At 27.2% G+C, this 115,343-nt stretch carries 111 protein-coding genes, 3 tRNA genes, 3 pseudogenes and 1 riboswitch (2 of these 118 only partly in view); of the genes and pseudogenes, 13 read left to right on the forward strand and 104 right to left on the reverse strand.

The window, feature by feature from the left end:
- Positions 1-376: the 3' portion of a hypothetical protein gene (locus SCULI_RS04500; RefSeq protein ID WP_025363448.1), read on the forward strand. 299 nt of this gene lie to the left of the window's left edge; 376 of the gene's 675 nt are visible here — the last part of the coding sequence; the start codon falls outside the window, past its left edge; it ends in the stop codon at positions 374-376.
- Positions 377-398: 22 nt separating this feature from the next.
- Here SCULI_RS04500 and SCULI_RS04505 read toward each other — a convergent pair whose 3' ends face one another.
- The 3 genes from SCULI_RS04505 to pgsA all read right to left on the reverse strand — a co-directional run bounded on the left by SCULI_RS04505 (position 399) and on the right by pgsA (position 4,885).
- Positions 399-3,278: an ABC transporter permease family protein gene (locus SCULI_RS04505; RefSeq protein WP_025363449.1), complete on the reverse strand. Its 2,880-nt coding sequence runs from the start codon at positions 3,276-3,278 to the stop codon at positions 399-401.
- Positions 3,279-3,411: 133 nt separating this feature from the next.
- Positions 3,412-4,215, reverse strand: a complete 804-nt coding sequence (locus SCULI_RS04510; protein WP_025363450.1) for an SDR family NAD(P)-dependent oxidoreductase — start codon at positions 4,213-4,215, stop codon at positions 3,412-3,414.
- Positions 4,208-4,885, reverse strand: coding sequence for a CDP-diacylglycerol--glycerol-3-phosphate 3-phosphatidyltransferase (gene pgsA / locus SCULI_RS04515; RefSeq protein ID WP_025363451.1), 678 nt, complete (start codon positions 4,883-4,885; stop codon positions 4,208-4,210). The genes SCULI_RS04510 and pgsA overlap by 8 nt, the downstream gene beginning before the upstream one ends.
- A gap of 159 nt (positions 4,886-5,044) precedes the next feature.
- On the opposite strand from pgsA, the gene SCULI_RS04520 reads away from it, so the two are divergent.
- Complete coding sequence (locus SCULI_RS04520; protein WP_025363452.1) at positions 5,045-5,785, forward strand: DUF3800 domain-containing protein; 741 nt, start codon at positions 5,045-5,047, stop codon at positions 5,783-5,785.
- A 12-nt stretch (positions 5,786-5,797) separates the two neighbouring features.
- Here the strand turns inward: SCULI_RS04520 and SCULI_RS04525 are convergent, their stop codons facing one another.
- The 8 genes from SCULI_RS04525 to ytpR all read right to left on the reverse strand — a co-directional run bounded on the left by SCULI_RS04525 (position 5,798) and on the right by ytpR (position 12,129).
- Positions 5,798-6,520: a hypothetical protein gene (locus SCULI_RS04525; RefSeq protein WP_025363453.1), complete on the reverse strand. Its 723-nt coding sequence runs from the start codon at positions 6,518-6,520 to the stop codon at positions 5,798-5,800.
- A gap of 10 nt (positions 6,521-6,530) precedes the next feature.
- Positions 6,531-7,775, reverse strand: a complete 1,245-nt coding sequence (tyrS, locus tag SCULI_RS04530; protein WP_025363454.1) for a tyrosine--tRNA ligase — start codon at positions 7,773-7,775, stop codon at positions 6,531-6,533.
- A gap of 1 nt (position 7,776) precedes the next feature.
- Positions 7,777-8,274, reverse strand: coding sequence for a hypothetical protein (locus SCULI_RS04535; protein ID WP_148294472.1), 498 nt, complete (start codon positions 8,272-8,274; stop codon positions 7,777-7,779).
- A gap of 18 nt (positions 8,275-8,292) precedes the next feature.
- Complete coding sequence (locus SCULI_RS04540) at positions 8,293-8,643, reverse strand: hypothetical protein (protein WP_038648135.1); 351 nt, start codon at positions 8,641-8,643, stop codon at positions 8,293-8,295.
- 88 nt (positions 8,644-8,731) lie between these two features.
- Positions 8,732-9,460: a hypothetical protein gene (locus SCULI_RS04545; protein WP_025363455.1), complete on the reverse strand. Its 729-nt coding sequence runs from the start codon at positions 9,458-9,460 to the stop codon at positions 8,732-8,734.
- Positions 9,461-9,477: 17 nt separating this feature from the next.
- Complete coding sequence (locus SCULI_RS04550) at positions 9,478-10,485, reverse strand: hypothetical protein (protein ID WP_025363456.1); 1,008 nt, start codon at positions 10,483-10,485, stop codon at positions 9,478-9,480.
- 25 nt (positions 10,486-10,510) lie between these two features.
- Entirely contained in the window at positions 10,511-11,551 is a 1,041-nt protein-coding gene (locus SCULI_RS04555) for a nicotinate phosphoribosyltransferase (protein WP_038648137.1), read from the reverse strand.
- On the reverse strand, positions 11,551-12,129 hold the full coding sequence (gene ytpR, locus SCULI_RS04560; protein WP_038648140.1) for a YtpR family tRNA-binding protein: 579 nt from the start codon (positions 12,127-12,129) through the stop codon (positions 11,551-11,553). Before ytpR ends, SCULI_RS04555 begins: the two co-directional genes overlap by 1 nt.
- Positions 12,130-12,345: 216 nt before the next feature.
- On the opposite strand from ytpR, the gene SCULI_RS04565 reads away from it, so the two are divergent.
- Complete coding sequence (locus SCULI_RS04565) at positions 12,346-13,179, forward strand: DegV family protein (protein WP_053230341.1); 834 nt, start codon at positions 12,346-12,348, stop codon at positions 13,177-13,179.
- Between the two features lie 42 nt (positions 13,180-13,221).
- Complete coding sequence (locus SCULI_RS04570; protein WP_025363460.1) at positions 13,222-14,073, forward strand: DegV family protein; 852 nt, start codon at positions 13,222-13,224, stop codon at positions 14,071-14,073.
- 44 nt (positions 14,074-14,117) lie between these two features.
- Here the strand turns inward: SCULI_RS04570 and SCULI_RS04575 are convergent.
- From SCULI_RS04575 to SCULI_RS04640, 14 genes are all read right to left on the reverse strand, one after another.
- Positions 14,118-14,193 (reverse strand) — tRNA-Trp (locus tag SCULI_RS04575).
- A 43-nt stretch (positions 14,194-14,236) separates the two neighbouring features.
- A tRNA-Trp gene (locus tag SCULI_RS04580) sits at positions 14,237-14,312 on the reverse strand.
- A 50-nt stretch (positions 14,313-14,362) separates the two neighbouring features.
- The gene (locus SCULI_RS04585; RefSeq protein ID WP_025363461.1) at positions 14,363-14,797 is read right to left on the reverse strand and encodes a Fur family transcriptional regulator; all 435 of its coding nucleotides are present in this window, start codon (positions 14,795-14,797) and stop codon (positions 14,363-14,365) included.
- Entirely contained in the window at positions 14,798-15,022 is a 225-nt protein-coding gene (locus SCULI_RS04590) for an acyl carrier protein (protein WP_025363462.1), read from the reverse strand.
- A gap of 19 nt (positions 15,023-15,041) precedes the next feature.
- Positions 15,042-15,476 carry a hypothetical protein gene (locus tag SCULI_RS04595; protein WP_025363463.1) on the reverse strand — a complete coding sequence of 145 codons (435 nt, stop codon included), beginning with the start codon at positions 15,474-15,476 and terminating at the stop codon, positions 15,042-15,044.
- The gene (locus tag SCULI_RS04600; protein ID WP_025363464.1) at positions 15,451-16,533 is read right to left on the reverse strand and encodes a hypothetical protein; all 1,083 of its coding nucleotides are present in this window, start codon (positions 16,531-16,533) and stop codon (positions 15,451-15,453) included. The genes SCULI_RS04595 and SCULI_RS04600 overlap by 26 nt, the downstream gene beginning before the upstream one ends.
- Positions 16,534-16,820: 287 nt before the next feature.
- Positions 16,821-16,896, reverse strand: a tRNA-His gene (locus SCULI_RS04605).
- A 424-nt stretch (positions 16,897-17,320) separates the two neighbouring features.
- On the reverse strand, positions 17,321-17,860 hold the full coding sequence (locus SCULI_RS04610; protein ID WP_025363465.1) for a hypothetical protein: 540 nt from the start codon (positions 17,858-17,860) through the stop codon (positions 17,321-17,323).
- A gap of 79 nt (positions 17,861-17,939) precedes the next feature.
- A complete protein-coding gene (locus SCULI_RS04615; RefSeq protein WP_025363466.1) occupies positions 17,940-19,022 on the reverse strand; it encodes a hypothetical protein in 1,083 nt (360 codons plus the stop codon).
- Between the two features lie 151 nt (positions 19,023-19,173).
- Complete coding sequence (locus tag SCULI_RS04620; RefSeq protein ID WP_025363467.1) at positions 19,174-20,259, reverse strand: oxidoreductase; 1,086 nt, start codon at positions 20,257-20,259, stop codon at positions 19,174-19,176.
- Positions 20,260-20,262: 3 nt separating this feature from the next.
- Positions 20,263-20,559 (reverse strand): ArsR/SmtB family transcription factor, encoded by a 297-nt coding sequence (locus SCULI_RS04625; protein WP_025363468.1) that lies wholly within the window; start codon positions 20,557-20,559, stop codon positions 20,263-20,265.
- Between the two features lie 218 nt (positions 20,560-20,777).
- Positions 20,778-21,521 (reverse strand): Pr6Pr family membrane protein, encoded by a 744-nt coding sequence (locus SCULI_RS04630; RefSeq protein WP_038648146.1) that lies wholly within the window; start codon positions 21,519-21,521, stop codon positions 20,778-20,780.
- Positions 21,522-21,630: 109 nt separating this feature from the next.
- Positions 21,631-22,362 (reverse strand): hypothetical protein, encoded by a 732-nt coding sequence (locus tag SCULI_RS04635; RefSeq protein ID WP_025363470.1) that lies wholly within the window; start codon positions 22,360-22,362, stop codon positions 21,631-21,633.
- 107 nt (positions 22,363-22,469) lie between these two features.
- Positions 22,470-23,321: a MurR/RpiR family transcriptional regulator gene (locus SCULI_RS04640; RefSeq protein WP_025363471.1), complete on the reverse strand. Its 852-nt coding sequence runs from the start codon at positions 23,319-23,321 to the stop codon at positions 22,470-22,472.
- 89 nt (positions 23,322-23,410) lie between these two features.
- Between SCULI_RS04640 and SCULI_RS04645 the strand changes: the two genes are divergently transcribed.
- The 4 genes and pseudogenes from SCULI_RS04645 to SCULI_RS04660 all read left to right on the forward strand — a co-directional run bounded on the left by SCULI_RS04645 (position 23,411) and on the right by SCULI_RS04660 (position 29,162).
- Positions 23,411-24,130: a hypothetical protein gene (locus tag SCULI_RS04645; RefSeq protein ID WP_025363472.1), complete on the forward strand. Its 720-nt coding sequence runs from the start codon at positions 23,411-23,413 to the stop codon at positions 24,128-24,130.
- A 1-nt stretch (position 24,131) separates the two neighbouring features.
- A pseudogene (locus SCULI_RS04650) lies at positions 24,132-25,922 on the forward strand (PTS fructose transporter subunit IIC); the annotation flags it as partial.
- A gap of 142 nt (positions 25,923-26,064) precedes the next feature.
- Entirely contained in the window at positions 26,065-28,707 is a 2,643-nt protein-coding gene (locus SCULI_RS04655) for a glycoside hydrolase family 38 N-terminal domain-containing protein (RefSeq protein ID WP_025363474.1), read from the forward strand.
- Positions 28,701-29,162, forward strand: coding sequence for a PTS sugar transporter subunit IIA (locus SCULI_RS04660; protein WP_025363475.1), 462 nt, complete (start codon positions 28,701-28,703; stop codon positions 29,160-29,162). Before SCULI_RS04655 ends, SCULI_RS04660 begins: the two co-directional genes overlap by 7 nt.
- A 42-nt stretch (positions 29,163-29,204) precedes the next feature.
- On the opposite strand, the gene SCULI_RS04665 is transcribed toward SCULI_RS04660, so the two are convergent.
- Positions 29,205-31,937 (reverse strand): 2-oxo acid dehydrogenase subunit E2, encoded by a 2,733-nt coding sequence (locus SCULI_RS04665; RefSeq protein WP_025363476.1) that lies wholly within the window; start codon positions 31,935-31,937, stop codon positions 29,205-29,207.
- Between the two features lie 122 nt (positions 31,938-32,059).
- Positions 32,060-32,593: a hypothetical protein gene (locus SCULI_RS04670; RefSeq protein WP_025363477.1), complete on the reverse strand. Its 534-nt coding sequence runs from the start codon at positions 32,591-32,593 to the stop codon at positions 32,060-32,062.
- Between the two features lie 175 nt (positions 32,594-32,768).
- On the opposite strand from SCULI_RS04670, the gene SCULI_RS04675 reads away from it, so the two are divergent.
- Positions 32,769-34,667: a M13 family metallopeptidase gene (locus SCULI_RS04675; RefSeq protein ID WP_025363478.1), complete on the forward strand. Its 1,899-nt coding sequence runs from the start codon at positions 32,769-32,771 to the stop codon at positions 34,665-34,667.
- A gap of 34 nt (positions 34,668-34,701) precedes the next feature.
- On the opposite strand, the pseudogene SCULI_RS05830 reads toward SCULI_RS04675, so the two are convergent.
- The 8 genes and pseudogenes from SCULI_RS05830 to coaD form a co-directional block, all read right to left on the reverse strand.
- Positions 34,702-34,836, reverse strand: a pseudogene (locus tag SCULI_RS05830) (hypothetical protein); the annotation flags it as partial.
- A gap of 82 nt (positions 34,837-34,918) precedes the next feature.
- The gene (pflA, locus tag SCULI_RS04685) at positions 34,919-35,662 is read right to left on the reverse strand and encodes a pyruvate formate-lyase-activating protein (protein ID WP_148294473.1); all 744 of its coding nucleotides are present in this window, start codon (positions 35,660-35,662) and stop codon (positions 34,919-34,921) included.
- Positions 35,663-35,707: 45 nt separating this feature from the next.
- Complete coding sequence (locus SCULI_RS04690) at positions 35,708-35,956, reverse strand: glycine radical domain-containing protein (RefSeq protein ID WP_025363481.1); 249 nt, start codon at positions 35,954-35,956, stop codon at positions 35,708-35,710.
- Between the two features lie 38 nt (positions 35,957-35,994).
- Positions 35,995-38,070 carry a formate C-acetyltransferase gene (gene pflB / locus SCULI_RS04695; protein WP_025363482.1) on the reverse strand — a complete coding sequence of 692 codons (2,076 nt, stop codon included), beginning with the start codon at positions 38,068-38,070 and terminating at the stop codon, positions 35,995-35,997.
- 86 nt (positions 38,071-38,156) lie between these two features.
- Positions 38,157-39,413, reverse strand: a complete 1,257-nt coding sequence (locus tag SCULI_RS05555; protein WP_025363483.1) for a Pr6Pr family membrane protein — start codon at positions 39,411-39,413, stop codon at positions 38,157-38,159.
- 97 nt (positions 39,414-39,510) lie between these two features.
- Entirely contained in the window at positions 39,511-40,698 is a 1,188-nt protein-coding gene (locus tag SCULI_RS04705) for an acetate kinase (protein ID WP_025363484.1), read from the reverse strand.
- Complete coding sequence (gene pta / locus SCULI_RS04710; protein ID WP_025363485.1) at positions 40,699-41,682, reverse strand: phosphate acetyltransferase; 984 nt, start codon at positions 41,680-41,682, stop codon at positions 40,699-40,701. It lies immediately after the preceding gene.
- Positions 41,682-42,107 carry a pantetheine-phosphate adenylyltransferase gene (gene coaD, locus SCULI_RS04715; protein ID WP_025363486.1) on the reverse strand — a complete coding sequence of 142 codons (426 nt, stop codon included), beginning with the start codon at positions 42,105-42,107 and terminating at the stop codon, positions 41,682-41,684. The genes pta and coaD overlap by 1 nt, the downstream gene beginning before the upstream one ends.
- 108 nt (positions 42,108-42,215) lie before the next feature.
- Between coaD and SCULI_RS04720 the strand changes: the two genes are divergently transcribed.
- Entirely contained in the window at positions 42,216-42,983 is a 768-nt protein-coding gene (locus SCULI_RS04720) for a type III pantothenate kinase (protein WP_025363487.1), read from the forward strand.
- A 69-nt stretch (positions 42,984-43,052) separates the two neighbouring features.
- A complete protein-coding gene (locus SCULI_RS04725) occupies positions 43,053-43,550 on the forward strand; it encodes a hypothetical protein (RefSeq protein WP_025363488.1) in 498 nt (165 codons plus the stop codon).
- Between the two features lie 46 nt (positions 43,551-43,596).
- Here the strand turns inward: SCULI_RS04725 and SCULI_RS04730 are convergent, their stop codons facing one another.
- The 69 genes and pseudogenes from SCULI_RS04730 to SCULI_RS05070 all read right to left on the reverse strand — a co-directional run bounded on the left by SCULI_RS04730 (position 43,597) and on the right by SCULI_RS05070 (position 112,401).
- A complete protein-coding gene (locus SCULI_RS04730; protein ID WP_025363489.1) occupies positions 43,597-44,124 on the reverse strand; it encodes a cob(I)yrinic acid a,c-diamide adenosyltransferase in 528 nt (175 codons plus the stop codon).
- A 12-nt stretch (positions 44,125-44,136) separates the two neighbouring features.
- Complete coding sequence (locus SCULI_RS04735; RefSeq protein ID WP_148294474.1) at positions 44,137-44,661, reverse strand: hypothetical protein; 525 nt, start codon at positions 44,659-44,661, stop codon at positions 44,137-44,139.
- A 3-nt stretch (positions 44,662-44,664) separates the two neighbouring features.
- Positions 44,665-45,105, reverse strand: a complete 441-nt coding sequence (locus SCULI_RS04740; protein WP_025363491.1) for a hypothetical protein — start codon at positions 45,103-45,105, stop codon at positions 44,665-44,667.
- A 135-nt stretch (positions 45,106-45,240) separates the two neighbouring features.
- A riboswitch (cobalamin riboswitch) is annotated at positions 45,241-45,365 on the reverse strand.
- Between the two features lie 78 nt (positions 45,366-45,443).
- Positions 45,444-46,766: a flavin monoamine oxidase family protein gene (locus SCULI_RS04745; RefSeq protein WP_025363492.1), complete on the reverse strand. Its 1,323-nt coding sequence runs from the start codon at positions 46,764-46,766 to the stop codon at positions 45,444-45,446.
- Positions 46,767-46,870: 104 nt separating this feature from the next.
- A complete protein-coding gene (locus SCULI_RS04750; RefSeq protein WP_025363493.1) occupies positions 46,871-49,366 on the reverse strand; it encodes a vitamin B12-dependent ribonucleotide reductase in 2,496 nt (831 codons plus the stop codon).
- 305 nt (positions 49,367-49,671) lie between these two features.
- Entirely contained in the window at positions 49,672-50,073 is a 402-nt protein-coding gene (rpsI, locus tag SCULI_RS04755) for a 30S ribosomal protein S9 (protein ID WP_025363494.1), read from the reverse strand.
- Positions 50,073-50,528 (reverse strand): 50S ribosomal protein L13, encoded by a 456-nt coding sequence (gene rplM / locus SCULI_RS04760; protein ID WP_025363495.1) that lies wholly within the window; start codon positions 50,526-50,528, stop codon positions 50,073-50,075. Before rplM ends, rpsI begins: the two co-directional genes overlap by 1 nt.
- A 307-nt stretch (positions 50,529-50,835) precedes the next feature.
- Positions 50,836-55,065, reverse strand: coding sequence for an ABC transporter permease (locus SCULI_RS04765; RefSeq protein WP_025363496.1), 4,230 nt, complete (start codon positions 55,063-55,065; stop codon positions 50,836-50,838).
- Positions 55,066-55,120: 55 nt separating this feature from the next.
- Positions 55,121-55,804, reverse strand: a complete 684-nt coding sequence (locus tag SCULI_RS04770; protein ID WP_025363497.1) for a hypothetical protein — start codon at positions 55,802-55,804, stop codon at positions 55,121-55,123.
- Positions 55,805-56,114: 310 nt separating this feature from the next.
- A complete protein-coding gene (gene truA, locus SCULI_RS04775) occupies positions 56,115-56,852 on the reverse strand; it encodes a tRNA pseudouridine(38-40) synthase TruA (RefSeq protein ID WP_025363498.1) in 738 nt (245 codons plus the stop codon).
- A complete protein-coding gene (locus tag SCULI_RS04780) occupies positions 56,852-57,781 on the reverse strand; it encodes an energy-coupling factor transporter transmembrane component T family protein (RefSeq protein ID WP_025363499.1) in 930 nt (309 codons plus the stop codon). The genes truA and SCULI_RS04780 overlap by 1 nt, the downstream gene beginning before the upstream one ends.
- Positions 57,782-57,798: 17 nt before the next feature.
- A complete protein-coding gene (locus SCULI_RS04785) occupies positions 57,799-58,692 on the reverse strand; it encodes an energy-coupling factor transporter ATPase (RefSeq protein WP_038648431.1) in 894 nt (297 codons plus the stop codon).
- A 311-nt stretch (positions 58,693-59,003) separates the two neighbouring features.
- On the reverse strand, positions 59,004-60,206 hold the full coding sequence (locus SCULI_RS04790; RefSeq protein WP_084656598.1) for an energy-coupling factor transporter ATPase: 1,203 nt from the start codon (positions 60,204-60,206) through the stop codon (positions 59,004-59,006).
- Positions 60,207-60,346: 140 nt separating this feature from the next.
- The gene (locus SCULI_RS04795; protein ID WP_025363502.1) at positions 60,347-61,075 is read right to left on the reverse strand and encodes a hypothetical protein; all 729 of its coding nucleotides are present in this window, start codon (positions 61,073-61,075) and stop codon (positions 60,347-60,349) included.
- A 6-nt stretch (positions 61,076-61,081) separates the two neighbouring features.
- Positions 61,082-62,788 carry a sulfite exporter TauE/SafE family protein gene (locus SCULI_RS05560; RefSeq protein WP_025363503.1) on the reverse strand — a complete coding sequence of 569 codons (1,707 nt, stop codon included), beginning with the start codon at positions 62,786-62,788 and terminating at the stop codon, positions 61,082-61,084.
- A gap of 44 nt (positions 62,789-62,832) precedes the next feature.
- Positions 62,833-63,633, reverse strand: a complete 801-nt coding sequence (locus tag SCULI_RS04805) for a pyrroline-5-carboxylate reductase family protein (RefSeq protein ID WP_025363504.1) — start codon at positions 63,631-63,633, stop codon at positions 62,833-62,835.
- 116 nt (positions 63,634-63,749) lie between these two features.
- Positions 63,750-64,109: a 50S ribosomal protein L17 gene (rplQ, locus tag SCULI_RS04810; RefSeq protein ID WP_025363505.1), complete on the reverse strand. Its 360-nt coding sequence runs from the start codon at positions 64,107-64,109 to the stop codon at positions 63,750-63,752.
- 15 nt (positions 64,110-64,124) lie between these two features.
- Positions 64,125-65,078, reverse strand: coding sequence for a DNA-directed RNA polymerase subunit alpha (locus tag SCULI_RS04815; protein WP_025363506.1), 954 nt, complete (start codon positions 65,076-65,078; stop codon positions 64,125-64,127).
- Between the two features lie 7 nt (positions 65,079-65,085).
- Positions 65,086-65,478, reverse strand: coding sequence for a 30S ribosomal protein S11 (gene rpsK / locus SCULI_RS04820; protein WP_025363507.1), 393 nt, complete (start codon positions 65,476-65,478; stop codon positions 65,086-65,088).
- 16 nt (positions 65,479-65,494) lie between these two features.
- Positions 65,495-65,860, reverse strand: coding sequence for a 30S ribosomal protein S13 (rpsM, locus tag SCULI_RS04825; RefSeq protein ID WP_025363508.1), 366 nt, complete (start codon positions 65,858-65,860; stop codon positions 65,495-65,497).
- A 50-nt stretch (positions 65,861-65,910) separates the two neighbouring features.
- On the reverse strand, positions 65,911-66,024 hold the full coding sequence (gene rpmJ / locus SCULI_RS04830) for a 50S ribosomal protein L36 (RefSeq protein WP_020834730.1): 114 nt from the start codon (positions 66,022-66,024) through the stop codon (positions 65,911-65,913).
- Between the two features lie 59 nt (positions 66,025-66,083).
- On the reverse strand, positions 66,084-66,311 hold the full coding sequence (gene infA, locus SCULI_RS04835; protein ID WP_025363509.1) for a translation initiation factor IF-1: 228 nt from the start codon (positions 66,309-66,311) through the stop codon (positions 66,084-66,086).
- Between the two features lie 3 nt (positions 66,312-66,314).
- Positions 66,315-67,085 (reverse strand): type I methionyl aminopeptidase, encoded by a 771-nt coding sequence (gene map, locus SCULI_RS04840; RefSeq protein WP_025363510.1) that lies wholly within the window; start codon positions 67,083-67,085, stop codon positions 66,315-66,317.
- Positions 67,085-67,720, reverse strand: a complete 636-nt coding sequence (locus SCULI_RS04845; RefSeq protein WP_025363511.1) for an adenylate kinase — start codon at positions 67,718-67,720, stop codon at positions 67,085-67,087. Before SCULI_RS04845 ends, map begins: the two co-directional genes overlap by 1 nt.
- A gap of 18 nt (positions 67,721-67,738) precedes the next feature.
- Positions 67,739-69,166: a preprotein translocase subunit SecY gene (secY, locus tag SCULI_RS04850; protein WP_236621712.1), complete on the reverse strand. Its 1,428-nt coding sequence runs from the start codon at positions 69,164-69,166 to the stop codon at positions 67,739-67,741.
- Positions 69,167-69,604: a 50S ribosomal protein L15 gene (rplO, locus tag SCULI_RS04855; RefSeq protein WP_025363513.1), complete on the reverse strand. Its 438-nt coding sequence runs from the start codon at positions 69,602-69,604 to the stop codon at positions 69,167-69,169.
- 18 nt (positions 69,605-69,622) lie between these two features.
- Positions 69,623-70,288: a 30S ribosomal protein S5 gene (gene rpsE / locus SCULI_RS04860; protein WP_025363514.1), complete on the reverse strand. Its 666-nt coding sequence runs from the start codon at positions 70,286-70,288 to the stop codon at positions 69,623-69,625.
- Positions 70,289-70,309: 21 nt separating this feature from the next.
- Entirely contained in the window at positions 70,310-70,660 is a 351-nt protein-coding gene (gene rplR / locus SCULI_RS04865) for a 50S ribosomal protein L18 (RefSeq protein ID WP_025363515.1), read from the reverse strand.
- 23 nt (positions 70,661-70,683) lie between these two features.
- A complete protein-coding gene (gene rplF / locus SCULI_RS04870; RefSeq protein ID WP_025363516.1) occupies positions 70,684-71,226 on the reverse strand; it encodes a 50S ribosomal protein L6 in 543 nt (180 codons plus the stop codon).
- Between the two features lie 16 nt (positions 71,227-71,242).
- Entirely contained in the window at positions 71,243-71,632 is a 390-nt protein-coding gene (gene rpsH / locus SCULI_RS04875) for a 30S ribosomal protein S8 (RefSeq protein ID WP_025363517.1), read from the reverse strand.
- A gap of 19 nt (positions 71,633-71,651) precedes the next feature.
- The gene (locus SCULI_RS04880) at positions 71,652-71,837 is read right to left on the reverse strand and encodes a type Z 30S ribosomal protein S14 (RefSeq protein ID WP_020834740.1); all 186 of its coding nucleotides are present in this window, start codon (positions 71,835-71,837) and stop codon (positions 71,652-71,654) included.
- A gap of 14 nt (positions 71,838-71,851) precedes the next feature.
- Positions 71,852-72,406: a 50S ribosomal protein L5 gene (rplE, locus tag SCULI_RS04885; protein WP_025363518.1), complete on the reverse strand. Its 555-nt coding sequence runs from the start codon at positions 72,404-72,406 to the stop codon at positions 71,852-71,854.
- A gap of 18 nt (positions 72,407-72,424) precedes the next feature.
- Positions 72,425-72,742, reverse strand: coding sequence for a 50S ribosomal protein L24 (gene rplX, locus SCULI_RS04890; RefSeq protein ID WP_038648155.1), 318 nt, complete (start codon positions 72,740-72,742; stop codon positions 72,425-72,427).
- Positions 72,743-72,759: 17 nt separating this feature from the next.
- The gene (gene rplN, locus SCULI_RS04895; protein ID WP_025363520.1) at positions 72,760-73,128 is read right to left on the reverse strand and encodes a 50S ribosomal protein L14; all 369 of its coding nucleotides are present in this window, start codon (positions 73,126-73,128) and stop codon (positions 72,760-72,762) included.
- 28 nt (positions 73,129-73,156) lie between these two features.
- A complete protein-coding gene (gene rpsQ / locus SCULI_RS04900) occupies positions 73,157-73,417 on the reverse strand; it encodes a 30S ribosomal protein S17 (protein ID WP_201767147.1) in 261 nt (86 codons plus the stop codon).
- Between the two features lie 527 nt (positions 73,418-73,944).
- Positions 73,945-74,382 (reverse strand): annotated as a pseudogene (gene rpmC, locus SCULI_RS05835) (50S ribosomal protein L29); the annotation flags it as partial.
- On the reverse strand, positions 74,382-74,795 hold the full coding sequence (rplP, locus tag SCULI_RS04910) for a 50S ribosomal protein L16 (RefSeq protein ID WP_025363523.1): 414 nt from the start codon (positions 74,793-74,795) through the stop codon (positions 74,382-74,384). The pseudogene rpmC and the gene rplP, both read right to left, overlap by 1 nt.
- Positions 74,796-74,797: 2 nt before the next feature.
- Positions 74,798-75,511, reverse strand: coding sequence for a 30S ribosomal protein S3 (gene rpsC, locus SCULI_RS04915; RefSeq protein ID WP_025363524.1), 714 nt, complete (start codon positions 75,509-75,511; stop codon positions 74,798-74,800).
- Positions 75,512-75,528: 17 nt separating this feature from the next.
- Positions 75,529-75,867 (reverse strand): 50S ribosomal protein L22, encoded by a 339-nt coding sequence (rplV, locus tag SCULI_RS04920; protein ID WP_025363525.1) that lies wholly within the window; start codon positions 75,865-75,867, stop codon positions 75,529-75,531.
- Positions 75,868-75,893: 26 nt separating this feature from the next.
- Positions 75,894-76,163 (reverse strand): 30S ribosomal protein S19, encoded by a 270-nt coding sequence (rpsS, locus tag SCULI_RS04925; protein ID WP_025363526.1) that lies wholly within the window; start codon positions 76,161-76,163, stop codon positions 75,894-75,896.
- Positions 76,164-76,176: 13 nt separating this feature from the next.
- The gene (gene rplB / locus SCULI_RS04930) at positions 76,177-77,016 is read right to left on the reverse strand and encodes a 50S ribosomal protein L2 (protein ID WP_025363527.1); all 840 of its coding nucleotides are present in this window, start codon (positions 77,014-77,016) and stop codon (positions 76,177-76,179) included.
- A gap of 67 nt (positions 77,017-77,083) precedes the next feature.
- Positions 77,084-77,368, reverse strand: a complete 285-nt coding sequence (rplW, locus tag SCULI_RS04935) for a 50S ribosomal protein L23 (RefSeq protein WP_025363528.1) — start codon at positions 77,366-77,368, stop codon at positions 77,084-77,086.
- The gene (gene rplD, locus SCULI_RS04940) at positions 77,368-77,994 is read right to left on the reverse strand and encodes a 50S ribosomal protein L4 (protein ID WP_025363529.1); all 627 of its coding nucleotides are present in this window, start codon (positions 77,992-77,994) and stop codon (positions 77,368-77,370) included. Before rplD ends, rplW begins: the two co-directional genes overlap by 1 nt.
- 16 nt (positions 77,995-78,010) lie before the next feature.
- A complete protein-coding gene (gene rplC / locus SCULI_RS04945) occupies positions 78,011-78,739 on the reverse strand; it encodes a 50S ribosomal protein L3 (RefSeq protein ID WP_025363530.1) in 729 nt (242 codons plus the stop codon).
- Positions 78,740-78,792: 53 nt separating this feature from the next.
- Complete coding sequence (gene rpsJ, locus SCULI_RS04950) at positions 78,793-79,101, reverse strand: 30S ribosomal protein S10 (RefSeq protein WP_025363531.1); 309 nt, start codon at positions 79,099-79,101, stop codon at positions 78,793-78,795.
- Between the two features lie 119 nt (positions 79,102-79,220).
- The gene (locus SCULI_RS04955; protein WP_025363532.1) at positions 79,221-80,504 is read right to left on the reverse strand and encodes a phosphatase PAP2 family protein; all 1,284 of its coding nucleotides are present in this window, start codon (positions 80,502-80,504) and stop codon (positions 79,221-79,223) included.
- Positions 80,491-81,324 (reverse strand): hypothetical protein, encoded by an 834-nt coding sequence (locus SCULI_RS04960; RefSeq protein WP_025363533.1) that lies wholly within the window; start codon positions 81,322-81,324, stop codon positions 80,491-80,493. The genes SCULI_RS04955 and SCULI_RS04960 overlap by 14 nt, the downstream gene beginning before the upstream one ends.
- 114 nt (positions 81,325-81,438) lie before the next feature.
- Positions 81,439-82,428: an acyltransferase family protein gene (locus SCULI_RS04965; protein ID WP_148294475.1), complete on the reverse strand. Its 990-nt coding sequence runs from the start codon at positions 82,426-82,428 to the stop codon at positions 81,439-81,441.
- Between the two features lie 164 nt (positions 82,429-82,592).
- On the reverse strand, positions 82,593-85,457 hold the full coding sequence (locus SCULI_RS04970; protein ID WP_025363535.1) for an endo-beta-N-acetylglucosaminidase: 2,865 nt from the start codon (positions 85,455-85,457) through the stop codon (positions 82,593-82,595).
- Positions 85,458-85,471: 14 nt separating this feature from the next.
- Positions 85,472-86,329 carry a hypothetical protein gene (locus SCULI_RS04975; RefSeq protein ID WP_025363536.1) on the reverse strand — a complete coding sequence of 286 codons (858 nt, stop codon included), beginning with the start codon at positions 86,327-86,329 and terminating at the stop codon, positions 85,472-85,474.
- Between the two features lie 3 nt (positions 86,330-86,332).
- Positions 86,333-87,193, reverse strand: coding sequence for a hypothetical protein (locus tag SCULI_RS04980; RefSeq protein ID WP_025363537.1), 861 nt, complete (start codon positions 87,191-87,193; stop codon positions 86,333-86,335).
- Complete coding sequence (locus SCULI_RS04985) at positions 87,183-87,878, reverse strand: ABC transporter ATP-binding protein (protein ID WP_038648160.1); 696 nt, start codon at positions 87,876-87,878, stop codon at positions 87,183-87,185. Before SCULI_RS04985 ends, SCULI_RS04980 begins: the two co-directional genes overlap by 11 nt.
- A complete protein-coding gene (locus SCULI_RS04990; protein ID WP_025363539.1) occupies positions 87,850-89,142 on the reverse strand; it encodes a hypothetical protein in 1,293 nt (430 codons plus the stop codon). The genes SCULI_RS04985 and SCULI_RS04990 overlap by 29 nt, the downstream gene beginning before the upstream one ends.
- A 151-nt stretch (positions 89,143-89,293) precedes the next feature.
- Entirely contained in the window at positions 89,294-89,794 is a 501-nt protein-coding gene (locus SCULI_RS04995) for a protein-tyrosine phosphatase family protein (RefSeq protein WP_025363540.1), read from the reverse strand.
- A 106-nt stretch (positions 89,795-89,900) separates the two neighbouring features.
- A complete protein-coding gene (locus tag SCULI_RS05000) occupies positions 89,901-92,294 on the reverse strand; it encodes a DUF4091 domain-containing protein (protein ID WP_025363541.1) in 2,394 nt (797 codons plus the stop codon).
- 47 nt (positions 92,295-92,341) lie between these two features.
- On the reverse strand, positions 92,342-95,017 hold the full coding sequence (gene alaS / locus SCULI_RS05005; RefSeq protein ID WP_025363542.1) for an alanine--tRNA ligase: 2,676 nt from the start codon (positions 95,015-95,017) through the stop codon (positions 92,342-92,344).
- A gap of 457 nt (positions 95,018-95,474) precedes the next feature.
- Positions 95,475-96,260: a glycerophosphodiester phosphodiesterase family protein gene (locus SCULI_RS05570; RefSeq protein WP_025363543.1), complete on the reverse strand. Its 786-nt coding sequence runs from the start codon at positions 96,258-96,260 to the stop codon at positions 95,475-95,477.
- A 31-nt stretch (positions 96,261-96,291) separates the two neighbouring features.
- Positions 96,292-97,392, reverse strand: coding sequence for a hypothetical protein (locus SCULI_RS05015; RefSeq protein ID WP_025363544.1), 1,101 nt, complete (start codon positions 97,390-97,392; stop codon positions 96,292-96,294).
- The gene (locus SCULI_RS05020; protein WP_025363545.1) at positions 97,385-98,578 is read right to left on the reverse strand and encodes a hypothetical protein; all 1,194 of its coding nucleotides are present in this window, start codon (positions 98,576-98,578) and stop codon (positions 97,385-97,387) included. The genes SCULI_RS05015 and SCULI_RS05020 overlap by 8 nt, the downstream gene beginning before the upstream one ends.
- Before the next feature lie 16 nt (positions 98,579-98,594).
- A complete protein-coding gene (locus SCULI_RS05025; RefSeq protein WP_025363546.1) occupies positions 98,595-100,874 on the reverse strand; it encodes a DUF4091 domain-containing protein in 2,280 nt (759 codons plus the stop codon).
- Between the two features lie 4 nt (positions 100,875-100,878).
- Positions 100,879-102,027, reverse strand: coding sequence for a hypothetical protein (locus SCULI_RS05030; RefSeq protein ID WP_025363547.1), 1,149 nt, complete (start codon positions 102,025-102,027; stop codon positions 100,879-100,881).
- A 170-nt stretch (positions 102,028-102,197) separates the two neighbouring features.
- Positions 102,198-103,772, reverse strand: a complete 1,575-nt coding sequence (locus tag SCULI_RS05640; RefSeq protein ID WP_025363548.1) for an ABC transporter ATP-binding protein/permease — start codon at positions 103,770-103,772, stop codon at positions 102,198-102,200.
- 94 nt (positions 103,773-103,866) lie between these two features.
- Positions 103,867-105,114 carry a phosphatase PAP2 family protein gene (locus SCULI_RS05040; RefSeq protein ID WP_025363549.1) on the reverse strand — a complete coding sequence of 416 codons (1,248 nt, stop codon included), beginning with the start codon at positions 105,112-105,114 and terminating at the stop codon, positions 103,867-103,869.
- 3 nt (positions 105,115-105,117) lie between these two features.
- Positions 105,118-105,900, reverse strand: a complete 783-nt coding sequence (locus SCULI_RS05045; RefSeq protein ID WP_025363550.1) for a hypothetical protein — start codon at positions 105,898-105,900, stop codon at positions 105,118-105,120.
- Between the two features lie 146 nt (positions 105,901-106,046).
- A complete protein-coding gene (gene lpdA / locus SCULI_RS05050) occupies positions 106,047-107,927 on the reverse strand; it encodes a dihydrolipoyl dehydrogenase (protein ID WP_025363551.1) in 1,881 nt (626 codons plus the stop codon).
- Between the two features lie 18 nt (positions 107,928-107,945).
- Positions 107,946-109,274, reverse strand: coding sequence for a dihydrolipoamide acetyltransferase family protein (locus SCULI_RS05055; protein WP_025363552.1), 1,329 nt, complete (start codon positions 109,272-109,274; stop codon positions 107,946-107,948).
- A 22-nt stretch (positions 109,275-109,296) separates the two neighbouring features.
- Entirely contained in the window at positions 109,297-110,286 is a 990-nt protein-coding gene (locus SCULI_RS05060; protein ID WP_025363553.1) for an alpha-ketoacid dehydrogenase subunit beta, read from the reverse strand.
- On the reverse strand, positions 110,286-111,395 hold the full coding sequence (gene pdhA / locus SCULI_RS05065) for a pyruvate dehydrogenase (acetyl-transferring) E1 component subunit alpha (RefSeq protein ID WP_025363554.1): 1,110 nt from the start codon (positions 111,393-111,395) through the stop codon (positions 110,286-110,288). Before pdhA ends, SCULI_RS05060 begins: the two co-directional genes overlap by 1 nt.
- A 10-nt stretch (positions 111,396-111,405) precedes the next feature.
- Entirely contained in the window at positions 111,406-112,401 is a 996-nt protein-coding gene (locus SCULI_RS05070) for a lipoate--protein ligase (protein ID WP_025363555.1), read from the reverse strand.
- A gap of 173 nt (positions 112,402-112,574) precedes the next feature.
- Between SCULI_RS05070 and SCULI_RS05075 the strand changes: the two genes are divergently transcribed.
- A complete protein-coding gene (locus tag SCULI_RS05075; protein ID WP_025363556.1) occupies positions 112,575-113,447 on the forward strand; it encodes a Cof-type HAD-IIB family hydrolase in 873 nt (290 codons plus the stop codon).
- A 181-nt stretch (positions 113,448-113,628) separates the two neighbouring features.
- A protein-coding gene (locus tag SCULI_RS05575; RefSeq protein ID WP_025363557.1) for an ABC transporter permease crosses the window boundary here: on the forward strand, positions 113,629-115,343 show its 5' portion. Its footprint extends 55 nt past the window's final position; only the first 1,715 of its 1,770 coding nucleotides appear in the window; it begins with the start codon at positions 113,629-113,631; the stop codon falls past the right edge of the window.

A 115,343-nucleotide genomic window follows, 5' to 3' on the forward strand; every position in this document is an offset into this window, starting at 1 on the left:
TGGTGGAAATTATAAGATTGCAAAAAATCAATACAATTTAAATGTACTTAATAACGTATATATAGTATTTCAAACCCAAGCTGGTCAACCAGCTCATAATAAAGTTGCTGGTTGACCAGAAACTATTGAAAGAATATCAATTTATGATATTTTAAATAATGGCAATAATTATAATAAAGAAGGCAATAATTATAATTGAGGTGAATGGGCAGCTTTAAAGCATAATTTTAGTACTTCATGAAATTCAGATAAAAGTAATTTGAAAATAGTTTGAAAAACTAAAGAATGCAGAGTTAAAGCCACAAAATGAAGTAATGGTTTATACTATAGAGTTACACTTGAAAACTATGATATTGAAATACCAAGAATTGCTTAAAAAGCAGCATTTGCTGCTTTTTTTATATAATTTTTATTTTTTTATAAAAAATCTTTAGTGAATAAAAAATCAATACAGAAAATAATACAAAAATTATCAATGGAATCATAAAAGTTCATAAATCATAATAAATATTTAAATTAATTCCAATTAGGTTAGATAGCAACAAGGCGATTTGCTTTGTTATTAAGCCAATAGTAACATACATTAAGTTTAAAGCTATAAATGTCGCAAATATATAACTAAATGAAATGTAACGACAAATGTATTTTGAATTATATCCCATTTGCTTTAGATATCTAATAAGTTCATAATTTGAGATTATTGTTAATGTAACTAAAAGAGCAATTAAAATAAATGAAATTAGAATCAAGATATAACTTGTATATATTCCAATATTGCTAAAATTTGAACCTCTTTCAAATATAAATTCACTAATTTTTTGGTAATCTGAAATAAAAATATTCATATCAGAAATACCTAAATTTTGTAAATCAATGTAATCACTAAATGAAGTGCCTTTATTATCTTCATCGATAGTTTGAAACACTAACATTTCTGTAATTAAAGGCTCACTTTCTTTTAAATAAAAAGTATTATCATACATTTTTCTATCATCAAAATATTTTTTAATAAAGTAATCTTTATTTGCATAAATATAATATTTATCTTGCAAATTTTGATTTACACCTTTAACTTTAAAAGTCATTTTTTTATCTTTTAATTCCAAAGTTAATGTATCATTTTGCAAATGATTTCACTTACTAAATTGAAAATGTGTTTCTGTAGTAAGAATTACTTCATTATCTATAAGGTGAATATCTTTAAAAATATCTTGATTTGTATCTAATAAAACAAAATTAAATATAATTTCATTTTTAAATTCTAAATTTAAACTTGATGCGAATTCAAGATGTGGATAATATTTAAAATAAAATTCTGGATAAATATCTTTCTTATATTGATTTTTTAAAGTTCACAAGCTAACATTTAATTTATTTTGAATATTTTTAACTATTTGCAATTGTTCTGGAATATCTACATTTGAAAGTCAAGCAATGTCTTCACTTGAAATTTTATATTCCAATGGATTTAAAGGTTGAAGATATTTAATAAATTCAAATAATGCATTTTGATTATTTTCATCTATTGCTTGTTTTAATAAATAAAAATCTAAATAACTATATTCATCTGGAGTTTCAACTTTAAAAGAAGTATCATTTTCAATTAATTGTCCTGATGCATTTTTATATGGAGCCATATATTTTTGAGATTCTAGAGCACTATTATATAAACTAGAAGTAAACAATATTCCAAAACTAATTGTTCAAAAAGTGATTAACATGATTATTCCAGATATAAGCGCTTTGCCTATATTTGGCCAACTGATTGATAAATTTATTCTTTTTTTTGAACTTATATGTAAACTTTTAAATAGTTTATAAAATTTAGAAATATGAATTTTGGGATTATTAATTCTTAATCTTTTAGAAATTACAAAGAAGTTTACAATTAAATACATTGACATAATGAAAAATAAAAATGCAAAATTAATTAAAAATGCAAATAAATTAACAAACTTATTTGATAAATCAAAAATGTATTGATTTGCCCCAACAGATCAAAATATTTTATAAATGATAATGCTTAAAGGAACTGCAAAAATAAAAGCTACAAATTGAGGTACCAAATCTCCTAACATTTGTGAAAAAGCCAAAATTCAATTACTAGTTCCATTTGCTTTTAAAGTTCATAAAATTTCTTTTTGTTTGTGAATAGAATAAAGTGAGATTCATAAATATGATATTAAGATCAAACTAAAAACTAAAATAGATATTGCATATGCTATTATTTGAAATATCATTAAAGGATTTTTATACATTGTAAAATATGGTGCCTTATTAGCATCATAAATATAATTTCCAACATATAAATCTAAATTATCATTGATGAAATAATTATTTAAAAAGTTATTAAAATAGTCACTTGCAGCTTTATAATCATCAGCTGCTTGTTGTAAATATATTCCATAAGTAATGCTTTCAATTAAATTATTTTTTAATAAAAAATCAATTGGAGCAAAAATATGATTTGTATTTTGTTCTTTGGCAATAGTTGTTTTGGATGTGGCTGTTCCAGCAATTGTTGTTTCTATAAGTTGACCCATACTAGAAAAGAAATATTTATCTCCAATATTTAAATTAAGTTCCTTTAAATCAGAAGGAGAAATAAAAATATAATTATTTTCTAAATCTTCAATTTGTTGATCTTTAATTTTACTTAAAATATGAAAATCACTATCATTATTTTGCTGTGTGTAAAATGGATCATTTTTATTTGATGTTGGAGAAATAAAAAATTTTAACTTATTTTGATTTAAATCATTAACTTTATGTGCAACTAATCTTGCAGAAAAAATATTAGTGTTTTCAGGAAAATGTTGATTAATTTCTTCTATCATAAGAGCATCTAAAAGATTATTATTATATTTTATTAAGTTTAACTCTTGTACATTTAATAACTTCGCAGAAATATTTGGAAATAAATTGATTATTTTTGGAGTAATCATTCCAGAATTTGAACCAACTTCTTCTATAAATTCATAAATATCTTCATCATTAGATTCAACTAAATTATTTATATATTCAAATATAAAATTATGTTCATTACTTGTTGGTCTTAGTTGTCAATGGTTTTCTTTCTGTTCTTGTGAAAATCTAGTACCTCTTCATTCAATATTTCTGAAGTGTCCTTGTTCTCAAACACTTTTTACTTCAGAAGAAATATTGCTTACAAATGAAAATAAACCAATTAGCAATGCAAAAGAAACAGTTATAAAAAAATAAAACGGCATTGTTAATTTTCATAACTGTTTAAATTTTGCAGTTAAATTCACTTTCATCATTCAAACCATAGATATATTAAATCATAAATAATTTATGGTTTGTATCAACTATTAAAATTAAAAAACATATTCTATATTTGACAGAATATGTTTAATGAAATTATTCATACAAGTTTTTTAATTTAATTAATTATTTTCTTTTTCTTTGATAGTTATATACAGAATTCAAGACTATTGATTGAGGAGCCCATTTTGTTAAACTCTTGACCATTTTATTTGAATTACCTGTAATAATATAATTCTTTTTCTTTGATTTAATACCAGCTTTTAAACTCTTTCTAGCATAAACACTAGTTTTCATTACTTTAACTGTTGATTTGTATTTTGCATCTTTTTGGTTACTACTTCTATTTCAAAATTCGGTCTTTAAAGGACCAGGACATAAAGTAATTACTCTTACTTTTGACTTAGTTTTTTTCAATTCAGTATTTATTGCAACTCCTAAACTTCATACATATGCCTTTGAAGCATAATAAGAAGCAAAAACAGGAGCTGGAGTAAATGCAGCCATTGAACCAATATTTAAAACACGTCCATAACCTTTTTTTTGAAATTCTTGGACAAATAATTTAGTTAAAATATGCAGTGACTTTATATTTAAATCAATCATATTCATTTCTTGATCTAAATCACTCTCTGCAAAATATCCCCAAACTCCATAACCAGCATTATTGATTATTAAATCAACATCAAAACGTTTAGCTTTTTCAAATAAATTATGATTATTTTCAATAATGCTCATATCCATATTTCAATTTTCAATTTTTTGATTTGGATATTGCTCTTTTAAAGCTTCTAAACTTGAACAATCACGAGCAACCCCAATGACGTTATAACCCAATTTTAATAATTCAACACAGTATGCATAACCTAAACCTTTACTTGCTCCAGTTACAAGTGCATATCTATCAGGTGCAATTTTAATTTTAGCCATTATTTGCTTCCTTTTTTTTGTTAGTCATATCAAATAAAACTTTTCTATTTAATCAAATATAGTTAATAGCAGCTAAAATTGATAGCACTGTTGCAATGTACATTGGAATCATAATGACTTGATTAATTCATCCATATTCGTCATATGTACCAGTTCCTCCAAATAATCCCCCATCAAACATTCTAAATCCAACAAAGAATAAAATAGTTAATCCTAACATTTCAAATGCTGCTCTAAATCTTCCTAATTGGTTTGCAGCCATGACAACAGTTGCTGTTGCCAAAATTTGGCGCACAACATCAATTAGAAAATCGCGACAAATTAAAACAACTGCCATTCAAACAGGAACAATCCCTGCTGCTGCAAAAATTACTAAAACTCCATTTGTTAATAATTTATCTGCGATTGAATCAAAGAATTTACCAAATGTTGTAACTTGGTTATATTTTCTAGCAATATATCCATCTAACATATCTGTTAAACTTGCAATAATAAATAAAATACCAGCTATCAAATATGTATATGGTAAATGATAATTGCCCACTTCAATTGCTGCTGTAAAAACATTAAAGAATGGAGCTGCACCATTAAAGTTGTATAAAAGCATTAATGTAACAATAACTGGAATTAAAATTATTCTGATCATTGTAATACGATTTGCTCAGTTCATAATTAATTTTCTCCTTTTTATTATTTTGATATAAATATCAAAAATTATCTCAATATAATTATTTTACACCACTATAAAGCACTTTAAATTGTATATGAAAAAAATCTTGATTTTATGATATTATAAATTCATTGAGTTGGGGAGCGAGCGTGAGTTAAGTTGGATAAGTTTATTTCAGATAAGCTTTATATGGCCCTTGATGAAAGTGGAAAATTAAATTTAAATGATGTTGGTAATTACTTTATTGTTGGTGGATTTATGTACAGTGATAAAGACCTTGTAAAATCAACAATTAGAAGAATTGAAAACGAAATCAAGCTTAAATATAATATACCAAAAGATTATGAACTTAAAGGTAACAAGTCAAATGATATGGCTTGTGTTGAATTTATTAATAATATTTTTGATGAAATTGGAGATCAAATTAGACCAATTTTTTCAGTTGTTGCACGAGACGAATTAAATAAACATTTTACTGTCAATGAAATGTTAGCTTATGATTTTTTTGTAAACAACATTATCAATTTCTACTCTAAATTATTTGATTTTAATCAATATTGTAAAGATATTTATATCTTAATGGACGAAAGAAATCTTAAAAAAACCGATTTAAACCAGTTAGAAAATTTGTTAAAAACTAATTTTATTGAAAAACCTTTTAATATTACAACTTATTATCTATCAAGTAAGTTAACTGATGTTATTCGTTTTGCTGATATTTTAGATCACATTGTTTATACATTCTATAATAATCCAGATAGTGAAAAAAATAATTTATACCAAACAAAAATTAATAAATCAATTCTAGAAAAACTAAAAAAAGGGACTATATATTATCCATTTAAAAAATCATACTTTAAAACATTAAAAGAAAGTGAGCAAAAAAATAATGCACAATAGTGCATTATTTTTTTATACCATTCTTTGTTTGTTTGTATAAACATTTAAGCTTAGAATATCGTTAAATACTTCAACATTTACCAATAATCCTATAACTCCTGCGTTTACTTTTGATAATTTTACAACATCATGAACTCAACCATACTCTTCTACAAGAGCGTCATAATTGACAAAATGATCTAAACTCAAAATTTTATTGTGTTCCACTAAAATTTCTCTTGATTTAATTAGGATTTCATCAATACTTTCAAGGTTTGTAATAAATTTTACTTTGTCCATAATATTTGATAATTCTTGACTTTTTTTCAAACGATTTGGAAGTTGTTCATATTTTGAAATTAGATTTAATGCAATTGATAAGACTTTTCTTAAAGCAAATTTTTCATTAATTTGCCCTTCTGCTAATAAAAAGTTAACGTTTTTGAAAGCTTCTGCCAAACTTTCAATCGCTGTATTTGCAGAAGATAAAATAACTTCATTTTTTGCAAATATTTTTACATCAAAACTTTCATTTTCCAATTGCGCTTGATTTTCTTGTCTTAAGTTATTAATAATTGTTTCGGCTTTTTCAATTAATAAACTAAATTGTTCTGTTGATTCAATTTCTTTAATTTCTTTTACATCAATATTAATTTTTATTTGTTGATCAAAAATCTTTCTTTCTTGTAGACATTCATTGTTATAGTATTCAATAATTTCTTCAAATGTTTTTTTAAAAATTCCCAATATATTCATCCTAATTCACCTAACTACATTTTACACTAAAATACTTACGTTTACCCTTTTTAACAATTATTGTTTGGTCAAATGAAATAAATGATTTATCTATTAAATCTTCTTCTGTAAAATCATTTTTATTCATAATTGTAATTGCTTTATCACGAATTAATTCTCTTGCTTCACGATTTGATGAAGCAATTGCTGATTGAACTAAAAACTCTACTATATTTGTTAATAAATGAGCTTGTGATTGAGGCAATGCATTTGCAATTGCCTTTAAATCACTTTGCTCTAATTGATTTAAATTACCATTAAAGAATGCTTCTGTTACTTGTAATGCTTTTTGATAACCACTTTCACCATGAACTCAAGTTGTAATAACTTGGGCTAATTTTTTTTGTCCCACTCTTTTGAATGGTTCTTTTTGATGTTCTTCTAAAATTATTTTAATTTCTTCAATGGATAAAGTTGTTAAAAAATTAAATAACTTTTCAAGCTCTTCATCTTCTTGATTTACAAAAAATTGATAGAATTCATATTCACTAGTTTTTGATGCATCTAATCAAATTGCACCAGATTCAGTTTTTCCAAATTTAACTCCATCTTTTTTTGTCAGTAAATTCATAGTAATTCCACAAGCTTTTGATTCTTCTCTTCCTAATTTAGAAGCAATGTAATCAATTCCACTTGTAATATTTCCTCATTGGTCTGAACCCCCAATTTGAACATGACAATTACTATTTGTATAAAGTTTAAAAAAGTCATAACCTTGTAACATTGTGTATGAAAACTCAGTAATACTTAAACCTTTTTCAATTCTTGAAGCAATATTTTCTTTTGCTAATAAATATGCTAAATTAAAATCTTTTCCAATATCTCTTAAAAAATCAACTAGTGACATTGTATTTAGTCATTCACCATTATTGACAATTTCAACATCAGGTACTAATTTTTTAATTTGATGTGCAATTGCTTTAACGTTTTGATCCACTTCATCTAAACTTAATAATTTTCTTTCTTGTGCTTTAAAACTTGGATCTCCAATCATCCCAGTTCCTCCACCAATAATTGCAATTGGAGCAAAACCAAATTCTCCAAATCTTTTTAAGTTAATAATTTGAATTAAGTGTCCAATATGAAGTGAATCTGCAGTTGGGTCAAATCCACAATATACTCCAGCTCCACTTTCTTGTGCCAAATTAATTTTATTTTCATTTGTGAATTGCTTTAAAAGACTGCGATCTTTTAATTCATCAAGAATGTGTTTCATATTATTTCTCCTTATTAATTTTTACTGCTTTTTTTGAATCACCTAGAACTTGAATGTCATCACTCATATTAATTGAGACATCTTTTACTTGTGAATAAACAACATCAGCTTTATCAATTACTCCAACAGTTATTACTGCTAAATCCTTGGCAATTGCTTTAACATTATCTGATTTTGCAACTTCTTTTCCAATTTTAACTGACATTTGACCAATTTTTTGTAATGCTTTATATGCCATTTCCTTAGTTTTGGCTGCATCTAATTCATCACTTGCTTGTTTTACACTATCTAATTTCATTTCAATACTTGCAATAACTTCATCACTTTCATTTCCTTGTGATTTTTCTCATACTTCATCAATTGTTGAAATAAACTTTTTAATTTGAGGACGATATTTTTTTAAATAATCCACAAAATCCGCTCTAATTTCAATACCTTTTTTTGGAGCTAGCATCATACCCAAAAGTACTCATCCAGCAAGTTTTACCATTTTAAACATAATAAAAATTCCTTTCTTCTAGTCTTCTGAGTTTGCAAAATCTCTTAATTTTTCAACCATTTTATAAACAATATCTTTATTTTTAGTTGCAACTTTTACTCATGATTTTACATTTCTTTTTGCAAAGGCATCAAAAATATCAATATAATTTGATACTCTTGCAACTGTATCAACTGTTGCATTTAACATTTCTGATTTATATGTTAAATCCTCAAAGAAATAATCGACTTTCTTTGCAGCTACTCCAACTTTTCTTAAAGTAATAATTGAATACAGTGTTAATAAAATTGCTAAAACTAATAGAATAATAATTAAAACTGTTTGTGTAGTTTGCAAACCATCACTTGCAAGTAAATTCATGTTATACATTGTATTTGTCCCCTTTTTTAAATCATTTTGATTATACAATAGCATATCTTAAAAATTAAGTATTTTAATAAATAAAAAATAACCAATTTTATTGGTCATCTTCATGATCTTTAATTCTTTCTTCTCAAGAACGAGTTTTTTTTCTTTCTTGTAAACCTGCATTTTTATCTGGTTGAACAAATTCTGAATCTTCAACATGATTCTGTCAATTAAATCCCCCATCATAACCTTTTTCTCTCATAGCCATAAGTTTTCGTGCTCTTTCAGTTTCTGCATTATAAGCATTACTATAAATTTGTTTTCTTCTATCTTTTAAAGTCATATTTATATCATAATTACTATTTACAACTTTAATGTTTTCGTGAATTTCTTTTAATTGATCTACATAGTTATCTTTAAGTTCAATTGTTTTTTCAATATCTTCTTGATCAACATCTTTTTCAATCATCTGGTTAATTTTCTTAGTAGTTTTTTTAACCATTTTACTAATTTTATAACCTTCTTTAATTAATTGTTTTTCCAATTTAGAATTAGCTTTTTCTTTTTCTTTTAAATCACTTTTAACTTCACTAAAAGTTTTTTGAATTTCTGTTTTTTCTTCTGAACTAAATGGTAAATTTTTATGTTTTCTTGGTTTAATTATGCTTTCATCAGTTTTTTTAACAATTTCAACTTCTTGATTATCTTTACGTTTTGGAATGAAGTATTGCTGACTTGCAGCACTATTGCCCATCAATTCTTCACTTCTTTTAATTTCATCAAGACGTTTTTTAGCAAGATCACTTAATAAATTTTGATTCTCTTTTGATTGCGACATAATTTCACCTAATTTCTTTATTTTGTTTTTCTTCTTGAAGTTATTAATCCTGGTTCTTTACTTTTAGTATTACTTGTTTTTGTTGATCTTCTTCTTGGTATTAAAATAGAATCATCAGTTGGTGTTACTTTATTTCTTGAACTATTAATAAATATTTCAATTTCTTTTAACTTATCTTCTAAGAAATGTTCACGCTCTGCTTCGTCTACAAATGTTTTGGTTTCTATTTCTAAAATGCTTAATTCAGTTTCTTTTTCTAATTTTTGGCTTCTTAAATCTTTTAAAACCATAATACGATCTTTAATAGTATATTCAAGTTCTTCAAGTTTTGCAGATTTTTTCTTTTTTGCAAGATAAACATTTGCTTCATCAGCTTCACGTTTTTCTTGAGCATCTTGTGCTTTTTGTCTTGCTTTTTCTAACTCAGTTTCAGGTGTTGAAAGTGAATTTGCCATACTTTCACGTCTTTCTTGGGCTTCTCTTGAAAGACGTAATTTTCTTTGAATTTCTGTTTCAAAATGTTTTTTAGTAATATTTTTACTATGAAATTCTTTTGCTCTTTGAGCATAACTCATAGTCTTGTCAGACTTTGACAAATCAGTATATAAGTTACTATCAACTCCACCAGTTCTTTTCAATTCTTCAATTTTTGCAAGTTTTGCAATAACTGGATCATTTTCCAAAATTTCATTTTGTAAAATAGTTGATTTTTGTCTAGCCCCACTTATTATTGACCCCAAAGGACCTTTAATTTCTGGTTCTGCAGATTTGCCAATCCTAGCTCGTAATTCTTGCAATTTATTGCTAACTTCATGAGTAGTTGCTGAATCATCAATTTCAGGTAAATATTCACGTGCAATTTGTTCAATACTTGGAGCAGGCTTATCAGGTGAATCTGAAAAAACTGGTTCAAGATTTAAAATGGGATCATCATTATATGCTCAGTGATTGGGAACGCGATCTTCTTCTTGACGCTGAAAATCACTACGTTCTTTAGTTTTAAATTTCTTTTTAAAAACTGCCATAAAAAATAATCCCCCTAACTTTTACTTAATAATATTTTATACTTTTTATTCTGTTTGAAGTTATATTTTGTCTACCAACTTTTGATTGTGGTTTTCCATCCACCATTACTAAATCTCCTGTAAAACCAATTTTATTACGTGTTAATGCTTCACCAACACCATAAATATCTACAGGAGTTTCTTCAGCTTCAAAAGCTTTAATTTTCTCTTCATTAAAGCCTGAAGAAACGATAATTTTGACATGATTAAATCCATTTTCATCTAATTTACTACGTAATAATTTAATTAGTTGAGGATTTACTCCATTTAGTTGATTGTCAATATTTTCTTGATTTTGTAAAGATTTATCTACTAATGCTTTTGAAGTATCAATTCTTACTGCAAAGAGTTCATTTTTAAACTCTTGAGCTACTTTTAAAGAATCAGTTACACAATCATTATTATAATCTGTTAATACTATCAATTTATTATTTGGAAAACACTCTTTATAAGCATATGCAGCTTTAATAATATCTCCATTAAAACTTGCAATTAAAGCATGAGGCATTGTTCCTTGTAAATCTGGAGTAATTTCTAAATACTCAAAACTTGCTTCTGTAACTAAATTATCAATACCCCCAATTGTTGAAGCATAACCATCAATTGGTTGAGTTAAAAAATAATCCATTCTATCATTCATATTTAATACTAATTTTTGATTTGCTGCTTTTTTTAATTTATAAGCATTTGTCGCCACTGTTGAAGCTCTTGATAAAATTCCATCAAATAAACCTTCAAAATGAGCAAAGTCTATAAATTTTCCAGTGATTTTTAAAACTGGCTCATTTGGTTGTGCAATTTCACCATCTTCTAATGCTTCAACTGATAAAGTTTTAACCCCACTTTGTTTTAAAATTTCACAAATAACTGCAATCCCACATACTACAGTGTCAGTATTTCTTTGAAATCATTGCATTGTCACAATTTGATCTGGGTTAAATTTATTTATTATAGTTCTTGTTTTTTTAAAATAGTCTGCAGCATAATAGTTATCAAATATTTTTTGACTAATTGAGAATTTATTCATTAAATTACCTCTCAAATTCTTTTTCCAATTAAAGCATCATTTGCTTCAATTTCAATAATGCCTTGATTATCAAAAATATGACCAATATTTAGCTCTTTACCGCTGCACAGCATTCCAAATGAATCATGACCTTTTAATTTTCCAGGATTGATTTGCATTCCATTAGGCATAAATGAACCAACAGTTGCAAGAACAGTTAACAACTCTTGTCTTACGTTTTTGGCTCCACATACTATTTGTAATTCATTTTGTCCATCAAATACTTTGCACAATGATAAGTGTGTACCTTCAATTGGACTACATTCTACTACTTTTGCAATTATAAACTGTGCTTCATTTTCTTTTAAATCAAAATATGGTTTTAAGGTTTCTATTGCATAAGCACTTAAGTGCACATCTTCTAAGTAATAAGTTTTTGATTTATCTATATCTGGATTAACAATATTGGCACCAATTATTTGTTCATTATTATATAAAAGAGTTATGTTATCAATGGTTTTTGTTTGATTGACTATACTATTAGTTCAATTTATAACTAATGTATCAAATTGTTTTACATAATTTACAAAAAATTTCATTATTGTTTTCTCCTTAAAAAAATACTTGGAATAATTTCAAAACAATTATATAATAAAAAAGTCTTTTATATAAAGATGCAATGAAATATTTTTGATTGCACGACTGTGCTTTTTTAATTTCAAATTAAAAAATGCAATTGTATTAATGAATACACTAAAAGATAAATATGCAACAAGTTATTTTTTTAATTTGTAACAAACGAAGGGAGCATAATAATGAAAATAGCAGTTATTATCGATTCATCAGCAGGAATTAAAGATACACAAAATTATAAGAATTTACATTTAGTACCTTTGATGATTACACAAGAAAGTGGAGAACAGATTAGTGATGATCAAGATTTATCATTCGATGAATTTTATCAATTAAATGATAGTCAATTATTAAAAACTTCACAATCAGTGCCAGGAGTTATGATGAATAAATGAGATGAATTACTTAAAGATTATGATCAAGTAATTTGTTTACTACTTTCAAAGGGACTTTCAGGTCAATTTAATACTTTTAGAATGTTTTCACAAGAAGATGAATATAAAGGTAAAGTATTTGTAATTGATACAAACGGGGTAAGTATCATTTTAAAACAACAAATTTTAGAAACTTTAGAATTAATTGAACAAGGAAAAAAGGCAGAAGAAATTCAAACAATTATTGAATCAAAAAATCAATCATTTAATTGTTTTATCATCCCAAAATCTTTAACACAATTAGTTCGTGGAGGAAGAATCTCAAAAGCAGCTGCAGGGTTAGCAAAGATTTTAAAAATTACACCAATTTTAAAATATAATGGTGAAATTGATAAAGAAGACAAAACAAGAACATTTAAAAAAGCAATAGAACAAGCAATAAATACTTTAGAACAAAAAACAAAAAGTAATAATAAACAAATGGATCTTTCATATTCAAGAGCTGATGATGAAGTTATTGAATTAGTTAAAGAATGTATCATTGCAAAAGGTTATGAAATAAGATTGATTGAAGACATGCCAAATACAATTACTTGTCATACAGGTAGAGAAACTTTTGCAATTGCTTTGTGAGAAAATTAATAAAATAGATATATAATAATAAATGAAAATGAGGCGATTAATATGAAAATAGGACTATTATTTGACAGTTCATCAGGGTTAACAACTGAACAAATTAAAGGAACAAACATTGATGTAATACCTTTACACGTAATATTTGATGGTGAAGCAGACTTTTTAGATACACCAGAAAATCATCAAAAATATGAAACATATAAAGCAATTGATGGAGGTAAAAGAGTCACAACAAGTATGGCTTCTCCAGGAGAAGTTAGTGAAAAATATGACACATTATTAAAACAATACAATCACATTATTTGTGTTACAATTAGTCCAAACTTATCTGGAATGTATCAAACAGCTGTAATGGTTGCAAACGATGATGAATATAAAGGTAAAGTAACAGTATTGAAACATGCACTTGCGGCAAATTGTTTAAAAGAACTTGCTTTTAAATTTGATAAAATGGTTGCAAAAGAAGATATCAAAGTTGAAGATTTCCAAACAGAAATTGAACTTTGAGAAAAAAATACAGCTATAATTATTGTTCCAGGAGAATTAGACAGACTTGCTAAAGGTGGTAGAGCAAAAAGTGTTTTAATTTCTCTTTTGAAAATGCTAAAAACTAAATTAGCAATTCAATGAGGTGAAAAACCTAAAAAAGTAGGAATGGGAAGAACAATTACATCTCTTTTAGAAAAAATTATGAAAACAATCAAAAATGTTTGTGGGCAACAGTTTAAATTAATGTTTCTTCATACACCAGAAACAACAGCAAAAACTATTGACCAAGTTAAAAAATATTTAGATTCTGCTAAATTAAATTATCTAGAGGAAATCGTTCCAACACCATTTACATGTCATGCAGGGCTTGAAACAATAGCATTCATTGCAATTAAAAATGATATTTTATAAAAAAAATCTACAATATATAATATTGTAGATTTTTATTTGCAAATTGGCAGGGGTAGCAGGACTTGAACCCACGACACTCGGATTTGGAGTCCGATGTTCTACCAACTGAACTATACCCCTATTAAAAAAACTCCAAGAATGCTTGGAGTTTTGTGTTTCTATTTGGCAGGGGTAGCAGGACTTGAACCCACGACACTCGGATTTGAAGTCCGATGTTCTACCAACTGAACTATACCCCTATTAAGACTTTTTAATTATACAATATATTTTAAAAAGTCATTGATTTTTTTTACTTTCTGCAGTTTTTGCAAACTCCATGCATTTCTAACTTAAAATGTTCTAATTCAAATTCTGATGAACTTGTAATAGTTTTAAATTGAGATAACAAATCTTGTGTCAAAGACGAACTTTCAAGATGGTCATATGAGCCACATTCATGGCATTTAATATGAATTAATTGCGGAGCAATTGCTTCATATATAATTTGTTTACCATTAATTGTGTTTGAAAATATTAAGTGTAAGTCTAATAACAAATCAATATTGTTATAAACTGACATTACATTAACATTACCTAGCTCTTTTTCAACTTCACTTATTAATTCATTAATTGTAAAGTGTTTTTTAGTAGATATACATTTTAATATGGCTAGTCTTGCTTCTGTTAACTTTACCTTTTTTTCTTTTAAAATTGAAATGTATTCTTCATATAAGTTTTCAGTCATCTAGTTTTTCAATTCCTCAATAACTTTGACTAAGTCACTAACATTGTTAAGTGACATCATTTGATCGTCAGATAAGGTAATGTTTAATTTTTCTTCTAAAACAACAACCATGTCCATTAAATCTAATGAATCTAACCCCAAATTTTTAAATTCAGAATCTTTTGTAATTGATCCTTTTGCACCTTTATCCATAAGGTTTTTTTTGATTTCTTCAAAATAGTTCATAATAATCACCTGTCCTTTATTATATATCTTTAATAATGTAATTTCAAATATATTCTTGATTTGCACGATACATAACGCTCACTTTTAGTGGCTTAAATATATCATTAAATTTAAAGTTAATGTTTAATTTCTCATTTTTTGGTCCCAACTTATTAAATTCTACTAAAAAATAATACTTAAATTCTTGTAAATTTATAAAAATATTATTATTTTCAAATCCAAGAATTCTAAGTTTTTGCTGCTTTGAAAAATTAATTTCAATATTTTCAAAAACAAAATCCTTTTCTTTAATTTCTGGATTTGAAGGATCTGGTGGTTTTGCTGAATTATCTTCAACTAAATCACTATTATTGATTATATAAAATTTATAAAAAACATAGCCGCAACCTAATAAGATTGTTATAAAAATAAAAATTGACATAATTATCTTAAATAACTTCTTTTTGATGTTCATTTATAAATTTAATCCCTTGCTTATAATCATCAAAATCTATATCAAAAAGATCATCTCTTAAATAATCAATTTGATATTGGCGTTTAACTTCAAATTCTAAATTTATAATCGGTTGAAAATTTTGACTATAATCAATATTTTCAACCTCTTGAGAAATAACAATTATTAAATCATTGAATGCAATTTTCTTTGTAAAATTTACACCATTTTCATTCATAGGATTAACTATTATACCTTTTTGACCTTGTTTATCTTCAACTACAAGATTTGCTTGTCAATCATATTTGGTTTTTAATTCACTTATAATATTTATTTGATGAGTGTAGTATTCAATTTTATCTTTAATTTGACCGATTTTATAAAATTGGTCCAAATTTAAAGTTTTGATTTTGTTAAATGTTGAAATATTTTGAATATCTATCATACCTTTCATAAAAAAATCAATAAAGTTATTGGCATTTTGACCAAGCATTTTATAATTTACATATTTTCACTTTTTATATTCAAAGTTTATATTTAAATCAAAATCTATACGATTTTGACTATCATGTAAAATTTCAACATCTAAAATTCTTTGGATTATATTTAAATAACCAGGCTTTTCTTTTAACATATAGTCATTTTGTAAATAACTTGCAATTAGGTTTTGTTCAATAATTTTGTTATTTTTAAATTCGATTCTGGGTTTGCGATTAATCAAAATTGAACCCTGTGTGATTCCTTCAATTATTTCTAAACTTTTACCTTTATAAGACATTGAATAATTTATAACTGTATCTTGAGATCAATTAATATAATTTTCTGGAATCAAAAGTTCATGAAATTCAAATCCAGTTGAACTTAATTTACCATTTTTAGTCTTAGTAATAATTAAATTATTTATAGCAATAGGCTCATCTTTTTTGCCTGTTTCAATTTGTTTTAAACCCTCTTGTGTTTTTACATAAAATAATAATTCAACCTTATCTAAACCAATACTTTCTTGATCAGAATTATTCTTTTCAAATAACTGATCAAAATAGTCTTTACCTTGAAATACAAAATTTGGTCTAAACAATAATTTATAGTATTTTTTTGAATTTTTTAAATAAATTTCATTTAAAAAAATAACATCAATACCAACACTATCCTTTTGATTTTGTACTACATCAATTGAGTCTATAATTTGTGTTTCATCTTCAATATCAACTTTATTTTCAATATCTAAATCTATAATTTCACCCCTTTTTATGACAAAATTAATATCTTGTCTATTATCTTTATCGTCAAAAAAATATCAGTTTTGTACACTAAATTTAAAAATAAAAAAACTTACCTTTTAGGTAAGTTTTAGTTTCGTTTAAATGGGGCGTGTAAAGGGAATCGAACCCTCGAATGCCGGAACCACAATCCGGAGCGTTAACCACTTCGCCATACACGCCATATATAACAATTTAGATAATATACCATTTATACTTTTAAGTCAATATTATTTATAAGACCATTTTATTCTTTTAATTTCTTTAGTCTTTCAAATTCACTTGTCCTTATATTTTCTTTAAAACAAGGACTCCATCTAGTATTGTATTTTAAAAAACCACCTGAACCAGGGATAATAAATTTTTATTAAACCATTTTCTTTACTACTAGACATTTTTTAATTTTAAAATTTATTAGTTGATTTATTTGCAATTTTCTTCATGTATATTTTTCAAATAAATCAACTTTTTTATTCAAAAAAGAAGTAATTAAGTAATATAAAAATAAAAAGCAAGAAAAGTTAAACACTTCTCTTGCCTCTTGAACCAATATAATTACTATCTATATTTGTTTATTTTGATTGTCAATTAGTAGTTGTAATACAACTAATATCTTAAAGTTGTCTGTAATCAGAAAGAATCTGTTGGAAGTGTATTTGCTCATGATGTAAAAATACTGTACCCATAGGCAGTTCTTCCTTTACTACTTTTTAATGTAACTTTAAAAACACAATTTCCATTACCTGATCCTGGATTTCATTCTGTTTTATCTTCAATAATAAAATCCCCACCAATTAAATATTCATCATTATCTCAAGTTAAAAATTGATTAAATAAAGTATTGAAACCAGTAGGTGCATTCAAACCCCTTCCTGAACCATTTCAAACAACTAATGAAGCTTCACTAAAATTTGAAATATTATTTTCATTAGCGAATTTTTTTACACTATTAATCAATTCTGCCATAGGAAAAAGAAGTTCTTGATGATTCCCTTCTGTTGGTGAAAATGCAACAGTCGCATTTGTTTGTATATCTTTTGAAGCATATTCAGTTTTTTTATCTAAGTTATTAGATATAGAAACCACTGGAGTAACAGCTGTTGTTCCAACTGATAATGTTCCAATTAAACTTAATAATTTTATCATTCACTTATATTCCTTTCTTTCGGGTCATCACACCCTTATTAATATTTTAACATTTATAACGACTAGCATATTAAAAATTTTATAGTGTGTATTCTAATGTAATATTTGAGACACCCTCAATTAAAAATAAATAATTATCAATTGGTGAAATAATTAAAATTGATGCCACATATATTTCATCATTTTCACATAATATTTTAATACTTTCTTCGTTATAGTTTTCCTCAGTTAAATATCTTCCTTCACTGTTTCTAAATTCTATAACAATATTTTCTGGATTTGATAAAATGTATTTTCTAAAATCAAAACTATTATTTATTGTTAGATCATTTGCCATTATTTCTTCCATCTTTAAGCTAATAAAAGTTTTAAGACCTCTTAAATGTTTCTTTCACAATGGGATACTACTATTGTTTCAATCTAAAACTAAAGTACTATCCAAATTATTAATATTATATTTTATATCACTTTGTTTATCTAAATCCACTCAAACAATAAACATTGAGTTGTAATTATCATTTTTAGGTGTTTCGATTGATAAAATATCAATTGTTTTAGTATCTAATAACGTACTTTCTTCTTTAATTTGTTTTCCTGTTTTGTCTACTAGAACAAAATTATAGCTAATACCTGAAATATCAAATCCATTTTTTTCATAAATAAACTTTGCAAATACATTACTCAATTCACTATAGACAAAATCGCTTTCACTTCTCAGATAATCATTAAAATCATAAATAATTTGTTGTTCATTTAAATTTAAACTAAGAATGTAAGAAATGTTTGTTAAATAACTGTATTGTTTGTTTCATGAAATTTTATCATCAGAATTATATTGTTCAACGTATATTTGATTATGCTTAGAAGAATACACAATTTTAACTACAAAAATTGTTTGAAGTTGCTGTGAAAATTTATATTTTTTGTCATTTAATTCACTTTCTTTAATAAAAGTGCGAGCAGGGTATTGAAGTTTAAGAGAATTTATTATTTCTAAATAGTCGTCTTGTCAAAAATCATTATAAAAATATTTTTGATTTAGAATGTCAAAATCATATTTATAATATTTTAAATTTTCATTTGGATTACCACATGAGGTTACAGTAATTGAACCACTTGTTGTTATTGTTATTGTTCCTAATAGGACTAATATTTTTTTCATATTTTACTCCTCCTTAATTATAATTATACACTTATAAGTTTTAAAAATAATTTTGATCAACGTGAGGAGTGAGCCTATCAAATTTTGACTCGATATTTATGTTTTGATTTCTTACATTTTTCTAATAATAATTTATTTTCTTTAGCAATCTTTAATTGTTCTTTATATAAGTTGTTGTACTCATTTTTTCTTTTAATTTTTTATATGGTTTGTAGTTAAATCATAGATTGTCATTTCAATTATATGAAACATCATCCATTTCTTCACTAGTTATTAATGAATTAATAACTAAGTTAGGATTATAAATAATTTCTCTTCCTACAGCTACTCCATCAATTTCATAATTCATTGCAAAATTAATATCTTCTAAATTATTAAAATTTCCAACCACTATTAAAGGAGTTTTGATTTGCTCTTTTATTTGTGCTGCTAAAGGTACACGAAATAGCTTAGTTCCTGCTTTTTTAATAACTTCTGCAATATTTGGTCTACTAATAACTTCTCCACTTGAGATATGGAAATATACAACTTTATTTTCTAAAACCTTTAATAATGGTAAAAAATCCTTAACTTCCATACCATTTTTTTCATGATCTGTAATTGAAAAACGAATTCCAACTGGAATGCCAATATTATCAATAATTTCATCAACAATATCAATAATAATTTTTGCTCTAACTAGAATATCTGATGATTTAATAACCTCATTTAATTGTTCAGAAATTAATTCACTCAATAAATATCCATGGGCTGCATGCAATTCTACAAAATCAAAACCTGCTTTTTTAGCTCTATTTGCTCCTTGAATAAAAGCTGTTTTAATTTGGTCTAAATTACTTTCATTTAACAATGTTAACTTACTTTGATCCATATAATCATATTTTAATGTAGCTCCAACTGTTGGAATTGACAAATCTGCTTTACTTCCAGCATGATTTAATTGAATTCCAGCAATTGCTCCACCCTTTTTAATGATATTTGTTATTTGTGTAAGTTTTTCAATTTGTTCATCTTTTCAAATTCCTAAATCTTTTTCTCGAATTTTTCCATTTTCTAGAACAGCTGTTGATTCTACAATAATGGTTCCAACACCTCCATATGCTCTTGCTCCATAATGTTGGATGTGAAATTCATTTGCAAATCCATCCTCTGCCATTAATGTGTCCATTGGAGGCATGACAATACGATTACGTGCAGGTTTATTTTTTATAAATTCAAATTTTTCTGTTAATTTCATTTTTTAACCTATTCTTTCATCTGTTTTATTATATGAGTCAATAATTGTTTTAATTAAGTTATAGTGAATTTCATCAATTTTATCATTTATAGTATAAAAATTATTACGTCCAATTTTTTTGCATTCAACTAAGCCTACATAATTCAATTCACAAATTTGTTTTGAAATATTTTCACGTTTTGCAGGTAATAATTCTACTAATTGTGAAACTGTTAAACCTTTTTTATTGCACATTAATCAGCACATAATTTTAATTTTAGTATTAGAATTTAATTCTCTTAAAATTTCAATTACTTTCATTTGACTCCTTTATGTTACTATATAGTAACATAATTTATTATATACATTTTTATATAAAAAAGCATACCTAGATAAATATTTATTGCTTTACATTTTTTAAATTTCTTCAAAATAGTTTAATTTTTTATAATCCAAATTTTAATGTTATTTCTATAATTAAAAACAAATTAAAATAGAAAAAATATTCTCTAAGAGAATATTTTTTTGAATATTAAAATTTAATTTTGACTTGTATAAAATTTACTTTTCACAGTTAAATTACTTAAATAATTGTATAAATAACTAAATCCAATTAGAAGTCCAATAATACCAAAGAAAGCAATAAAGAATCAACCAATTCCAGCTATTCCTAATGGACCTTGTGCATGAATATTTAAGAAAAAATATGGGTATAAGATATTTTGATATTCTTCTCCCGAATTATATCTCAATTCTCCTCGAACCATTGCAAAAATACAATATCCCAATACCATAGTAAATTGAATTCAAAAACGTTTTATAAAGAATTCATTTAAGTTAATTGAAGATTTATTTGGCATTAAAACAACAGCATAAATTACAAATGCGATTGGTGTAATTATATGATTGATAATTGTATTTGTTTGATCAACTGGATGAGAAGGAAATCCTGTATCAAGAGGTACTAATACAAAGTTATAAATTAAAAATGTTACTGTAATCATAGTTGCAATTGAATTTGCACTAGTATAACTTAAAAATAGCCCACTACCCTCTTTTTTAGGTTTTATTGCAGCTGTTAAAAATCAAGAACATGCTAATACATTTGATAATAATGTAAATGTTGTAAAATAATCAATTGTATATGTTTCATAACTTCCACTATATACATTTTTAATTTCACTACCTTCAACAATATTGTAAATATAATAAGAAACTATCGTTGCAAATGATAATAGACCAAATAGTCATTTATAAATTGCTAAAATTTGTTTATATTTCATTTTTTCCACTCCTTTAAGTGTAAAAATATTTTAATCGTAAAACAGATTATTTTAAAAAATTCAAAAGTTGTTTTAAAATAGCATAAAATTTTTAAATAAAAATAGAACCTTAAATGGTCCTATTTTTATTTAATTTATGTATTTTCAAATTACTTAAGTAATTTAAAAATACAGCCAATAAGATCATTCCCGCAAAAATTGCAAATATTCCTAAAAAGAATAACGGATAGCCAACAATATCTGGATTTAATTGATCATAAGGTCATGGAGTAAATGCATCATCAATATTTGGAATAAATTGAGTAATCATTATCCCTCTCATAGCAATGAAAAGCATATATAATCCCACATGCATTAAATTAAATCAACTATATCGTTTTAAATATTGTTTATTATCAACTTTATCATTTGCAAATACAAAGTAAAAAACAATAAATAAGACTGGTGTAATCATATGCTCCAACACTGATTTTAATATTTTATATCATGTATTAAAACCAACAACAGTACTTACTATTAAAGTAATGTTATATAAAATAAAAGCAAATACATTTAAAGTGGCTAATCTTGTAATGTTATTTTTTCCAACAAGCCAGCTTGGCATGTTGTTGTGATGAAAATGAATTCAATTGCATAATCCAAATAATGAAGTTGCAAATGAAATTCATACTGATAAATAAATCATTTGATTGATAATTGAAAAATCAAAGTTTTGTGTTCGGTCACCATATTCTGGATCTGGTTGTATAGTTGAAAATAATAAATCCAACAAGATACAGAAAAAAGGCACAATAGTAAACCAAACATAAAAACTATATTTCAGTATTCTATCTCTTTTCATTTTATTCCCCCGATAAGTTGTATTATACTTTTTTTTTTTTTTTTTGCAAGGGGTCAAAATGTTCTCCATATGAAGAATATAAAATTTTATTTCTATTGAAAGAACTTTTATATATCTTTTGCAAAACTATAATCAGTTCAACCAAGTGTTTCTTTTAAAAATGAGGAATTATTTAAAAGCAAACTCCTTTTATCATTAAATATTTTGGCTTTTAAATAATTATTAAACATTAAAAAACAATTCAATGGTCCTATATAATAATTAATTTCCATATTATCATGGTATTTCATAACATTATTAATATAAAATACAACATCAAACTGTTCTAACATACTTTTATTTCTATTAGAAGTAACAAGTACTGTTTTTATATATTTAACTTTTGAAATATCCGAAAGTATTTTTTTAAATTTTTTATTTATAAAACGTATTGAATAAAATAATATTACTGATTCCTTTTCTAGAGATTGCTTTAAATTAAAATTCTTATCATAATCAATAAATTCAATATTTGTATCTATATAATTATAAAAACCTAAAAAATCTTGCATAGCTAATTTTGAATGCCCAAATGCAATGCCATAAATTTTTTTTGCATTATATAAATAAGATTTTATTACTTCTATCTTTTTGGATTGAGCAACTATTTCTTTATATTGATTTAACTCATAATCAAAGTTGACTAATAATGCTTCATATTTTTTGGCATCGTTATTAATACCAATAAGTTCTTCCAAAACAGATCTATTATAATTTAGTTCTTTTACACAAAGAGATATATATTCTTTTATTCCATTTATATTCATTTTTTTAAAAAAATTATAAATAAATGATATTCCACAGCCATAAATCTCAGCTACTTTTTTAATTGGTAAAAATAAAAAATTATCTATATTATTCATACTAAATTTAAAAAATTCAAGTTCCTTTTCATTTAGAGCAGCTATATTAACTTTCATTTAATCACCTCTGGAATATTATTCCAAAATTTTATAAAAATAACATTAAATTTTTCCAAATATTTTAAAATAATTTTGGGAGGAAACGAATGAAACAAGTAATAAGTGTAATAAGTGGATTGAATATTTTAACATTAACAAGTTCATTTGTAGTTTCATGTGATTGAAAAACACCGCCAATAAGTGTCGAGCAATTAAATCACATATTTTATACAGCAAATGAACAGGTAATTAATGCTAATCAAATACCTCAATTCAATGAAAAATTAACTATGCCATGAAATTATACTGAAAATGATCAAACAATTGAAAAAGCAAGAGCTTGATCTGATTCAATCGTGGCAAATTTTAGTAGTAAATTGGCAGCACCAGATTTAGGATATTTAAACAAAGGTTTAAATTTATTGACTGGTGAAGTTGATGAAAAATATTTAGATGAAGAGCTAAATATTACAACTGAAGTTCTTAATAATATGCAAAGTTATTATTTTACAGCGAGAATTTCAGATATTGCAACAAATGATAATGAAAAAATCTGACTTTCAGATCAAAAATATAATAATAAAGATATTAAAAAAACACCTATAAAAATAAATGATAAAACAATTGAAATACAAGAAAAAAATAAACCTAATGAATATAGCGAAAATTACTATAGTGCAATTGATATTGGTTCAATTTGAGCCCTAGGAAATGAAGAAATGGAATCAAGTTCTTATATTATTAGATTTCTATTTAGTTTTGGGCCATCTTCTAGTTTTAATATTAATCCCACAGTATTTTATATAGACGTGGAGATGTCAAAATAATATGAGTAAAAAAGAAATAAACAAAATTGTAGCTATTACCGCATGTGCTGCTGGAGTTGCACATACTTATATGGCTGCAGATAGTTTAAAAAATAAAGCTATTGAATTAGGATATGAAATTCATGTTGAAACTCAAGGAACAATAGGAAAAGAAAATGAAATTCCAATTGAAAAAATTGCTGAAGCAGATCTAGTAATCATTGCTTCAGATGTAAAAATTGATATTGACCGTTTTAACGGAAAAAAGTTATATATTACTAATGTAAAACAAGCAATTAAAGATCCAGAGCAACTTATAAATGATGCAATAGTATATGGCGAAATTCATGGTGGTAAAGGAACTAAAAAAGGTTTTGTAACATTAGGAAAAACTAAAAAAAGTGGTATATTAAGTCATTTAATGACTGGTATTAGTTGAATGCTACCATTAACAATTGCGTCAGGATTACTAATGGCAATTGCAAATTTGTGTGCATTTCAAACAGAATATATTGATAACTTTGGAGATTATGGAGAAAATTGAGTTCTTTGAACAAGAAATTATCCAAATTTCCTAATGCAAGTTGGAGGTCTTGGCTTTAAATTAATGATTCCAATATTTGCAGGATTTACAGCATATTCAATTGCAGATCGTCCAGGGATTGCTCCTGCTTTAATAGCAGGTTGAATAATTAATGACAACTCAATGCTTGGAATTGAAGTACAAGTATCAGAACAATCAGTAATTGAACCTGGGGCAGGATTTTTAGGAGCAATTGTTGTTGGTTTACTAACTGGATATTTTGTTAAATTTTTAAAAAGTATTCATTGACCAAAATTTTTACAACCAATAGTACCAATTATGATTATTCCAATAATTTCAACATTGGCAATGGCATCTCTTGTTAAATTTGGTATTGGTGTACCAATTGCTGAATTAGTATTAGCAATGTTTGATGGATTAACAAACTTAGAGCAACAATTTGCAGGTACAGGAATAATTATTGCTTTAGTTGTATCTATAATGATAGCATTTGACCTTGGAGGACCATTTAATAAAACAGCACTTGTATTTGGTACAGTTATTTTCTACCAAACATTAGCAGAAGCAATGGCTCAAGGTTTAGGATATTGAGACGCAAACTTTATTCCAGGAACTGCAACACAAGCTGCAATTTCAGTTCCACCATTAGGAATGTGATTATCAACATTATTATTTAAAAATAAATATACAAAAAATGAACGTATTATGGGTAATGCAGCATTTGGTACAGGTATAGTTGGGATTACTGAAGGTGCCATCCCTTTTGCAGCAGGAGACCCAATTAGAGTTATTTTCGCCAATATATGCGGAGCAGCAGTTGCAGGAATTGGAGTTACAATATTCCAAGTTCAATTTGCTGCGGGATTAGGTTCGCCACTTGCTCCATTCTTGGGATACATTAGAGGACCTTGATGACCATTATCATGAATAGCGCCTATTTTACTTGGAATAATTGTAACTGCAGTAATTGCAGGTTTATTAAAACCAAAAATTGTTGGTGAAGAATATGAGTTATATTTACAAGAACGTAGACTAGCACGTGAAAAAAGAATAGCATTTGGAATAAGTTTTAAAATGTTCTTTAAAAAACCAAAATTTGTATTCAAAAGAAGTGGTTCAAAATTAAAAAAATATTTATCTAATTTTTGGAAAAATTGATGTGCTTATTGAATTAATGCATGACATATGTTTGCAGATATATTTATTTCTTTTGGATCAAAATGTAAGAATGCTTGATTGGCATTTATTAGAATATTTAGAAAGTCTACTGCTGAAGAAAAAACAAAAAAAATTGAATTAAAACTTGAAAGAAAACGCTTAGTTCAAGAAAATAAAGAAAAAGCCAAAAAAGAAAAAGAAGATTTCAAAAAAAATTACTATCTAACATTAAAGAAAATAGAAGACCAAATCAATGAAGGCAAAAAATAAGATATTTGATATATATGTTGTTCCACACACTCATTGAGATAAAGAATGATATTTTACAAAGCAGGATAGTGATATCCTTCTTTTTGATAATATTAATAAATTGTTAGATATGTTAGATAATAATGAAATTGATACATTTACATATGATGGGCAATTTTCAATTATTGATGATTATTTAAGTTACTCACAAAATAATCTTGAAAGAATAAAGTATTTTACACAAAATAAAAAATTAATAGTTGGGCCATGATATACACAACCAGATTTTTTCAATATAACTTCTGAATCTATTGTCAGAAATTTGCTCTATGGAATAAATGGCTGTAAATCTATTGGAGCAAAACATTTAAATATTGCATATGTTCCAGATTCTTTTGGTCATAATAACCAAATGCCCCAAATATATAATCAATTTGGGATAAATAATTTTATATACTGACGTGGAATCTCAAAGGATATGTTAGATAAAAATGGGATAGTTAATAATTGAATAGGTCTAAATAATAATAAAGTTCTTTCATATAATTTACTATTTGGTTATTGACCCTTTGGTGCAAATTATCCCTATCAAACAATAAATAAATCAAATATTTCAATTCAAGCAAAAGAATTTTTAAAAAATACTAGTTCCCTATTAAATGAAATCAAACTAAAATCTAAAGATGCAACAAATAAAATTTTATTACCTCTTGGTGGTGATCAAGCACCAATTATGAAATATTTAAAAGACTTTATTAATGAAATTAATAAAGTCTCTCAAGACAATTGAATATTAAGTGATTATGACACATTTTTTGAAAAACTAAATGAAGATAAAACTGAGTTTCCTATAATTGAAGGCGAATTAAAATTTCCTTTTTTATCTCGTATTCATAAAACTATAGGCTCACAAAGACAAGATATAAAGAATTTAATGAAGCATTTAGAAGTAGAACTCTATAATAATTTAGAACCCTTAATGTCATATTGATTTTTAACTACAAATCAATATGACAAATATTTCATAGATAAAATAATAAAAAATATATTAACTTCACAGGCTCATGATAGTATTGGTGGATGTAATAGTGACAGAACTAATGACGATGTAATGAGCAGAATAACTCAAGCATTAGACATGGTTGAAGCTTTAAAAACAATGATATTAAAAAATATTTCATTAAACCTTTCATTATCAAATGAAGAATTTATAATATATAATTCTGAGTTATTTAATATAAATTTTAATAAAAAAATAAAACTATTTTCTAAATATAAATACATAGATATTTTTGATGAGAATAATAATAAAATTGAGTTTGCCATTTTAGAAAAGAAATTACATAATGAGGGTATGGTAGTAAAACCTTCAATTAATGGTGAAGACGTTTCTCAGGCAACAGGCTTTTATGAATATGATATATTCATAACTAATTTACCATTTAAAGCTATGGAAATAAAAAAACTTAATATTAGAGAAAATTTATCACCAAGCATTGAAAACATTGCAGAAGCAAAAAATAATTTTGAAATTAAATTGGATGGTAAATTTATTTGTATAAATAATCTACACACAAATAAAAAAATAAAATTGTTTTTAGAAGCTCAAGTTGATGCAGGTGATTCTTATGATTATTCACCTACAAATGAAAATAAAATAATAAATGAACTTATATCTTCAGCAATATATTCAAAAAAATATAAACATTTAGAAAAAACCGAAGTTACTTTAGTATATAAGGTTCCTACTAGTGAAAATTCACTTTTAGAAACCAAACAGAAATTTATATTTACCTTTTATAACTATGAAAATTTAAGTCTTGAGCTTAATTTAAAAACAACTAATAAATCATCTGAAATTAGATGACGTCTTATAGATCAAATAGAGGAGAACAAAGATTTTTTAATAAATGACCAATGTTATAGTGTAATTTCAAGAAAACACAATCCATATTTGCCAAAATGAAAAGAGCAATCTTGAAAAGAAGCTCCAGTAAATATAGAATCATTTGAAAGCTTTGTTGGATTTGAAAATAACCATTTTATTTATAATAATGGAATTAATGAATATGAATTAATTGATAATAATAAATTAGCTTTAACTTTATATAGAAGTGTGTCTGTATTAGGAAGAAATAATTTATTATGACGACCTGGAAGAGCAAGTGGAACATCTGAATTCAATATATCCACTAATGGGTCAAAACTTTCATATAAAAAATTAGAATATGATATTAAATTTGATTTTCAAGATAACATTAACTATGCTCGTGAAAGTAAAAAATTTATAACAATGCCATTATATTATCAAAAGCAAAATTTAAATAATTTATATAAGCGTTATGATAGATTTTTATTAAATGAAAAATATACTAAAATAAAACTTGATAATAATATTATTATTAATAGCAATGATTTTGTAGTTAAAACTTTTAAAAAAGCTGAATTTTCGGATGATTTAATAATACGTGGTTATAATCCACTAGACAAAGAAATTTCGCTTTCCATTCTTTATAAAAAGAATTTAATTAAATTTGATCTTGTAAATCTTAAGGAAGAAGTTATAGATTCTAACAAAGATTCAATTAATATTAACAAAAATCAAATAGTTACAATACTAATTAAAAAAGGAGACATCTCATGATAGATAAAAGTATTTTTAATATCAATTCAATTATAATTGATACTGATTTTTCTACACAAGAGCAAGTATTTTCACATTTATCCAAATATTTTGTAAAAAATAGTTATTGCACTAATTATGAAGAAATTAAAGTCGGATTTTTTGAAAGAGAAAAAGAAGGTTCTACTGCTTTTACTGATGGAATAGGAATACCACATTCTAAAGTAAATTCAATTATTCAACCAGGTATTTATGTAATAAAAAATAAAAATGGTATAAATTGGGATTCTTTAGATGGTAAAGAAACAAACTTTTTCATAGCATTAGCTATACCAAATCTTGATTCAAATACTCTTCATTTAAAAATGCTCAGTAGCGTTGCAAGAAAATTAGTTGATAAAGAATTTAAAAAAAATATTCTTAATGCTAAAACTAAGGAAGAGATTTTTGAATTATTGTCACTTATTGAAATAATATAAAATTAAATCAAATTAAAAATACCTTCTTTAAAGAAGGTATTTTTAAGATATAGTTAAAATTTCAGGTCTTTCTAAAATTTCTTTTACTTTTGCTAAAAATCTTCCAGCTTCAGCTGCATCTAATATTCTTTGATCAACTGTTAAACTCATATTCATAATAGCTTTAATTGCTAGTTTTTCATTACTTACAACCACTGGTTTTTTAACAACTTTTCCTACTCCAATTACTGCTGCATTTGGATAAAAAATTGTTGGCGTTGCTTGAATTGCTCCAATGTTTCCATAATTGGCAATTGTAATTGTACTTCCTTCTGTTTCATAGTTATACAATTCTCCAGCTCTTAACCTTTGAGTCATTTCTTTAATATCAATAGCAACTTCCTTTACAGAAAGTTTTTCTACAAATTTTAGTACTGGAATAATCAATCCCTCACTGGTTTCAGTTGCTAACCCAATGTTGTGATAGTTTTTAATAATCACTTCATTACTTTCAGGATCATAACTTGAATTTAGTTTAGGATGTTCTTCTAAACTAATTGAAATTGCTTTTGCAATAAAAGCAATTGTGGGAAACTTAATGTGATTTTGAGTTTGCTTTAAAATATGTTTTAATTTTAAAATTGCAGACATATCAATTTCTGTAGAAATTGTTAATGGAGGAATGTAATTTTGACTTAAAATCATTGATTTAACAGCAGCATTTCTGTTCTTATTAATTTTTTCTCTTACAACATCATGTCCATTTTCATATGATAAATACCCTGTATTTTCATTATTTGCATTTGCTTCAAAATCCACCGTTGTCATTTCATCATATTTCTTGTTTTGTTTTGGATTTGCTTTTTCATTCGAAATATTCATTTCTTCTTTAAAACTTTTTATTTCTTGTTTAATAATATCTTTAATTTCATTTGCAGAAGTTTTATTGTTATTTGAACCCATTGACATATTTTGCATTAAATTTTGCATTAGCATATATTGCATCAATTGTGAAAAAGTATCAGTTCCAAATCCCCCAGCTGGAGCATTAATTTTTTGAGCAGCATTATTTAATTGATTTTGCTCAATTAAAGCAGTCTGTAAATCTGAGATTTGTTTTTTTAGATACTCAAGAGTATCTTCTCCCTCTTCATCTCCAGACATATTTTTAAATTCGCTTCCTTGTTTATTAATTTGTTTTTTCAACTCTTTTTGTAATTTTTTAGGAGTTGTGTCTTCAACTTCATGCTCATGATTTTCTTTATGTAATTGTGCATTTTTAGCAGCATCAGCTTCTGCATCTTGATATGAAGTATATAAATTACTTGCTCTTAATCATGATTCAAATTCCTTTTTACCTCTTGGTGTTTTATTATAAGGAATAAAAGTCATTTCTCCAGTAACATCATCTTGATAAGGTACTTCTTGAGTAAATTGCTGAGGTACTTTTCCTGCTTTAACAGCTTCATTATATTTTGCGTCTTCTTTAATTAGACCATCTTCAACAGCTCTTCTTCTTGCTGTAATTGTATTTCTTTCATCGCGATCTTTCATTAAATTTCATCGTTTATTAACATCATATAAACTTGAGATTTTTGATTCTGCATAACTTCTTGAATCCTTTGAATTAATTTCATTTAAAATTTGATCTGGTTTTTTTTGAGGCATGACAAAACCTCCATAAGGAGATAAATCATTGGCATCAATTAAAGTTGGTTGACCATCATCAACATAAGCACCAAAAGTTACTCCAAATTCTCCATCTTCACTATTTTTTTGACGCATAAAGACTTCATCTTGAGTAACTTCAAGATTTTTTGCCCCTCTTTGAGCTCAACTTTGTTGATTTGAATCTTTTGGCATAACTGGCACCTCCTCTTTTGGTTTATCTTTATCAAGAATTGCATTTGCTTTTGTTGCCACAATATCTTGCTCTAAAACATTTGGATCTCCACCAGATTTATTTAGTTTCTCCATCCTTGCAGCAATAATGTTTCTCATAATTAGAGGACGACCTTTTTCATCAGTTTTTGACATTGCGTCAACTACAGTTTCCTCTTTAATTTCTTTATAATCGTGTTCTTGCAACAATTTTTCTTTTCTTGCTTGGATTAATTGTCTAAATTTAGATGGTCCAACTCCATCTTGCTTGGCAAAAATATTATTTTCTCCACCCTTTAATAAATCTTCATTGTTCATTTTTAACAATTCTTCATGATTTAAATCACCCATCACTTTATTTTGAGGAGCATTTTTAATTGAGTTTTGAATATTTGCACGCATTTGTGCAAATCTATCTTTAATTGGTGCTTCAGCCATAGAGTTATCATTCTCCTCGATTTTTTTATATTTTTCTTCACTATCCATAATGTCATCTTCTCCACGAGAAAATGGTGTTACAGCTTGATTAAATCGATCATATACAACAGCTCCAGAAAAATTATCTGCATCTGTTTCTGCTTCAACAAGTTTGCTATCATCAACTGCACCAGGAATAAAAATATTATTTATTTCATTTGGTATCTCATTTTCCTTTGTAAGATGGCGATTGCGATATTTAGTAATTTCTTTATCTCCAATCGCTAAATTGGCTAAAATACTTCCATTTTTTACAGGGCTATCTAGCTTAATAGTTTTAACAACAACACCATTATAGTTAGATTTGATTGTTACTTTACTTCCATCATCTAATTTAATACGAGCAAAATCATCTCCAAAAGAGATGACATCACCCTCGAAAAGTCATTCAATGACTTTTCCTTTTGATGGTAAATTTCTAGCCCTTAAATGTACCATTATTTTCTCCATTCTTTTACATTATAACATTTTTATAATCTATTTTATGCCACCACTTATTATATAACATATGACTAAAAAAAGCCTCAATTGCTTAACAATTTACTAGGCTTTTTGTTATTTTATATTTCGTTATCTAATTTAATTCCATTATTTTGTAAAGCTTTTTTGAGTTTTTTAATTTCATTTGCTTGCTCTTCAAATTTTTCTTTATAAGTTTTTAACTTTTCAAGTTCTGCATTTTGATTTTTAAATTCCTGCTCCATTTTTTTCATATCTTCATTTTGTTGTAAATAGAGTTTTCGACACTCAAGTGTAAATCGAGGCATAAGATCACCCTTATCTATGGAAACATAATCATTATAAGATTTAATATATTGACAAAGCAATTTATCTTTTCTTGTTTCCATAAGCATTATATCATTTTCACGAGTACTCACTCATTTTCCTTTACTTATACTTTTTGGATCTTCAAACTTAAAATCTACATTAAAATTAATTTTGACAAATTTCAAAAATGTTTGATAATCACAATTGAGATCAAATTTAGTTTCTTTTTGTCATTCAAGCACAAACTGGTCAGGAATACTTTGATGATAAATAATATGTATTAATTGATTGCTACTATTTGATAAAATATTTTTACTGTCATTCATTTTTAATTTCTCCTATTCTTATGACATATCAAGAGTTTTTTCTCTCAATATTGTTATCGTCATAAAATTTGAGAAATTTACATTTTTTCAAGTTTTTTTAAATAAACAACTAATCTTAATTATTACTTTGCCATTGCTTTGAGCTATAATTTAATAGAAAAGGAGTGATTTTATTATGAGCAAAACATTAGCTCAAGATAATTTCTATGATTTTATCAATAAAGAATGAATTGATAATGCAACTCTACCTGCAGGTTATGCTGCATGAGGTAGCTTTGAAATGTTGCGCAAAAAATCAATTGATGATATTAACAATGTTGTTAACCAATTGGTTAATGCAAAAGAATTAACAAGTGACCAACAAAAAATTGTTGATGTTTATAAAAACTATTTAAACTATACAATACGTGATCAACAAGGAATTGAACCAATTCTACCGTTGCTTAATACAATTGATTCACTAAATAGTAAAGAGAATTTTAGTGAATTTTTAATTAAGGTAAATCAAGAATTTAATGTATCATTTTTCCATTCAAAAGGAATTGATGCAGATTTCAAAGATAGTAACTTACGTGCTCTTGCAATTGGTTCAATGGGATTAGGAATGAGTGATCGTGATTTTTACAATAACGATCACCCTCGCCATGAAGAAATTAAATCAGCTTATAAAAATTATATTGAAACCTTGAAAAAAGCAGTTGCAATTAAATTTGAAACAAATAACTTATTTGATTTAATCTACAATTTTGAATATGAAATTAGTCGTGTAATGTTAAAACAAGAAGAATATCGCAATCCAGAAAATATTTACAATCCAATTAACTTAGATGATTTAAATAAATTATGTCCATTTATTAATTGAACAAAATACTTAACTACGCTTGGATATAGTCAAGCAAAACAAATAATTGCTATTGAACCTAAGTTTTTAGAAAAACTAAACGAAATGTTAAATAATATTAGTTTAAATGATCTAAAAGACTTTATGAAATTCAAAGTGATTTCAAGTCACACAAGTATGTTAAGTTTTGAATTACAAAAAATTAGTTTTGACTATGCTTCAGTTTTTAGTGGAGTTAAAGAAATGAAACCATTAAATGAAAGAGCAATTGCTTATACTGATGGTATGGTTGGTGATTTAATTGCCCAAGAATACATTAAAAAACATTTTTCTCAAGAAGCAAAAGATGACGTTTTAAAGATCGTAAATGATTTAATTAAGGTTTATTCAAAGAGAATTCATTCACTTGATTGAATGAGTGAAGTTACAAAGCAAAAGGCAATTGAAAAATTAAATAGTTTCACAGTTAAAATTGGGTATCCTGATAAATTTGATGATTATTCAGCTATTGAAATTAACTCTTATGAAAATGGGGGAAGTTTATATCAAAACTGATTAAACATTAGTAAATATTTTACTCAAAAAGACTTAAATGAAATCTTATTACCAGTTGATAAAACAAAATGATATATGAGTCCTCAAACAGTAAATGCATATTACAATCCTCAATCAAATGAAATTTGTTTCCCTGCAGCAATTTTACAAGAACCATTTTATGATATTAACCAATCAAAAGGAAAGAATCTTGGAGGAATTGGCGCAGTAATTGGCCATGAAGTAAGTCATGGATTTGATGACGAAGGTAGCCAATTTGATAAGGATGGAAATTATGCAAATTGATGAACTCAAGAAGACCACGCAGAATATTCTTTAAGAACAAAAAAACTTGAAGAACAATATAGTGAGTATGAAGTTGATGGTCATAAAGTTAATGGAAAATTAACTTTGGGAGAAAATATTGGAGATTTAGGGGGAGTTTGTGCAGCTCTTGATATTTGTCAAGAACAATGTCCTGAATTAATTCAAGATTTCTTTGAAAATTACGCTTATGTTTGAAGAAGAAAATCAACTCCAGAAATGATGAATACAAGATTAGCAACTGACCCTCATTCACCTGAGGAATTTAGATGTAATGGAGTATTGGTCAATATTGATGCATTCCATGAATTATATCAAACTAAACCTGGAGATAAAATGTACAAACCAAAAGAAGATAGAATTAAAATTTGATAATAAAAACTTCGAAATAATCGAAGTTTTTTATTTATTATTTTGCAAATTTTATAATCACATTTCCATAATATGCATCTAAGTATATTTGTTTTAAATCTTCAATTAATGAATATCTTGGATTTGCTCCTGTACACTGATTATCAAAAACATCTTCTGCTATTTTATCTAAATAAATCCTATTTTCATTTGCTACTAATGCAGATTTATTTCCAGAATAAACTTGTTTTTTTAGTCAAAAAAACAAGTATTTACTAGCTTTTTCTTGCTTGATCTACACCAATCTTAATGATGTCTCGACACTCTTTAACATATATTTTTGTTGGTGGTTCAACATCTTTTAAATAAAACTTCATTTTCAAGTTTTCATACTTTGGAATCATCATATTGTGATATGGTAACATCTCAAAACGTTCCATATTTCTTAGTTTTCCAATGAATTCACCTAATTTTATTAAGTCTTCTTGATCATCAGTTCACCCTGGAACCAAGACATGACGAACTCACATTTTGTTACCATTGTCATCTAAAAATCTAATAGCTTGCAAAATATTTTCATTAGGTCTTGAAGTTAACTTAATATGTTTTTCATTATCAATGTGTTTTAGATCTGCAAGAGTTAAATCAGTATATTTTAATAATTCAACTCATTTTTCTTTAATTTTCTCAACATCTTGATAAGTTCCAAAACATGTATCTAAACACGTATGGATTCCTTTTTCCTTTGCCTTTTTAAACAACTCTGTACAAAATTCAATTTGTGTAGTTGCTTCTCCCCCCGATAAAGTAATTCCACCATTTGCATAGAAATTCTTGTTTTTTTCATACATTGCTAGAACTTCATCAACTGTAATCTCTTTATCCCTTTTAAATTCTAAAGTTTCTGGATTATGACAATATTTACACCTCAATAAACATCCTTGTAAAAATATTACTAATCTTACACCTGGACCATCAACTGCTCCAAATGTTTCAATACTACTATAATATCCAACCATTATTAATATTTCCAAAAAAAGAGAACAATATTGTTCTCTAGATTATTACATACTTGTGTGGAAAGTTCTTGAGATAACTTCATCTTGCTGTGATTTTGTCAATTTAACAAAGTTTACAGCATATCCTGAAACTCTAATTGTTAGTTGAGGGTATTGGTCAGGATTTTTTTGTGCGTCTAATAAAATTTCTCTATCTAACACATTTACATTTAAATGGTGACCTCCATTTTTCATATATCCATCTAACATCGCTTTTAAGTTATCAATTTGTTGTTTTGAAACTGATTTTGCCATTCTTTCATCATCCTTCTATATTTATATTTTACAATATTTTATTTAATTTTTGCATCATCTGGAATATCTCCCGATACTGAGAAATCTCCAGCAATTACTAAATCATCATCTTTTCCTAATGCATTTGGAATAACTGAGAAAGTATTTGAGATACCATCAGCTGCATGCTTGAATGGTATTTTTGAAACTGATGCCAATGAAGCAACAGCTCCTGAACAATCTCTTCCGTGCATTGGGTTTGCTCCAGGAGCAAATGCTTCAGGGAATCTTCTTCCACAAGGAGTATCTCCTGTTGATTTACCATAAACTACATTTGAAGTAATAGTCAACACTGACATTGTTGCTTCTGAATTTCTATATGTATGGTGACTTCTAATTTTATTCATAAATGTTCTTACAGCTTCTTTTGCAAGATCATCCACTCTTGAATCATCATTTCCAAATTTAGGAAAATCTCCTTCAGTTCTATATGAAGTTATAATTCCTCTTTCATCTCGAACTGGGTACACTTTTGCATATTTAATTGCAGAAAGTGAATCAGCAACTACTGATAAACCAGCTATTCCTGTTGCAAAGAAACGATGAACGTTTGTGTCATAGAAACACATCTCTGCACTTTCATAGTAGTATTTATCATGCATATAGTGAATTACATTTAATGTATTGACATATTTATCTGCAACTCAAGTCATCATGTTGTCAAACTTTGCATAAACTTCATCAAAGTTTAAGGGCTCATCATCTTTTGTAGCAATTGGCTCAAATCTTGGTGAAATTTGTTCACCAGAAATTTCATCAATTCCTCCGTTAACTGCATAAAGTAATGTTTTAGCCAAGTTTGTTCTTGCTCCAAAGAATTGCATTTGTTTTCCAACTTTCATTGGTGAAACACAACATGCAATTGCATAATCATCTCCATGAGTTGTTCTCATAATATCATCATTTTCATATTGCATTGAAGAATATAAAATTGAATATTTTGCACAGAACTCTTTGAAATAGTCTGGTAATTGATTTGATCATAGAATTGTTAAGTTTGGTTCAGGGCTTGGGCCCATATTTGCTAGTGTATGGATAAATCTAAAACAATTTTTAGTTACCAAAGTTCTACCATCTAATCCCATTCCTCCAATTGATTCAGTTGCTCAAACTGGATCTCCTGAAAAAATTTCATTGTAAGCAGGAGTTCTTGTAAATTTTACAATTCTTAATTTCATAACCATATGATCAACTAATTCTTGCGCTTGTTCTTCTGTTAAAATACCCACTTTGATATCTCTTTCAATGTAAATATCTAGGAATGTTGCTGTTCTTCCAAATGATTCTGCAGCTCCATTATTTTGTTTAATAGCTGCAAGATAAGCTAAATACGTAAAGTTAAATGCTTCTATTGCATTTGCTGCGGGTTTTGAAACATCAAAACCATAACTTTGTGCCATTTTTTGAATATCTTTTAATGCTCTAATTTGTTCTGTAATTTCTTCTCTTAATCTGATTTTTTCTTCGAACATCTCTCCATCAATTAATAGAGCATCTTTTTGTTTTTCTGCAATTAAAAAATCAGTTCCATATAATGCTAAACGGCGATAGTCACCAATGATTCTTCCTCTACCATAAGTATCTGGTAATCCAGTAACTATATGACTCTTTCTAATTTTTCTCATATCTGGAGTATATGCATCAAATACTCCTTGGTTGTGTGTTTTTCTATAATTTGTAAAAATATCTTTGACACGGTCTGACACTTGAAAACCATAGGATTCATTTGCCTGAATGGCCATATTTATACCTCCCCAAGGCATCAAAGCTCTTTTAAAAGGTTTATCAGTTTGTAAACCAACAACTTTCTCTAAGCTTTTTTCTAAATAACCTGGACCATGAGATGTAACCGTTGAAGGCACATCACTATCAGCATCAAGTACTCCCCCAGCTTCTCTTTCTTTCTTGGTTAGATCCATAACCATGTCTCATAATTTTTTAGTTCCTTCAGTTGGGCCTGCTAAAAAAGAATCATCTCCATCATATGGAGTATAGTTAGCTTGAATAAATCCTCTAACATCAACTTCTTCTGTTCACATTCCATTTTGGAATCCTTCTCATTCTCTAAATTTCATAGAAACCTCCTACCATTATTATCTAATAAAATTAATTTTTTCCAAAAAAAAGACTAAAATTGAAAAAAAATTCCTTTTTAGTCTAACTATTCGAATTTAGTTTTTGAAATTAGTACTCCTTTTTTAACTAATTTTTTATAACGTTCAGCTTCTTTTAAATTTTCTCTTACAATGCCACGTTCAACTGTTTTAATTGATCACAATAACGAGCGAATATCACGTTTCGATTGTTTTTTAACATTGCGCTGATTTAAAATATCTGCTTTTTCAAGTTTATTTTTTAAAGCAATCTGATTTGTTCTTTTCTTTAAAGCTTCATTTTTTTCACTTCGACTTAGAGTTTTTAAAGATTTTTTAAAAGTAAAATATTCAGCTTTTTCATTAACTCGTTTAAGTTTTAAATCATTTTTAGCCTTTGATTTATTCAATTTTCTAACCTTAACACGATAATCATGTTCTTCTTTTGAAATTAATTTTTCATTAATATCATGTCATCTATAGAATTTTGAATTATTTCAATATAAATATAAGAACTGTAATCCAAATACTAGAGAAGTAATTGCAATGAAAGCTAAAATTAGGAAAAATCATAATACTCAAGTTGGAGTGTCTAAATTAGTTGCTCAAACTTGGCCACCATTTCCAATTTTTAATTCATATCGATTAACATTTAAAAATCAATATGGATATCACATTTGTCCAGTATAAGGTGTATTATCAATAATTCCATGACCCAGCTCTGTTCAATTATTAATGATCTGACCATTTTCAAGTGTATACATTCTTGCAAAAAAATCAGGACCATAATCTTTAAAACGCATGTCACCTCTAACCATTGCATAAATAAAATAAAATAATGGGTAGAGCATAATTCCCCACATTCCAAAACGTGTATGATGTCTTGGATTAAAATAAAAATCTCCTGAAGCTACAATGAAGTTCCCAATCATTACAATAGGAATCAATAAATGCAAGACCACTGTTGAAATTCAGTTTGCAGTATTATAAGCTTTCATTTCATCTGGACTTGCAAGTAATCCAAATCAAAAAACTAGCATTGTAATAGTAATATAAACAGTAACTGCTAATTCAATTCCAAAACTTGGTCTTCTATTATAATTTTTTTCTGTAAATAAGGCAAAAAATAAAAATATAACTACAACATAATTTGATTGTGTTGTAAAGAAGGCATAATAAATTTCAATTCTTTGTAAAGTAGGAATTCCTCTAAGATTAGACTTTGGACTATAAATTTGCAACAAAAAATCAAAAATCAAAAATGAAATTAACATAATTAAAACCATCAGCTTAAGTGAAAACTCAAAGCTTTTATTTATTTTCATTTTGCCCAACCCCTATCTTGATATAGTACTATTTTACAAAAATTTAGCAATAATTCATAGAAAAAAACCAAGTTTAGAACAAAACTTGGTTTTTGAATTATAATTTCTTAATTGTTTCGTGACAAATCATTAATTCTTCATCAGTTCTAATTTTATACATTGGATATTGTGAATCTTGTGCCGAAATTAATAAATAATCTTCATAACCAGCTTGATTTGCTTGATCATCAAATTTTAAGTTTAATAATTTAACTTTATTAACAATGTATTCTCTTGCAGTTACTGAGTTTTCTCCAACTCCCGCTGTAAAAACAAGTGCATCAATTTTTCCATCTAAATGGTTTGCAAATTTTAAAATGTATTCTGCAATTCTTTGTCCATATAAGTTTAATGCTAATTGTGCTTGTTTATTTCCATCCCTAATTGCATCTGTAATATCTCTCATATCACTTGAAATTTCACTTAATCCCATAATTCCAGATTCTTTATTTAACATATCTGTAATTTTGCTAGCATCAGTTGATAATTCTTTTGTCATATATTGAATAATTGAAGGATCAATGTCCCCACTTCTAGTTCCCATAATAAGTCCAGCTAATGGAGTTAATCCCATTGTTGTATCATATGATTTTCCATTTTTGACACAACACATACTTGCCCCATTCCCTAAATGGCAAATAATTAAATTAACATCATCAATATTTTTATTTAAAATTTGTGCTGTTTTTTTTGTAATAAATTCATAACTAATTCCATGGAATCCATATTTTCTTACACCATTTTCTTTATATCATTTGTATGGTGTTGAATATAAAAAGTTTTCTTCTGGCATTGTTTGGTGGAATGAAGTATCAAAACATCCTACTAATTTAGCATTAGGAATTCCTTGTTGGAATGCTTCAATTGCTGTTAAAGCCCCTGGATTGTGAAGTGGAGCTAATTTAATAGCCTCTTTAATAATTGCTTTGTTTTCTTCTGTTAATTCTACTGGAGCTACAATTTTTTCACTACCATGAACAATTCTAAAACCAATTCCTTTAATATCTTCTACATTTTCAATTACATTTAATTCTTTAAAACGTTGTAAAATTGAATTTACAGCCATTAAATGATCATCCATTTGATCTTCAAATTCATGTTTACCATTTCCATCTTTGATAGTTAATCTTCCATCAACTGTAATGCGCTCTGCTAAACCCTCCACAAGAGCTTGCGGCCCTGTTGTGTCATTTTTATATAATTTAAATTTAATTGAACTACTTCCTGCGTTTACTACTAATATCATTTATTTCGCCTCGCTTCTTTTAATTGCTTGATAAATTGTTACGATTGATGTTTGATAAATATCTTCTAAACTAGCTCCTCTTGATAAATCATTTACAGGTTTATTTAAACCTAAAATAAATGGTCCAGCTGCTTCAAATCCACCAAGTCTTTGAGCAATTTTATATCCAATATTTGCTGAATTTAATTCAGGAAAAACAAATACATCTGGAGTCTCTTTTTTAAAACTATTATTTGGATATTTTTTATCTCTAACAACTTTTGAAAATGCTGCATCAAATTGAATTTCTCCATCAAAAGTCATTTGCTCATTGTTCAGTGATTTTAATTTTTCAACAGCTGTTGCTACTTTATCAACCATTGGTCCCATTCCTGAACCATTTGTTGAATAACTTAACATTGCCACTTCAACATTTTTTGTATTTAAGTCTTGTGCAAATTTTGCAGCCATATATGCAATATCTTTTAATTGCTCTGGATTAGGATCAACATTTAATGCACAATCTGTGAAAATATAGCGTTCTTCTCCACGTGACATCATAAAGATTGATGAAGCAATTGATGAATCTTTTGAAGTTTTAATAATTTGTAAAGCTGGTCTTAAAGTATCTGCAGTTGTATAATTTAATCCACAAACCATTGCATCAGCTAAGCCCATTTGAATCATCATTACTCCATAGTAATTTCTCTTTTGAGTTAATTCAATTGCTTGGTCTTTTTCAAGTTTTCCTTTTCTAATTTCTAATAATAAATCAACCATTTCTTGATTAATTGATTCTTTAACAACAAGACATTTAATTTCTTGTTCTAAACCTGAAGGAATTTCATCACTTGTATTAAATAATAAAACTGGAACTCCTAATCCTTGTGCTTTAATTCTTTTTGCAACTTCAACAATCTTATCTTCTTTTCCTTCTGGAAAAACAATTGTTTGTTGACTTGAATGCTCTAAAATATAGTCTTTTAATTGATTGATTGAATACATTATTGTTCACCTTTGTACTTTTCTATTTCTTTTAATCTTGATGAAGATATTTCTCTTTTGTGACTATCTGCTATAAATAAAATAGTTTCTAAATCACTGTAAAGTGATTTGTTAGCATCAGATAATTCAATCTCATACTCTAAATCACCACTATTTCTAACTCCTCTAATCAAAAACTTAACTCCCATTTCTTTTGCTAAGTCAGCTGTTAGTTTATCTTCATTAATAAGAATTTCTACTCCTTGAAGATGTTTAATTTTTTGCTTAACTTCAGCAATTCTGTTTAATAAATCTGGATTTTGATCTTTAAAGATATTTTTTGAAATCACTATATATATTTTTTCAAAGATTCTTAATGCTTTTTTTAAAACTTCTTCATGTCCTTCATGAAAAGGATTAAAACTACCTGCATATATAGCTTCCATACTCCACCTTTTTCCTAATACAACTATTATTTTATTCCAAATATTTGGAAAATTTTTTTTAACATTAAGTTTTTTATATAAAATAATAGTGTTTTAGGAGAAAAAGATATGAAATTATTATTAATTGATATTGGTAATACCACTGTTGATATTCGCCAATATGATAAAACAAGTGATAAATTAACTAAAGTTATTCGTCCAAATACAAATGACTTAGCTTATCGTTCATCAAATGTTTTAAAAAAAGTTTTAGAAGATAACAATATTGAAATTGAGGCAATTGTTTATAGTTCAGTGGTTCCTGTATGAAATGACATTATTCGTGCACTTGCAAGTAGCTTAAATGTTGAAATTTACAGTGTTAGAAATGAATTAAGTGCTCTTGAAAGTGATTTTAATTTAGATGCACTTGATAAATTGGGAGCAGATTTTATTGCAAACTTTTATGGTTTTAAAGCAACATCAACAAAACAAAATGCAATTATTGTTTCTTTAGGAACCGCTTCAACTGTTGCTCTTGTAAAAGATTTAGTTTTTCAAGGAACATATATTATTCCAGGAATTGGAACAGGTTTAAACGCAATGTTAAAAAACGCGGCATTACTTGGAGAAAATAAATATGGTGTATCACAAAAATTAATTGGTAAAAATACAATTGATGCTATTAATTTAGGAACTCACAATGCCCATTACTTAATGATAAAAGCAATTATTGAGCAATTAATAACTCAGTTTTCCCTTGATGATTGTCAAGTAATTATTACTGGGGGCTATTCTCTATTATTTAAAGAACAAATAGAAAATGATCATTATACTTTCAATGAACAATTAATATTTGATGGAATGATTTCAATGTTTAATTCCAAAACACGCTAAAGCGTGTTTTTTTTATAAAAATGTTAAATTTATAAATTTTGTGACGATAACTATATTAGGGGTGAAAAAATGTCTAAGAATAAAGACAAAAAAATTAATGATAGTGACCTACTTTATGTAATGATCCAACAAAGAAAAAAATTAAGTAAATATGTCCAACATTGACTTAAAAAAACTAATTATGATGCCGATATTGATTATCATCAATTTACTTCTTTTATAAAAGATACATTTGGAATTAGTTTTAATGATGAACTTTTTAAATGAGATATTAGTAAGAGTGCTATAATGGAAATGGAAGTTGAAACAATTAAAGAAATTAATAAATACATAACTTCCTATAATAAACTTATACAATCAAAGGTGGAATTAAAAATGCCAAGAATTACACAACAATGTATAGATATTTACAAAACAATGAATGCAGAAATTCAAATTCTTAAGGAAGAAAACAGATTACTTCGAGAAGAAAATAAATTACTTAAAGAAGAGAATCAAAAATTGCGTTTAATGCTTGAAAAAGTACTTGTTATATTACAAAAACATGGTATTAATGTGGAATTTTAAATATTAATATATAAAAAACCTGTGCTTTAAGCACAGGCTTTTTATATTAAAATTCTATACCTTTACGAGAATTTACTCCCTTTTCAAAATAATGTTTTTTAGGTTTAACCTCTGATATTAGATCTGCAATCTCATCCAATTGTTCAAATGAATATCGTCCTGATAATGCCACTTCAATATTTTGATTTCGAGTTTTTAATGCTAAAACAAATTCTTCTTTATCAATAAATTTATTTTCAAGTGCTCCAAGAATTTCATCAACAATTATTAAGTCTACTTCATTACTCTTCAACAATTCTTTTAATCTTTCAAAACCTTTTTGAGTTTCAATTTTAAATTCTTCGACTTCTTGCTCATTCATATCTCAAATAAATTTTGTTGAAAAGTGATAATAGTTTTCAACTTCTACACCGATTTTCTCAAGAACTTTGTTTTCACTAGTTGGGCGATTTTTTAAAAATCTAATATATTTAACTTTCATATTTGAACCAACAGCTCTAACTGCCATTCCATTCAAAATTGAAGTTTTACCTTTACCTTCTCCACAATAAATATGAATATATCCTTGCTTCATATATATTTCTCCTTATTCTAAATATTTTTTTAGATTATTATTTCATAGTTTCATTAAAGGATCATAGAAAAAATAAGCAATTAAGCAATTTGATACTCCATGAACTACATCAAAAATAATTCCTCTTATTCAATATGCTCAAAAAGCATATTGATCAAAAAAGATTATCTTAATTAAAGCATCAACAAAACCAAATAGCAAACCAAATAAAGTACATAGTAATATAAAACTAAATTTATTTAATGTTTTTGTTTTTTTCAATGCATACACAAGAAAGTTTAAGGCTGGCCAAATAATAAAATAAAGTAGAATTCAATCACCAAATCCATACATTAGACCTTCTAATGTGCAAAAAATTATGGTAATTATAAAAGCCATCTTAAATCTAAAAATTATTGTAGCATAAGCAATCATTAAAGTTACAAACTCAACATTTGGAATGAATGCTAAAACAACTTGCAATCCAAAAACCATAGCAGCATAAATTCCTATTAGAGTTAATTCATAGGTATATCGTAAATTATTGTTGTATATCATTTATTAGAATGTTTTCAAAGTAAATTCAAATTGATTTGAACCTAATAGAAATAATGATGAAGAACCTACTGAACACATATTATCAACTTCATTTCTGCATAGTTCGTGTGTTGAAGAAGTAATTGATCAATATTGACTACTTTCATCAGCTTTTATTCCTCCAACTCCAACTATATATGCTCCAAATGAACTAAATTTAAATTCAAAGTTACCAGTAGCTTGTAATACTTGATCCAATGTTTTAATTGAAGTTTCAACAACAGTTTCTTCATAGAAAGTCTCTTCTTCTAAATTAATTCCTTTTAGAGCTATATGTCTCTCTCCACCGTCTAGTTGTCCTTTTAAATTTACATATTTATATGTAAATACTGAAAATAAAATAATAAATGTTGCTAATAATAGCGCCATTAAATTTATGGCTAATGTTTTTTTATCAATTTTCATTTTTTACCCCCTAATTTTGAGAAATAAAAAGCACGAATATAATCGTGGCTTAAATTTAATATTTATTTTGCATATTATCAAAAAATAAATATCTTCTTTTATAGCCAGTAAAAGAATAATAATTTATTAAAGAATAGGTCTCCTGACTTAGTTTCATTTTAACAATAAGCCTTCTCAAAAACTAATGTTTTAATGGCATATTTTATTGTTAATCCACATTACAGTTGCTGGTACAGTATGAGAATTACACTCATTTCCCTTTTGCATTCTTCAATTTAGATTTGCTTTTCTATTTCTAAATAATTTTAACAAATAAAAAAAGAAAAACTTCTAAGAGATTAAAAGTTTTTCTCATTAATAATTTCATCAGCTATTTCATAACCTCTTCTAATGGCACCTTCAACATAACCATTAAATTCTTTGGCCTGTTCAGTACCACCAAAATAAATGTTTTCTCATTTTTTTCTTCAATAACCAAAGTTTTTAGTTCATTCTCCAATATTCATTTTGGAAATAAAATATCCATCTTTAAACATTTCATCATTTCAGTCAAATTCAATATATTGAGTTGGACTTAGAGCTGCTTTATTTTGTCATTGTTCACAGATTTCATTGCTTAAAATTTCTTTTCGTTTTTCTAAACTCAAATTTAGCAATTCATCTTTTTTCTCTCCAAATACAAATCCTGTATAAATATATTTGCTATTTTCTGGAGTAGTATTTTCAATTGCTTTAGCAATGTATCCTTCAGTTTTAAAGAATAAACCATTCATTTCAGTTGATCAAAAACGATTGTTATAGACAAAATTAAACTTTAATACTTTTGAATCACTATAAGCACTAAATAGTTTTTTAAATCCAGTTGGTAATTGAGGTTCAAACTCAATTTTTTCAATCATTTTTGGTGAAATACTGATAATTAATTTATCAAATTCATATTCATTTTTATTGGTTTTTACAATTGTTGTTTCATCATTTTTTATCACATTCTTAACCATTTCATTTAAGATAATATTTTGCTCCCCAATTTTTTCTGCCAATCTTTCAATTAATGAAACCATTCCACCCACAATTCGTTGTTCATTAATTCCATTTTCATATTCTGTCAGATATTTAATTGAGTTATTTGATTTGATATAAAACAATACTTGCAATAATGATGTGTCACTTGACTGGCAATTTAAAAAATGACCGGCCAATAAGTTGGCAATTAATTTACGTTCTTGACTAGAGTCAATTTCACTTTCAAGTCATGTTTGAAATGAAATATTATCTCATTCTTGTGCTTTGGGATGATCAATCAAATTATCTAAATTAATTTCTTCAACTAATTTTTCTAATTTTTCCATAGTCTGTAGAGTAAGTTCAAAATTTAAACCCTTTTTCAACTCATTTTTAAATAAATTTGATTGATCTAATTTCATAGATGTTGAAAAAGTTTCGATTTTTAGTTCCTTTATCAATCGAATTACTTCTGTATTTTTTGACCCAAATCATTGTCCCCCAAGTTCTATTTGAGAACCATCATCCAACTCTTTGTTATACAGTCTTCCCCCAACTGTATTACGTCCATCAATTATTGTTACTTGGTGTCCTGATTGAATTAGCTTATAAGCAGAGGCTAATCCTGAAGCACCAGCTCCAATAATACCAATTTTCATTTTTCTTTTTCCTCCACTTAAATTTTAATACAAAGTTGAAATAAGTCAAAGAAATTTTGCTAATAAAAAAACAAGTAAATATACTTGTTTTTAAAGAATTTAAATTATAATCCACACTTTAATTGTGCACCACATCCAGAACATGTTACACAACCTGCTGAATCAATTAAAGTTCCAATTGTACACATTGGACATAAGTCTCCAACATCATTTCCAATTTTTTGTTCTTGAGTAATTTTTTTAGGAACATCACCCTCTTTAATTGGTGCTAATGCTTCTTCTTTTAATAAATCACTATCGTTTGAATCAAGTGATAATACTTGAGTATCTCTACTTCCATCAACATAAACAGTTCCACCTTTTGCTCCACCTTTGTATAAACGTGTGTAGATTTTTTCAACTTGCTCTACTTTATAACCTTTTGGTGCATTAACTGTTTTTGAGATTGAAGAATCAACTCATCTTTGAATAATACATTGAACATCAGCATGATCTTCAGGTGACAATTCCATAGCACTTACAAAATAATCTGGAAGTGGTTTGTCATTGTATTCTGGATTGTATTTCAATCAATCTTGAACAATTTTGGCTTTAACTTCCATAAATTTACCTAATCTTCCACTTCTAAAGTAAGAGAAAGCAAAGTAAGGTTCTAATCCTGTTGAACATCCCACCATTGTTCCAGTTGAACCAGTTGGTGCAACTGTTAATAAGTGAGAGTTTCTAATTCCATCTTCTAAAATACCATTTCTAATGTCTTCGGGCATTTTTTTCAAATATCCAGATTCAATGAATTTTTCTCTATCTTCTAAGAATGGGAATGATCCTTTTTCTTTTGCTAATTTAATTGAAGTTTTATAAGCTGTTACTGCAATTGTTTCAAAGATTTTATCAACAATTTCATTTCCTTCTTTTGAACCATATTTAACTCCAGCTCAAATTAATAAGTCATGAAGTCCCATAACCCCTAATCCAACTCTTCTTTCTCCAAGTGCTTGTTGTTTATTTGCTTCTAAGAAGTAAGGAGTTGAATCAATTACGTTATCTTGCATTCTTACACATACAGAAACTGTTTTTTCTAATTTTGAATAAAGAATTTCTTTTGTTTCTTTATCAACAAAGTTTGATAAGTTAACTGCAGCTAAATTACATACAGAGTAAGGTGCTAAAGGTTGCTCACCACAAGGGTTTGTTGCAACAACTTTTTGCCCATATCCTTTTGCATTTGTCATATCATTGGCAGCATCTAAAAAGAAAATTCCAGGTTCTGCAGAATAAGTTGCACAGAAGTTAATTAAATCTCATAAATCTTTTGCTTTAATTGATTGATAAACTTTTGAAGGATATCTTCTTTTTTCTCATTCAAAAACGTCTCCAATATCGGCTCATTTAGTATCATAGAAATACTTTTGTTCCTTTGTTAAGTTTTCTAAATCAGGATATTTTAAATCTCACATTTCATCATTTTCAATCGCTTGCATAAATCTATGTGAAATTGTAACTGAGATATTTGCACCAGTCATAAATTCTGAATTGGCAACAACTCATTTACCACCATGTTTTAATTTTTCTTGTGCTTCTTTTAATAAGTCACTATCTACATTATCTGAATTAGCAACAACATTTTCATATAATTTTTGTTCTGTTGCTGTTAAATATTCAAATCTCAATTTGTTATTTGCTTCTTGACGAATCAATTCACTTTGTGAATTGTTTCTCAATCATAACAAAATGTTTGGATTTTGCATTTTTGAAATAATAAATTCAATTACATCTGGATGTCAATCTGCTAACATAATCATTTGAGCACCACGTCTTGAACCACCTTGTTCAATTAAATGAGTTAATAAAGATAAATCATTTAATCATGAAACAGCTCCACTTGAACGCCCTCCAACCGATTTGGCAGGTGCACCTTTTGGTCTTAAAGTCGAACCATTAGTTCCAACTCCTCCACCTCTTGACATAATTTCTGTAACTTGAGCTCTATGATGAGAAATTGCTGCTCTATCATCTTTAATAAATGGCATTACATAACAGTTAAAGTAAGTAACTTCACTACCACTTCCAGCTCCATACAATACTCTTCCTGCAGGAATAATGTTTAATTCACCAAGTTCTTGAGCAAATTCTTTTCCAATTTCCTCTCTTAATTCTTCTTTTTCAACTTGAGCTAAATTATATCCAACTCTTTTGGCAATTTGTTCAAAACATAATTCCAATGGTTTTTCTAACTCATATTTTTGTTTAATAATTAAGTTTTCACTATTTGTTTCTTTTAATAATTCAGGATCAATTGCTCCTAAATAACCTTCTTCAACTTGCACAACATAGTGATTTTCTGACTTGATTTCTTTTACAACTCCAATTCCTCTTGAAGGAAATACTGGATCTGCTTTAATAGTTGTAATAACTAAATCACCAACTTTTAAAGACACTAAGTTTTTGTCTTTTTGAGAATAGCGATCTAACATAACCATTCTAGAAACTCCATCAAATACCATTTTATCTTCTGGTTGAATTTCATATAAATGTTTGAAGTATTTTTTAATATCTTCATTTAAATTGTTAATTTGTTGTTTATTGTATAAATCTTGCATTATAACTCTCCCTTTTTGATATGTAAAAACCGACATTTTTACAAAAAATTAATCCACTTCTGCTAATGTGTACAAGTGGATAACTTTTTTATAATACTATAATTTTAAAAAAAATCTATTAATTATTATTTTTAAATTGTATTTTAAACCCCTTACCAGCAAGGTTTTAAATTTTTTTTAAATTTCTAGTTATCTAAGATTTGTGGTATATTAATTAATCAAGTAAAAAAAGTTATCCACAATTTTGATATAAAAAAAACTCAATGAGTAATCATTGAGTTCATATGCGCATATGATATTGTAAATTAACGTTTTGAGAATTGAGGTGCTCTACGTGCTCCATAAAGTCCATATTTTTTACGTTCTTTAACACGAGCATCTCTTGTCAATAAACCATGTCCTCTTAATTCAGGTTTGTAATCTTTTGAAGCTTCTAATAAAGCTCTTGCAATTCCTAGACGAGCAGCTCCTGCTTGTCCAGTAAATCCTCCACCTTTAACAGTAATTTTGATTGAAAAGTCTGCTTTTGTACCTGTAGCTTCTAAAGGTTGTTCCATATCTTGTACTAAAGTAGCATATGGGAAAAACTCTAAAGCTGGTTTTCCATTCACAATAATATCACCTTTTCCAGGTGTTAAGATAACTTGAGCAACTGAAGATTTTCTTCTTCCAGTTCCTCTATACATAACAGTATTTTTTGCAGCCATTATTTGTTATCTCCTTTTTTTGCGTTAATCACTAAAACTTGTGGGTTTTGTGCTTGGTGTGGATGTTCAGATCCAGCGTATACGTGCAATGCACGGTATTGGTTAGACCCTTGAACATTTTTAGGTAACATTAATCTTACAGCTCTTTCAACAATTCTTTCAGGGAATAAGGCACGTTGTGTTTTAACGTTTCTTGATTTTAATCCCCCTGGGTGCATTGAGTGGTGGTAGTAATTTTTATCAGTTTCTTTTTTACCTGTTAAAATTACTTTTTCTGCATTAATAACGATTACGTGATCTCCATTATTCATGTGAGGTGTAAAAGTTGGTTTATGTTTTCCTCTTAAAACTTTAGCAATTTCAGTTGATAAACGTCCCAAAATTGCATCAGTAGCGTCAACTACGTATCATTTCTTATCAATATCTGATGATTTAATAAGTGTAGTTTGTTTCATGTGCTTGTTCTCCTTCGCTTTCCGGGGCTTATGAGTAAGCATATATATTATATATGAGAATTAATATTCTGTGCAAGAAAAATAAACTAAAAAATGATTAAATTAGATATTTTTCATATAATTTATTAATAACTTTTGAAATTAAGGCTTTATAAAATTCTCTATTTTTGGAAATATATATCATTTTTAGAATAAATAAATTTTTATTTATTCTAAATTTATAATTTTTTGAATCTATTTGTGTCTTTTAAAAGTTAGTATCTTAATAATTAAAAAAATCTCATATTATATGAGATTTTTTGAGTTATTAATCTTTAATACTTAAAGCAACTACTGGATTAATTTTTTGAATATTTGATCATCCTACTCCAAATGTTAATAAACATATACCTGAAAGGACTCCTAACACTCCTACTGGAAGATATCATGCAAATTGTACAGGTAAGACCCAACTTGTATTTAAAGCCAGGAATAACGCTGCATATTCAAATAAATATCAACCAACAATAAATCCAATTGTAAACATTGCAAGAACGGCTCAAATATAAGTTGAAAGAATTTGCTTTACAACATATCCATTTGAATATCCTAATGTTTTCATTGTTGCTATAAATTGTTTATTTTCATAAATAATTAAACTTGTTGTTAATAAAATAATTGTTGTAGAAACTATTAATGCAATTACCATAAACATAATAATAATCATGTTAACTAAGTCAGTAATTTGCCCAAGAATCTGTCTAGTTTGTTCCATTGGCATCATTGTTTTTAATGAACCAATACCAAATCCTTCCACAAATTTTGTTGGATCAACTTCCATCTCACAATTAGTTTCCTGGTCGTTACATTCTGGATCAACTTTTTTAAATTCAAAGTTACCATTTAATCCTTGCGAACTGAAATCTCCAAATTTTTGTGAAGTTGAAAATCCTTTAATTAAATCTAAAATTTCTGGATTTGGAGAATATTTATAATTATAAATCGGATATAATTTTTTAAATAATTCATTAATTTTATTTGCAGCAAAAGATATTTCTTCATCTTCACTATTTAATAATTCTTTAAATTCTTCATATTTTCCAATAGTTTCATTAAAAATATTTTCTAATTCCTGTCCATTTTTTCCTAAGAAATTTGAATTATAAAATTCAGGAATATTTAAATATTCTTTACTAAATCATTGTTCAAAATTAAATTTTTCTATTAGATCATAGCCCATTACTTCATTTGCAACATCATTTGAAATTCATGCTTGAGGTTGACCATATCCATTTTGTATACCCACAATTTCAAATTCGTAATTATCATCATAACTTTGAATAGCTATATTTCCATCTGAATATGCTTTATGAATTTGTGTTTGATTTGTTGAAACTGTTGCACTATCTCCAGTTAATTTATATGAACTATATGAACCAGAAGCTACAGAACTTGGAATAGGAGGTAAAATTCCAATCTTAGTAGTATCAGCAAAAGTTTTATTTTTTGTTGAAAAATAACCCGAAACAGATTGAGTTTTATAGTATGTATTTTCAGATTCAAAACCTAAATTAATTTCCTCTTTATTTTTTGTTCCATCAAATTCAATAGCTTCTCCATCTTTTGAAAGTAATTCTTTAAATACCTTTAGATTTATTTTATCACCATTTTTTAAACCTGATTTAATTGCTGTTGTCTGATTAATTATAATTGGTGTTGTGTTACTATTTAAAGCAAATAAATTATTTTTTAAATCTAAACCTTTTTTATCTTGTAGTGATACAAGATTTGTATTTTTATTAACTCCATAAACTTTTAAAGTTTCATTTTCACTATTACGATTCTTAAATTGAGTGTTTAACATAGTTCCCATCTCTTCAGTATCATAATCAAATGGATTTAGATTAAAAGCAATATTATAATTTTTATTTTCTTCTCAACTATTTTTAATATATTCTTGAACAAAATATGGTGCTCTTGAATAAGTTGTTTCCAGTATTGCTGTTGACATCCTATTACCAAAAGTTGCACCAAATCAAATAGTTAACAAATAGTTAATTTGAAGTAATTCTTCATTCTTATTATCATTTAACATTTTATCAATGGTATCTTCAGTAATATCATGTATTGAATTAAAATAATTTGATTCAATTGGTACAAAATCAGCACTATAAGCATTCTGATCAATTTTAAATTCAGGTGTTACTTCAGGTGTTCAAAATACTTTCATTTCTTTCTTTGTAAATTTTTTATCCAATTGTTTTTGTGCCAAAGTTACATCAATTGAAATATTATCTTTCACTGTAATTGGATTATATTCAATTTTTAAACCTTGAGTATATTTATTATAAAATCACAACATATTTAATAAATATGTTTTTGCATCATGAACTCCTACAAATTCTAAAAGTTTTGAATGATCTGGCCATTGTGATAATAGTGTTCCTATTGCAAGACTTTGATAACTATCTGGAACAATTCTATCTAATACTCTTAAAAAATCTGTAGATAAATTTTTTCAATTTAAATAACTCATTTTTGATCAAGAATAACTATTTGATTCAGTTACATCAAATGCATAAAATGAATTATCAATCTTTCCTTTATATAAATCATCAAACATTTTATCATAATCAATAAAATTTCCATCGGTTGTAACTGGCAATCCAGTTCAAGAAGGTAATTTTGCTGTTGTTGAATCATAGTTCATATCTATTTTCTTATTTGATGAATCATTAATATCAAATCCTCATCCATCGACTTTATTTGGATTATAAGTTTTATAAAAACTTAAAGGATTATTTGCTAATGGTTGTTCATATTCAACTAAGTTTTCATAGTTCATTCCATTAAATGTTGCAGTCATATTATCTTTCATAACCTTTGGAGCAACTATTGTTGTTGTCATTAAAGTTGTTCCCAATAACATTGTTGCACTTACTCCTGCAAGTTTACCTAACGAAGTAATAGTTAAAGCAGTTCTTAATCTTGTATTAAAACTTCCTTTAGCTGTAATCAATTTCATTTTAGTTCCAAATTTTGAAATTGCTTTATCATCTCCACCTTTTAATAAAGTTAATGCAGATGTTTTAATTACAGAATATCCAATGATAAATGATAGAACTGTTAATAAAATTCAAACTAATAAAAGTCCACTTAAGAATGAAAACACATTAAATTGAAAATCATAGAATGATACGTTAAAGTATAGTGAAAAACTATTTACAACAACATATTCTAAGAAAATCGAAATTACATATCCTAAAAGAGAACCAATTACAGAAACAATTAATGGCGCTGCAATAAAGTTATTAATAACTTCTCTTTTTTTGTATCCTAATGCTTTTAAACATCCGATTTGTCTTCTTTGTTGATCAATTTGTTTTTTAGTAATTAATAAGATTGTCAATGATGCAATCGAAATAATTGTTACTAATAAAATAATTGAAGTTGTATTGTATGCAATAATTACTGTTTCAAAAGTCTTTATTCTTCCTGAAAAAGTATATGCTTCATCATTATTATCAAAGAAATAATTTGTCGAAACACCAATTGATGCATATGCTTTATATTTGTTATTAATTGTATCAATTAAATTTTGATCATAACCATCTCTAAATTTTATTGAATAATATGATTCTTTATCTGATTCAGAAGTTACAACTATTGGTGAATTTGCAATAACATATGTATACATATTTCTATTATAAATTCCTTTAGTTACTTTATCACTAAATTCATATGGTGCAATTTCTAATCCAAACATTGTTGGATCTAGATAAACAATAACTTCTGATGCGATATTTGTTATAACTGAAGTTTGATCAAGTAAAGGTGTGGCAAAGTCAGCTGATGACCCATAACCTACAACTTCAAATCAAACCATATTAGCATATTTACCAATATCTAAAATTTCCTTAATTTTTAGTCCTTCAATCTCTTTAACCATTTCAGTATCTGAACTCTGATTTACTAAGAATGAATTACCAAATTTATCTTCTTGAACTCTTACAATTGAACCAAGTTCAATGTTATGTTTTTTAGCAAAAGATTCACCAACTATAATTTCATTTTTATTTTCAATATTTCTTCCTTTTGAAATAACTAATGAATCAACAGCATTTGATGTTCCATTTGTTTTTGCTAAAGCTTTAATTTTTAAATCATTATTATTGATAGTAGTTGAAGCAAGAGTTCTTCCTTCAGTTCTACTTCAATCAAAACCATATTCAAAACTTAATTGATTCATTAAGTATTGTTGATACAACTCTTGATTATTTGCTAATGCTGATTCATCAAAATCCATGTATCAATTTTTTTCATTATTTTCATCTTCAAGTTTAATTCTGTCATTTGGATTTACTTCCATAACAACATCTCTTAAATTAGATTTAGTATTTAAGTCTTTATATGCTTCAATAATTCTTGTAGTTGTAGCACTTAAAAGTGAAATTACAAGAGAAACAAGCATAACTAAAAGAGATAAACCAATAATTTGTGATTTATTTCTTCCTGCAGACCTAAAAGCATTCTTTAAAAGAAGCCTTATTCCTTTCATATTAAATTTTCCTCCTTAATTTATAATTACTTATAAACTAATTCTTTTTTCCCGACTATGAATTAAAAAAATTTGGAGGAGTAGTTCCTTTTTTAATAGTTTTTAATAATGAACTATCTTTTAAAGATTTGATAATATCGTGATCATCATTTTTATTATTTAAAAATTCCATTACTTCTTGATTTTGATTTTCTAAATCAATTGCATTAATGTGTTTTTCACACATTTGATTAATATCTTTAAAAGTAATTTTTTTAATTCTAATTTTAATTCTATTTGCAAGTACTTTATAAACAATAAACATAATAAACATTAAAACAATTAAAGTTACAAAAAGCCCAATTAAAACAAGAACTGCAATGTTTAATTCATAAAGACTTTCAAATGAATATTGTTGATTTAAAAAGTATTTAATTCAAATAACAGTTACACTAACTGTAGAAAGTGCAATTAAAACAAGCATATTTTTAATACTTGCTTTTACTTCTAATTGTTTTTCTGAATGATAAGTAAAAAAACTTTTTTTAATATTATTTAAAAACATAGCAAACTCAACTGTCATTCAGATCATTAAAATAACTGCAAGTTGAGTATTTATTATAATTGCAATAATTGAATTATCATAACTTAAAACTGAGAAATTCCTATTGCTTGAAATAATTAGCATAGAGATATGCAATACAAATAAAAGTACTGAGATGGCAATTAATCTTTTTTTCTCTAAAAATCTTTTAATCATATTGACCTCCTAATTTAACCTTTTAATACTAACAAAAAAAAAAAAAAAATCAAATCAACTATAAGTGTTAACACCCATATTTACTGGCTTTATAATAATTTTAATAAATAAAAAAACCAAACAAAGTTGGTTTTATCTGTGATTATTTTAAGTAAGTACAAGTTATTATTAACTTTCCCCTTATTACAACTTAAATTGATTTATCCAAAAAAAGCTAAGCAATAATATGTATTTACTTGTTGATTTAAAATTTGACGTTATTTTATTTCCATTTAAAAATAACCACAAAGTAATAATATCTTATAATACCCTAATAGTCAATCTTTTCTAAAACCAAACCTTCTGGTTTTGCATTATAAGGTAAACGTTGATGTTTTAAATCTAGAACTGCTTCAATAGTCTTTAAATCAATTTTATTTTCATTATATGCAAGAGCTGCACCAACCATCATTCTAATTTGATACCTTATAAACCCTTTAGCTTTAAAAATAATTTTAATTTTGTCTTCTTTTTCAATTACTTCAATTGAAGTAATTTTTCTTCTAGTTTCAATTAAATCAAGTTCTTTACCTTTTAAACCAGAAAAGTTTAAAAAATCATGTTCACCAATAAATAAATTAAAAGCTTCTTTTAATTTATTGACATCCATTTGTTTCTTATAATCAAACATAAATCGATTAATAAAAACATTATCTTTTCCGATATTGATATTGTAATGATATGTTTTTTGAATACAACTGCGAACACGAAAATCTTTCTCAATTATTTTGGCATCTTTAATGTAAATTGCTTTTCCAAGAGTTTTATTTATTGCATTTAAAAAGCCTGTTAAATTAGGATTAAAATCTAATTCTACTCAGGCTTTTTGATCTCTTGCATGAACACCAGAATCTGTTTTACTTGCACCAACCACTCGATAATGAGAGTTGGGAGCAACTTGAGCAATTGCTTTTTCTAATTGCCCTTGAATTGTTGATTGACCCACTTGCTTGGCTCATCCACAATAATCAGTTCCATCATATTCAATTGTAAACAAGAAATAATACATTATAATCCTAAAATTTGATCAATTCTTGGAATTTGGATACTATTTAAAGCATCAATATAAGGATAACAAAATAGTGTAACTGCAATTGCCATATAAATTAAAAAGATAATTCAATCTAAGATTCTAAACTTAACTTGACGATATCTTGTTCTTTTTGCATGAGGATCATATCCTCTTGAATCCATTGCATAAGCTAAGTCTTCTGCTTTTTGAAATGCAGAAACTAATAAAGGAATAATTAATGAAGTCATTGATTTAATCTTGTCTTTTAATTTTCCATTTTTAAAGTCAATTCCCCTTGAAGATTGAGCTTTCATAATTCTTCCTGCTTCATCGATTAAAGTTGGAATCATTCTTAAAGCAATAGAAATAATTGTTGAAAAAATATAAACAGGTATTCCAATTAATTTTAAAGGTCACAATAAATCTTCAATTGCTAATGTTAATTCTAATGGTTGAGTTGTTCCAGTTAAAATTGTTGTTAAAGAAATCATAAAGAAGATTCTTAAAGTCATATAAATTGCTCTATATAATGCTTTTTCTGATAATCAAATAAATTTTCAGTGAAAAACATATCCAAAAGGTGAGTCTCCTGCTAAATCTTCATACCATCATGCACCATTACCTAAGTCATTTACTGTTCATTCTTTTAACATATCTGCATTTGGTTTTAACATTATCATATTAATTAAAATCAACATTACAAATATAAATGTAATTGGGACAAATAATTTAAATAACATTTTAAAGCTCAGTTTACTTGCAGCATACATAATAAGAACTGCACTTCCAGCAAGCACAAAACCTGCAAATCCAATTGAGAAAAATACTGCCACAATTAAACTTATAATCATTAATAATTTGATTCTTGGATCCATTTTATGAATGATTGAATTATAAGGCATGTATCTTCCAAATACCATTCTCATATCTTTTCACCTACTTTCTATTTTTTAACAGCTTTAATAGCTTGTGCTAATTCTTTAATAGTTCTAAATTCTTGGTTAGTAACGTCTAAACCTTTGTCTTTTAATTTATGTGCTAATTTATATAATTTTGGTGGTTCAATTTCAATTTTTTCTAATAATTGTGCATTAGAAAAAACTTCAAATGGTGTTCCAACAGAAATAACTCTACCTTTATGCATAACAATTACTTCATCTGCAATTTGTAAAACGTGATCCATATTATGAGTTACAATAATAATTCTTTTACCCTTTTCTTTATTTAAATTATAGAAAAGTCTCATAAAGTCTTCTTCTCCCTGAGGATCAAGACCCCCAGTTGGTTCATCAAGTACTAAAGTATTTCCATCCATTGCAACAATTCCAGCAATTGCAACTCTTCGTTTTTGACCACCACTTAAGTCAAATGGACTTCTTTTTGCATAATCTTCTGGTAAATCAACCATTCTTAATAAATCTGGAACATTTTTTAAAGTTTGTTCTTTTTCTGCTCCTAAGTTAATTGGTCCAAATGCAATATCTTTTTCAACTGTATCTTGGAACAATTGATATTCTGGAAACTGAAATACTAGTCCAATTTCACGTCTTAAATCTTTAACTTCTTTGATTTTCTTTAAATTTGCAAATAATGGATAATTCCCTACAACTGTTCTTCCAGTTTCTGTAATCATTAATCCATTAGTTAATTGAATTAAAGTAGACTTCCCACTACCAGTCATTCCAATAACTGCTGTAATTTTTCCTTCTTTAATTGTAATGTCTGTTCCATTTAATGCTCTAAATTCAAATGGTGAATTTTTTGCATAAGTATATGAGACATTTTCAAATTTAATATCACCTGAAAAATCAAATTCAGCTTCTTTTGCTTTTGCCAATTGTTTTTTATAATGTTTTTTAACAGAAGGTGTAATTTCTTCTAACCCTTGATATCATTGATTTACTTTATCAATTCTTTCTTGTGCCAGTTTTACACTTTCTTTTTTAAATGCTTCAAATTCTTTTTTAAATGCTTTTTGTTTTGGTTGATCTGCTTTAATTAACTTAACAATTTCTTTATGTCTTTTTTTTCTTTTTTTATTTTCTTTTTTTTGATTAACATTAAGTTCTTTTAAATGCTCTTTATATTTTGCTTTTTGTACTTTCTTTTCAACAACTAATTTTGCTTTTTGTTCTGAAGGTGTATTATTTATTTTTGACATATTTTATTCACCAACTCTTCCAAACTATCACTGTGGTCTAATTTAATACCCACACCCTCAAGTGCTTCTTCAACTTGAGCTACAAAAGGAATGTCTAAGTGAATTGAACGTAAGAATTCTTTATCTGAAAGAATTTCTTTTGGAGTTCCAAATTTAACTAGTTTTCCTTTGTTCATAACCATAACTTTATCTGCATTTAAAATTTCGTCCATATCATGAGTGATTGAAAAAATTGTTTTTTCTCTTGTATTTTTTAATTCAATCATAATATTTTTAACTTCTGTTTTACCTTTTGGATCTAACATACTTGTTGCTTCATCAAATATTAAAATATCAGGAGATAAAGCAAGTGCTGAAGCAATAGCTACACGTTGTTTTTGACCCCCACTTAACATTAATGGTTCGTGATCCAAAAACTCATTCATATTAACTTTTTTAGCAGCTCAATCAATGATTTCACCCATTTTTGAAGGAGCAATTCGGCGATTTTCTAATCCAAAAGCAATATCATCTCTTACAGTTGAACCAATAAATTGATTATCTGGGTTTTGAAAAACAATCCCTAGAAATTTTCTAGCAATATTGATGTTACTTGTAGTAACTTTATTTCCATAAATTTCAATTCCCCCAGATGTTGGAGTTAAAACACCAATAATAATTTTTGATAAAGTTGATTTTCCACTACCATTATGTCCAATAATAGTTACATATTCTCCATGTTTTACATCAACGCTTACTCCATCAACTGCAAATGGATGATTTTCACGATATCTAAAACGAATGTTTTCTAATTTTAGAGCAATATCATTTAGTTTTGCAAGTTCTCCAACGTGTCCACGATCTTTAACAGCAATTTTTGATTCTTTTAATAAAAATTGAGCGAATTTTACATCCTCAAAAGCAGTTCAATATTTATCATCACTTTTTTTATATTGACTTAAGATTTGTTGAGCATTTTTAACATTTTCAATAAAATCTTTATTATTACATTTTTGTTTAAATTCTTGCTTAATTGCTTTATATTCTGCTTCATATGACTTTACAACATCAATTTCAACTTCTCTTTTTGAATATTTAGCTTTAGCAATGATCATTTTTTGACTTGAACGAACTAATTTATCATTATATTCATTTAATAATAATTTAAAATCATTTAAATCTTTTGTAGTTAATAGTTTAATATTTTCCATAAAAACTAGTCCTTTCATACATTAATCATTATATCAAATAAGTTTATTAAATGTAAATTATATTTTTTATAAATAAAAAATAAAACCCTTATAAGTTGGAATAATATTACCTTATATAAAAGAAAAAAATAACTATTAAGTTATTTTTTCTTATATTTTATTAAATTGTAGTAAAGTGCGTAGTTAATAATATCTGATCTCGTTTTTTTATAGTGACATTCAAAATAATAATCTTCTACTTTAAATTTTAAATAGCCCAGTCTTCCAAAAACAGTCGCACATTGGAATTCAACGTCTTTAACATCTGTTAATTTAAATTTATACATTGTTTTGTTGATTTCTAACTTAACTTGTTTTTCTTGAATTAGGATTTTTAAATTTTCAACCATATTGTTATTTACTAAAAAACCAACTTCATTTAGCTCAAATAAAGTTTCACGATATCCTAAAAAGATATTGATTAATTGACTTCTAGTATGAGCAATTACTACTGTAATTGATGCAATAATTAATGATAAAAACATTGCAGTCAGAAACATAATAATTTCTAAAAGATAGTTTGAATCTACTTTAATCATCAATACTGATAAAATAATTGCAAATAATGAACATATATAAATTGATTGATAAATAACCACAGTTTTTCCTAAATTATAAATGGCAATAAATGACAAATTATAAAAGAAGAATAAAACAACAGTTATAATAATGGCAAACATTTTATATTGTTCAAACAACATCGCTACATAATTGTGTGAAATTGGTAATAAAACAACTAATGGAATTAAGACCATAAATTGTAATCAAATACATGATCGATATTTTGAAATAAAACTATCAAAACGTTTTTTATTGTTAACCTTCTTCATACTACTTTATGCTTTATACTCTTGTGACAATGCTCTATATTTTATTTCACGATTTTTTGATGTAATTTTAATATAGTCTAAAGTCATTGTTACAGCTGAATAAATAATAACAACAATTACAATTCATTGTAATACTGCTTTAAATTGAGTATCTGGTAATCCTAATAAATATTTAATTCCAATAAATAAGAATAAATATGAAGTAAATGTACCTAAAATTCCTCCCATTTCAAGAGCAACAGATAATTTAGGACTATAGTTTTTATCTTTGATAAATTTAAATGATGCCACTGGCATTAAAAAGGCACATGCACCCATCATAATAGGATAAGCTGCCATTCCATCCATTCCCAACATTGAAATTACAACAAGTGCTGGTGCATATAGACCTACTCCAAAGCTCATTAATACTCCTAAAACTAGGAATGCAAAAATTGCTACATAGATTTTAAATTCATTAAATGGTAGCACAGTTGCTCCATCTCCCATTGGTAATGCTTGAATGTGAGGGTGGTTTAAAATCATTAAAATTGCACTAATATATAAAACAATTGACATGATCAATTTAATTGTTAGTTTGTTTACTTTGTTTGCAACTGTTGCTCCCAAATAACTTCCAACAATTGAAGCAATAATTAATGACACTAGTGTTAAAGTATCAACTTCAACAACAGCAATCATAATTAAAGCTTGAAGAATAACAGATAAGACATATCCCGCATTTAATGTTCCTGGAATTTTTTTATCATCTTCAATTAATCCAATTGCATTCGAAATTGAAATTGTTGGTGCAAATGCTCCAATTCCAAATAATTCTAAGAATCCAACAAATCATCCTGTTAAAATTCCTTTTTTCATTGACATTTTTCTTTCTTTTGCTAAATTTGTTTTTGCATCAAGTCCAATTACAACACTTGTAATTAAAGCAATTACAACTAACATCATACAAATTGCAAATGCAATTAAGTATTTTGAATCTGTAATATTAAAATCTTTATCTTGATTTGGAAGATATACTAAATAATTTAATGATAAAGTAACTGCAATCACGACTGCAACTACTAAAATTGGTATAAAAATAAATAATGCTTTTGAAATACTTTTCTTTGACGTTAAATACTTATTTTTTGTTTCTAATAATTCTTGTTTATGTTTTTCAAAAATGCTTTCCAATTCTGCTTCATAGCGCATTTTTTCCTTTTTAATTACTCCTGTTTTAGTATTGTCCAATACTACTGCTTTATAAGCTTTTTTAGCTTTTTGAATATTAAATCAATATCTATCTTTTACTTTTACTTTATTTACATCTTTGTTTGCTAACTTTGCTATTTTTTCTTGCTTTATTTCAAGCAATTGAGCATTTAAAACTTCTTTTGCTTTTAAAACACTTTGCAAGTTTTGTTCATTAAACTGGCTTTTCTTCAGCTGAGCAATATTTGCTTTATGTAATTCTTTTGCTTTTAAAAGATCATCTTTATATGCTTTTAAAGCATTTAAATATATTTCTTTATTTGATTTCTCTAGATTTTTTAATTCCCCACTGTTTGCCATTTTTTGTTTTTGTAATTCATCATTAAGTCGAGATGACTCAACAATAGCATTTGATAGTTCTTGCTGAGATGAAACAATTTTTTGTCTTATCTCTTCGATTTTGGAAACTTGACTATCAATAACACTATCTTGTGAATACAGTTCACTTTCAAATTTGTTCATTTTTTTGTCCCTTTTCTTTTCTAAATCATTTCAATCTTTAATATTTAATGTGATGCTTTTTTATCTGCAGCTTTAAGACATTCTTTTAAAATGTCACCAAACCCTTTTTGTTCTAATACTTTTTGACCTTCAATTGTTGATCCATTTGGTACACAAATTTGATCAATCATAGTTTGTAAATCTTTACCAGAAGTTGCTCCATTTCGAACACTTCCAATAATTGCAGTTTCAACAATTCTAAATGCTTGTTCTTTATCAAAACCTTGTTCAACTGCATAATCTGTAATTGCTTTAAAGAAAGTAAATACGTATGCAGGTAAACAACCAGAAATTGCTGTTAATGTTCCAAATTTAGCTTCATCAACTAATTCTACAATTCCACATGACTCAAATAATGTTATTACATGTTCTACACTATCTTGGTCATTGCCATTATGTGCAATTGCTGTTACTGATTGTTGCAATGATGCGTTCATATTTGGCATCATTCTAATGATTGTTAAATTATCAACTCCACTTAAATAATTTGATAATTTTTCAATGCTGACTGCATTTGCCATTGAAACAATTGTTTTTCCTGTTAAATCAATTGTTTTTAATTCATTACATAATCCTTCCACTGCATCAGGTCTTGTTCCGATCACAATTGTGTCGATATTTTCTGATGCAATATCTATAATATTGTTTAATGGTTTTAATGTCTTAAGTTCACCAGTTACTTTATCTTGTAATTCCTTAAATGCATCATAACCATAAATTTCATCTGTAATTTGAGGGTTTGCCAATATTCCTCTTACTAATGAAGAACCCATATGTCCTAACCCAATAAATAATACTTTTTTCATTTCAAATCATTCTCCTTCTAATCTTGATATAAAGTTATTTTAACTTATATGAAATTTTTTTTCACAAATTTATAAAAAAAATACCCCATTTACAAGGGTATTTTTCATTTATTAAATTAAACTAGCTCAATGATACACATTGGTGCATTATCACCACGACGGTTATCTAATTTTAAAATTCTAGTATAACCACCATTTCTTGTTTTAAATCTTTTTGCTAAATCTGAAAACAATTTTTGTAATGCAGTTTCTTTTTCTGATGCATTTATGTGTCTTAATCATGCAGCCGCTTGACGTCTAGCATGTAAATCTCCACGTTTTGCAAGTGTAATCATATTATCAAAGTGCTTTCTTAACTCTTTTGCACGTGTTTCAGTAATTTCTAATTTTTCTGAAATGATTAGTTCAGTAGTTAAGTTTCTCATTAAAGCGACTCTTCAAGCTGTGTTTTTTCCTCTTTTTTGAATGTATGACATATCAACTACACCTCTCTAGTCTTGTTTAAAAGTTAGTCCTAATTGAACTACTTTATCTTTAATTTCTTTTAATGATTTTCTACCCAAGTTTCTAATTTCTTGGATATCATCTTCACTACGTGAAACTAAATCACGTAGAGTATTGATGTTTGCTCTTTTTAGACAGTTTAGAGATCTTTGAGTAAAGTCTAAGTCTTCAATTACTCTGTCTAATTCTTTTTCATCTTCTTCACTTGTTACACCGATTACATTTAGTTCATTAATTTCTTCGTTTAAGTTTACAAAGAATTGTAAATGTTCAACTAAGATTTTTGAAGCTGTAGCAACAGCATCACTTGCAGTGATAGTTCCATCTGTTTCAACTTTTAAAATTAATTTTTCTAAATCAACTGATTTTCCAATTTTAGTTGCATCAACTTCGTAAGCAACTTGTACAATTGGAGAATAATTTGAATCAATAGTAATAGCATCAGCTACTAATTTTTCTTTTTTATTATCTTTAAATGATCTATAACCTCTTGAATTTTTTGCAAATAAAGTTAAGTCTAAAACTCCTCCATCAGCAATAGTACAAATAGTTAAGTCTTTATTGACAATTTGCACACCAGTTGGCAATTCAATTTCTCCAGCTGTTACTACTCCAACTTTTGAAGATTTAATTGATAATTCAACAACTTCATCATCGGCAAACATGTTTGTATCAATTCTTAAAGCTAATTTTTTTAGATTTAAAATGATTCGACTTACGTTTTCAACGATTCCTTCAATTGATGTAAATTCATGTGCAGCTCCAGTGATTTTAATTGCATAAACTGAAGCTCCTGGTGTTGAACTTAATAAAGTTCTTCTAATAGCATTACCTAAAGTAATACCAAAACCTCTTTCTAAAGGTTCTACTTTAAATTCCCCATAATTTCTGTCTTTTTCTTCTTTTAATAATGTAAATTCTGGTCTAGCGAATTGTTTCATATATTAATTATCCTCTTGGGCGTTTTCTAGGACGTACACCATTATGAGGGATTGGTGTTGTGTCTTTAATTGATGTGATTTCTAAACCGATACCTTGTAAGCTTCTTACAGCAGCATCTCTTCCAGGTCCTGGACCTTTAACTTCTACTGAGATTGTTCTTACTCCGTTATCCATTGCACCTTTACCTGCTGCCTCTGCAATCATTTGAGCAGCATATGGTGTTGATTTTTTGCTTCCTTTGAACCCTAAAGCTCCAGCACTTGATCAAGATAATACATTACCTTGTTCGTCAGAAACAGTTACAATTGTATTATTGAAAGTTGAGTGAATGTGAGCTATACCTTTAGCAATATTCTTTTTAACTTTTTTACGGTTATTATTTTGTTTTGGGTTTGCCATTTTTAAACTCTCCTAACTATTTTTTCTTGTTAGCTACAGTTTTTCTTGGACCTTTTCTTGTACGTGCATTCTGTTTTGTAGATTGTCCACGCACAGGTAGTCCTTTTCTGTGTCTCATTCCTCTGTAACTTCCAATTTCCATTAAACGCTTAATGTTTAATGCTGTTTCTCTTCTTAAATCTCCCTCAGTTTTAAATTTTGCAATTTCTTGAGAGATTGTTTTGATGTTATCTTCTGATAAATCTTTAACTCTGATATCTTCGCTAACTTTTGCAGCCTCTAGGATTTTTTGTGATGTTGATAAACCAATACCATAAATGTAAGTTAGAGCGATAACTACTCTTTTTTCATTAGGTATTTCTACCCCATTTATACGAGCCATTATTCATTTCCTTTCTAAATAAAATTAAAATATCTATTTAAATTTATTAATTAACCTTGACGTTGTTTATGTTTTGGTTGTTCACAAATAATCATTACACGGCCTTTACGTCTAATTACACGACATTTATCGCAAATTTTTTTGACAGATGATCTAACTTTCATCTTTCTAACCTCCTGATTTTTGTAATTTTAATTTTTTTGTTTTTTGATACATTAATTACCTATTTACCATTTTTAAAACGGTATGTAATTCTTCCACGTGTTGGGTCATAAGGTGATATTGCAACAGTGACTTTGTCACCTGGTAAGATGCGTATGTAATTCATGCGGATTTTACCAGATACGTGGGCGTCGATAACTATTTCATTTTCTAATTTCACCTTAAATGTAGCATTTGGTAACACTTCTAAAACGATACCATCAACTTCTAAATAATCTTCTTTTGCCATTATTTATTCGCCTCCTAGTGGTTTGAACAATGTTAAAATTTCGGGTTCACCTTCAGTGACCAAAATTGTGTGTTCGAAGTGAGCTGTCATGCTACCATCAGCTGATGACACTGTTCAGTCATCATCTCCTACTACGGTTTTATTTGTACCAATTTGAACCATTGGTTCGATACAAATTGTCATTCCTGGAATTAAACGCATTCCTGTATCTTTAATTCCCACATTAGGAACAAAAGGATCTTCGTGCATTTCCAAGCCAATTCCGTGTCCAGAGTAATCTGTTGGCAATTGAAAACCATGTTCTTCAACAAAATTTTGAACAGTAGAAGAAATAGTTCCGATGCGCACACCGGCTCTTACCTGTTCAATTGCCAGATATAGTGATTGTTCAGTCACTTCTAATAGTTTATCATAATTTTTATCAATTGATTCACCACAAATTACACTAAATGCACTATCAGCATGATAGCCTTCATAAACACAACCTGTATCAATTGAAACAATGTCACCTTTTTGTAAGATTCTGTCTTGAGGAATCCCATGAATTAATTGTTCATTAATTGAAATACAAATGTGTGCAGGATAACCATAGTATCCTTTAAAGTTACTTGTACAATTGTGTTTTGTAATAAAATCAATAAAAAATTTATCTAAATCCAAACAATTAATTCCTGGTTTAATCATTTGTTTTAAATTGTAAATTGCTTCTCCTAGAACTTGTCCAGCAATTCTCATTTTTTCAATTTGTTGTGAATTTTTAATTGTAATTGCCATTATTGATTTAAAGCTTCTACTAATAATTCATACAATTGTTCAACACTTTTATTTGTTGCATCAACTTTTGTCAATTTTGCTTGATAAAAGTCAATTAAAGGTGCTGTTTGAGTATTGTAAACTTCTAATCTTGTTTTGATTTTATCTTCTTGATCATCAGGTCTTGTAATTAAGTCTCCTCCATCAAAGTCACAAACGCCTTCTTTTAAAGGTTTTCTATTAACTTTGTGATAACTTCTTTTACAAATTTGACATATTAATCTTCCAGTTAGTCTTTCCATTAACACTGAATTGTCAATTTCAAAATAAATTACTTTATCAATAGTTTGTCCCAAATTGCTTAGCATTTTGTCTAATTCTACTGATTGATCAACTGTTCTTGGATAACCATCAAAAATAAGATTATCGTGAGTTTGTTCTAGGTAAGCTTCTACCATTTTATTGGTAATTTCATCAGGTACATAAAGCCCTTGATTCATAAAAGTTTGAGCTTCCATTCCTAAAGCAGTATTATTTGCAATGTTATTTCGAAATAAATCTCCTGTTGAAAGTTGAATGAAACCTTTTTTTTCACATAATAATTCAGATTGAGTTCCTTTTCCACTACCAGGAGCTCCAAGTAAAATAATGTTCATTTTTAAATATTCCTCACATTATCAAATGTGTGAATTTGTGTCCACTTCATTTGAGAATTTCTCTTGTTTTTTATCAATAAATGATTGTTGAATTAATCTTCCTTTAATTTGTTGAACAGTTTGAATTGCAACAGAAATTAAAATGATTAATCCAGTTCCCCCAATTGCCAATGAACTTGGTAGACTTGTTAATTTACTGATTACATAAGGTAAAACAGCAATTCCAGCTAAAAAGACTGAACCAATAACACTTAGTCTATTAATTGTTCCTTGTAAGAACTTTTCAGTTTCTTTTCCTGGTTTAATTCCAGGAATAAATGTCCCTGATTTTTTAAAGTTTTCGGCAATTTTTTCTGGGTTAATTTGAACTTGTGCATATAGGAATGTAAACAATAATGTCATAACTCCATAAATTGATATTCCTCATCAAGTTCCAAATGATAGATAATTTTGTGTAAATGCATAGAATCCAGAACTTTCACCAACAATTTGTGCAATTGTAATTGGTGTTGAAATTATAGCTGAGGCAAAGATAACAGGAATAACTCCAGCATTATTTAATTTCAATGGTAAGTATGGGGTGTGTTCTTTGGTATCAACCAGTCCTGAACCGGTTTGTTGAATTGGCACTTTTCGTTCGGCCTCATTCATTAAGACAACTACAAAGATAACAAGGATAAAGGCAACAATATATATTAAGAATTTTAAGATTCCATCAAATAAAATTGTTGGGTCATCTCCCTCTTTAATTCAGAATTTAAATGTATTGACAAAGTTTTCTGGCATTGAAGAAACAATTCCAGTGAAAATAATAATTGAAACACCATTTCCAATTCCTTTAATTGTGATTTGATCAGCAATTCACAACATTAAGAAAGTTCCTGCCAACATAACTGTTGGAATTAAGATGTAATAGAACCATGCAGGTCCAGTTCCTTCAGCACTGCTTCCTCATTTTGCAGTAATTAATCCCCCACTAGTTAAAGTAAAGATTGTTGCAATTGATTGCATTAAAGCAAATGGAATAGTTAATACTTTTGTCAAACGATCAAGTTTTCTTCTTCCTCGTTCTCCAGATTTACTTCATCTTGTTAAAACAGGAATAACATCAGTTGAAAGCAATTGAACAATAATTGAAGCTGTAATATAAGGAGAAACTCCTAATGCTAAAATTGAAAATTGTCCAATTGTTCCCCCTCCAAGAGTAGCCAATAATTGGAAAAATTCTTGATCACTTACTTGATTTTTGAATTCTGGATTCAATTGAATTCCTGGAACTGTTAATAAACTACCTGCTCTAATTAGAATAAGTACTATTAATGTAAAAACGATTCGTTTTACAAGGTCTTTATTTCTAATAAAGAAATTTCCACCTTTAGCGAATTCGTTTTTATCTTTAGTTTTAGAATGGGCTTTATTTGCTTTTTTAGTTTTAATAGCAGCCACCTAAATCACCTCTATAGTTCCCCCAGCTGCTTTAATAGCTTCTGAAGCACTGTTTGATACTTTGTTAACTTTTACGTTAACTGCCTTTGTTATTTTACCATTACCTAGTACTTTTACTAGACTTTTTTCTGATTTAATAACTTTTTTTTCGATTAATGTTTTGTGATTAACTTCTGTTAATCCTAATTGTTCAATTGTATCTAAATTTAAAATAGTAAATTCTTTTCTATTTAAACTTGTAAATCCAATTTTTGGCAATCTTCTAAATAGTGGAGTTTGTCCCCCTTCAAATCCAGGTCTAACTCCTCCCCCAGATCTAGAATTTTGTCCTTTATGTCCTCTAGTTGATGTTTTCCCTTTACCTGAAGCCATTCCACGTCCAACACGTGTAACTTCTTTTTTGCTTCCTGGTGTATATTTTAATTCATGTAATTTCATAAACTATTTATCCTTCCCTTAAGCTTTTGGTGCTTCAGCTTTCTTTTCAACTTGAGTTCCTCTTAATTTTGCAATTTGTTCTGCTGTTTGCATTTCTTTTAAACCTTCTAATGTAGCTCTAATCATATTGATTGGTGTATTTGATCCAAGTGATTTTGTATAAACATCTGAAATTCCAGCTAATTCGATAACAGCACGAGCAGGTCCCCCAGCAATAACACCAGTTCCTTTTTTTGCAGGTTTAATTAATACTTTACCTGACCCAAAATGTCCAATGATGTCGTGAGGAACAGTTGTTCCAGCTAATGGAACTCTAACCAATGATTTTCTTGCTTCTTTGATAGCTTTTTTAATAGCATCTGGAACTTCGTTTGCTTTTCCAGTACCTAAACCAACTCTACCTTTTTTATCTCCAATAACAACAACAGCTGCAAATCTAAATCTTCTTCCCCCTTTTGTAACTTTTGTAACACGATTAATTGTTACAACTTTTTCTTCAAAAGGATTGTCTTCTCTATTTCTGCCAAATCTATTGTTATCTCTTCTTGGACGATCTGAATTTGGTTTTCTATCGTTGTTGAAGTTTTTGTTATCTCTTGGTCCTGCTTGTTTTTCTGATTTTTCGTGTTTTACTGCTTCAGCTTTAACTTCAGCTGGAGCAACTACTTTTTTGTCTTCTGCCATTTTTTCTTAAATCTCCTTTAATTAGAATTTCATTCCGTTTTCTTTTGCAGCATCTGCAAAAGCTTTAACTTTTCCATGGAATAAATAACCACCACGATCGAATACTACATTTGATATTTTTTTAGCTTTAGCTTTTTCAGCTATATCTTTTGCAACAGCTTTTGCAGCTTCAATGTTACGTCCATTTTTTAATCCCATTTTGATAGATGATGATGACACTAATGTAACTCCAGTGATGTCATCAACAATTTGTGCATAGAAGTATGAGTTTGATTTAAATACGTTTAATCTTGGTCTTTCACTAGTTCCAGACACTTTAGATCTAACTCTATAGTGTCTTCTTTTTCTTGCTTCTGCTTTAGTGTACTTCATATTTATTTCTCCCTAGCAGCAACCTACTTACCAGCTGCTTTACCTTCTTTTCTAATGATTTTTTCATTTTTGTATTTAACCCCTTTACCTTTATATGGTTCAGGTCTTCTATATCCTCTAATGTTTGCAGCAACTTCTCCTACCAATTGTTTTGAGATTCCTGAAATTTTAATTTCAGTTGGTTTTGGAATTTCTACACTAATACCTTGAGGAATTGTATATTCCACAGGGTGAGAAAATCCTAATGATAAGTTGATTTTGTTTCCTGCTAATGCAGCACGATAACCAACCCCAACAATTTCAAGTTCTTTTACAAATCCTTCACTAACTCCAGTTAGCATTCCTTGTAATAATGAATTTGTTGTTCCGTGTAATTGTTTTGTATGTTTTTGTTCATTTTTTCTTACAGTTGAAAGTTGTGCACCTTCAACTTTAATTTCGATTAATGGAGAAAAAGTTTGAGTTAATTCTCCTTTTGATCCTTTAATAGTTACAACATTGTTTGTTTCAACTTTTACTTCTACACCTGCTGGAATTGTTAATATTCTGTTTCCTATACGTGACATATACTAAACCCTCCTATTATCAAACAAATGCAAGAACTTCTCCACCAGCGTTTTGTTGGCGAGCTTCTTTATCTGTCATAATTCCGTGTGAAGTTGAAACAATAGCGATTCCTAATCCGTTAAGAACTTGTGGGATTTCTGTTGCATGTGAGTAAACTCTTAATCCTGGTTTTGAAATTCTTTTTAAGCCTTTAATAACTCTTGTTTTCCCTCTGTATTTTAAGCTGATTGTGATGTCTTTTTTAAAGTCGTCAGCTACTTTGAAGTCTTCAATGAATCCTTCTTTTTTTAATATGTTTGCAATTTCTAATTTTACTTTGCTTCCTGGAATAACCACTTCTTTGTGGAATCTTTGGTTTGCATTTCTAATTCTTGTAAGCATATCTGCAATAACGTCTGTTGTCATATTTATCTATTTCCTTTCACTATCATGATGCTTTTTTAATACCAGGGATTTGTCCTTTGTATGCTAGATCTCTAAAGCATACACGGCATAAATTGAATTTTCTTAAAACTGAATGAGGTCTACCACAATTTCCACAACGTGTGTATTCTCTTACTTTGAATTTTTGAACTTTAGCTTGTTTTACTTTTAATGATTTTTTTGCCATTATTCTTTTTCTCCCTACTTAACGAAAGGCATTCCAATTTTTTGAATTAATGAGAATGCATCGTCCTTGTTGTTTGCTGTTGTAACGATTGTTATATCCATCCCACGAACTTTTTTTACTTTATCATAATCAATTTCTGGGAAGATGATTTGTTCTTTAATACCTAATGTATAGTTTCCTTGTTTATCAAAACTTGTTTTTGATACTCCTCTAAAGTCACGTACACGTGGTAACGCAACTGAGATTAATCTATCAAGGAATTCATACATTCTTTTTCCTCTTAATGTTACTTTTGCACCAATTGGCATACCTTCACGTAATTTAAATGCAGCCAATGATTTTTTTGCTTTAGTAACTAATGGTTTTTGACCTGTGATTAATGTCAGTTCTGCAACTGCATCATCAAGTCTTTTTGAATCTTGAACAGCGTCCCCGATTCCTTGGTTGATAACAATTTTTGTGATTTTTGGAACTTGCATTACTGATTTGTATTGTTTTTCTTTAAACAATTCAGGAACAATTTTATCTTTGTAAAGTTTTTCTAAACGATTAACGCTTGCTTTTGCCATAATTTCTTATTGCTCCTTCTATTTTAGTTCTGCTTTTGATTTTTTAGCAATTCTAACTTTGTTTCCATCAGTAATTTTGTATCCAATTCTTGACCCATTTTCTTTATTTTTTGGATCTTGAATTGCTACATTTGAAATATCAACTGAAACTGGAATCATTCTAATTCCACCTTCTTGATCTGTTTGACTTGGTTTGAAGTGTTTAGTTCCAGTAATTCCTTCAACTCAAACTCTTTTTTTATCTTTTGATAATTTAGTAACTGGTCCAACAGTTCCTTTATGATTTCCAGAAATAACTTTTACAACGTCACCTTTTAAAATTTTTGATTTATTCATAAAACTTCGTGCGCCTCCTATAATACTTCTGGAGCTAATGATGCGATTTTTGCAAATCCTGCATCCTTAACTTCTCTTGCAATTGGACCAAAGATACGTGTCCCTCTTGGAGACTTATCTTCTTTAATAATAACAGCTGCATTTTCTGAGAACTTAATGTATGTTCCATCAGCTCTTCTTAAACCTCTAACTGTTCTAACAATAACCGCTTTAATAACTTGACCTTTTTTAACAGCTCCACCTGGTGCTGCTGATTTAACTGTCGCTACAACTATGTCTCCAATATTTGTGAATTTTCTTACACTTCCACCTAAGTTTCTAATAACTAAAATTTCTTTAGCTCCAGAATTATCTGCAACTTTTAGTCTTGATTCATTTTGTATCATGATCTATTACCTCTTAACTTGCGAAAAATTAAATAACTGATTTTTCAACAATTCTTACAAGTCTAAAGTTTTTAGTTTTACTTAAAGGACGTGTTTCCATAATTTCAACTTTGTCTCCCATTGCTGCTTGACCGTTTTCATCATGTGCTTTGTATTTTTTAGAATACTTAACACGTTTTTTATAAACTGGGTGGTTTTTGTAAGTTTCAACTAATACAGTGATAGTTTTGTCCATTTTGTCAGAAACAACTCTACCAACGTATGTTTTTCTTAAATTTCTATCCATAATTATTTAGCTCCTTTAGTTGTAGTTTTTTTAGCTGCGGCTTTTTTGTTAGCTTCTTCAATTTGTTTTTTTGCTTCTTCAGCATTTGAACCAAAAACATAAGTTTTTGCTTCTTTAGGTTTTTTTGCTAATTTTAAATCAATACCTTCAATGTCTTCACCTTTTACAGCGCTAACTTTAACAGATTTTGCTTTAACTTCTCCAAGAGCAGCTTTACCTTTTCCAGTACCTTTAGCTTCACCAGTTTCTAGGTGAGGTACTTCTACTTCAGCTTTTACTTCAGGTTTTTTAACTTGTGCAGTTGTTTTTCCTTTAGCAACTGGAGTTGTTGTTTCCACTTTTGGTTTTGCAGGCGCTTTAGCTGCAGGTTTTGGTGCAGCTGGTTTTGCTTCTGCTTTTTCAACTGCTGGTTTAGCAGCTGTTGATTTTTTAGCAGCAGGCGCTTTAGCTGCAGGTTTAACTTCAGCTTTTACTTCTTCTGCTGGTTTTGCTTCTGCTTTTGGTGCAGCAACTTTTTTAGCAGCAGGCGCTTTAGCTTCAACTGGTGCTTCTACTTCAACTACATCATTTGATGTATCTTCCATAGCTGCAGCCATTGCAGCATTCATTGCGTCTTCATCAATGTTTGCTCCTGCTCCAAATTGTTCTGATTGTAATTGTTCAATCATTTCTCTTTGTTTTTGACGTACTTCTTTTCCAGCTTTTTCAGCATTTTCAACAGCTGCTGCATAATTTGCTTTAACTGTTTTATTAATGTCTTCTCCAGCTAGTTTTCTTTCTGTCAAGATTGTTTGGATACGTGCAATATTTCTTTTAAGTTCAACAATTCTGTGAGTTTGTTCTAAACTTCCAACTGCTGATTGGAATTTTAATGCGAATAGCTCAGCTCTGTGATCTTCATTTTGCTTAATCAATTCTTCAACTGATTTAGATCTTAATTCAATTTTTAGTTCTACAGCTTTCCCCATTATTCATCACCTCTTTTAATAATTTTGCAACGTACTGGTAATTTATGCATAGCAAGACGTAATGCTTCACGAGCAACTTCTTCACTAACACCAGCAATTTCAAACATAAATTGTCCAGTCTTAACTACTGCTACTCATTCTTCTGGTGATCCTTTTCCAGATCCCATACGTACCTCTAAAGGCTTTTTAGTCTTTGCCATATGTGGGAAGATTCTGATTCAAACTTTTCCAAAACGTTTCATATAACGAGTCATAGCGATACGAGCAGATTCAATTTGTCTTGAAGTAATTCAAGCTCCATCAAGTGACATTAATCCATATTCACCAAATGCGATAAATTTTCCACCCTTAGCTTTTCCTTCATAACTCACTCTGTGAGGACGACGGAATTTAACTCTTTTAGGCATTAACATAATTATTTAGCCCCCTTTGTTGTTCTTTCAACTTTTTTATCTGCTATAACTTTGTTTTGGTTTTGTTGTTGTCCAGGTCTTCCTAAGATTTCACCGTGGTTAATTCAAACTTTAACCCCGATTTGTCCATAAGTTGTTCTTGCTTCATATAAAGCATAATCGATATCACTTCTTAAAGTTGATAATGGCACTGAACCTTCTAAGTATCCTTCAGTACGAGCCATTTCAACTCCTCCAAGTCTTCCTGAAACAGAAGTTTTAATTCCTTTTGCTCCAGCTTTTAGTGCTTTTCTAATTGCTAACTTTTGCACTGTTCTAAAGCTAGCACGGTTTGTAATTTGATCTCCAATAAATTGAGCAACTAATCTTGCATCAACATCTGGATTTTTGATTTCAATAACATTAACTTTTACTGCTGCATTTTTATCTTTAATAGTTTTTTTAACAGTTAAAGCAATATTTTCAACGTTTTTTCCTTCTTGTCCAAGAACAATAGCAGGTCTTGCAGAACGAATAATTAAGATGATTTCTTTTTTAGTTCTTTCGATTTCAACTTTTGAAACAGCTGCATTTTTTAATAATTTTAAAACTGCTTTTCTAACTTTGATATCTTGGTGTAATCATTTAACATATTCACCTTTTTCTGCGTATCATCTATTGTCTCATGTTCTAATAACACCAATACGTAACGCATTAGGAGATACTTTTTGTCCCATATTCTACAATTCCCTTCCTATTTCTTATCATCACTTACAATGATTGTAATGTGACTTGTTCTTTTTAAAATTTCATATGCTCTACCATGAGCTCTTGGTCTAAAACGTTTTAATGTTGGTCCCTCGTTAACATAAATTGTTTTAACGATTAGTTGGTCAGCTTCCATACCATTGTTGTTAACTGCGTTAGCAACTGCTGAGTTTAATAATTTTAATACTGGTTCTGAAGATCTTTTGTCTTGGTTTTGAAGAATTGCAACTGCTTCTGCAATTTTTTTGTTTCTGATTGAGTCTGCTACTAGTCTAACTTTTCTTGGTGATATTCTAATCATTGTTAATTTTGCTTTTGCTTCCATATAGATTTAAAAACTCCTTTTAATGACTATTTTTTCTTTTTCTTGTCATCACCATGTCCACCAAACTTACGTGTTGGTGAAAATTCTCCTAGTTTGTGACCAACCATATCTTCTGTTACATAAACTGTTATAAATTCTTTTCCGTTGTAAACTCCAAATGTGTGACCTACGAAATTAGGGAAAATTGTTGATCTACGTGATCAAGTCTTGATTGTTTCTTTTTTCTCTCCTAATGCTTCGACTTTTTTCATCAAATAGTCATCCACAAAAGGACCTTTTTTAAGTGATCTTGACATAAACTACTTCCTCCTATTTTTTATTTCTTCTTCTAACAATTAATTTATTAGAAGCTTTCTTCTTGTCACGAGTTTTAACCCCAAGAGCTTTTTTACCTCATGGTGTTAATGGCGCTTTACGCCCAATTGGAGCACGACCTTCTCCCCCTCCGTGTGGGTGATCAATCGGGTTCATTACTGAACCTCTAACTGTTGGTCTAATTCCTCTTCAACGGTTTCTTCCGGCTTTACCTCAGTTTACTAAACTATATTCTTCATTTCCAACTTCACCGATTGTTGCATAACATTCAGCTAATACTTTTCTTACTTCTCCAGATCCTAAACGTAAAGTAACGTATTTTCCATCATCATCTTTACCTAAGATTTGTACTGAACTCCCTGCACTACGTGCGATTTGTCCACCTTTTCCTGGTCTTAATTCAACATTGTGAACTAATGTTCCTTCAGGAATATTTTTTAGAGGTGCTGCATTACCTGTTTTAATGTCAGCATTTGCAGAAGCAATAACTTCTTGCCCTACTTGCATTCCTTTTGCAAATAGGATGTATCTTTTTTCTCCATCGATATAATTTACTAAACAAATAAATGCATTTCTATTTGGATCGTATTCAATAGTTGCAATTTTTCCAACTATGTCTAATTTATTTCTTTTGAAGTCAATGATACGATATTTTCTTTTGTGCCCCCCACCTTTGTGGCGAGTAGTAATTTGACCTTGATTATTTCTTCCAGCCTTTTCATTAAGTTTTGCAACTAATGATTGTTCAGGCTTTGAAGTTGTAAGGATACTATAATCTAAGCTTGTCATATTTCTGCGACCGTTTGTCGTAGGCTTATATTTCTTGATTGGCATAATTATCCTCCTTGTATCGCCTAATCTTTTCTCTAACTTACACTAATATGTGCTTTTTAGCACTTTTCTATAAGTCTGATAAGATATCTAATGTTTCACCGTCTTTTAATACGATGATTGCTTTTTTAAATGAGTTTGTTTTTCCCATGAATTTTCCCATTCTTTTGTCTTTTCCGTCATAATTCATTGTTCTAACGTCTTTAACTTTTGCTTGGAAAATTTCTTCAAATGTTTTTTTGATTTGTGTTTTATTTGCTTTTTTATCAACGATAAAAGTGTATGCTCCATTTTGTTGACCTAAATATGTTTTTTCAGTTAACAATGGCTTTTTAATAACTTCTGTTAAATGCATTATGCATACACCTCCTCAATACGATTTACAGCTTCTTCTGTAACAACTAATTTAGTTGCGTTTAATAAATCAAAAATGTTCATTTTTTGGAAATCTAATGTTTTAACTCCAGGAATGTTTCCTGCAGATTTTACAACAACTTCTTCGTGATCTCTTGTCACAATTAAAGTTTTTTGATTATCAATTTTAACATTTTTCATAACACTCAACATTTCTTTTGTTGATGGTTTTGAGAATGCGAATTTGTCTAAGATTACTAAGTTAGCTTCTTTTGCTTTGATGCTCAATGCACTTCTAATAGCCAATTGTCTAACTTTTCTATTAACTGCTTTTTTGTAGTTAATGTTTGGAGTTGGTCCAAATGCAACCCCTCCACCTCTTCATTGTGGAGCTCTAATAGATCCTTGACGGGCACGTCCTGTACCTTTTTGTCTTCAAGGTTTTCTACCTCCACCTCTTACTTCAGCTCTAGTTTTTGTTTTTCTTGTTCCTTGTCTTAATGCTGCTTGTTGAGAAACGACTGTATCATAAATTGCTTGTTGGTGTGGTTCAATTCCTCAAACTTTATCGCTTAGAGTAATTTCTTTTACTGATCCACCTTTAACATCTAACACTTGTGCTTTCATGTTAATTTACCTCCAATTATTCTGCAGCTGCTTCAGCAACTGGTGCTTCTTGCACTGGAGCTGCTGGCGCTGATTTTTCAACTTTTGCTGCGTTTCTTACTAATAATGATGCTGCATCTGTAGATTTGATTCCTTTAGCATTTTGCTTAATTACTACAAATCCTTTTCTTGGACCAGGAACTGATCCTTTAACTAAAACTAAATTTCTTTCGCTATCAATTTTAATGATTTCTAAGTTTTGAATTGTTACTTGCTCGTGTCCCATGTGACCAGCCATTTTTTTTGATTTAAAGATTCTATTAATGATTGCTCCCATAGAACCAATTCCTCTGTGGTAACCTGACCCGTGACCCATTGGTCCTCTTGAATAGTTGTGGCGTTTAATTGCACCAGCGAATCCTTTACCTTTTGATATACCTGTTACGTCGACAAATTCACCAGCATTGAATACGTCGGCTGCATTAAATTCTGCACCAATTTCGTATCCATCCATATCTCTGATTTCTTTAACGAAGCGCTTAGGTTCTGAGTTAGCTTTTTTAAAGTTTCCCATTTCTGGTTTGTTAATTAAGTTAGCTCTTTTATTGATTGTCCCAATTTTTAAAGCGCTGTATCCATCTGTTTCAACTGTTTTAACTTGTAAAACTTTGTTTGATTCTACTGCAATAACAGTTACAGGGATAAGTTTTCCACTTTCACTAAAAATTTGAGTCATCTCTAACTTACGTCCTAAGATTCCTTTCATGTGATATTTCCTCCTGAGTTTTTCTTGATAATCATGTATATCTTGTTAGATTTCTATAATTTGATTTCGATATTAACACCTGATGGCAATTGTACTCTTGTTAAAGTATCCATTGTTTTAGGTGTTGGTTCAACGATTTCAAGTATTCTTTTGTGTGTTCTCATTTCGAACTGCTCTCTACTATCTTTGTATTTGTGAGTAGCTCTTAAAATAGTAATAATTTGCTTTTCTGTTGGTAATGGAATAGGTCCACGAACTTTTGCTCCTGTTGACTCAGCTGCTTCAATGATTTTAGCAATTGATTGGTCAACAATAACGTGATCGTAACCCTTTAATTTAATTTTAATTTTTTGTTGAGCCATTTGGTCCTCCTTACACATTGACAACCCTTTTGTGTGTGTTGTCTTTTTGAACACAAAATATACATGCTTTTCAATTATTACATAAAAAAACTCACAATACAAGAAATAATGTGAGTTTTTTAATTATTTTGAATATAACTTTTATATCTTTCTTTAAAAGAATCATATTTCTCTGTTTGTAAGATTTTAACAATTCTTTTAGTATCATAGTCCACTAAATAGACAATTTTTTTACCATTTTTATCTCCAACGTTTAACTCAAAAGGTATATTTTTTCTTCTTTTTCAACTTATGATTGCTTTATAAACTGTTTTTTCAATCACAAATCATGCCATTATAAAATATAAAATTGAAATTATTATTGAAAACATTGTATCTGTTACAAAATGTCAACGCATAATTACTGTTGCAAAATTCATTAAAATTGCATTTAAAACCAATAAATAGAGTGCAGTGGCTTTTGGACCTGTGATGTTGCGATTTTTATTAGGATTTATAAATAACATCATAATTGATGTTGTGCAAAATGATGAAACAACATGTCCTGAAGGAAATGAATAATCAAAGAAATGACCTGGATTATAGGAATTTTCATCTCTCATTAAGAAATTATTTACTCTTCACCAAGGTCAATCTCCATCCATATTTGCAGTTCAACTATTTGTTAACACATCATAATCGCCAAATCTTTGACCTGAAGCTAAATAATGATTTTGCATTTCTGGAGATAACTTACTATATAGATCTCCAAAGATAATATTGAAATAATATGGGCGACCCATAAAAATTTTCATTAAAATAACAGTTAAATAAACTGTGGCAAAATATAAGATTCCTTTTAAAGCATCAACTCAATATCCTTGATAAAAAAAGTCTTTTTTCTTTTCTAATTTAGTTCCTATATATCATGTTCCCCAAAATAATATTGGGTATTGATACAACATTGATATTATTTGACCTACAATTTTATATTTATATGAATCAATTAATTCATTATCGATACCAATTCCAAATCCTTTATCTTTATAAAACATACTAACTAGTTGGTATAGATTATATGAAAATCAAATAATACAAAATCCAATAAAAATAGTTCAAACAGGTCATTTATGATTGGCATATCATGAGCCAGATTTATAAACTTTATAATAGTTATGGTGATAAATTATTAAAATCATTACGAAGAAAGCCAATACCATTATCAAATCAGTATTTCCACTACGACTATAAAATTGCGTTACATACTTTAGTCATTCATAATTTAAACCTTTTTCAAAAAATTGTGATGCTTTTAATTCCATTGCTCATGGACTACATATTACAAATCCAATAAAGGCAAATGCAAATAAAATTAAACATGGAATAAATAGAAAAACTAAATTTGTTCTTTTAGTTTGTAACATTATTTAATCCTTGTTTTCTACAAATAAAATATCCACCAACAAAATAAACACTATTAACTGCACTAAAACCAAAAATGCATGCAAGTCATTGTGTGATTGGAGTTAATCCTGGAAGATTAACCCTTTTATTTGCACTTGTTAAATCTAATATGTCATATGGATAATGTCCTGTTGAACTCATATCTCCAAAAAAAGGAAATGACCCAACAGCTTGACAAATTAAACCTGTAATTGTGAAAAACACTAAATATCCTGTTACTACAGATATAGTAGATGCTCACATTAATACAATATTTTTATTATTTGTTGTTACATTTATTTTTTTATAAAAAGCAAAAAAATAAATTAACATTGCTATTTGAGGTATTGAATGCTCTGTCAATCAACTAATATAGTTGTATCATTTCATAAATTTAGTAGCCCCAGTTACAGTTAATGACATATTATAAAATAATGTAATTCAAAATGTTCCACATAAAATAATTAATGCATATTTATAATTATCAAATTTTCCTGTACCTTCAGCTTTATGATTTTTAATTGAATAAATTCAAAATACACTTGTTGCTAAGTTAATAATTGTTGTAAAAGTTAAAAAATTTCTACAAAATAAAAACAACATCTGTTGTGCTAAATTTCAACTAAGTAATTTTTCATAAAAATTTTCTTCAAATTTTTCTGCTTTATTCCCGACTGCAATTGTTCAAAAACTTTCTGGATCAGATAGTAAATCAATACTTTGACCTAGTAAAAACACAAATATTCCAATCAAAGGAACAATAGCAAAAAAATACTTTGCTATAATACTTCAATTTTTCATTATTAATCCCCTTATAGAGAAATTCTAATTAAAAAAAAAAAAAAAAAGCAAGATTTACTGGCTTTAAATTAATCAAAAAACTTATCAAAGTAATTTATATACAAAAAAACTTTATTATTTTTCTTGAAAAATATCATAAGTTTTTATACTCCCCCATAGTTTTAAGTTATATATAGCATTTGTCAATTTATTAATTCAAAAATTATTGATACATGAAAAAACAAATACAGAAGAAAAAATAATCACTGAATAAGTTATTCATTTAATTTCATAATTAAAGTCTTGCCATAGTTGTAAGTTATTATTAACTATTAATTCAAAAATATAATGAAATAAATATATCATTAATGACTGTGAAGAAATATAATTAATAATTTTGTTATTGTACTCTTTAATTGAAATTACAAATAAAAATAAGCTAATACTAAATATAGCTGTTGATCATCCCAAAATTGCATCACCAAATTTAACTTCATTATAACTATTTCATATAGCAGAAAAGCCAAAACAACCTAATGCTATTAATAAAGAAAATACTATATTTCAGATTGATTTATAATTAATATATAAACTAATGAAGGCACCCATAATATAAAGTAAAATGAAATAAATCAAATTATCAATAGTGAAGCCAACCCCAAATTTATAATTATTAGATAGTGCTAATAAAATAAATAAAGATATTGTTATAAAAAATAAATATCATTTTTTTACTATAACTATTAATTTATTTAAGACAGGCGATAATATTAAAATTATTAAATAACAATAAAAATATCATCAATCTCTACCACCAGAAAAAAAGCGTAAAATATTGTAATCAATATCTAAAATTATCACTGTTGGTGCTATTAATATTCAATTAATTAAATAAACTATTGCAAGATATATTAAATTTTTTAGTAATTTTGGTTGAGATTTAATACCAAAAAATCCAGAAATTAACATAAATATAGTGACGGGTGAATTTAAAAGTATTGCAAATACATTGTATAAATTACCCGTATAATTACTTCTAAATACATTATACTGATGAAAAATAACTATTATAAAACATAATATAATTCTTAAAAACTCAATATTACTATTCCTATTTACCTTCATAATGTATTCCTTAATTTACTAATTCTAATAAAAAAAAAAAAAAAGCAATGTAGAAAAAGAGAATTATAATAAGCAGAAATCTATTGTTAATATTTTTTTATAATCTTTCATGCAAACATAATTAAATAGATTGTTCCAATAAAAAAAGGTTCCTTTGAAGGAACCTAATTTTTTGATATAAATAACTTTTTAATATCATTGTTTTTAAATTTAGGCATTATACCTATCTTACTATTTTCATTTAAATCTATATTATGTAAAAAATATCTATTTTGAGTTGTTTCACCAATTCTATATCATTTTTCATTATAGAAAATATAAATTTCATAGTAATCAATTGCAGAACTACCATTTACTTCTCATGAAAATCTTAAATTTGTATTATAAGAGCCTTTTCTTTTTATTGTAAAATCAGAACTAAAGGCTGTGATATCAAAATCAACATCTTCTTCTTTATATTTATTACTATTATTTTTAATTGCAAATTCTCCAATATTAAATTTGAAGTTATTTTCACCAATAGAATTATCAATTTGCAGTCCTATTTTAGAAATACGATTATTAGCATTTATATTTTCTAATTCATTTGCATTAGCGCTTATTCTAACTCAATTATCTGCAAGTTCTTTTGTTTTAGAATCTAAAACTTTAACGTCCCCATTTTGAGTAGTAACCATTATTTTAGTTTGTTCGGCAATGTTATTTGTATCACTACTTTTAACAACAAAACTAATGTCATAATTATTTTCTTGAAGGTTAGCACCCATTAAATTTAATTTATAAGTGCCTTGCTCTCAAATACCTTCTTTGACCTTTCCTTCATTTTTATTAAAATCATATCCATTTCCAATTGATAAAGAATTTCCTTTTTTATAAACATCATAATAATCATAATAAACATTTAATTGTCCATTATCTGTTATTTTACTTCTGTATTCAATTCCATCATTAGTTAAAGTCTTAATACTATTTTGACTTACTGTATCTTTTGAGAAATCTCATTGAAATGTTGGTGCCACATCACTAATCCTTGCATTTGATCATGGATAATTTTTAAATGAAGATTCTATTTGCCCTTCTTCATTTCTTGAGACAAATTGTGTTCCAACTCCAGTTGAAAAATTTGTTGTTAATTCATCAAAATCAACTTTTTGCTCATTTCAACTATTTTCATCAAGAGAAGTATCAGTAATAACTGTCATTTCTTTAAATAAATTACCAATACCATAGCTGTAATCATACTTTCCACTTTCTTTATTAAAAATATATTGTGGATTTTTTTCAAAATCAATTTGATTATTTGGTTTTAAAGATTGTAAATCTATTCTAGGATCAAAAGCAATCACATCAAGTAAGCTAACATCATTGCTGTATGAATTATCTTTAAGAGTATTTCAAACAATATCTTCAAATTCTTTTTCATTTGTTTCTTCATTATAATTTTGTCAAAATTGCTCATAACCAGTATCACCATTTGATAAATAACCGTTATAGCCACTAAATTGATAAATACTATATTGATTTGAAATAATGTTTGCCTTTAATCAATTATTTATTGTTTTGTCTTTTGAACTAAATAACTTATTTTTTGATTCTAAATAATTGAAAATATCATTTGCATATCTATGTGTTGCTGAGTTACTATCATATGATGTTAGTGAATATGCAGGGTCTTCTGATAAATCAAATGACATTTCATAATTTTGATCTCCATAAACATTTTTTAGTTTATATAAATATTTTCGCAAATCATTATTACCAATACCTAAATTATTTTTTTCTTCATTAAACATTGCATAAATTCTATTTTTAAATGTTGGACCTAAATCAGCTTTTAAATCAAAAAATTGTTTTTCATATCCAGGATATTGTCTATTAAAGTCCATTTGAAATAAAGTATTATTTACTGAGTTTTCTCCAAACCCAGTAGTTGTTCCATCAATTGCTTTTAATGTAGTTGTGGGATCTCCCCCTAAAGAACCACTTAAATCAACTGAATTTCTATTTTTATAATAAATAATATTCAACGATTTATTTTGTTCTTTTTTAATTTCAGTAGCTTTTTTATTAAATTGATTAATTATTTTATACATATCTTCTTGATTAATAACAGAACCATTTGGTCCTCCACCATTAGCTTCATCATTAATAAATCATCCATCAAAATTAAATTTTAAACATTGTTCTATTAAAACATCCACAATTTTAAAATTTCCTTCTGCATCTAACTCAAACATTGTTTTTAATTTTTCTTTTGTAACATCTTCTCATCCAGATAAATATAACAGACCGTATGATGGAATACCATTCTTATGTAATTGCTCTGTTAAATCAGCATGTGGAGGCGACATTCAACCTAAATTTGAATATGTACTTCCTCAACCAACTAAATTATGAATATATGAAAATGAAGCTGGTACTGCATTATACGGTTTTTTTGAACCAACAATTGAACTATTTGAATTTGGTTTATTTTGTAAGCGATTATAAAAAACTTGTCCTTGTTGATCTGAAGTACTTGATCTAGCAACAAAATTTCTGTTTTTTAAATCAGTTGTTGCAACATTATATTCAGAATCTAAATCATTATTATTTCAATCTAGAACAGAATTGATATACTCATATCTTCTAGAAGCTGAAGAAATACCATAATCTGATCACATATTCCCATTTGGTCTATAAGTTTTTACAATTGGTGCTCCAGTTACTCCTTGTTTTTTAATAGCATTTTTTGTTTTATATCCTGTTGAATAATTATCATAATTAAAAATATCATCAATATTTCCCGAATTAAATTGATTAATATTTATCATTTCTATATTTTTTAAATCATTTTCTTTTAATTGCATATCACTTGAATCAAAAATATATTCATAGCCATCACCAGATGGGTCATTGACCCAATCATAATCTGGTAAACTTGATAAATAAGGGCGAGAACTAACAGTTCCAATATTACATGAAATAACAGTTAGAGTTGAAGTGAGTACAATTGATTGTGCAAGGATTAATTTTAATAATTTTTTCATTTTTTTGCTCCTTTTTATAAACTATTCATTTTGATAAAAAATAATGATGAAAACATTGCTCCTGTCAATACAAAGTATTGAAGCATTGACATTGGTATTATTAATATTGGATTTGATGTTCCAAAAGTAAACGGAATGTCGATATAAGTACTGTAAATGATATATCGAATATTATTTAGATTTATACCCAAATTTACATATGATGAAAATAATAACCATTGAATACTCTTTATGGGATTAATGGTTCCTAACAAATTATAAACAGATATTCAAGCATTATTACTATTTAGGTTTGGATCAAAGACATCTGAAAAGACCATAAAATAAATAATTATAAATAAATTAATAGTTTGAATTAAAAGAATTTTTTTTAAAAGAAAACTAACAATAAAAGAAATTATAAAAACAAAAAAACTTAGAAATGTAATTATAAATAAAATTGCAATATATTGTTCAATATTTTGTAATAAGCTTATGGATTTTATAAAATTCTTATTAATTAAAAATAAATCAATAAAACTTCCCATTATAAACATTGAAATATAAGTAATAAAACAAAATACTAAAGATAAAATTCAAAGACCCAATATTACTTGTCATTTTTTAATTTCAAATATTTTAAATTGCTTAATTAATATGCTTTCTCTTCAATCTAATATAATTTTAGAAATGGGCATTAAAGTTGTAATTGGACCAATAATTGTTAAACCAAGAATAGCACATTTTTGAAAATTAGTAATTTTTGTAGTTCCAAAACTAGTCATTATTAGATATGAAAATGAAAATAATATAATTGGTAAAATAAATATAAATAAATAATTTGTAATAGATGAAAATGATGTTCTAAAAATAAATTTAATTAGTCTATTCATAAATTAATTACCTTTCCATTTAAATAACTTGATATCTAAATAATAGAAGATGGGAATAAGAACAATTGGTAAAATAAAACAGAAATATATAGAATTTATAAAAATCATTTTATTTTCTAAATTACCTTGAACAATTTGTTGAATCCCTCCTTCATAATCAATAAAAGCGAATGAATTTATTAATAAAGATAACCAACTAATATATTTGAAAACATTTATATATCCCAAACTAGTTATAACTTTACTTGAACTTGTTACAAATGAAGGAATTACTATATCTGAAAAAAGAATTATGCTTAAAAACAAAATTATATTTATTACTTTAGAAAGATTCTTTTTATTAATAAGGTCAATTACAAATAAAAAAATACTTACAGACAAAATTGTTAAAAATATATTTATTGTAAAATTCCAAATTCAGTTTCAATAGTATAAATTTCAAATATTATTGAATGCTTCTTGTTTAAAAACAATACATAGCATTCAAACAGCCAAAAAAGAAATAATCAAATTACAAATAGATAAAATAATTGTATTTACCACTATACCTAACATCAAATTTTTAGCATCAATATTTACCATTTTCATTCTTTGAAGTATTTGACTATACTTCATTTCAATTAAAATTATTGACATAAATAGGGAAGCAAATAGTGAAGTAATTAAGAATAATGACATTATTTGTGGTGGAAGTACCAAATATGTTGCATTATATCTTCCAAATAAAAAGATTACTGTAAATATAAGTATTACAGGAATAAAAATATTAAAAATTCATGTCCTTTCTTGCAAAAAAACGCTTCTAGCAATTAAAGTAAAAGTTTTATGGAAATTTTCTTTAAAAATACTAAAATTATTTTTCATTTTGATAAAAATCCATTAGCATCTTTCTTAAACTTCCATTTTTTTCTTTTATATTTTTAATTGAATCATCAAGAAAAACTTCACCTTTTTTTAACAAAATAACCCTGTCACACACTTGCTCAATTTCTTCTGGAATGTGTGATACGTTTATTATTGTAGCTCCTTTTATTTTTCTTCATTCATTAATAAAATTAACTATTTTAATTTGCATTTTTAAATCCAATCCAGTAATTAATTCATCTAGAATTAATAGTTCTGGATTTTTAACCATTGATAAAAGACAATTAAATCTTTGTTGTTGGCCTCCTGAACAATAAGAAATTTTTCTTTTAATTAAATCTCTTAATTCAAATACATCAATTAATTGATTTATGTACTCGTCATTTACTCAATTAGTTCCAACTAGAAAATTAAAAATATCTTTTATTTTTGTACCCGCTGGTCAATTACTTTTTTGAAATTGTAAACCAATATTTTTAGAGCTATTTTCTTGATCACTTCACTTTATGTTTCCCGCTGTAGGTTCAATTATTCCAGCAATAATTTCAACTAAAGTAGTTTTACCACATCCATTAGCCCCAACCAGTCCAATTGATTCACCTTTTTTCAGATTAAAACTAATATTTTTAAGAACTGGTGTATTTTTTTTATATTCTTTACATACATTTTTCACTTGTAATATCATTTTCTTTAATCCTTTCACATTGTTTACTGTCCAAAGTCAATAAAAGATTCCATACTTCAGAAATAAAATCATTAATCCTATTATCAAATTGTAAAATAGGATTAAAATCAAGCTTTTCTCTATTCGATAAATTATTTGTTGTATCTGCTAAATTTTCTTCAACTGGTACATTTAAAGGCATATTTTGGTCAATAGTTAGACTAACAGTTGTTTCAGAATCTTCCATCATTATAGTAAACATACTAAAAGCTGATTGAAATTTATATGCATAATATAATAAATCAGAACTTGTATCACCAGAATATTCACCATTTCTTAAAGAAGAAAAACCTTTTAATAAGTTAACTGGTTCTAAATTTTCTGGTTTATCTTTGATTTCTAACAAAAGAGTCATATAATTTCCAATTATTTCAGTATAAGCTAAAATAAAAGAAGTTAATGTTCATGAAAGTAAATTAATATTTTTAGCATATTCATAATTTAATCAAAGTCCTAATTTATAAATTAAGAAAGATTTATTATTTTCTGGATTATAATCAGCAATTTGAATTGCCAATTTTGTATTACCTCAAAAATTTGGTTTTGTAATAAGTGTTTCACCTGTTAAAGGATTATTGGCAATAAAGCTTAATTTAATCTCCTTACCATAATCAGTTTTTAAAATTTTATCTGTACCTTTGAAAAAAATATTATCAGTACCATTATTTATCAATCTATAAAATCTTATTTCTTCATTATTATCAATATAATCGTTTTTATCTAAATTTAAAAAATCAATTTTAATGCTTTCTTCATAGTTAACATATAAATTAAAACCATTTTGTTCCAATGCTGCCCAATTAGGAATTTCATAAGAATTAACTTCACCTAATTTAGTAACTTTTGGATAATAATGTGCAAATGGTTGCTGAGCAAAATAAACAGCATCTATTAATGTTGACTTTACATTAATAGGTTTTTTTAAATTAACATCTTGATCAATTTTTTCTTCATTTATAAGTTGGGCATAAAATTCATTATATTTTTTAATTCAATCATTTTGAATATTGGTTAAATATTTTTGCTTTAAAATACCCACTTCATTTTGCATAATTCTTGCAATTTCAATATTATCTGTATCTTCATAATTAATTCTTCTAAAATTTAATAATCTATCTATTTCATCTTTTCCAAAAATAGAACAAGATGTTGATAAAAATGTAGATATGGCAAGTATTAAACTTAGGGTCAAAAAAGTAATACCCCTTAAAAGTTTTTTAAACATTTTCTATTCCCCCGACTGAATATATTTAATTCTTATTTTAGCTCTTGTTATTATAATAAAAAAAAAAAAAAAATCAACTAAGGAAACTAAGGGTTGTATAAAATGTTGCTCTTATAGTTGTAAATTAAATACCTAAGTAAAATAAAAACTCCTATTCAGGAGTTAAATTATTATATGGATAATCTTTTTTCAATAATTTCTTTCAACCAAAAATTGGTGTGAAATCAGGATAAATTTTTAAGAATTCTTGTCTTGATTCTTTGTAATTATTTCCTTTAATTAAATTATTTTTAACACAATACATAAAGACATGTGAAGCACTTCTATTTACACCATAAATACAATGCATATAAACTTTTTTACCCATATCTAATGAGTTCTTCATTAATTGAAGAATTTTAGAAATAAATTCTTTATCTATATGTCTATACATTGGTCTATCTGGTAATGTTGCATATGTTGTAATCCCATCTTGATAAAAATTGAATTTATTAATTTTTTCTTTTTGTGGTTTAAAATGTTTTTTTGCTAATTCAATTGAGCAATTGATTATCATATCTTTATTTTCTGGAAGATTATGCATATCGCCTAACCAAAGATGATTAATAATCTCTGTTTTTGTTCTCTTAGTTATTCAAGAAAGAACACCCATCTATTATCCCCCTAATACTCAAACTATTATACAATACAATTATTGCATTTTTAAGAATTTTAGAATTATAGACTTTATCTCAAACATTAAATATTATAATAATTATTTAAAATCCATAGTTTTTTATTAATCATTCAATATACGTTGATTGTCCTGATAAATCATCTATTCATTTTTTGTTATTATCATAATAATTTAAATTTCATTTTTCATTTAAATATCGAATTTCTTTTTTAGAATCCTTATTTAAATTAAGAATATTTTCGATTTCTTCAAATTTTATATCTTTCTCTTTTAAACTATTAATTTTATTAACTGCATTTACACCATTAACCATATTTTGATATCTTAAACTATCAAGCATATTTTCACCATCTCCTGGATAAATATAAAATGAATCTCCTGGTTCTTTAGTAGGGTCCAATACATATCCATCAGATGATATATCATTTTTATAGCCATCAACTTGATATCTATCATATCCCTGTGCTCCTAATTTATTAGCAAATAACATTGACCAAAGCATTTCATATCCATTGCTAGTTAAATATGCAGCAGGTCAATTATTTCAAGAAGAATAAACATGCGTCATCTTATCCTTTTGTTCTCTATCTTTAAAGTAATTTGTTAAATCATCAATCTTTTTTGATTTAACAAAATTATAAATAAATTCTCTTTGTTGTAATGTTATTTCATCGTAAACATCTAATTCTTTTAAACTCTCATAATCAAAAGATTTAATATTAAATTGTCAACCACCATATAAATGATTTTTTCACAAACCTCTATATTGAGAGTCAATATCTTTAAATATATCAATTGATATATTATTTACTTCAGCAGAAAACTCATCAAATGAATAATATAATTGCATTCCTTCATAAATATTTTGATTTTCAATAACATGTTGTGATAAATCATCTCTTAACATTGGAATAAAAATTTCTAAAATGCTTTTACCATCTTTTGTGATTTTTCCAGCACTATCAACAAAAGGAGTATCAACAGACATTTGTATAGCCCTTTGTGAGGCTTGGTTTTTAATGAAAAAATTAAAAATCCCTGTTAATGTTCTAGAACCCATTGGAATATAAAGCTTTGTAATTCCATGTTCTCTTAGAAATTTAACATAAATATCTAAAATTTTAAAATCTAAAATTCATGAACCATAATTTTCTAAACTATCAGCCATTTTTTCAACTGATGAATAATCAATATAGTTAAGAATATTCTCATCCTCTGTTTCAAAAATATATTTAATAAAGTTTCCCAAACCAAAATTTGGAAGTGAAATACTTTCAAAATTAGATTTTTCGCTCATTTCTTGCATTTTTCTACCAATAATGTCATTTTTATTTATGTTTGTATCTTCATTTAGATATCTTGGTAAAGTTCTTGAAATATCATCAATAATTTCATGATCATAATCTCCAATTTTATTGATTACATTGTTAATTCTATTTACTTCTTCTTTTTTAGAATCTATTAATTTAAATTTAACATCTAAGTAATTTGCAACAGTACCTTGGCTTGTAACATAATTATACAAATTAGATTTTAATCAAACTCTTTTAACTTCCTTATCAAGATCTGTTACATCATAAACTACTGCATCTTGAGGCATATTTACATTTTTTTCTTTAATTAATTCTCTTAACTGATTAAAATTTTCAAAATCAATTGCATCCTCAATACTATATTCAATGGTTCTTACATTCATAACATCATTTAGATTTTTTAAAACATATTTTGCAGAAGAATTTGGAAATCACATCGCACTTGATCCAAATTCTGATACTTCTAATTTAAAATCTTGTGATATATTTATTTTCTTTGTAATATTAATTGTTTCTTGAATATCATTAACTTTATAGTAAATTTTAATATTAATATCTTCAGAACCATATAAGTCTTGTGATTTAAAATTTAATAAAATTGGTTGAAAATTATACTTCATATTACTAAGTTCATTAGAATTTGATACTTCATCAAATGTAATAAAATCACCTTTTTGTATCAAATCATTTCCCGCAGTTGTAACATTATTGGCCCTAATTGGATTTAAAATATGTGATGAAACTGTTGACAATTGATTTCCTATTATTTCAACTTTAATATCTGTTATATCCTCTTTATCGTTATTTTTAAATAAAATAACTTGCTCATTAAAAGAATCATTTTGTCATAAATTTACTTCTCTATTATAAATTTTAGTTCGCTTTACATTTTGTGCATCACCATAAAAACTTGTAATATCTTCTTCAATTTTGTAAGTTGCATAATTAAAAGCAGAATCACCAAAAAAATATGATAAACCACTTTCATCTAATAATTCACGTTTGTCTTCTTCTACTAATGGTCCACTTTGTCAACTTAAATTTTTTACGCTATGTAAATTACTTTTAGTATGACTTATAAGTAATACTATTGTAGGCACAACTACTGCAATACCTAACAGTGAACATAAAACAGAAGTTAGTATCACTTTTGATTTTTTCATAATTTTATTCCCTCTAAGTTAGATTTAAAAATAATAAGTATTTAGCTTTAAACTATTTTTCCTTGTGCAAAAGTAGTATTTCCCCCACCCTTGGCACTAAATTCTTTTGTGTTTTTAAATATTTCTATAGCACTAAATTTATCAGTTATATTTTGTGCAACGCTTACAATATAAACTTGCTTTTCTTTATTCACTATTTTTAAAACAAGATTTTTATGTGTATTTTGTAATTCATCTGAAAGTGCTTTCATTTCTTTCATTTCTAAATCACTTAAAATTAAAGTTAGATAATTAATATCCTCTTTCATTTCTGGGGCAATTGACTTGTATGGTGCAATTTTTTGACCAGTCATGATATCTTCAACTGATTTTTGATATAACTTAAATAAATTTTTTAATTCATTTACTTTAATCTTAATAATTGCTAAATTTTCTCTTGAAATTGCCATATTCATAATAGTATTTATTTCATTATCAATTTGTTCATTTGCAACAACATGTTTGAAAGTATTAAATTTATCAACTGCAGGTCTTATTTCTGCTTTTTGTTTTGCAAATTGCTCATTTAAAAATGAAGCAACTTCTTTATGACTAGTTACTGCATGATATCGATAAACTCCACTACCTTTTGATTCAATATTTGTAATAAAGAGATCTTCAAGATCTTTTGTATTTTCAATGTGAGTTCCTCCACAAAGTTCACATGAAAATTGGCCAAACTTAATTAATCTAACTAAATCACCATATTTATCTGTAAAAATAGCTAATGCATTGTGTACTTCAATTGCCTCTTCTAAGGTACAAAAGATAATTTCTCTTGGAACAGCTTTTTTAATTTCTCTTGCAACTACTGTATGAATTTGGTCAATTTCTTCTTGAGTTGGTAAGCGATTAAAAGTAATATCCAATCTTAAACCATCTTGATCATTGTAACTTCCACATTGTAAAGCAACGTCTCCTAAAACTTCACGAATTGCAGATTGCAAAATATGAGTTCCTGAATGATTTTTCATTGTATAAAATCTTTTATCTTGATTAATTTTGGCAAATACTTGATCATTCAAATTTAAAGTTCCATTAACTTGAACTTTGTGAATATGTTGCTTATTTGGGCCTGCTTGAACATCTAATACTTGATGATTATTACCATTTGAGTCAATTAAAACTCCATTGTCTGGTGCTTGACCACCTTTTTCAGCATAAAAAGGTGTTTTTTCTAAAGTTAAAAAGACAATTTTGTCTGTTGCTGACTTGATTTCTTGTTCATCAATAAACATGAAATTAACTTTTGTATCAATTTCTTCTTGTTCATAACCTACAAATTCACTTTCAACATTTAAACCTGTTAAAATTGCAGATTGCTTATTTCAAGCTTTATCATCTTTTCGAGAATTTCTAGCGACTTCTTTTGCTTGTTCTAATAATTGATTATATTTATCTATTTCAACTTCAACATTCATTTCTGTTGCGATTTCTGATGTTAATTCAATTGGAAAACCAAATGATTCAAATAATAATAAAGCATTTTTACCTGTCACTTTATTATCTTTTTTAATAATATTTTCTAAATGTTCATAACCTTTAGCTAAAGTTTGTAAAAAACGATTTTCTTCAATTTCAATAACTTCTTTAACTGTGTTTACTTTTTCTTTAATATAAGGATAAAACTCACTCATTGCAAAAATAACTGAATCTACAAGTTTATATAAAAACGCACTATTAATACCTAACTTTTTACCATAAACTCCACTTCTTCTAATTAAACGACGAATAATATATCCTCTATCTTTGTTACCAGGAAAAACTCCATCACTAATAGCAAATACTACAGCTCTAATATGATCGGCAATTACTTTAAAAGCAGTATTAATTTTAGTTTGTTCTTCACTTGGATTAAAATAATTTTCAATTGAATATTTATATTTACTATCACAAAGTTTTTCAACTTCACCAATTGTTGGTAAAAATAAATCAGTTTCAAAGTTAGTTGGTGCATCTTGAAAAATTGAAACCATTCTTTCTAATCCAGCACCCGTATCAATATTTTTTCTTGGCAATTCTGTATAATTATTGTTTCCATCATTATTAAATTGTGAAAAGACAATATTTCAAATTTCAATATATCTATCATTTTCAATATCTTCTTTCAATAATGTTGGACCAATATTTTCTGGATCTCATTGAATTCCTCTATCAAAAAAGATTTCAGTATTTGGACCACAAGGACCCTGTCCTACATCTCAAAAATTTGTTTCTCTAGTTCCTTTAAAAATATGATCTGGTGCTATTCCAATTTCCTTAGTTCAAATTTCATAAGCATCATTGTCTTCTTCAAAAACTGTAATATATAACAATTCTTTGTCCATATCAAATCATTTTGGTGAAGTTAGCAATTCTCATGCCATATGGATTGCTTCTTTTTTAAAATAATCTCCAATTGAAAAATTTCCTAACATCTCAAACATTGTTTGGTGACGTGCTGTTATTCCAACATTTTCAATATCATTTGTTCTAATTGATTTTTGAGAATTAGTCAATCTTGGAGATGGAGGATTCATTCTTCCATCAAAATATGGTTTTAAAGTTGCAACTCCAGAATTAATTCACAATAAACTTGGATCATCAACTGGTACAAGACTTACTGGTTCTAGAAAATAATGATCTTTTCATTTAAAAAAATCTAATCACATTTGTCTGATCTCATTTGAATTTAGCTTTTTCATTTGTTTTTCTCCTTAACAAAATTAACAAAATAATTTTAACATAATGTAAAAAAGTATGGTTTTTCTGTTGACAAAATAAAAAATAACCTCCCATTTGTAAACTATTTAAATATTTATACAAATATAAAGTTTTAACCTATAAATGTTTCTTGATTATTAATAATTAAAAATCTAAAGTATGTGCAACTTTAAACAGCGTTAGATTATTCCAAAATTATGCTTATAAAGTACTTTGCCTTTATATGGAAGTTCATTTTCAGATAAAATTTCATCTTGAATAAGCTATGTTAATTTAACCATGGCTGCTTATAATAAGTTTTCAAAATAGCTACTGGGCATTTGAATTTTATTATTACGGTCTCTAATAGAAATTACTACACTTTGATTTTTTGGAAAAATAGACCAATAATTTTTGATTAAGAAGTAAATATAATTACAAAATGATTTACTATACCATTTATTTAAATTCAAATAGTGGGTCATCTAAATAATAACCATCCATATAGTTTATATTTGACTTTATTATAGGATTTAAATTTTCAATTTTATCTGAAAAATACATAAAAACTTTTATATCATTTGTACGAGCCTCTTTTAATAATTTTTTTTGAAAGTCAGTACTTGGAACTGGTGAAACTATATATTCTACATTATTAAGTTTTAAAAATTCTATTGGTTTATTTACATCTCTAATAAAATTATAATTTGCCATAGAAGAAGAAGCATTTAAATTAGAAGATTCAATAATTGATTTTTCTGAGAATAATTCCATTTTAAGTCTTGATGGAAATTTAAATTCATCCATAACTCTTGACGGTTCATCAATTTTATCAGTTATCAAAACAGCATCGTCATGTAATTCAAATCATTTATTTATTTCAATAAAAGTTAAAGCTGTATATTGGTTCAGTATTTTATATGATCTAAATTCTTCAAGTGTTGGAATTTCATTAACTCCTTGATATTCAACCATTCATTTTCATTTATTTCAATCATGCGCTGCAACTAATTCATTATCTGATGTTTCTAAAATATCTAATTCAAAATATCTAATACCATTAGCATAAGAATAATCAAGTGATTCTAAGGAATTAGTATATTTATGCCCATCAATTTCACCACCAGCATGAGCTATTCTAATTAAATGTGTTGTATCTACATTTGGATTACAAGAAATAGCTAAGCTACTCAAAATTAATAAACATGTAGAAATAATTAAAAAATAAATTTTTTTTAAAAGCATTTTTTATCCTCCTAAGTTAAAGTAATTAACCTTATTTTCTTTTTATCCATAATTGTTTACTATTTTGTGAAACTCAAACAATAGTATGAAATAAATAGGCGACACATGTTGAAATTGCTATATATCCAAACCCTTGAGTATAGTCAATAAATATTCATGTATGCATCATCTTAAGTAAATTTGATTTTGGGGTATTATTTAACATCACATATGGAACTAACATATAAATTGTTGCCAATCACATTATTAAAATTGCTAATATAATTGAGCTAAATAAAAGATTTAATATATTGTTTGTAATATCAACTTTATATTCATTTTTAAAATAAATATAAATATTTATACCTATAAAAACAATATTTAATATTTCGAAACAAATTGCAAAATATAATAAAATAATATTAATATTACTTGCATTAACACTCGATTCTAAACCATCAATATTTCATAATTTAAAAGTAAATAATTTTTGTGATATAAATGAACCAATTAGTAATCCAAATATACAAAAATTAATGATTTTTATAAGAAGTTTCATTAATTGTGAAAACATTAGATAAAGATATCATCTATTTTTTAAAATAAAATATGCATTATCGACAATATATGAATCTTTCTGTGATTCATCATGTGAAAAAATAGATAATTGTTTATTATTTTTTAAATGTTCATCTTTAAATCTGTATAATTTTTTACTATCCAGATAATATTGCTTATTACCAATTGTAATTAATTGCAATTTACTTATATGTTTTTCACTATAAATCGTATATATTTCTTTATTATCAATAATTTTTAAAAATGAAATCTGATTAAGTTTTATAAAAAATAGTGATTTGATTATTAAAAATATAGAACTAGTTCAAATAAAGATTGAAAAATAATTAAAGATTTCTAAATAAATTTCACTTTTAATTTTAAATACAGGAGAAAGTGTAATAATTAAAATCATTGAAATAAAATTTATAACTATGCCTGAAACATTAATTAATAAAAAATTAATTAATGCTTTTTTATTAACTAGTAAATTTTCTTTTCTAGTTTGTAATATATAATATATCAACATAAATATGAAATATGATATAAAAATATAATCAAAGATGAGAGTTCATTTTATGAAATAATTATTCATTATTTCATCCTCCCTTCACAAAATCCAATATAAAACTTGTATTTTTCTTTTCTAACTCAATATTTTTATTAATAATTTGATCAATGTAAATAGTAATGTATGGTGCTCCACTACTATATCCTCATAATTGGCTTAACTTAGTTGCTTCTGATCAAACTCCATTAGGATCATTATAACTTTTTATAAATTTAAACTTAAAATCATCTTTTGAGAAGTATCATCCGCCATGCATAAAAGCAAATCAATTTGCAACAACTGTTTCTATATCATTTCTCAAACTACCTAGTGTTGAATCATCATTATATGAAATATTAATAAAACTTTCTTTATTTCCTTCTGCTTTATCTTTTAAAGTCTTACCAAATGTTTGCTTATGTAACGCAGAAACAGTACTTTCCTTAATATAAACATAAAATTCAACATTAGCACTATAATGATCTGAATTTGGAATTAAACCTAATTGCATTATTGGATTTGTCTCTGGCACATTATTAAACTCTAGTCCTGCTTCATAATAATTATATGAAATATATTCTTCTTCTACAAAAACAGGATCAATTGTTATTCCTTCAAATGGACTTGAAAATAATTTATTACCTTCAGAAATTCTATTAATTTTGATTAGTCATTCATTAAGTATTTCTAAATTAATGCTATCATTAAATGTATCATTCAAAGAATCTATATAAAAATCAAACAATTGAACTAGACTCATATCTGCAGGTCTAACTTTATTTGTATTTACTGGATAATATTTTATATTTGGAGTATCTAGTATATTAATTTTTGTATCAACATTTATTAATCGAACGATATTTTGATATCCTAAAACAACAGTAAATTCTTTAACAAAGAAATTTTTACTAATATTATTTATATTATTTTCTTTACTAATAGTATCTAAAGTTTGGCGACCAAGGTAAATATCTATTTTTGGTTCGTTAGGTTTTATATCATAGTTCTCATAAATAATTTTAGTGACAGTATTAAAAATACTATCTGTATTACTTGTATTTTTTGTAAATACTTCATCCACTTTTCATTTTCTATCTGTTAAAAGTTTTTCATCAAAGGTATTAATAGTAAATGAATGTCGTGATCCTTGTACAATCATAATTGGAGTTGCAAGCGAAACTGCTATTATGTCTGTAACTCCCAAAGAAACTAAAATGTATTTTAATTTCATTTTAAACAACCTCCTGTTAAAAACTATCTATATATCTATTAAATTCATAAACCTGCTCACCAACAGTTTTTTGATATTTATCTGTAGCTGATTTAAAATTAAAGCTCATATTATCAAAATTACTTACAAACCATTTATAGTCATTATTCAATACAGTCACAATAGGTATTCCAAAGTTTGATAAAGATCTATTTAAATCTCTTAATTTTTCTGGATACATTTTCGAAAGTATTTTAAACTTGTGTGCATACTCAACAGCATCAATATATGCTTTCATACGTGTACTGTATCAAACACCATTATCAAAGTCACCCCCATAAATTAAGAAGGATTGACCTGGTTCACCTGATGCTTGTTCATTACCTGTTGGATTTCCCTCTTCATCATATAAGGCCGACATATCTTGATTTTCATATCAATCACTATAAATCTTGTCATATCCTCATCTAAAAAAACCATTTGTTCCTAGATTCAAGGAAATGTAAATATTTCAATACATTTCACTTAAATCAGATTGCATAAATGAACCCGGATATGTATTTCAAGTTGAATAAATATATGTTGAATGGCCATTCTCTTTACGTTTTTTTATTGCTCTTCTCAATTGCCCAAGTTCACTATTTTCATATGGATCCAATAATTCTCTTATATGGAAAATCATTTGATCATAGTGAGTATAAAAATTATCTTTTAATCATTGTTCATTTTTTAAATTGACACTACTTCTTCAACCAATAAAACCAGAAGTTAAAATTGTTGGTGAATCTGGAACTTGATTTTTTTTAATATTATCTGCAACAACTCGCATTGTTTCTTCATTATACTCATCATACATTGTACTTATTTCAACTTGATCTCCACCTGGAGTAATATAATCATTATTGCCCTCAAGTTCTTTTAAATGAGCACTTAATTGCTTTATTAATTCACTATGTACTGTATCTAAATATGCATATCCTTCAGGTGTAGGTTTTCCATTTCCTCTATCAATTAATCCTTTTGGTGTAGTAATTCGTACTTGCTCTCCTATTTGACTATTTCCATGTAAATATCACATAGAGTAATCTCCAACATCAAAAGTATTTAAACTTATTTGTCGAATAGACATCTCTGCTGCAAATTGCATATATCTATCTAATGCATCAAAATTAAATTCGTAAGTCCAGTCTTTATCTAATAAAATATCTTTAATTGACACAGTTTTACCTTCAGGAGTTATTTTATTTAATAAATAATTATTATAGTCATCTTCTGTTCAATTTAAATATTCTTTATCTAGTCTTCCCGAATATTGAATTAATTGTTTATGAAAGCCAGTCGATCATAAATAAATTGAATTGGCTTCTTGCAGTGGTTTAAAATACATACTTAAAGCCTTAAGGTTTTCTTCACTTCTTAAATACCATGGAATATAGTTATTTGGTCCTAGTTCAACATCACCTTCAACTGGAATTGTTGGGTCTGCTCCCCTAAAACGTTTAAGTCCTTCAGCAGGATACTGATTTTGTGAAAATCCAAATCTTTCATTTTGTTCCAAACCATCTTCATTCATATCTAATACATAGTTTTTTACATTAACATTAAATTTTTGATTCAATTCAATGGGTAATGAATCATATTCAAATTTTAATTTTAGATTAAACTGATAATTTTTTGGAACTACATTCTTACCAACATGTCCACTAATTCAAACAGGATAAACATCATATTCTTGAAAATTCTCAATTTTATTTATTCCTAATGCTTCTGGAATATATTGAATGTCTTTATATAAATTTTTTGATGATTCATCGTTTTTATAAATTTTTATAAATTTTAAAAAACTTACTTTAAATTTAATTGAGTCGTCAACTTCTTGTCCTTCAAAAGGATTATCAACTTCAATTGAAATATTTTTATATTTATCTAAATTTTTTTTAGGCATAAGGACTCATTGAAAATTAAAATCTTCATTTTTTCAAACGTCTTGTCTTCTAATATATGTTGGATCAATATTAAATAAGTTTTGTTTATCTCCATAAAATTCTGGTCTACCATTTTTATCATAATAAACAGAATAATTAAAAGTTGATTCACCATAAAAATAATGCATATATTCGCTTATAGAAATAGGATCTTTGATTTCTCCCTTAGGACCAGTTTGATAATTATATTTTTCATTATATTTACTACTTGAAAATGAACCATCAGGTTTTGTTGAATCAGAAAAAGGCCTTACACAACTTACAACATATGATAATGAAATAAAGACAATAGATAAAGCAACAAATAAAGGTAATTTTGCTAATAATTTCATTTTTTTATTCCCCCTTTTCAAATACTATGTGTATTCCAGGTTCTGAATCTACTTGATAAATAATTTTATTAATAAAAAATATTTCAACTCATAGTTCAATTTCATCGTTACTATTAATTAGTGAAATAAGTTTTGTTTTTTCATATTCTTCTTTTGAAATAATTGGATTTTTATAACTTGCATTCCTAAAATCAATAATCATATTCTCAATTGTAAGTTCATCATTATATTTATTATTTAAATAATTTGTAAATAATGTTGTTGATGGAACATAAATATCATTTAATGTAAAATTCTGATAGTCATGTTCGCTTAATTCAATAATTGTGTAATCTAAACCATCATTTTTAAAAGTTGAACTTTTTAATTCTAAATAGTTATCCTCAGTAAAATAAATATCATTTTCAAGTTTAAAAAGTGAACTTAACGCTTTATCTGAAAAAATATTTAAATATTCCTTTTTAAAAACATTTTCACTATTATTTTTGCCAAATGACGCTTCAAGATTACTTATTTGTTTATCACTAAACATTATAAGACCATCTTTAGGGTTATCACTTCCCGCTCCTAACCCCTGATGAACGTTTAGGCCCAAATTTATCAATTGATTGTTTAAATTTTTAACAATCGTTGAATTTATTATTCATTTATTAAAAGATTTAAAAAAATTTGACGTTGGCATACTTTTCTTATCAAAAATATTCAAGTTTTGATCAATATGAATTGTAGGTCTAAAATCAAAATTAATATAAGTCTGACCTTTAAATTTAGAATTATTATTTGCTATTATTGCAACTGTGTAATTTAGAACTAAATTATAAGTAAAATCACCCTCAAATGTTATTTCTTCTTTTTTTCAAAAATTAGTTTCATCAACATTACCATAATAATATAAAATATTTACCTCTTCTAAAAATTCCAAGCCATAGTTACTTAACAACATATTTTCAGTACTAGTTTTAATATTTTCATTAAGACCGTCATCATAATCATTTAAAGTAGATAATTCAATATTTTGCCTATTAGTTAATGATTCATAGTTTATATAATTACCAATATCTATTTTTGTAAAAATAAAGTTAATAGCCATAATTGCAGCAGCACATGTATTTGGAATCATTACCAGTAATAAAATAGATAACAGTTTTTTCATGATATTCCCCTTGTTAAATTATTATTTAAATTTCAAGCTAACTAATTAAATTTAACAAAAAAAAAAAAAAAAATGCAACTTAAATGCTTATTGACCACTTAAAAATTATTGAGTCCTAATTTGTTTTTATATTTATAAAATAAAAATAACCAACAATTGTTGGTTATTGATTAATTTCCTCATCTCATTTTTTTAGCAGAAATTACACTATATACTGCAATTAAAGCTAAAGCAACTCCTAAGTAAATTCCTTCAACATATGTGAATTCAAATTTACCATTTCATCCAGCTAAAAATGGTTCTAAACTATATTTAAATAAATTAATATATGTTGCATATTTTAATACAGTACTTCCTTCAATTAATTCAATTGGCATAAATGATCCAGATAAGAAAGCAATTGGCATATATATTACATTTGAAACAGCAATATAAGTTGTTGTTGATTTAAAAATACTTGATAACATCATTCCTAATGAAATTGATGATACTAAGATTAATAATAAGAAAGGTAAGCTCTCTAATGTATTATAAGCTCAAGCAACATCTCATCCAAATGAACCACCAAACATGATTCCAGCTCATAATAATGTTCAAAAGTAACCAATTAACATAATTGCAATTCCACTTAAATTAACTGTAATTACAAAAAATGTTGGTTTAATATTGGTTGCACCAATTCTTTTCATTAAAACACTGTTCTTAAATTCAAGAATTGTTTGAGGAATAATAAATACTCCTACTGCAATAATTTGCATTGCAGAAAGTGATCCAATAATTGAGTGAACTAATGATTCACCCATTTCTGGATTCCCCATTCCACCTTTAAAGGCAAAACCTTCAAGGAATAGTAATAATATTGGGAACATAAATACAAAGAATGGTACTGCTCCACCTTTTAAATAATATTTAAATAATAATTTAACAAGGGGAATATTTTTTCCCTTCTCTCTTTCACTATTAATAATTCTGTCAAATTTATTTTCTTTTTGTTTTTTGACAACTTTTTCTTCTTTTGGTTTGTTATGCTTATCTTCTTTAAATTTCTTTCAAGTATAGGCATGAACTGAGCCATGAGTTTTGATTAAATCCTTAACTAGACCTGCATCTTGAATTTCTCCATCATTTACATAAATGTATTTTTCACAAAGTTCTTCAATTTCACTCATCATATGAGTTACTAAAAATAATGCTTTGTTTTTGTCAATTACATTTTCCTTAATAAAGTTGAAGATTTCAGTTCTAACTTCAATATCAAGCCCTGTTGAAACTTCATCAAGAATAACTAAGTCTGGATTGTGAATTAAACTTAATAAAATATTTAATCTTTGTTGTTGACCCCCACTCAATGAACTAATAAATTTATTTTTAAATCCATTGATTTGATATGTATCTAGTAAAGTATTTAATTCACTTTCCTTCATTGGAATTGAAAATGTTTCTAAATAATATTTAATCATATCAATTACTGTGATTCCTAGTGGATATTTTGATTCTTGAAATTGTAAACCAATTGTTAGGTTTTCTTGACGAACAACTTCACCTGAAGTTGGTTTTCGTATTCCCCCAATAATTTCACTCATGGTTGATTTCCCACTACCATTAGCCCCAATGACCCCAATTCGATCACCTGGATTTATCACTAAATTAACACCATTTAACGCATTTTTATTTTTGTATGTTTTATAGATATCTTTCAACTCAACTAGTGGTTTTGAAACATCTATTGTCTTATTATTTTCCATAAAACATTTTCTCTCCTCTCAGATTAAGATAAATTTTACACTATTTGTGCCTTATAAGTATACAAAAAAAAAAAAAAAACAACCTAAAATGAATTTAAGCGCTTTTTCTTTTAGTTAATTCGACAACTTCATTATCAATAAATTCATATCTTAATATATTATTTTCAAGTTCAATTAATTTATGTTCTTGCTTAATAACATTTTTTCTAATAGAAAGATGAATCATTTTTGTATGTTTATTAAATAAATAGTTAATAAGAAATCAAACACTAAAACTAGATATATTACTAAAGAAAACATCTGTTGCTCAGTGAAATCTCATAATAATTAAATTTAAGTTCATTCCAATAATTGAAATAAAAATTATGGTTGCTAAAACATCACGAACTTTTTTATTTTCAACAAAATAAACTGTTGTAAAACCACAAATTATTGCATTAGTATGACCAGAAGGAAATGCTTGTTGTCAATATTGATCACCATTTGGATCATTTGTAAAATCTACTGGTCAAAATAATCTTCATCAATATTTACCAATATTATTTGGTTGATATCAAGCTAAATAATCGACTTGTTTATAAATAATTCCACTAGTTGAAGCATTTGAATCTCAGTTAGCACCATTAAGATTCAAATAATTCATAATTTCTTGCATAGTTGGATAATTTCCACTAAATTCATGAGAATTATAAATAACCGAAAAATAAACTGGTCTTCCAAATAATGTTTTTAAAATATAAACTATCATGAATGAGAAAAAAATCTGAGCTGCTAGTTTTGAAGATTTTTCGATATTCATAATATCTTTTGAATAAGAATTTGTATTTAAATTTCTTTGTGCTCATTTATAAGTATAACCAATGATTGTAAAATTAATCACAGACATCAATAAATGTCATGGCATACGAATCATTGAATCACCCAAAAGTTTGGCATCATTTCCAGGACCAAAACCATTATCTCTAGTTGGAATTTGAATTGCAAAAACTATTGTAAATGTAGACATTCCAATAACTCAAAGACTAAATCAAGTAATATAAATTACTAAAGAATTGTTTGCCATAAAGATTTTGAATTTATTTGTAGTTTGAGTCTTTTTTAATAAAGATAATCACCCAACTATAAATACAGAAGATAAAATGAAAATCAAAATGAATGGTGATTGATAACCAAGTTCATCAAAGAAAGCAACCATATGTTTTACTCACACATATTGCATATTTTGGCTTAAATAATTGCTGATTTCTAAATCATAAACTGATGAAAAAGCAAAAAGACCAATAGAAACTGCTACAAATATTAAAATTAGTATTTCAAAATGAAACATTTTTTTGGTAAACATAAACTAAACCTCACTTCTCTTTTTAGTAGAAATAACTAATGAAAATAATAATAATTGATTAGTTATCAAAAAGGCTATAAAGGCCAATATATACTGACTAACTGGTGTTAATCAAAAAAAGATCGTTGGTTTGACACCAGGAACTATATCTAAAAATGGATATGGAAAATAACCTGTAAAACTCATTCCCGCAAAGAAAGGTTTAGCATCAAATTGTCACATTAAATAACCTGTAAAAGTAAAAAATAAAACATAACCTACTATCATAAATTGGGCTATTAAATAAACATTTATAGATTTTATATTTGTATATTGCTGTCTAAATAAAGTTTTAATTTGAATGATAAAACCAATAATTAAGAAAATAGAATGTTGACATATTAAACTCATTCATTGATATCATTTAAAGTTAAATATTTTCTTAAAAAAAAGACCTAAATTATAAATACCCACAATTCAAAATATTGAAACACAATAAATAACATTTAATAAATAGCTATCTTTCTTTTTTAGAAGTTTTAAAAGTATTATTGTTGAACATAGAATATTTCCAATTGTTGTAAAAGTTAAAAAATTTCTACAAAATAAATAAACAAGTGAATCTATTAAATTAAATTGATTCACCTTATCCAAAATTTCTTGATTGTCACCCAATAATTCTTTTCAATATAATTCCTTATCAGAAAAATAATCAATAGATATTCCAATGGCAAAAAAAATAATACTTACAATTGGAACTATTGCTGCAAAATAAAGTAGCCATATTTCTATTTTTTTGTTTTTCATTTTTAATACACCTCTTAATATAAAAAAACAATTTTATTAATGAGTATGCCCACTACATTTCATGGTTATTATTTTAGACAAAAAAAAAAAAAAAAAAACAATTTAACAAAAAAAAAAAAAAAATAGGCTATAAACCTATTTTTTAATTAAAAGTTAATTGGTTTTCCAGATTCTAAAGCTTCTGCTGCTTCACCAATTGCTTCACTCAATGTTGGGTGAGGGTGAATTGCTCTTGCAATCTCTGAAATTGTTGCTTCTGATTCCATAACTGTTGTGATTTCAGAAATCATATCTGTTGCAGTATTTGAAATAATATGTGCTCCTAAAACTTGTTTATACTTTGGTTCACAAATTAGTTTTACAAAACCAACAGTATTTCCATCAGCTAATGCTTTTCCAATAGCTGCAAATGGGAATTTATATGCTTTGTATTCAACCCCTTCAGCTTTTAGTTGGTCTTCAGTTTTTCCAACTGAAGCCACTTCTGGGTGTGTATAAATACAACTTGGAACACGATCAAAGTTCATTACCATATCTTCGGCATGTTCTTTTCCAGCTCTTCTTGCAATTCTATTTGCAGTAATAATTCCTTGATGTGAAGCAACGTGCGCTAACATCATTTTTCCTGTTACATCTCCAATTGCATAAACTCCATCAATATTAGTTTCACAATATTCATTGACATTAATATGTCCTCTTTCATTAAAGTTTACACCAATGTTTTCAAATCCTGTTGTTACAGTTTTTCTTCCAACAGATTGTAAACAATAATCTGCTTTAATTGTGTGAGTTTTTCCGTCTTTTTCATAAATTACAGTTCCATCTTTAAATTCTTTTGTTGATGCTTCTGTAATAATTTCCAAGTTTCCTCTGTTTAATAATTCTTTTGTCATTTCTTTTGAAATGTCACTATCTAACATTTCTAAGATTGTTGGCAAGAATTGAAGAATTGTTACTTTTGTACCTAAACGTTTATAGACACAAGCAAATTCAACTCCAATTACTCCTCCCCCAATAATTACTAAGCTTTTTGGAATTTTTGGTAATGCTAATGCTCCAGTTGAATCAATTAGTCAACCAGATTCAATTGCTTCTTTTGCTCCTGGAAGAGTCATATGATTTGGAACACTTCCTGTTGCAATTATTAAGTTATCACAAGTGTATTGCACTCCATTAACTTCAATTGTATTTTTGTCAATTGCTTTTGCTTCACCTTCAACTGTAGTAATTTTGTTTTTTTTCATTAAACCTTTAACTCCAGTTGTTAGTTTATTGACAACATCTTCTTTTCTAGCTTGGATTGCTTTTCAATCAGCTTTAACTCCAGCTTGATCAACTTTAATACCATATTTGTCAGCATGTTTTGTAATTTGTTCATATAAATCAGCTGATTTTAATAAAGTTTTTGTAGGAATACATCCAATGTTTAGACATACTCCCCCATAATTGGCTTTTTCAACAATCATAGTTTTTAAACCAAGTTGAGCACATTTAATAGCACCTACATAACCCCCAACTCCAGCACCAATCATAATTACTTCATAATGGTTTTCTGGATTTTTTGGTGTAAATTTTGGAGCTGGTTTTAAAGCAGATCCATTTCCACGAGTAATTCCTGCTGGGTTTGGATTGCTAATTGCAGCTGATACTTGATCAAATGTTGATGTTTTTTTAGGTGGAACAGCTCTTGTTCTTCCTCTTTTTAATAAATCGTTTGATACAGGAGTTGCACCAACTACTGAAGCATTTTCTTCAACTGGTTCAGCTTTAGCTTCACTTGGAGCATCTCCTTTTCCATCATCAATTTCAACAACAACTTCTCCAACTTTAATTTCTTGACCTGATGTTATTAAAATTTTTGCAACAGTTCCATCCACTGGTGCATAAATGTCTGATGTTACTTTGTCAGTTTCAACGTTAAATAATGGATCTCCCATTTTAACAGTATCTCCAACTTTGGCAATAATTTCTGTAACTGTTCCTTCAGTTAATCCTTCTCCGATATCTGCAAATTTTACTTTAAACATAATTTAAATGTCTCCTTATTAAACCAATAAGATTGCTGGGTTTTGTAAGTAGTTTGCAACTTTTTGTACAAATCTACCTGCATCTGCTCCATCAATTACTTTATGGTCAGCTGTAATTGAGAATGGCATGTAATCTCTAATTACAATTTCATCCTTAATAACTCCAGGCATTCTTGTGATTGTTCCAACCCCAAGAATTGCAGATTCTGGAAAGTTTACGATTGGAGTTGCATAGTCTAACCCTACAGCTCCAAAGTTTGTGACTGTAAATGTAGCTCCAGTCATTTCACTCATTGAAAGCGATTTACTTCTTGCTTTTGTTGCCAATTCATTAATTTTTACAGCAATTTGCATTACTGTCAATTTATCTGCACCTTTAATAACTGGTACCATTAATCCATCAGGTGTATCACATGCCATACCAATGTTAATTTGTTGTGCATATTTAATCGCTTTATTTTCTTCATCAATTCTAACATTTAAATTTGGCATATCTCTCAATGCTAAAGCAGAAGCTTTAATAATAAATGCTAAATAAGTTAGTTTTACTCTTTGGCTGTCTGCAAAACCTTTTAATTGTTTTCTTAGATTTACCAATTCTGTAATATCAACATTTCTTAAACCTGTAAATCCAGCAACTTTAGTATGAGCAGTGTCCATAGCTTTTACAGTTGCTTTTCTAATTGGATTCATTGGTTTTGAATCAAATGTTAATGGTTCATTAAAGTCTGGTACAGAAATTAATGGGTTTGAATAATCAACTGCAGCTTTAGCTGGTGCTGAAGCTGCACTCATCATTGGTGCTGAAGCTACTGGATTTGCAGAGAAGTTTTGAACATCCTCTGCTAAAATTCTTCCATTTGGTCCAGTTGGAGTAACTTTTGTTAAATCAACTCCCATAACTGCAGCCATTTTTCTTGCTAATGGTGATGCTTTTACATCTGCATGACTGTTATCAATCACACTTGCTTGTGAAGCAATGTTATTAACTGGAGCAACAGTTCTTGAATTGTTACCTCTACTAATAACTTCGTTTGATACAGGAGTTGCACCAACTACTGAAGCATTTTCTTCTTCAACTGCAGCTGGTTCTTCACTTGGAGCATCTCCTTTTCCATCATCAATTTCAACAACAACTTCTCCAACTTTAATTTCTTGACCTGATGTTATTAAAATTTTTGCAACAGTTCCATCCACTGGTGCATAAATGTCTGATGTTACTTTGTCAGTTTCAACGTTAAATAATGGATCTCCCATTTTAACAGTATCTCCAACTTTGGCAATAATTTCTGTAACTGTTCCTTCAGTTAATCCTTCTCCGATATCTGCAAATTTTACTTTAAACATAATTTACGTGTTCTCCTTTAAATTAGAATTTGTAATTTAATACTTCTTCCATTTTTACTAAGATTTTTGTCGGATTAGTTTGGTGGAATCCTTCACCTGAATCGAAAGGAATTACAATGTCATAACCAGTACATCTTGCCAATGGTGCTTTTAAATATTCAAAACATTCTTCATTAACTGATGCAATGATTTCTGAAGATACTGAAAATGATCTAATAGCTTCATGAACTACTAATAATCTTCCAGTTTTTTTAACAGATTCCATTACCATTTTTTTATCTCATGGTTGGATTGTTCTTAAATCAATTAACTCAACAGTAATATCTGGATTTTTTGCTTCTAACTCTTCAATTGCTTTTTGACAATCAACAGTTTGTGCTCCATATGTTACAACTGTTAAATCATTTCCTTCTTGAATTTTAAATGCTTCACCAATTGGTACAGTATAAAATCCTTCAGGTACTTCTTGTTTAAATGCTCTATATAATTTTGTTGGTTCAAAAACAATAACTGGATCTGGTGATTCAATTGCTGCTAATATTAAACCTTTTGTGTCATATGGAGTTGAAGGACAAACAACTTTGATCCCTGGAGTATGTGCATAAATTGCTTCCATTGCTTCAGAGTGTAATTCAAGTGCTCTAATTCCCCCACCCATTGGCATTCTAATTACCACTGGAGTTGGGTATTTTCCACGAGTTCTGTTTCTCATTCTTCCCATGTGTCCTAAAATATTTTGTAATGAAGGTCAACCAAGTCCTTCAAATTGTAATTCAACAACTGGTTTCATTTTGTTCATAGACATACCTAATGCAACCCCAACAAAAACAGCTTCACTAATTGGAGCATCAAAACATCTTTCTTCTCCAAATTTTGCTTGTAATCCTTCAGTTGCTCTAAATACTCCACCTTCAAAACCAGCATCTTCACCATAAACAACAACTTCTTTTCATTTGTCCATTGCAACTTCAAGTGCTTCTGAAACTGCTTTTACGTTATTTAAAACTTTCATTAGTGGTGTCCTCCTTTAGCTTCTGGGTGTGCATCAAAGAATGCTTTTGCTTCTTGATATTGTTTTTCTAATTCTGGAGTTTTTTCAGCATAAATATAATTAAAGATATCTTCTAATGGATATGCTTTATTTGCTTCAGCTCAATCAAACTCTGCTCTAATAAATTCATCTTGTTCTTTATCTAAAGCTTCTTGTTTTTTGTCATCTCATAATTTTTGTTCAATTAAGTAATTTTTTAATCTAATTAAAGGATCTTTTGTTAAAGCTACTTCAAATTCATCTTTTGGACGATAAATATCTGGGTTATCTGATGAAGAGTGAGCTCCTAGTCTGTAAGTGTCACATTCAATTAACACTGGACCATTTCCTTTTCTTGCAAATTCAATTGCTTCTTTGGCAACTGCATAAACTGCTAAGAAGTCATTTCCATCAACTTTAATTGAAGGAACACCAACTGCAATCCCTTTTACAGCTACGTTAATTGATTTTGATGATTTTGCATATGGTGTTGAAATAGCTCATTTGTTATTTTCACACACAAATACAACAGGTACTTCATGTAGTTTTGCAAAGTTCATTGCTTCATAAACTTCACCTTCACTCATTCCCCCATCACCAGTAGTTGTTAAAGCAACTCCTCCAGTTTTGTTATATTTTTCTGCAAAAGCTAAACCAGTAGCTTGTGAATATTGTGAACCAATAATAATGTTTGGTGGTAATGAATTAACTCCTTCTGGAGATTTTCCCCCATGTTCGTTACCCATTCAGTACAACATAATATTTCTCATTGGCATTCCTACAGTTAATCATGCAGCGTTGTTTCTATAACCTGATGCAAATCAGTCTTTTCCTTTAATTAAAGGTAAAGCAAAACCAACTTCACTCGCTTCTTGACCTGTTGATGATAAGAATGATAATAATCTTCCTTGTCTTTGAGCTTTATTTTGAAAATCATCTTGTCTTCTTGATAAATTCATTAATTTATATGCTTCAACCAATTCTTTATCTTTGATTTCTGGCATTAAATCAGGATTAATAATTTTTCCTGTTGGGTCCATTATTTCAACACGCTCGTCTTTTAATGGATCAAATTTTCCAATATATTTCATTTTTTGCCTCCTATTGAATTAATAAATCCAAGATATCTTGGATAACAAAGTTATCTCCAAATATTGCTTGAATATTGTTTTGTTCTAATACTATTTTAATATCTTTTGTTTTATATTCTACATTTATTAATGATTGTTCTAATTTTTCAGTCCCTGCAAATCCTAAGAAATCTCCGTAGAATTTGACGTCCAAAATTTTACCATCAACAATTTGTGCCAAGACATCTACTCCACCTTTACCTTCAATTCTTACCTTATTTTGGTAAGTAAATGTAGCATTTTTGGCATAAGTTCAATTTGGATCTCTGTATTTGCTTTCACACAGATCTTCAATTGCTTTAATGTCTTGTTGTTCAAGAACTAATTCTTTAACCTCATTTTTAGTTTCATAAGTTTTAATTAGTTCATCCATAAAATCTTTAATTTCAATTTTATGTTCGACCTCAGAGTTAATATTAGTAACTCTAGCAGCAATAGATTTAATATTTTTTGACAATATTTTTGCACGATCTACAGTTAAATATTTTGTCAATTTATCTAGATTGGCATTAAACAAAATTGTTCCATGTTGCAAGAATCTTTGTCCTTCTTTTCACATTGCATTTCCAGAAATTTTTTTCTCGTTTAAAACGATATCATTTCTTCCAGAAAATTGAGCTGCAACACCCATTCTATTTAATGTTTCAATTACGGGTTCAAGCATTGTTGAAAACATTGACACTGCAGTGTTTTCTTTATCTGTGTAAATGATAGAGAAATTCATATTTCCCAAATCATGAAATATTGTTCCGCCCCCAGTATTTCTTCTAATAACATTTACATTATCTGCTTCTGCTTGTTGTAAGTTAATTTCTCAAGCTGCATTTTGATTTCTACCAACCACAATTGTATTGTCGTTTTGTCATAAAAATAAAATAGGCTCGTCAAACTTCAAGCTTCTAGTTAAATATTCTTCTGTTGCTAGGTTATACTTGGGGTCAACACAATCAGTCCTGTATATATACATTCTTATAAACCTCTTTCTGTAGTTGCCTAACATTTAAATTATAGTCCCAATGTCTTACAATACATATAATTTCTAAGTTTGTTATTAATTTTTGAAATTTTTTTTCAAAAATGTAGCTGGTTTTCAATTAAAATAATATTGTATTTTAATTTTATAAAAAGGAATGATAAATAATGAAGTTACAACACTTAAATAAGAAACGATTAATCTTAGTTGACTTAGACGGAACAGCATTAAAACCTAACGGGGAAGAAATTCATCCAACAACTAAAGATGCTTTAGTTAAAGCACGTGAAGATGGTCACAAAGTATGTATAATCACTGGAAGACCTCATCGTGCAAGTATGAGATTTTATAAGGAGCTTGGTTTAACTACTTTATTAACTAATTTTGATGGTGCACATATTCATGATCCTATGAAAAGACGTTTTAAAAGAATAGTTTTACCAATTAGTGAAGATATTGTAAGTCAAATAATAAATAATCCCATTATTAAAGATAAAACAGCTAACCTTTTAATTGAGTCATATAACAAAGCTGTTGTTAAAGAAAAAGATGAATTTATTGAAACTTTTTTTCATCTAGATGATGTTGAAGATGACGATTACTTTATTGCAAATCCTTATGAACATTGAGAAGGACCTGCAACCAACGTAGTGTTATTTTTAAAAGAAGAATCAATGAAAGATGATGTTTTTAGACAACTTGAAAAGTTTAAAAATTCAATTAAAATTCAATCAGGAAATGTTTATGGAAATTTAACTAAAAATTCTATTTCAATGATTACTTTAACAAACAAAATCGTTAATAAGGGATTTGTAAGTGAAATTTTAGCACAATACTACAATAAAGATATTCGTGATGTCATTGCCTTTGGAGATCAAATGAATGATTATGAAATGATCAAAAAAGTGGGTTATGGTGTGGCTATGAAAAATGGAAATGATGAACTTAAAAATGTGGCTGATGGAATTACAAACTTAACTAATGAAGATGGAGGAGTTGGAGAATACTTAACTCGTCTACTTGCAGGAGAAGAAGTTTAATTACTTAAAATAAATACATATAATGTATTTATTTTTTTATTTATAGATAAGCATCAATTTGACTTTAATTCTAATAGGAATATACTATTTTTTATAAAATGGATTTATAAAACTAATTAATACATCTAGTCTTGCTTTAAAAACAGCAAGTTTATTTTATTTAAAAGAAGGAAGGCAAGTCATGAAAAAGATATTTAAAGGTTTTGTCAACGAATTTCAAGCAAGAGTTTGTTCAAGTTGAAAGCGCCTTATTAAATTCATTGCAATTCTATTTGTTCCAATTCTTTATGCGGTAACTTGTATTTTAGCTTTTTGAAATCCAGTTGATAATCTTGGAAAAGCACCGGTTGCTATTTTAAATGGCGAGCAAAAAGTATGAGTTTATAAATCAGTTGGAATTGATTTAGAAGGTTGTGATAACACTAAGAATCAATCTACAAATAAATTAATAGAACCTTTTGCACTTGGGGTTGTACTTAATGAAGATGGTTCAATTTATCACAATGATACTGCTCCAGAAATTAAAAAAGGAGAATGTGTGTATACTAACACAGGAAATTATCGCTATGATGGAAATCTTGAAATTGATTCAATAACTCAATTTAGTTTATTTGAAGATTTAATATTGCCTTATTTAACTCCAAATAATCCTGATGAACAAGACCTTGAAAAAACAAAATACAGTTCACCAATGATTGAAGATATTCAATTTACAAATATTAAATATATTGGTCCAAGTAGTGCAACAAAAGAATTTAAAAACAAAAAAGATTATATTCAACTTTATATTCCTGATAATTTCAGTGCGAATTTAATTGGTAAAATCGGATTAATTTTAAGAAATAAAGACCCAAATACAATTGAAGATCTTGAAATGCAATTTTGAACAACTTTTGAACGTAATTTTGTCTTTGGATATTATTTATCAACTGCTGCAAAAATGAAGGATGCCATTATTATTCAAGGCTTGTACAAAATAATTGGCGATCATGCACCTGAAGAAATTATTGAAATACTAAATTTAAATTTAGTCAATTTTGAACTTCAAGGTTTAGCAAATGGTTTATATGGAATTGGATTAGGTCAATTTTTTATAGCAATTGGATTATATGTGGGAACATTAATGCAAACCTTCATTTATGATCGAGCAAAACGAACTAAAGATTTAAATAGTGCTCAATATTTCTTTTCAAAAACTTTATTAATGTATTTCACTGGAATGATTCAAGTTACTTTATTAGTTTTAGTATTGGCCCTAACTGGATTTAATTCAATTGGATTTGCTGGAATGTTTTCACTATGACTATGACTACTGTTTGTTGACTTTATTTTTGTCTTAATAATTCAAACCCTATGGTTCTCATTTAAAGATGAAACTGTAGGGAAATTCTTAATAGTAATTTATATGGTCTTAAATCTTGCAGCTGGATGAGGAACTTTCCCTTCATTTATGCAATTTGATTTCTTCTATGGAGCAAGTTTTATTACAATTTTTACATATGCAATTCATGCAATGGGATCAATTATTTATGGCATTGGTTCATTAGGTTTTAATACAGCAGATAGCTTATATATTCTTCAACAAGCAGGGATTTTATTAATCTTTATAGGTGTATTCATAACAATTGCGCTTTTTGTTGCTAGAAAAAGAATGAAAGAAATGTATTTTGGAACAAGCAATCCCAAATATGTAAGTGAAGCATTATTACAATTAGGCTTAAATGAGCAATTAAATTCTTTTAGAACTCAAAAAACAAATCAAAAATATAAATACCATTGAAAAAATATGAAACAATTTGAATTTAATCAAAGTATTAAAAATCAAGTAAATCAAAATCATCCTTTCGAAGGTCAATTTAAATGATTCAAACAAAAAGAACACGATCCAATTATGAA

Origin of the sequence: Spiroplasma culicicola AES-1 (genome assembly GCF_000565175.1) — a bacterium.
In the GTDB taxonomy this organism is placed as follows: Bacteria; Bacillota_I; Bacilli_A; order Mycoplasmatales; family Mycoplasmataceae; genus Spiroplasma_A; species Spiroplasma_A culicicola.